General features: G+C 34.0%; 121 protein-coding genes, 2 tRNA genes, 2 pseudogenes and 1 other annotated feature (1 of these 126 cut by a window edge). Of the genes and pseudogenes, 93 read left to right on the forward strand and 32 right to left on the reverse strand.

Translation table 11 applies throughout. The features are described from left to right. The 6 genes from mreC to G6O70_RS07320 form a co-directional block, all read left to right on the forward strand. Positions 1 to 313: the 3' portion of a rod shape-determining protein MreC gene (gene mreC, locus G6O70_RS07295; protein ID WP_057869567.1), read on the forward strand. The gene continues 536 nt to the left of window position 1, outside the view; the window shows 313 of its 849 coding nt (coding positions 537-849); the start codon falls outside the window, past its left edge; it ends in the stop codon at positions 311 to 313. Positions 314 to 324: 11 nt separating this feature from the next. After that, positions 325 to 840, forward strand: coding sequence for a rod shape-determining protein MreD (gene mreD / locus G6O70_RS07300; RefSeq protein WP_057869566.1), 516 nt, complete (start codon positions 325 to 327; stop codon positions 838 to 840). A 17-nt stretch (positions 841 to 857) separates the two neighbouring features. Then, entirely contained in the window at positions 858 to 1535 is a 678-nt protein-coding gene (locus G6O70_RS07305) for a septum site-determining protein MinC (RefSeq protein ID WP_057869565.1), read from the forward strand. Position 1536: 1 nt separating this feature from the next. After that, a complete protein-coding gene (gene minD, locus G6O70_RS07310; protein WP_057869564.1) occupies positions 1537 to 2343 on the forward strand; it encodes a septum site-determining protein MinD in 807 nt (268 codons plus the stop codon). A 160-nt stretch (positions 2344 to 2503) separates the two neighbouring features. Continuing rightward, positions 2504 to 3955: a cardiolipin synthase gene (gene cls, locus G6O70_RS07315; RefSeq protein WP_057869563.1), complete on the forward strand. Its 1452-nt coding sequence runs from the start codon at positions 2504 to 2506 to the stop codon at positions 3953 to 3955. A gap of 102 nt (positions 3956 to 4057) precedes the next feature. Then, positions 4058 to 4993 (forward strand): alpha/beta hydrolase, encoded by a 936-nt coding sequence (locus G6O70_RS07320; protein ID WP_057869562.1) that lies wholly within the window; start codon positions 4058 to 4060, stop codon positions 4991 to 4993. A 170-nt stretch (positions 4994 to 5163) separates the two neighbouring features. Here G6O70_RS07320 and G6O70_RS07325 read toward each other — a convergent pair whose 3' ends face one another. Further along, on the reverse strand, positions 5164 to 6069 hold the full coding sequence (locus G6O70_RS07325; protein ID WP_057869561.1) for an MBL fold metallo-hydrolase: 906 nt from the start codon (positions 6067 to 6069) through the stop codon (positions 5164 to 5166). Between the two features lie 104 nt (positions 6070 to 6173). Between G6O70_RS07325 and G6O70_RS07330 the strand changes: the two genes are divergently transcribed. Beyond that, positions 6174 to 6551: an iron-sulfur cluster biosynthesis family protein gene (locus G6O70_RS07330; RefSeq protein WP_223389026.1), complete on the forward strand. Its 378-nt coding sequence runs from the start codon at positions 6174 to 6176 to the stop codon at positions 6549 to 6551. Positions 6552 to 6634: 83 nt separating this feature from the next. Here the strand turns inward: G6O70_RS07330 and G6O70_RS07335 are convergent, their stop codons facing one another. Beyond that, on the reverse strand, positions 6635 to 8074 hold the full coding sequence (locus G6O70_RS07335) for a C69 family dipeptidase (RefSeq protein ID WP_057869559.1): 1440 nt from the start codon (positions 8072 to 8074) through the stop codon (positions 6635 to 6637). A gap of 124 nt (positions 8075 to 8198) precedes the next feature. Here G6O70_RS07335 and G6O70_RS07340 point away from each other — a divergent pair, with 124 nt between their 5' ends. The 4 genes from G6O70_RS07340 (at position 8199) to G6O70_RS07355 (ending at position 11935) form a co-directional block, all read left to right on the forward strand. After that, the gene (locus G6O70_RS07340; RefSeq protein WP_057869558.1) at positions 8199 to 9089 is read left to right on the forward strand and encodes a YitT family protein; all 891 of its coding nucleotides are present in this window, start codon (positions 8199 to 8201) and stop codon (positions 9087 to 9089) included. Between the two features lie 117 nt (positions 9090 to 9206). Next, positions 9207 to 9392, forward strand: coding sequence for a 2-hydroxymuconate tautomerase (locus G6O70_RS07345; protein WP_057869557.1), 186 nt, complete (start codon positions 9207 to 9209; stop codon positions 9390 to 9392). A gap of 83 nt (positions 9393 to 9475) precedes the next feature. Then, on the forward strand, positions 9476 to 10780 hold the full coding sequence (gene lysA, locus G6O70_RS07350) for a diaminopimelate decarboxylase (RefSeq protein ID WP_057869575.1): 1305 nt from the start codon (positions 9476 to 9478) through the stop codon (positions 10778 to 10780). A gap of 249 nt (positions 10781 to 11029) precedes the next feature. After that, on the forward strand, positions 11030 to 11935 hold the full coding sequence (locus G6O70_RS07355) for a phosphatase PAP2 family protein (protein WP_057869556.1): 906 nt from the start codon (positions 11030 to 11032) through the stop codon (positions 11933 to 11935). Between the two features lie 130 nt (positions 11936 to 12065). Here G6O70_RS07355 and G6O70_RS07360 read toward each other — a convergent pair whose 3' ends face one another. Further along, entirely contained in the window at positions 12066 to 12878 is an 813-nt protein-coding gene (locus G6O70_RS07360) for a Cof-type HAD-IIB family hydrolase (RefSeq protein ID WP_057869555.1), read from the reverse strand. Between the two features lie 122 nt (positions 12879 to 13000). Here G6O70_RS07360 and G6O70_RS07365 point away from each other — a divergent pair, with 122 nt between their 5' ends. From G6O70_RS07365 to G6O70_RS07380, 4 genes are read left to right on the forward strand one after another with little or no spacing between them, the layout of a single operon-like run. Then, the gene (locus tag G6O70_RS07365; protein ID WP_057869554.1) at positions 13001 to 13756 is read left to right on the forward strand and encodes an alpha/beta fold hydrolase; all 756 of its coding nucleotides are present in this window, start codon (positions 13001 to 13003) and stop codon (positions 13754 to 13756) included. Positions 13757 to 13777: 21 nt separating this feature from the next. Further along, positions 13778 to 14098, forward strand: a complete 321-nt coding sequence (locus tag G6O70_RS07370) for a metal-sulfur cluster assembly factor (RefSeq protein WP_057869553.1) — start codon at positions 13778 to 13780, stop codon at positions 14096 to 14098. A 21-nt stretch (positions 14099 to 14119) separates the two neighbouring features. Continuing rightward, complete coding sequence (locus G6O70_RS07375; protein WP_057869552.1) at positions 14120 to 15097, forward strand: ABC transporter permease; 978 nt, start codon at positions 14120 to 14122, stop codon at positions 15095 to 15097. 7 nt (positions 15098 to 15104) lie between these two features. Then, positions 15105 to 16490, forward strand: a complete 1386-nt coding sequence (locus tag G6O70_RS07380) for an RsmB/NOP family class I SAM-dependent RNA methyltransferase (RefSeq protein WP_057869551.1) — start codon at positions 15105 to 15107, stop codon at positions 16488 to 16490. Between the two features lie 169 nt (positions 16491 to 16659). Here the strand turns inward: G6O70_RS07380 and fni are convergent, their stop codons facing one another. The 4 genes from fni to mvk are packed head-to-tail and all read right to left on the reverse strand — an operon-like array spanning position 16660 to position 20743. Continuing rightward, positions 16660 to 17688: a type 2 isopentenyl-diphosphate Delta-isomerase gene (gene fni / locus G6O70_RS07385; RefSeq protein ID WP_057869550.1), complete on the reverse strand. Its 1029-nt coding sequence runs from the start codon at positions 17686 to 17688 to the stop codon at positions 16660 to 16662. A gap of 20 nt (positions 17689 to 17708) precedes the next feature. Then, positions 17709 to 18782, reverse strand: coding sequence for a phosphomevalonate kinase (locus tag G6O70_RS07390; RefSeq protein WP_057869549.1), 1074 nt, complete (start codon positions 18780 to 18782; stop codon positions 17709 to 17711). A gap of 27 nt (positions 18783 to 18809) precedes the next feature. Next, positions 18810 to 19781: a diphosphomevalonate decarboxylase gene (mvaD, locus tag G6O70_RS07395; RefSeq protein WP_057869548.1), complete on the reverse strand. Its 972-nt coding sequence runs from the start codon at positions 19779 to 19781 to the stop codon at positions 18810 to 18812. Beyond that, positions 19781 to 20743: a mevalonate kinase gene (gene mvk, locus G6O70_RS07400; protein ID WP_057869574.1), complete on the reverse strand. Its 963-nt coding sequence runs from the start codon at positions 20741 to 20743 to the stop codon at positions 19781 to 19783. Before mvk ends, mvaD begins: the two co-directional genes overlap by 1 nt. 245 nt (positions 20744 to 20988) lie before the next feature. On the opposite strand from mvk, the gene G6O70_RS07405 reads away from it, so the two are divergent. The 6 genes from G6O70_RS07405 (at position 20989) to nth (ending at position 28353) form a co-directional block, all read left to right on the forward strand. Further along, positions 20989 to 23790: a helicase C-terminal domain-containing protein gene (locus G6O70_RS07405; RefSeq protein ID WP_057869547.1), complete on the forward strand. Its 2802-nt coding sequence runs from the start codon at positions 20989 to 20991 to the stop codon at positions 23788 to 23790. Positions 23791 to 23881: 91 nt separating this feature from the next. Further along, positions 23882 to 24376 (forward strand): cell wall elongation regulator TseB-like domain-containing protein, encoded by a 495-nt coding sequence (locus G6O70_RS07410; protein ID WP_057869546.1) that lies wholly within the window; start codon positions 23882 to 23884, stop codon positions 24374 to 24376. Between the two features lie 19 nt (positions 24377 to 24395). Beyond that, on the forward strand, positions 24396 to 25577 hold the full coding sequence (locus G6O70_RS07415; RefSeq protein ID WP_057869545.1) for a pyridoxal phosphate-dependent aminotransferase: 1182 nt from the start codon (positions 24396 to 24398) through the stop codon (positions 25575 to 25577). A gap of 13 nt (positions 25578 to 25590) precedes the next feature. Further along, on the forward strand, positions 25591 to 26892 hold the full coding sequence (gene asnS / locus G6O70_RS07420) for an asparagine--tRNA ligase (protein ID WP_057869573.1): 1302 nt from the start codon (positions 25591 to 25593) through the stop codon (positions 26890 to 26892). Between the two features lie 80 nt (positions 26893 to 26972). Continuing rightward, on the forward strand, positions 26973 to 27701 hold the full coding sequence (locus G6O70_RS07425; RefSeq protein WP_057869544.1) for a DnaD domain-containing protein: 729 nt from the start codon (positions 26973 to 26975) through the stop codon (positions 27699 to 27701). Positions 27702 to 27705: 4 nt separating this feature from the next. Then, positions 27706 to 28353 (forward strand): endonuclease III, encoded by a 648-nt coding sequence (nth, locus tag G6O70_RS07430; RefSeq protein ID WP_057869543.1) that lies wholly within the window; start codon positions 27706 to 27708, stop codon positions 28351 to 28353. Between the two features lie 17 nt (positions 28354 to 28370). Here nth and G6O70_RS07435 read toward each other — a convergent pair whose 3' ends face one another. The 4 genes from G6O70_RS07435 to G6O70_RS07450 all read right to left on the reverse strand — a co-directional run bounded on the left by G6O70_RS07435 (position 28371) and on the right by G6O70_RS07450 (position 31334). Next, positions 28371 to 28781, reverse strand: coding sequence for a MarR family winged helix-turn-helix transcriptional regulator (locus G6O70_RS07435; protein ID WP_057869542.1), 411 nt, complete (start codon positions 28779 to 28781; stop codon positions 28371 to 28373). Positions 28782 to 28826: 45 nt separating this feature from the next. Next, positions 28827 to 29762 (reverse strand): AEC family transporter, encoded by a 936-nt coding sequence (locus G6O70_RS07440; RefSeq protein WP_057869541.1) that lies wholly within the window; start codon positions 29760 to 29762, stop codon positions 28827 to 28829. Positions 29763 to 30033: 271 nt separating this feature from the next. Further along, positions 30034 to 30951, reverse strand: a complete 918-nt coding sequence (gene yidC / locus G6O70_RS07445) for a membrane protein insertase YidC (RefSeq protein ID WP_057869540.1) — start codon at positions 30949 to 30951, stop codon at positions 30034 to 30036. A 110-nt stretch (positions 30952 to 31061) separates the two neighbouring features. Further along, positions 31062 to 31334 (reverse strand): acylphosphatase, encoded by a 273-nt coding sequence (locus G6O70_RS07450; RefSeq protein ID WP_057869539.1) that lies wholly within the window; start codon positions 31332 to 31334, stop codon positions 31062 to 31064. Positions 31335 to 31431: 97 nt separating this feature from the next. Between G6O70_RS07450 and G6O70_RS07455 the strand changes: the two genes are divergently transcribed. The 13 genes from G6O70_RS07455 to G6O70_RS07515 all read left to right on the forward strand — a co-directional run bounded on the left by G6O70_RS07455 (position 31432) and on the right by G6O70_RS07515 (position 42661). Beyond that, the gene (locus G6O70_RS07455) at positions 31432 to 32205 is read left to right on the forward strand and encodes a TrmH family RNA methyltransferase (protein ID WP_057869538.1); all 774 of its coding nucleotides are present in this window, start codon (positions 31432 to 31434) and stop codon (positions 32203 to 32205) included. Positions 32206 to 32307: 102 nt separating this feature from the next. Next, a complete protein-coding gene (locus G6O70_RS07460) occupies positions 32308 to 32808 on the forward strand; it encodes an HD domain-containing protein (protein ID WP_057869537.1) in 501 nt (166 codons plus the stop codon). 92 nt (positions 32809 to 32900) lie between these two features. Then, entirely contained in the window at positions 32901 to 33239 is a 339-nt protein-coding gene (locus tag G6O70_RS07465; protein ID WP_057869536.1) for a winged helix-turn-helix transcriptional regulator, read from the forward strand. A gap of 42 nt (positions 33240 to 33281) precedes the next feature. After that, positions 33282 to 33519 (forward strand) — a binding site (T-box leader). An 82-nt stretch (positions 33520 to 33601) separates the two neighbouring features. Further along, positions 33602 to 34654, forward strand: coding sequence for a phenylalanine--tRNA ligase subunit alpha (gene pheS / locus G6O70_RS07470; protein WP_057869535.1), 1053 nt, complete (start codon positions 33602 to 33604; stop codon positions 34652 to 34654). Next, positions 34655 to 37063 (forward strand): phenylalanine--tRNA ligase subunit beta, encoded by a 2409-nt coding sequence (gene pheT / locus G6O70_RS07475; RefSeq protein ID WP_057869534.1) that lies wholly within the window; start codon positions 34655 to 34657, stop codon positions 37061 to 37063. 151 nt (positions 37064 to 37214) lie between these two features. Beyond that, positions 37215 to 38342 carry an endolytic transglycosylase MltG gene (mltG, locus tag G6O70_RS07480; RefSeq protein ID WP_057869533.1) on the forward strand — a complete coding sequence of 376 codons (1128 nt, stop codon included), beginning with the start codon at positions 37215 to 37217 and terminating at the stop codon, positions 38340 to 38342. A gap of 23 nt (positions 38343 to 38365) precedes the next feature. Further along, positions 38366 to 39022 carry a uridine kinase gene (gene udk / locus G6O70_RS07485; RefSeq protein ID WP_057869532.1) on the forward strand — a complete coding sequence of 219 codons (657 nt, stop codon included), beginning with the start codon at positions 38366 to 38368 and terminating at the stop codon, positions 39020 to 39022. A gap of 26 nt (positions 39023 to 39048) precedes the next feature. Further along, the gene (gene greA / locus G6O70_RS07490; RefSeq protein WP_057869531.1) at positions 39049 to 39525 is read left to right on the forward strand and encodes a transcription elongation factor GreA; all 477 of its coding nucleotides are present in this window, start codon (positions 39049 to 39051) and stop codon (positions 39523 to 39525) included. Between the two features lie 86 nt (positions 39526 to 39611). Then, positions 39612 to 40130, forward strand: coding sequence for a helix-turn-helix domain-containing protein (locus G6O70_RS07495; protein ID WP_219934263.1), 519 nt, complete (start codon positions 39612 to 39614; stop codon positions 40128 to 40130). A gap of 26 nt (positions 40131 to 40156) precedes the next feature. Beyond that, the gene (locus G6O70_RS07500) at positions 40157 to 40999 is read left to right on the forward strand and encodes an IS3 family transposase (protein ID WP_219934264.1); all 843 of its coding nucleotides are present in this window, start codon (positions 40157 to 40159) and stop codon (positions 40997 to 40999) included. Positions 41000 to 41280: 281 nt separating this feature from the next. After that, positions 41281 to 41691, forward strand: coding sequence for a hypothetical protein (locus G6O70_RS07505; protein ID WP_057870445.1), 411 nt, complete (start codon positions 41281 to 41283; stop codon positions 41689 to 41691). A gap of 74 nt (positions 41692 to 41765) precedes the next feature. After that, positions 41766 to 42515: an NADPH-dependent oxidoreductase gene (locus G6O70_RS07510; RefSeq protein ID WP_057870446.1), complete on the forward strand. Its 750-nt coding sequence runs from the start codon at positions 41766 to 41768 to the stop codon at positions 42513 to 42515. 58 nt (positions 42516 to 42573) lie between these two features. Further along, positions 42574 to 42661, forward strand: a tRNA-Ser gene (locus G6O70_RS07515). Between the two features lie 818 nt (positions 42662 to 43479). Here G6O70_RS07515 and G6O70_RS07520 read toward each other — a convergent pair. Further along, complete coding sequence (locus tag G6O70_RS07520) at positions 43480 to 43761, reverse strand: hypothetical protein (RefSeq protein WP_057870447.1); 282 nt, start codon at positions 43759 to 43761, stop codon at positions 43480 to 43482. 131 nt (positions 43762 to 43892) lie between these two features. Here G6O70_RS07520 and G6O70_RS07525 point away from each other — a divergent pair, with 131 nt between their 5' ends. From G6O70_RS07525 to G6O70_RS07535, 3 genes and pseudogenes are all read left to right on the forward strand, one after another. Then, positions 43893 to 44075, forward strand: a complete 183-nt coding sequence (locus G6O70_RS07525; protein ID WP_057870448.1) for a hypothetical protein — start codon at positions 43893 to 43895, stop codon at positions 44073 to 44075. 311 nt (positions 44076 to 44386) lie between these two features. Beyond that, a pseudogene (locus G6O70_RS07530) lies at positions 44387 to 44672 on the forward strand (HNH endonuclease). Positions 44673 to 45277: 605 nt separating this feature from the next. Beyond that, positions 45278 to 45349: transfer RNA gene (locus G6O70_RS07535), tRNA-Asn, on the forward strand. A 114-nt stretch (positions 45350 to 45463) separates the two neighbouring features. Here the strand turns inward: G6O70_RS07535 and G6O70_RS07540 are convergent. Both G6O70_RS07540 and G6O70_RS07545 read right to left on the reverse strand, forming a co-directional pair. Beyond that, positions 45464 to 45742 (reverse strand): hypothetical protein, encoded by a 279-nt coding sequence (locus G6O70_RS07540; protein WP_057870449.1) that lies wholly within the window; start codon positions 45740 to 45742, stop codon positions 45464 to 45466. A 235-nt stretch (positions 45743 to 45977) separates the two neighbouring features. Beyond that, entirely contained in the window at positions 45978 to 47282 is a 1305-nt protein-coding gene (locus G6O70_RS07545; RefSeq protein ID WP_057870478.1) for an IS1380 family transposase, read from the reverse strand. Between the two features lie 397 nt (positions 47283 to 47679). Here G6O70_RS07545 and G6O70_RS07550 point away from each other — a divergent pair. From G6O70_RS07550 to G6O70_RS07560, 3 genes and pseudogenes are all read left to right on the forward strand, one after another. Beyond that, a pseudogene (locus G6O70_RS07550) lies at positions 47680 to 48945 on the forward strand (NRAMP family divalent metal transporter). 88 nt (positions 48946 to 49033) lie between these two features. Further along, positions 49034 to 49558 (forward strand): helix-turn-helix domain-containing protein, encoded by a 525-nt coding sequence (locus G6O70_RS07555; protein WP_219934265.1) that lies wholly within the window; start codon positions 49034 to 49036, stop codon positions 49556 to 49558. Between the two features lie 20 nt (positions 49559 to 49578). Next, positions 49579 to 50421, forward strand: a complete 843-nt coding sequence (locus G6O70_RS07560) for an IS3 family transposase (protein WP_219934266.1) — start codon at positions 49579 to 49581, stop codon at positions 50419 to 50421. A gap of 309 nt (positions 50422 to 50730) precedes the next feature. Here the strand turns inward: G6O70_RS07560 and G6O70_RS07565 are convergent, their stop codons facing one another. From G6O70_RS07565 to G6O70_RS07585, 5 genes are all read right to left on the reverse strand, one after another. Then, positions 50731 to 51222: a TspO/MBR family protein gene (locus G6O70_RS07565; RefSeq protein WP_057870275.1), complete on the reverse strand. Its 492-nt coding sequence runs from the start codon at positions 51220 to 51222 to the stop codon at positions 50731 to 50733. Positions 51223 to 51341: 119 nt separating this feature from the next. Then, complete coding sequence (locus tag G6O70_RS07570; RefSeq protein ID WP_164478092.1) at positions 51342 to 51509, reverse strand: hypothetical protein; 168 nt, start codon at positions 51507 to 51509, stop codon at positions 51342 to 51344. Position 51510: 1 nt separating this feature from the next. Next, positions 51511 to 51834: a hypothetical protein gene (locus tag G6O70_RS07575; protein ID WP_057870276.1), complete on the reverse strand. Its 324-nt coding sequence runs from the start codon at positions 51832 to 51834 to the stop codon at positions 51511 to 51513. Further along, positions 51827 to 53122 carry a Y-family DNA polymerase gene (locus tag G6O70_RS07580; protein WP_057870277.1) on the reverse strand — a complete coding sequence of 432 codons (1296 nt, stop codon included), beginning with the start codon at positions 53120 to 53122 and terminating at the stop codon, positions 51827 to 51829. Before G6O70_RS07580 ends, G6O70_RS07575 begins: the two co-directional genes overlap by 8 nt. Before the next feature lie 257 nt (positions 53123 to 53379). Then, positions 53380 to 54312 (reverse strand): glycosyltransferase family 2 protein, encoded by a 933-nt coding sequence (locus G6O70_RS07585; protein ID WP_057870278.1) that lies wholly within the window; start codon positions 54310 to 54312, stop codon positions 53380 to 53382. A 394-nt stretch (positions 54313 to 54706) separates the two neighbouring features. Between G6O70_RS07585 and G6O70_RS07590 the strand changes: the two genes are divergently transcribed. The 5 genes from G6O70_RS07590 to G6O70_RS07610 all read left to right on the forward strand — a co-directional run bounded on the left by G6O70_RS07590 (position 54707) and on the right by G6O70_RS07610 (position 58766). Further along, positions 54707 to 55231 (forward strand): nucleoside 2-deoxyribosyltransferase, encoded by a 525-nt coding sequence (locus G6O70_RS07590; protein WP_057870279.1) that lies wholly within the window; start codon positions 54707 to 54709, stop codon positions 55229 to 55231. 380 nt (positions 55232 to 55611) lie between these two features. Next, complete coding sequence (locus tag G6O70_RS07595; RefSeq protein ID WP_057870280.1) at positions 55612 to 55983, forward strand: phosphatase PAP2 family protein; 372 nt, start codon at positions 55612 to 55614, stop codon at positions 55981 to 55983. A gap of 122 nt (positions 55984 to 56105) precedes the next feature. Then, positions 56106 to 56303: a hypothetical protein gene (locus G6O70_RS07600; RefSeq protein ID WP_057870281.1), complete on the forward strand. Its 198-nt coding sequence runs from the start codon at positions 56106 to 56108 to the stop codon at positions 56301 to 56303. A gap of 231 nt (positions 56304 to 56534) precedes the next feature. Beyond that, positions 56535 to 57500, forward strand: a complete 966-nt coding sequence (locus G6O70_RS07605) for a threonine ammonia-lyase (RefSeq protein ID WP_057870282.1) — start codon at positions 56535 to 56537, stop codon at positions 57498 to 57500. Positions 57501 to 57593: 93 nt separating this feature from the next. Next, entirely contained in the window at positions 57594 to 58766 is a 1173-nt protein-coding gene (locus G6O70_RS07610; protein ID WP_057870283.1) for an AI-2E family transporter, read from the forward strand. Between the two features lie 189 nt (positions 58767 to 58955). Here G6O70_RS07610 and G6O70_RS07615 read toward each other — a convergent pair whose 3' ends face one another. Further along, positions 58956 to 59879 carry a serine hydrolase gene (locus G6O70_RS07615; RefSeq protein WP_057870284.1) on the reverse strand — a complete coding sequence of 308 codons (924 nt, stop codon included), beginning with the start codon at positions 59877 to 59879 and terminating at the stop codon, positions 58956 to 58958. Positions 59880 to 60086: 207 nt separating this feature from the next. Between G6O70_RS07615 and apf the strand changes: the two genes are divergently transcribed. The 11 genes from apf to thiD all read left to right on the forward strand — a co-directional run bounded on the left by apf (position 60087) and on the right by thiD (position 69387). Continuing rightward, a complete protein-coding gene (gene apf / locus G6O70_RS07620; protein WP_057870285.1) occupies positions 60087 to 60710 on the forward strand; it encodes an aggregation-promoting factor in 624 nt (207 codons plus the stop codon). A 23-nt stretch (positions 60711 to 60733) separates the two neighbouring features. Then, the gene (locus G6O70_RS07625) at positions 60734 to 61894 is read left to right on the forward strand and encodes an MFS transporter (RefSeq protein ID WP_373566378.1); all 1161 of its coding nucleotides are present in this window, start codon (positions 60734 to 60736) and stop codon (positions 61892 to 61894) included. 16 nt (positions 61895 to 61910) lie between these two features. Further along, entirely contained in the window at positions 61911 to 62171 is a 261-nt protein-coding gene (locus G6O70_RS07630; protein WP_057870287.1) for a hypothetical protein, read from the forward strand. A 155-nt stretch (positions 62172 to 62326) separates the two neighbouring features. Beyond that, on the forward strand, positions 62327 to 63631 hold the full coding sequence (locus G6O70_RS07635; RefSeq protein WP_057870478.1) for an IS1380 family transposase: 1305 nt from the start codon (positions 62327 to 62329) through the stop codon (positions 63629 to 63631). Between the two features lie 182 nt (positions 63632 to 63813). After that, positions 63814 to 64104, forward strand: a complete 291-nt coding sequence (locus G6O70_RS07640) for a GNAT family N-acetyltransferase (protein ID WP_057870211.1) — start codon at positions 63814 to 63816, stop codon at positions 64102 to 64104. Positions 64105 to 64107: 3 nt separating this feature from the next. Then, positions 64108 to 64623, forward strand: a complete 516-nt coding sequence (locus G6O70_RS07645) for an NUDIX domain-containing protein (protein ID WP_057870210.1) — start codon at positions 64108 to 64110, stop codon at positions 64621 to 64623. Between the two features lie 104 nt (positions 64624 to 64727). After that, positions 64728 to 65195 carry an RpiB/LacA/LacB family sugar-phosphate isomerase gene (locus tag G6O70_RS07650; protein ID WP_057870209.1) on the forward strand — a complete coding sequence of 156 codons (468 nt, stop codon included), beginning with the start codon at positions 64728 to 64730 and terminating at the stop codon, positions 65193 to 65195. A gap of 157 nt (positions 65196 to 65352) precedes the next feature. Next, the gene (locus G6O70_RS07655; protein WP_057870208.1) at positions 65353 to 66804 is read left to right on the forward strand and encodes an oligosaccharide flippase family protein; all 1452 of its coding nucleotides are present in this window, start codon (positions 65353 to 65355) and stop codon (positions 66802 to 66804) included. 99 nt (positions 66805 to 66903) lie between these two features. Then, a complete protein-coding gene (locus G6O70_RS07660) occupies positions 66904 to 67227 on the forward strand; it encodes a MazG nucleotide pyrophosphohydrolase domain-containing protein (RefSeq protein WP_057870207.1) in 324 nt (107 codons plus the stop codon). A 20-nt stretch (positions 67228 to 67247) separates the two neighbouring features. Continuing rightward, positions 67248 to 68324: a M42 family metallopeptidase gene (locus G6O70_RS07665; RefSeq protein ID WP_057870206.1), complete on the forward strand. Its 1077-nt coding sequence runs from the start codon at positions 67248 to 67250 to the stop codon at positions 68322 to 68324. Between the two features lie 253 nt (positions 68325 to 68577). After that, on the forward strand, positions 68578 to 69387 hold the full coding sequence (gene thiD, locus G6O70_RS07670; protein WP_057870205.1) for a bifunctional hydroxymethylpyrimidine kinase/phosphomethylpyrimidine kinase: 810 nt from the start codon (positions 68578 to 68580) through the stop codon (positions 69385 to 69387). A gap of 141 nt (positions 69388 to 69528) precedes the next feature. Here thiD and G6O70_RS07675 read toward each other — a convergent pair whose 3' ends face one another. After that, positions 69529 to 70398 carry a helix-turn-helix domain-containing protein gene (locus tag G6O70_RS07675; RefSeq protein ID WP_057870204.1) on the reverse strand — a complete coding sequence of 290 codons (870 nt, stop codon included), beginning with the start codon at positions 70396 to 70398 and terminating at the stop codon, positions 69529 to 69531. Between the two features lie 109 nt (positions 70399 to 70507). Between G6O70_RS07675 and galE the strand changes: the two genes are divergently transcribed. The 4 genes from galE (at position 70508) to G6O70_RS07695 (ending at position 74183) form a co-directional block, all read left to right on the forward strand. Continuing rightward, positions 70508 to 71497 carry a UDP-glucose 4-epimerase GalE gene (gene galE / locus G6O70_RS07680; RefSeq protein WP_057870203.1) on the forward strand — a complete coding sequence of 330 codons (990 nt, stop codon included), beginning with the start codon at positions 70508 to 70510 and terminating at the stop codon, positions 71495 to 71497. Positions 71498 to 71538: 41 nt separating this feature from the next. Beyond that, on the forward strand, positions 71539 to 72291 hold the full coding sequence (locus G6O70_RS07685; RefSeq protein ID WP_057870202.1) for a copper homeostasis protein CutC: 753 nt from the start codon (positions 71539 to 71541) through the stop codon (positions 72289 to 72291). 99 nt (positions 72292 to 72390) lie between these two features. After that, positions 72391 to 72813, forward strand: a complete 423-nt coding sequence (gene ndk / locus G6O70_RS07690; protein WP_057870201.1) for a nucleoside-diphosphate kinase — start codon at positions 72391 to 72393, stop codon at positions 72811 to 72813. Positions 72814 to 73091: 278 nt separating this feature from the next. After that, positions 73092 to 74183, forward strand: a complete 1092-nt coding sequence (locus tag G6O70_RS07695; protein WP_057870200.1) for a serine hydrolase domain-containing protein — start codon at positions 73092 to 73094, stop codon at positions 74181 to 74183. A 60-nt stretch (positions 74184 to 74243) separates the two neighbouring features. Here G6O70_RS07695 and G6O70_RS07700 read toward each other — a convergent pair whose 3' ends face one another. Then, positions 74244 to 75509: an MFS transporter gene (locus tag G6O70_RS07700; protein ID WP_162255361.1), complete on the reverse strand. Its 1266-nt coding sequence runs from the start codon at positions 75507 to 75509 to the stop codon at positions 74244 to 74246. A gap of 118 nt (positions 75510 to 75627) precedes the next feature. Between G6O70_RS07700 and G6O70_RS07705 the strand changes: the two genes are divergently transcribed. Then, on the forward strand, positions 75628 to 76212 hold the full coding sequence (locus tag G6O70_RS07705; protein ID WP_057870199.1) for a winged helix-turn-helix domain-containing protein: 585 nt from the start codon (positions 75628 to 75630) through the stop codon (positions 76210 to 76212). Between the two features lie 116 nt (positions 76213 to 76328). Here the strand turns inward: G6O70_RS07705 and G6O70_RS07710 are convergent, their stop codons facing one another. After that, positions 76329 to 76592: an aminotransferase class IV gene (locus tag G6O70_RS07710; RefSeq protein WP_309137222.1), complete on the reverse strand. Its 264-nt coding sequence runs from the start codon at positions 76590 to 76592 to the stop codon at positions 76329 to 76331. A 186-nt stretch (positions 76593 to 76778) separates the two neighbouring features. After that, positions 76779 to 78083, reverse strand: a complete 1305-nt coding sequence (locus G6O70_RS07715; protein ID WP_057870478.1) for an IS1380 family transposase — start codon at positions 78081 to 78083, stop codon at positions 76779 to 76781. A gap of 154 nt (positions 78084 to 78237) precedes the next feature. Here G6O70_RS07715 and G6O70_RS07720 point away from each other — a divergent pair, with 154 nt between their 5' ends. The 11 genes from G6O70_RS07720 to G6O70_RS07770 all read left to right on the forward strand — a co-directional run bounded on the left by G6O70_RS07720 (position 78238) and on the right by G6O70_RS07770 (position 89203). Beyond that, positions 78238 to 79734, forward strand: coding sequence for an ABC transporter substrate-binding protein (locus G6O70_RS07720; protein ID WP_258236163.1), 1497 nt, complete (start codon positions 78238 to 78240; stop codon positions 79732 to 79734). Between the two features lie 173 nt (positions 79735 to 79907). Next, entirely contained in the window at positions 79908 to 81404 is a 1497-nt protein-coding gene (locus G6O70_RS07725; protein WP_057869952.1) for an ABC transporter permease, read from the forward strand. Between the two features lie 70 nt (positions 81405 to 81474). Further along, on the forward strand, positions 81475 to 82392 hold the full coding sequence (gene oppC / locus G6O70_RS07730; protein ID WP_373566419.1) for an oligopeptide ABC transporter permease OppC: 918 nt from the start codon (positions 81475 to 81477) through the stop codon (positions 82390 to 82392). Between the two features lie 35 nt (positions 82393 to 82427). Next, complete coding sequence (locus tag G6O70_RS07735; RefSeq protein WP_057869954.1) at positions 82428 to 83477, forward strand: ABC transporter ATP-binding protein; 1050 nt, start codon at positions 82428 to 82430, stop codon at positions 83475 to 83477. Between the two features lie 22 nt (positions 83478 to 83499). After that, positions 83500 to 84438: an ATP-binding cassette domain-containing protein gene (locus G6O70_RS07740; RefSeq protein ID WP_057869951.1), complete on the forward strand. Its 939-nt coding sequence runs from the start codon at positions 83500 to 83502 to the stop codon at positions 84436 to 84438. 92 nt (positions 84439 to 84530) lie between these two features. Continuing rightward, on the forward strand, positions 84531 to 85316 hold the full coding sequence (locus G6O70_RS07745) for an alpha/beta hydrolase (RefSeq protein ID WP_057869950.1): 786 nt from the start codon (positions 84531 to 84533) through the stop codon (positions 85314 to 85316). Between the two features lie 97 nt (positions 85317 to 85413). Then, positions 85414 to 86823 carry a C69 family dipeptidase gene (locus G6O70_RS07750; RefSeq protein WP_057869949.1) on the forward strand — a complete coding sequence of 470 codons (1410 nt, stop codon included), beginning with the start codon at positions 85414 to 85416 and terminating at the stop codon, positions 86821 to 86823. 85 nt (positions 86824 to 86908) lie between these two features. Then, entirely contained in the window at positions 86909 to 87397 is a 489-nt protein-coding gene (locus G6O70_RS07755; protein WP_057869948.1) for a P-loop NTPase family protein, read from the forward strand. A 72-nt stretch (positions 87398 to 87469) separates the two neighbouring features. Further along, entirely contained in the window at positions 87470 to 88294 is an 825-nt protein-coding gene (gene msrA / locus G6O70_RS07760) for a peptide-methionine (S)-S-oxide reductase MsrA (RefSeq protein ID WP_057869947.1), read from the forward strand. Positions 88295 to 88426: 132 nt separating this feature from the next. After that, the gene (locus G6O70_RS07765) at positions 88427 to 88720 is read left to right on the forward strand and encodes a GNAT family N-acetyltransferase (protein ID WP_233419169.1); all 294 of its coding nucleotides are present in this window, start codon (positions 88427 to 88429) and stop codon (positions 88718 to 88720) included. 78 nt (positions 88721 to 88798) lie between these two features. Further along, a complete protein-coding gene (locus G6O70_RS07770; protein ID WP_057869945.1) occupies positions 88799 to 89203 on the forward strand; it encodes an HIT family protein in 405 nt (134 codons plus the stop codon). Between the two features lie 55 nt (positions 89204 to 89258). Here the strand turns inward: G6O70_RS07770 and G6O70_RS07775 are convergent, their stop codons facing one another. Next, complete coding sequence (locus G6O70_RS07775) at positions 89259 to 91628, reverse strand: phosphoketolase family protein (protein WP_057869944.1); 2370 nt, start codon at positions 91626 to 91628, stop codon at positions 89259 to 89261. A 218-nt stretch (positions 91629 to 91846) separates the two neighbouring features. On the opposite strand from G6O70_RS07775, the gene G6O70_RS07780 reads away from it, so the two are divergent. After that, entirely contained in the window at positions 91847 to 93049 is a 1203-nt protein-coding gene (locus tag G6O70_RS07780) for an MFS transporter (RefSeq protein WP_057869943.1), read from the forward strand. Between the two features lie 203 nt (positions 93050 to 93252). Then, on the forward strand, positions 93253 to 93771 hold the full coding sequence (locus tag G6O70_RS07785; RefSeq protein WP_309137212.1) for an HAD-IIIA family hydrolase: 519 nt from the start codon (positions 93253 to 93255) through the stop codon (positions 93769 to 93771). Here the strand turns inward: G6O70_RS07785 and G6O70_RS07790 are convergent. Further along, positions 93768 to 94160, reverse strand: a complete 393-nt coding sequence (locus G6O70_RS07790) for a hypothetical protein (protein ID WP_201779042.1) — start codon at positions 94158 to 94160, stop codon at positions 93768 to 93770. The two genes, G6O70_RS07785 and G6O70_RS07790, sit on opposite strands and share 4 nt — an antisense overlap. 407 nt (positions 94161 to 94567) lie before the next feature. Between G6O70_RS07790 and G6O70_RS07795 the strand changes: the two genes are divergently transcribed. The 5 genes from G6O70_RS07795 to G6O70_RS07815 all read left to right on the forward strand — a co-directional run bounded on the left by G6O70_RS07795 (position 94568) and on the right by G6O70_RS07815 (position 97948). Further along, positions 94568 to 95434 (forward strand): ABC transporter ATP-binding protein, encoded by an 867-nt coding sequence (locus tag G6O70_RS07795; protein ID WP_057869942.1) that lies wholly within the window; start codon positions 94568 to 94570, stop codon positions 95432 to 95434. A 1-nt stretch (position 95435) separates the two neighbouring features. Continuing rightward, positions 95436 to 96299: an ABC transporter permease gene (locus tag G6O70_RS07800; RefSeq protein ID WP_057869941.1), complete on the forward strand. Its 864-nt coding sequence runs from the start codon at positions 95436 to 95438 to the stop codon at positions 96297 to 96299. Between the two features lie 6 nt (positions 96300 to 96305). Further along, positions 96306 to 96758 carry a LytTR family DNA-binding domain-containing protein gene (locus tag G6O70_RS07805; protein ID WP_057869940.1) on the forward strand — a complete coding sequence of 151 codons (453 nt, stop codon included), beginning with the start codon at positions 96306 to 96308 and terminating at the stop codon, positions 96756 to 96758. A gap of 18 nt (positions 96759 to 96776) precedes the next feature. Continuing rightward, positions 96777 to 97190, forward strand: a complete 414-nt coding sequence (locus G6O70_RS07810; protein ID WP_057869939.1) for a DUF3021 domain-containing protein — start codon at positions 96777 to 96779, stop codon at positions 97188 to 97190. 86 nt (positions 97191 to 97276) lie between these two features. Further along, positions 97277 to 97948 carry a DUF998 domain-containing protein gene (locus G6O70_RS07815; RefSeq protein WP_057869938.1) on the forward strand — a complete coding sequence of 224 codons (672 nt, stop codon included), beginning with the start codon at positions 97277 to 97279 and terminating at the stop codon, positions 97946 to 97948. A 148-nt stretch (positions 97949 to 98096) separates the two neighbouring features. On the opposite strand, the gene G6O70_RS07820 is transcribed toward G6O70_RS07815, so the two are convergent. Together G6O70_RS07820 and G6O70_RS07825 are read right to left on the reverse strand one after the other, a co-directional pair. Next, a complete protein-coding gene (locus tag G6O70_RS07820) occupies positions 98097 to 99272 on the reverse strand; it encodes a hypothetical protein (protein WP_057869937.1) in 1176 nt (391 codons plus the stop codon). A 171-nt stretch (positions 99273 to 99443) separates the two neighbouring features. Next, complete coding sequence (locus G6O70_RS07825; RefSeq protein ID WP_057869936.1) at positions 99444 to 99650, reverse strand: hypothetical protein; 207 nt, start codon at positions 99648 to 99650, stop codon at positions 99444 to 99446. Positions 99651 to 99851: 201 nt separating this feature from the next. On the opposite strand from G6O70_RS07825, the gene G6O70_RS07830 reads away from it, so the two are divergent. The 11 genes from G6O70_RS07830 (at position 99852) to G6O70_RS07875 (ending at position 108375) form a co-directional block, all read left to right on the forward strand. Next, positions 99852 to 100214, forward strand: a complete 363-nt coding sequence (locus G6O70_RS07830; RefSeq protein WP_057869935.1) for a bacteriocin immunity protein — start codon at positions 99852 to 99854, stop codon at positions 100212 to 100214. Between the two features lie 112 nt (positions 100215 to 100326). Then, entirely contained in the window at positions 100327 to 101508 is a 1182-nt protein-coding gene (locus G6O70_RS07835; protein ID WP_057869934.1) for a NupC/NupG family nucleoside CNT transporter, read from the forward strand. Between the two features lie 72 nt (positions 101509 to 101580). Next, positions 101581 to 102099 (forward strand): helix-turn-helix domain-containing protein, encoded by a 519-nt coding sequence (locus G6O70_RS07840; protein WP_219934263.1) that lies wholly within the window; start codon positions 101581 to 101583, stop codon positions 102097 to 102099. Between the two features lie 47 nt (positions 102100 to 102146). Next, entirely contained in the window at positions 102147 to 102968 is an 822-nt protein-coding gene (locus tag G6O70_RS07845; protein ID WP_258236165.1) for an IS3 family transposase, read from the forward strand. A 425-nt stretch (positions 102969 to 103393) separates the two neighbouring features. After that, positions 103394 to 104731, forward strand: coding sequence for a PTS transporter subunit EIIC (locus G6O70_RS07850; protein WP_258236130.1), 1338 nt, complete (start codon positions 103394 to 103396; stop codon positions 104729 to 104731). Further along, positions 104721 to 105572 carry an alpha/beta hydrolase gene (locus tag G6O70_RS07855; protein ID WP_057870116.1) on the forward strand — a complete coding sequence of 284 codons (852 nt, stop codon included), beginning with the start codon at positions 104721 to 104723 and terminating at the stop codon, positions 105570 to 105572. The genes G6O70_RS07850 and G6O70_RS07855 overlap by 11 nt, the downstream gene beginning before the upstream one ends. A gap of 20 nt (positions 105573 to 105592) precedes the next feature. After that, the gene (locus tag G6O70_RS07860) at positions 105593 to 106063 is read left to right on the forward strand and encodes a hypothetical protein (RefSeq protein ID WP_057870115.1); all 471 of its coding nucleotides are present in this window, start codon (positions 105593 to 105595) and stop codon (positions 106061 to 106063) included. 104 nt (positions 106064 to 106167) lie between these two features. Further along, positions 106168 to 106344 carry a nucleotidyltransferase domain-containing protein gene (locus G6O70_RS12225; protein WP_223388876.1) on the forward strand — a complete coding sequence of 59 codons (177 nt, stop codon included), beginning with the start codon at positions 106168 to 106170 and terminating at the stop codon, positions 106342 to 106344. Between the two features lie 9 nt (positions 106345 to 106353). Next, entirely contained in the window at positions 106354 to 106941 is a 588-nt protein-coding gene (locus tag G6O70_RS07865; protein WP_233419181.1) for a DUF4111 domain-containing protein, read from the forward strand. 121 nt (positions 106942 to 107062) lie between these two features. Next, entirely contained in the window at positions 107063 to 107809 is a 747-nt protein-coding gene (locus G6O70_RS07870) for an alpha/beta hydrolase (protein WP_233419180.1), read from the forward strand. Between the two features lie 107 nt (positions 107810 to 107916). Then, a complete protein-coding gene (locus G6O70_RS07875; RefSeq protein WP_057870114.1) occupies positions 107917 to 108375 on the forward strand; it encodes a GNAT family N-acetyltransferase in 459 nt (152 codons plus the stop codon). 434 nt (positions 108376 to 108809) lie between these two features. Here the strand turns inward: G6O70_RS07875 and G6O70_RS07880 are convergent, their stop codons facing one another. Then, the gene (locus G6O70_RS07880; RefSeq protein ID WP_057870113.1) at positions 108810 to 110669 is read right to left on the reverse strand and encodes an MDR family MFS transporter; all 1860 of its coding nucleotides are present in this window, start codon (positions 110667 to 110669) and stop codon (positions 108810 to 108812) included. Between the two features lie 160 nt (positions 110670 to 110829). On the opposite strand from G6O70_RS07880, the gene G6O70_RS07885 reads away from it, so the two are divergent. The 3 genes from G6O70_RS07885 to G6O70_RS07895 all read left to right on the forward strand — a co-directional run bounded on the left by G6O70_RS07885 (position 110830) and on the right by G6O70_RS07895 (position 112657). Continuing rightward, a complete protein-coding gene (locus tag G6O70_RS07885; protein WP_057870112.1) occupies positions 110830 to 111399 on the forward strand; it encodes a TetR/AcrR family transcriptional regulator in 570 nt (189 codons plus the stop codon). A gap of 46 nt (positions 111400 to 111445) precedes the next feature. Then, complete coding sequence (locus G6O70_RS07890) at positions 111446 to 111862, forward strand: nucleoside 2-deoxyribosyltransferase (protein ID WP_057870111.1); 417 nt, start codon at positions 111446 to 111448, stop codon at positions 111860 to 111862. Between the two features lie 189 nt (positions 111863 to 112051). Further along, positions 112052 to 112657, forward strand: a complete 606-nt coding sequence (locus G6O70_RS07895) for a VanZ family protein (protein ID WP_057870110.1) — start codon at positions 112052 to 112054, stop codon at positions 112655 to 112657. A 288-nt stretch (positions 112658 to 112945) separates the two neighbouring features. On the opposite strand, the gene G6O70_RS07900 is transcribed toward G6O70_RS07895, so the two are convergent. From G6O70_RS07900 to G6O70_RS07910, 3 genes are read right to left on the reverse strand one after another with little or no spacing between them, the layout of a single operon-like run. After that, positions 112946 to 113584 carry a TetR/AcrR family transcriptional regulator gene (locus tag G6O70_RS07900; RefSeq protein WP_057870109.1) on the reverse strand — a complete coding sequence of 213 codons (639 nt, stop codon included), beginning with the start codon at positions 113582 to 113584 and terminating at the stop codon, positions 112946 to 112948. Between the two features lies 1 nt (position 113585). Continuing rightward, positions 113586 to 114359 (reverse strand): ABC transporter permease, encoded by a 774-nt coding sequence (locus tag G6O70_RS07905; RefSeq protein WP_057870108.1) that lies wholly within the window; start codon positions 114357 to 114359, stop codon positions 113586 to 113588. After that, positions 114349 to 115272, reverse strand: coding sequence for an ABC transporter ATP-binding protein (locus tag G6O70_RS07910; protein ID WP_057870107.1), 924 nt, complete (start codon positions 115270 to 115272; stop codon positions 114349 to 114351). The genes G6O70_RS07905 and G6O70_RS07910 overlap by 11 nt, the downstream gene beginning before the upstream one ends. Between the last annotated feature and the right edge of the window lie 71 nt (positions 115273 to 115343).

The following is a 115343-nucleotide window of genomic DNA, read 5'->3' on the forward strand; positions in this document are numbered from 1 at the left end:
AACTAATGATAATGCGGATCGTTTTGCTACGACGATTCTCACAGATGACGGCTCAGTTAACGGATTGATTACCAATTATAATTCCAATACTAATCGACTAATAATGGGACAAATTGATTCTAAAAAAACAATGAAGAAGGGTGATAAGGTTATCACTTCCGGTATGGGGGGGAATTCTCCTCAGGGAATTTACGTCGGAACTGTCATGAAAGTTGAGAAAGACGATTATGGACTGGCTACAAAAGTTGAAATTAAACCTGCGGCAGATTTGACGAATCTTAATGTAGTTACTGTCGCAGAGAGAACAGATTAGAAGGTGGTTTAATGAGAATTTCAAAAATACGATATTATTACCCCTTGGGACTGTTCATAGCACTTTTTCTAGATGGAGCTTTAAGTGATACTTTTGCAGGCAATTTTTTTAATAGTAATTCAACTATTGAAAGTCGTTTGTTTCTTCTTTGGATTGTGATGAGTGTCTTTTTTGCAGAAGTTGAACATCCATACTTTTGGGCCGTTACAATTGGTTTAACCTTTGATTTATTCTTTACAGGTATAATTGGTCCTTTTTTTATGTTGGTGCCGCTTATCCTTTATTTAACCAAAGTAATGTATAGTTTTTTTACACCATCCTTTATTGTGGTACTATTAATATATCTGATAGATATTGCACTTTTTACACTTTTATTCTATTGGATTAATGTGCTGATTGGTTTTACAAGTGTTTCGCTTGCAAGCTTTATCAGTGGTACGCTTGGGCCCACATTAGCGTTTAATTTGGCAGCATTTGTAATTCTGTATGTGCCAATTAAAGGTTTGATGGAGTTGGCCTCAAGATAAGGAGGTTGTCGTTTAAAATGCAAAATGTTGTTTTAAAGGGTCATAAAGATGGTTATGTGATAGCTATTCACTCAGATGCTAATTTTGCAGATGTTCTTGCTGAAATAACAACTTTATTTGCTGATCTGCAAAAGGATAAAAAAAGTGATGGTACGCAACCTATTTCTTTTAATATTACTACAGGAACACGTTTGTTAAGTGCCGAAGAAAAGAAAAAAATAGAAGATATTGTTAGCAATTATCCGCTTTTTTCGATACATAAGTTTACTTCTGATGTGATGCTTATTCAAGATGCCGTTGAAATGGTGGAGAGTAAGGTCGTCCACCTCAATGCCAACACAGTAAGAAATGGACAAATTGAATATATTAAAGGTGACGTTTTGTTTATTGGTAACTTACATCGTGGAGGGATTTTAAGAGCCACTGGAAACATCTTTTTACTTGGTAATTGCGAAGGGATTATTCATGCAGGTTATTTGAGTGATGCACAAGCAATTATTGCAGGAAATGTTTCTAATGCACAACAGGTTAGAATTGCAGATGTGGTTGACATTATTTCTGAGGATGAACAAAAAAAGGCAAGAAATAGTGAAGTTGTGGTTTATGTGAACGATTTACATGCACTTGATTACACTAAACGCGATCAGGTAAAAGTAATTAGGCCAAAATTATTTGCACATATGGGAGGTTACTAAGATGGGCAAAGCGATTGTTGTTACTTCTGGAAAAGGTGGGGTAGGAAAGACAACTACTTCTGCTAATTTAGGAACTGCACTTGCACTTTCTGACAAGAAGGTTTGTTTGCTTGACCTAGATATAGGATTAAGAAATCTGGATGTCATTTTAGGCCTAGACAATCGAATTATTTATGACATTGTTGATGTCGCTAAAGGAAGAGCAAAATTACATCAGGCTTTAATCAAAGACAAACGTTTTGAAGATAAACTTTTTTTATTACCAGCAGCGCAAAATGCTGATAAATCAGTACTTGAACCGAATGAGGTTAAGAAAATAGTTGATGAGTTAAAACCCGATTTTGACTATGTTTTAATTGATTGTCCTGCAGGAATTGAGCAAGGATTTTTAAACGCAATTGCTGGAGCAGACCAAGCAATTGTTGTTTCAACACCTGAAATTTCAGCTGTTCGTGATGCGGACCGTGTGATTGGACTTCTCGAAAAAGCTGGTTTAGAGGAAGCACCTCAATTGATTATAAACAGAATAAGAACACATATGATGAATGATGGGCAGGTTATGGATATTGACGAGATAACACATCATTTATCCATTAATTTACTTGGAATTGTATTTGATGATGATAAAGTAATCAGTACTTCCAATAAAGGTGAGCCTATTGTACTAGATGAGACTAATCCAGCTGCACAAGGATATCGTAATATTGCTCGTAGGTTGCAAGGTGAGACAGTTCCTTTGATGAATATCAAGGATGTTAGCAAAAAAGGATTCTTTCAAAATATTTTTTCATGGTTAAAGAAAAAATAGGATTAATTTATGAGTTGAAAAAGGCGAAGGCAATGATTAAAGCTTCGTTTTTTTTATTGAATAAATTAAAAAAATGACAAATGAATTAATGAAGTGTAAAATTCTGCATGGATATCTTGTTTACAGCAATATTCGACAAGGTTTGGAAAGGGAGAAATAAATGTCTATAACATTAGCGATTATTGAAGTTGTATTTATGTTGAAACTTGTTTTTGCAATGCTAACAGTATTCAAGGAAAAACGTGAGATCTCTGCCACATGGGCATGGTTGTTAGTCTTACTTTTACTACCTGTAATGGGATTTATTCTTTATTTATTTATTGGGAAAAAACTCTCAAGAAACAAAATTGATGACATTCGGACACAAAAACAAATCGGAATTGATCAACTAGTTAGCTTGCAAAAAGAGCAGTGGAATGAAAAAGAATTATTACCAGCAGATGAAATAACAGATACTGCTAGAGAAATGGTTCATCTTTTTTTAGAAACTGACAATGCTATTTTAACTAAGCATAATAAAGTTGAAATATTCATAGATGGTAAGGAAAAGTTTAGGCGCTTATTTGAAGATATTGAGGCTGCAACTGATCATGTTCATGTAGAGTATTATACTTTCTATAATGACGAGATAGGAAATCAGCTTTTGCATTTGCTTGAGAAAAAAGCTGCTGAAGGCATCAAAGTAAAAGTTATTTATGATAGCTTCGGTTCTCATGGTACAACTAAGAAATTCTTTGCCAAATTAGAAGAACTAGGGGGTCGAGCTGAATCGTTTTTTAGTTCAGGACGAAGTGTTTCTAGTTTTCGTTTGAATTATCGTAATCACCGTAAGTTAGTGATTATTGATGGTAAAGTTGGTTATATTGGGGGATTCAATGTTGGGGATCAATATTTGAGTAGAAGTAAAAAATTTGGTTACTGGAGAGATACCCATATTCGTGTTCAGGGAAATGCAACTGATTCTATGCAGTCAAGATTTTTCATGGATTGGAACGCTACCGCACCAGAAGAAGATCGAATTGATTATCAAGAGAACTACTTCCCATTGGTTAAGCCGCAAGGGAAGACTAGTATACAGATTGTTTCAAGTGGTCCTGATAATGATATTGAGAAAATCAAACTTGGCTATATCAAGATGATTAATAATGCAACTGAATATATAATGATTCAAACTCCATATTTGATACCTGATGACCCTATTCTAGAGGCCCTTTCTTTAGCAGCCTTTTCAGGAATTAAAGTGAAAATAATGATTCCTTCGATGCCAGATCATCCATTCGTATATCGTGCGACACAGTACTATGCACAATCACTAATCGCAAATGGGGTTGAAATATATAGATATGATAATGGATTCTTGCACTCAAAGACATTAGTTGTGGATGATAGAATCGCTTCTGTTGGTTCTGCAAATATGGATTATCGAAGTTTTAAGTTGAATTTCGAAGTCAATGCCTTTTTATATGATCAAGAAATAAGTGAGCAGTTAAGTGATATTTTTAAAGAAGATATGAAAAAGTCAACGAAGTTAACAGTAGAAGACTTTAAGAAGCAATCATTGTGTCTGAAGTTTAAGCAGTATTTCTCGAGACTGTTGTCACCAATTTTATAGAAAATATGTTGATAAGTAATAACATAATGAAAAAGACTACTTTAGAGTATAAATTTAAAAGTAGTTTTATTTTGTTTCAAAAAAATTAAATGGAGAAAATTGATGAGTAAGAAAAAAATCTGGAGTATTGTCGTTGGAATATTAGTTATTGTGATTTTAGCAGGAATAACTGGGGCAAGTGCATATCTTTATAATTTTGCCTTTGAACCACAAAAACCACTCAATTCAAATATTCCTGCAAAAAAAGCTAAGAAACTAAGTGTTGATAAGAAGTGGTTAAGTAGAGTGAAACAAACAAGGTGGAATGAAATATCTGCAAGACAGGATCTAAAACTGTCTGCGGCCTATATTCCTGCGAAAAATGAAACAAATAAAACCATTATCGTAGCACACGGATATCAAGAAAATCACAAAGATATGGCTAGTTATATTCGAATGTTCCATGAGCTTGGATATAATGTCTTAGCACCAGATGATCGCGGAGCAGGTCAGAGTCAAGGAAAATATATCGGATTTGGTTGGCCTGACCGCTTAGATTATGTGAAGTGGATTAAGCAAGTGATTGCAAAAAATGGTAAAAATTCAGAAATAGGGCTTTTTGGTGTTAGTATGGGTGGAGCAACCGTCATGATGGTTAGTGGTGAGAAGTTGCCCAAGCAAGTTAAAGCAATCGTTGAAGATGCAGGGTATTCAAGTATTGAAGATGAACTGACATATGAACTTAAGGCTCGTTTTAATCTACCAAAAGAGCCATTAATTACGACAGCTGCTTGGTATACTAATGTTGCAGCTGGATTTAATTTTAAAGAAGGAAGTTCAGTAAAACAATTGCATAAGAATAAATTACCAATATATTTTATTCATGGTGGTAAAGATACATTTGTGCCTACCAAGATGGTTTACAAAAATTATTCAGCTGTCAAAGGTGTAAAAAAAATCTGGGTAGCAGAAAAAGCAGGACATGCGATGACTTTTTATGATTATCCTCAGGAGTATCAGAGAAGAGTCAGTGGTTTTTTTGCAAAATATTTGAAATAAACAAAAAAGAGTATGATTCACGGTAAGGTTGGTCAATGTGCCGACTTACCGAGAATCATATTCTTTTTTTAATGTAGATATTATAAAAGATAGTTAGAAAAATTTGATTTAAAGACCATATTTGAATGAAGAGGCAAAAGGTGAACTAGATTTTTGATTTAGTTCCATTTTTACCAGAAGATGATTTGATCGATTTTTAAGTCACTCTTCAATTGTAAAATTTCATTATCATCAAGTGGAGTGATTAAAGACTCAAATGTAGTTGATTCTTTTTCTGAGATAGTTGAACGCAACATTGGATCAATATAGTAATTTGAGGAACTGATTAACTCACTGTCTGGTTCAATTTGATGAACAAAATTTTCTACTTGTTCGTTCTTTGGTAATGAACTTGAAAATTCTTCATCTGGAAAGAAAAATTTTAGCAACTTAACATATTTTTCATGCCAGATAATCTCTGTATCATGTTCTCTAGCAGTTTCATTATATTTAGCAAGTCGTTCTGGGTTTAGAGGAGAAAGTACGACTTTGGCAGGAATATCACTAGACATACGTGATAAAAATTTACCAAATTGTTTTTGAATACCAGTTTCACTAATGATTGAACCAGAATTAACGGCATGCATTTTTTGGTCTAAGTAGAAAATACTTGGTTGTTCTTGGCGAATAATTTTTTTCCATTTGTTAATTCGTTTATTATGTGCCCCTTTAGTAGTAAAGGAATGGCAATAAAAAATGGAACCGCTTATTGATTTTATAGATAGGCTTAGTGAACCAAATAACGAATCGTCATTTCTGTAAGCAGTTACTTTTAGATCACCTATTTTTTGAGAATATTGGATGGGAATTATTTTCGGTTGACTTTGCAATTTATCAATGAAACCAAAGCGAATTAGTTTTTGAATCAATGTGTAGAGTTCTTGTGATAAGTAGAAGTTAATCTTTTTGTTAGCAATTCTTAGAGCGTTAATATTATTGTCGCTATAATGTGTAATGAAAACCTGGTTCTTGACAATCTTTTCACGCACATCAAGTTGGATATTTTCGAAAGTGAGTTCTGAATTATTTTCTGACATATTGAGGTCTCCTTAGATAAGGTGCAAGTGTACTAACTTTTTAGAAGCATATATTTTGAGTCTTTAAATATAACGTGTACAATATAGTTAGGACATATCAAAGAATGGAGGAACTAAAAATGTATTTAAAAATTACTCCTGAGGCACAGGCAAAATTACAAAGTAAAATAGGAGAAACAAAAGTTAAAGTCTTACTGGATTTTGATGATGGTGTTGGGGCTTTCTCCCGTGTTGGAACTTGTACTCTAGCATCAGTTTTTCGCATACTTTTAGTGGATCCGACTGTAGATTCCCATGACTATGATGAAAAGGTCGATACTGATATGGGTCCGTTCTCCATTAAAGGCTATAGCAAGATGTATATGGATGAAAACATGACCTTAGAATTAAATGACAAGACTCAGATGTTACGGCTCAAAGGTGCTAATTCAGGCGAGTTAACGGCGGCTGTTAATGTCGAACGGTTTGAGGTTGGAGTCTAGTCAAGGATTGGCATGTATGTGTATCAATGTGAATAAAGTGACAAAAGTCTAGATGAAGCGGACCTTTGTCACTTTTTTATTTATTATAAATTAGCATCGGTTTTAAAATCAAGCGGTGAAAATGCGGTTGCTTCGGTAATTAATTGCGCAGTTAGTTCTTCAACCTTCTTGATAGCGTAGAACGCATTTTCATTTGATTTTTTAGTAATAAACTCAACTTTATTTTCTGGAGTTAAATTGATATCTTCTTGAAGAAGTTTATCAATCTCATGAACACGCCGATTTAATTCAATTCTAACTTCTTTTTGCATTGCCTTTAGTTTAGGGCCAAATTCCAGATAGTTGCTATCAACTAAAATGCCAAGTAATTTGTATTTCCAATAAGCTGAGTCTGCACTGTAGGTAGCTTCTCCTTTTTTATAGGATTCTGGAGTATCATTGATTGTTGCATAAAAAGGAACAAAAAGACTTTGTGCAGTCACTCCCATTGCGAGCCACTGAATACCTGCAATTTCGGTTGGAAGACTAGGTCGAATCTGAAGAATATGCGATTCTTGAGTTTTTGCCAGACTAATTGGGCGAAACTTATGTTTTAAATCAGTAAGACCTTGGCCGATTGGATCATACTCTGTTCCTTGAAAGTGCGATCCAAGAATGAATTCAACATCTTCCCGACTAATCAAGCGATTTGCTTTGCGAATGAAAGGTAGTTCTTCGCTCATCGGTCCTTGTATAATTTCAGGATTTAAATATTTCTGGCCATACCATACACGTGGTGTGCTGTATATTTCATCACTGAGGTCCTGAGTACCAAAAATTTTACGGAAGTTAAAAGAGTCTGTTGCAGGATTCAATTTATTTATTGAAACAAAATCCACAATTCCTGTTGAATGCAAGAAATTATTTTTATCCGTAAAATCAATTTCTTGGATTGCAAGCTGATTGGCAACTACTGCATAGGAATCATCAGGAATTCGTTGTGCTACCCAATGATGTCCTGTCGCAATTTCCATATACCAAGCCTCGGATTGATCGGCAAATAGAATCCCGTTTGATTCACTTGCTCCTTTTTCCTCAACTATCTGTCCAAGGTACTTAACACCTTCACGAGCTGAATGGATGTATGGCAATGTTACGGTAATCATTGCTTCTTCACCAATTCCCGTAGAAATTAGTGGATCAACTCCGAGTACTCGTTCATTGGCATATGCACTTTCTGTGGCGCTCATTGCAACACCATATTCGTTAAAACCATCTTCAGCAAAAATCCCGTATTCATTGGTCCATTCAGGTGTAGCCGTATAACGACCGCTAGTTTGAGGTAATTCCATAGAGAAACCATTGTCTGGTGAGATGAAAAGCTGCTTGTTATTATGCTCAACATGTGGATATACTTTAAAATGTTTTGGCCATGCAGTCTTTGCATCTTCATTGCGAGCAATCATAATTGAACCATCAATACTTGCTTTTTTCCCTACAAGAACACTTGTACAAGCGGAAAAGCTTTTTTCTTTAAATGCCAAATTAATTCCTCTTTCTTTTTCTAAATTATTTCGTTAAAATAATTCTAGCATAGCATGACTTTTTAGTGTAAAAAAAAGTTACTATGACGTAAATTAAATTAATTTTGAAGTGGGGAAATCAGCAGTGATTTTAAATAAAATTCCGGATAAAATAAAGAGAATTGCAGTTATTTTTTGTTCATCAGTTCTTTTGGCATGTGCTTTGAATCTATTTTTGATACCAGGTAATATCTTTGGGGCAGGTCTTAATGGAATTGCACAATTAATTTCTTCTTTATTAGTAAAAATTACAGGAATTAACATCGAAACTGGATATTTTATCTTCTTGCTTAATGTTCCAGTTGGAATATTAGGATGGTTAAAAGTTGGTAAAAGCTTCACATATTACAGTGTGTTGACAGTCTTATTAACTACAGTTTTATCAATTATCATTCCTGTTGTACATCTGACTCCGGATCCTTTGATGGGAGCTTTATTCGGAGGTGTTATCACAGGTGCTGGAGTAGGGTATGCGTTGAAGTACGGTTTCTCGACTGGAGGAATGGATATTGTTGCAGTTGTACTGAATAAGACAACAGGGAAGTCTATTGGTAGCTTGATGATGGTAATCAATATGATGATTATTTTGACAGCTGGTATTTATTTTAGTTGGCAGAGTGCGCTATATACAATTATTTCAAATTATGCAATGACACGAGTAGTTGATGGGATTCATACATCACACCAAAAACTTACGGCCTTTGTTGTCACTAAGCACGCAGATATAATTTTGCCTAAAATCAAAAACTCTTTAATTCGTGGTGTGACAGTCTTACCATCAAGTGGCGGCTATTCGGATAGTAAAAGTCAAACTTTAATGACAGTCTTAACCCGTTATGAACTCTATAGGTTCAAACAAATCATCGCTCAAGCCGATCCAGTAGCATTTGTAAATTTTGTTAATACAGCTGATGTCACCGGAAACTTTGCAGATGAAAAACAGCAAGCAGAAATCAAGAATAAACTGGGTAATTAATAGAAGAATGAGAGAATCTTTTTTAAATAACTTTTTTTTGGAATTTTAATTGCTTTCTAATATTATTTCTGCTTTAATATAACTATCATTAATATTTTGTTGAGAAGAGGGAAATAGATGCCGATTGTACATATTGATTTGATTGAAGGTCGTACACAAGATCAACTTAAACACCTCGTGGAAGATGTTACCAAAGCTGTAAGCAAAAACACTGGAGCACCAGCTGAACATGTCCACGTTATTCTTAGTGAGATGCAAAAAAACCGTTATAGTGTAGGCGGAATTCTCAAGAGTGATGAATAATTAGGCGTGTCTGAAAGGCTGGGGTGGTATTCCCGGCTTTTTTATTTAATTATAATTTTTTTGAAAAGAGAGGATGTTTGAAGTTGACAAGTTTATCGGATGAAGTAACAACAAATGAAGCAGGACATTTAACAATCGGTGGGGTTGATACTTTGAAACTGGTATCTAAATATGGCTCACCATTGATAGCATATGATGTCTCGAAAATAAAAAGTCAGATAAGTCACTTCAAACAGGCTTTTATTGACGCAGATGTTCCTTATCGAGTAACTTACGCAAGTAAGGCTTTTTCCGCAGTTGCAATGTATCAACTGGTTGCGGGTGAAGGATTGGGATGCGACGTGGTTTCAGGTGGCGAGCTCGTGGCTGCATTAAAAGGTGGCATGCCCGCTAAAAGAATTGAATTTCATGGAAATAATAAATTGCCAATTGAACTTGAGATGGCTGTTGACGCTCAAATTGGATGTATCGTAGTTGATAACTTCCAAGAAATTGCATATTTAGATAAGATTCTAAAAGAAAAAGATACAACCATTTCTGTAGTCGTACGTGTTGCACCTGGGATTGAAGCAGAGACACATAAGTATATCTCAACTGGACAAGAAAACTCGAAATTTGGTTTTGATGTACACAGTGGTCAGGCAAAGAAAGCATTGAAAGAATTGCTTGATAATCCTAGGATGAATGTTCTGGGCGTACATTGTCATATTGGTTCACAAATATTTGCTGCTAGAGGTTTTGTAATGGCAGTAGATAAGATGGTCTCTTTGTTGCAACAATGGCATGAAGAGTTTGGTTTCTCTGCTAAATTATTGAATCTTGGAGGTGGATTTGGCGCTCGTTATGTTGACAGTGATGCGCCTTCACCCGCTGAAGATTTTGTTAAGCAAATTATTGCAGAGGTAAAGGAGAAAATAGCTGCGGCAAACCTTGAATTTCCAGAAATTTGGATAGAGCCAGGACGTTCACTTGTAGCCGAAGCAGGTTCAACTTTATATACAGTTGGTTCACGTAAAGACGTAGAAGGAGTTTGCCATTTTGTAGCAGTTGATGGAGGAATGGGCGATAATATCAGGCCAGCACTTTATCAGGCAAAGTATGATGCTATTCTAGCTAACAAACCGCATGCATTAAAAGAACAAATTGTGACTGTAGTAGGAAAGTACTGTGAATCAGGTGATATTTTGGTGAAGGATGCTTTGTTGCCGATTACTCATCCAGGGGATATCTTGGCAGTTCCTTCAACAGGTGCATATGGATATACAATGGCAAGTAATTATAATCGAAATCCTAGACCAGCAGTTGTTTTTTGTGAAGATGGGCAGGATAAGTTGATTATTCGAAGAGAAACATATGACGACCTTTTGAGTTATGATTTAGGCCTTTAATTATGCCGAGCATTAATAAATCTCATTAATAAGCCTAGCGATTAAAAGGGGGCTAAGTCAGAATGAACTTTTGACTTAGTCTCCTTTTATTTTATAAGTCAAATTATCTCTTTCTGACTTCAAATTTTTTATTAATCACTGCTCTTTTTAGTGAAAATGCTTTCGTTTATTGTTTTACATAAAGCATAACGAAATGTGACAGTATATTTACATTAGTATTGTAAACTTCAGATTGAAGGGGATGAAGTAATGAATTATAGTGCTAAGAAAAAATTATTTTCAGTTTCAGCAATTGTTTGTGTGGTGTTACTGCTTATTGCAAGTTTTAGCGATTTAGCAATCAGCAATGCAGTTATAAATTATAATAGTATTTTTGGGACAATTTTTCAGACCTTAGGTGAATTTCCAGTTTATTGTATCTTCGTTTTATGTGGTGAAATTGCAATGGCTTACGCGTTAAGAAATCTTAATAGTTTACTATTCTCAGGGGTTTTATTTATAGGGGGACTTAGCCTTTCATTATGGCAATTGAAGCAATATCTTATTGAAGTTGAAAGCTATACTCTTTCAGCACTTAGTAATATTCATGCAGGTAAGGATATGGGATTAGCAAATAGCGATGCTGCAACTGCCAAATTATCTGTAGGAGTTGCAATTCTTATATGGCTGATTAGTTACATTATTATCACAGTACTAGTTCAATATTGGATGGCTAAAAATGATGATAGTCAACTTAATCGCTATCTAATTTTAGCTATTTTTGCATCCTTAACAGTTTGGTTTGCTTTAGAAATTAATTTAACCTTAAAAGATACTTGGGGACGGGTTCGCCCTTACGAGCTAAGTTCATCACAAAAGGAATTTACACCTTGGCTTCATCCCAATGGAATTAATGGATACAAGTCCTTTCCTTCTGGACATACGATGGCCGGAACATTGTGTATTGTCTTTTCCTGGTTTGCAACTCAGCCACAATTACGTAAACGTCTTTGGGTCGCCGGAATTGTCTATGGAATTTTACTTGCAATTTCACGTGTAATTATTGGAGCCCATTTTCTTTCAGATGTTACATTTTCATTTTTCCTAACCGCAACAATAATTTTTGTTATGCGTGAATTATATGATCGTCTTTTGAGTGAAGAGTTGAAGATCTAATTTCAGTATTATGAGTATCAAGGTAAAAGGCTATTGCGGGTCAAAAAAAGGAGACTAGTCAAATAATTTGAGCTAATCTCCTTTTTGTTTACGCTAAATAGATTGGTGTATGTCAAGCTTATACTTCCAGTTACTCAGCTAATTTTAGATAGTTTTCAAGATAGTTTGCTAAACCATCTTGTGTGTTGTCAAGTTCAGTTATGTCGTTACTGATTTTTTTAAGTGCATCTGTACCATTTTTCATAACAACACCCCAACCAGCATAATCAATCATCTCATAATCATTATGTTCGTCACCGAATGCAATAATATTTTTGCGGTCAATATTATAATTATTTGCCAGAAGTCTAACCCCTTTTTCTTTTGTAATTCCCTTAGGGGCTAATTCGAGAATAGGATTTTTTCCACCCCAAACACCGATTTCAATGTAATCACCATAGTTATTTCTTAATTCAGAAATTATTTTTTCTTTAGCATCATCATCGACCAAAAGTGTAACAGAAGCCGGATCGGTAGCCAAATTGTCCTCGTTTAATAATTGTTGTGTACTTAATGAAGTAGGGAAGAAGCCATCAGTAACAGGATTGACACTATCTGCAAGCAACATTGTTTTTGCTTCGGCTGCGATTAATTTAATTCCCAAGTTTTCTTTATTTTTTAATAAATCAAAAGCAATCTCACGTGAAAATGTATCTTGATATTCTTTTCCCCAAGTTCTGTAGGGGATGTGTCCAAGTGCACCATTAAAATTAATCATGGGCGTTTTTATTTTCAATTCATCATAGTAATTTTTGGAGATACGATACGGGCGACCAGTGACAATCGAAACAATATGTCCCGCTTTACTCGCCTTTTGTAGAACACTAATAGTTCTTGAACTAATAAGTGAATCAGCATTCAGCGTTGTTCCATCTAAATCTAATGCGATTAGTTTTTTTTCCAAATTAACACCTCGTTTATGAAAACTTGTAGAATTTAAGATACCATAAAAACACTAATTTTACTAGAGTTCGGCACAAACAACGGTGTATAATTAATACATAATTATATGGAGGCGATAGCATAATGATGATTGTTGAAACAAAAAGCATCGAAAATATTCCTGTTCTGGAGGTTGTCTTGGCTGACAGGAAAGAGGATAGTCTACCGCTAGTAATCTTTTATCATGGTTGGACTGGTTGCAAAGAGCGCGTCTTGACACAAGGTTACGAAATTGCTAAGAAGGGTTTTCGTGTTATTTTACCGGATGCATTATATCATGGTGACCGAGAAGTTGGTGGACCAGCAGAAGACCATCAAATACAATTTTGGCAAATAATTGCGAATTCTGTTAAAGAATTTCCGGTATTGGTTAATTTTTATAAAAAAGAATTTGGTATAAAAGATAATAAAATAGGAGTTAGTGGATTATCAATGGGTGGGATAACCACTTGTGCTCTTTTAAATATTTATTCAGAGATAACCGCAGCAGTATGTTTGATGGGTTCACCTCGTCCTGTAGAGTTTGCAAGAATTTTATTAGGTAAAATACCTGGGGTGCAGGATGTGGATCCGGCATATGTTGAAAAAGAACTTGAACAATTATCAATTATTGATTTATCTATGAATCCACAAAAAATTGCTGGAAGACCAGTACATTTTTGGCATGCAACTGGAGATCGAATGGTTCCTTACAAACCTACTAAGGAATTTTATGATCGGATAAAGGACCATTCATATGCGGAAAATGTTACTTTTAGTACAACTCAGGGTGGTGGACACAAGGTTTCTCAGGCAACAACTGTGGAAATGGCAAATAAATTTGCTGAATATTTTGACTAAATCTAAAACGGGGGATCCGGTATGGCTAGTAGAAATGTTGAAGATGTAAAAGATGAAATTATTGAAAAATTAGAAAATGTAATTGATCCCGAATTAGGTATAGATATTGTGAATTTGGGATTAATTTACGAGATAGATCTTGATTCAGTTGGAGCATGTGAAATAAAAATGACACTTACAACAATGGGTTGCCCATTAACTGATGTTTTGGCTGAAATGATTGAACGCGAGCTTCAGCCAATCGCTGAAATCAAGCAAGTAAATATTAACTTTGTTTGGGAGCCAGCGTGGACAATTGATAAGATGACAAGATATGCAAAGATGGCTTTGGGGATTCATTAAAAAGGCTAGGAGACAAAATAATTGTTAACTAAAAGACTATGTTTACTTCTATATACTGCTGTACTTGCTATAGCAAGTGTTTTTCTTTTTGTAAAAATTCAACAAAGAAGTTTAATAATCCAATTGGATAATCACAATTTGTCTGCGGCAGCATATCATGTTACTTTAAAAGACAAAAATACAATTTGGGACGTTACACAAGCAGTTGAAAAAAATAAGAAAATTAAGAACGTTCAAATTCATTTCCAAGATAAAAAAAACAAGCATTTAACTTATTTTTTCGGTACCGGATCTTTTGGTGTTCCACCAATGATCAATGGTAGTTTCTTTGGTAGCGGAACTTTTAATTCAGAGGTTGAAGTAGCAGTTGTTGGAAAAAATTATGAGAAGAAGCTCTACGAGCCAAAAGACCAGGAATATTTAAAAATTGGTAAAAAGTATATTCCTGTATTAGGAGTGATGGGGGATAAATATTCATCACAATTAGATAAGCAAATTTTCATAGCACCAAGTATTGAAAAAAGTAAAAAATTGATTGCTAATAATTATCGAATAATAATTGATGGGAAAAAAGCACTAAATAAAAATATATTGAAAACAGTATTGAAGGCAAAAACAGTTGAACACTTGAAACAAAAACATTTCTTGATTAATCAAGATTCATGGATATTAGATCATTTTCAAGAGCTGCTAATGCTGGCTGGATTATTTATATTACTTATATTTGGGGCATTGATTTGGATAATCGGTAATATAAATCGGAATCGTAGTTTCCTGAACCTAGGTAAGGAACCTTTGCAGTTATTATTTGAAGAATGGGAATTTTATACATTGTTAACAGGTTTGGGAACAATTTTTGGGGTAATGGGTGGAATGCTTATTACAGAATTAACTAACTATATACCATTGTTAATTTATAACATGGTCAGTTTTGTTTTAACGAATATCTTTTATATTTTACTGTTAAGAAAAAGAGTAATAAGTCTGAATAGGAGCTAAAGATTTAATGAAGTTTCCAGTAGATTTTAAAGAAAAATATATCAACCTTTTAGGTGATGATGCACCCGCTTTTTTTGAAGGTTTGCAGACCGAGGCAATAAAGGCATTTCGGGTCAACCCATTGAAAGAGAATTATAAAAACATCGAATATCCGCTTGATAGTCCTGTACCTTATGTTTCAACAGGCTATTATGGAAGTGTTAGTGGCAAGTCGCTGGAACATCAGACTGGGTATGTTTATAGTCAAGAACCAAGTGCCATGTATGTCGCAGAAGTTGGAGATATTCAACCGAATGAAGTTATCTTGGACTTATGTGCCGCACCAGGCGGAAAGTCGACACAAATTGCAACAAAATTAGATAATAAAGGCTTACTTGTCACAAATGAGATTAATAGAAAGAGAGCGGGAATTCTCGCCGAAAATATTGAGCGCATTGGTGCAAAAAATGTAGTAATTCTAAACGAGAGTCCACAAAAAATAGCACAAAAAATCACGAATTATTTCGATAAGATTTTTGTTGATGCTCCTTGTTCCGGTGAGGGAATGTTTAGAAAGGATCCGGATGCAATGAAGTATTGGCATAAAGATTACCCTGCAGAGTGTGCAACGAGGCAAAGGGAAATTCTGACTGAGGCAATGAAGATGCTCAAACCAGGTGGAGAGCTAATTTATTCGACTTGTACTTTTGCACCTGAAGAGGATGAACAAATTATCGAGTGGCTCTTAAAAAATTATGAATTAGAATTAGTCCCTATAAAAAAATATGATGGAATGGATTCCGGTTTTCCAGCTTTTGCTGATAATAATCCCGAGATGGAAAAAACAGTGAGGTTATTTCCACATCATTTTAAGGGAGAGGGTCACTTTATAGCCAGATTAAAAGATAAGAGAGAATCAGTTAATAGTGGGGTAAAGATAGAGAAAAGGAATAAAAAGAAAAAAGAAAAATTAGTATTTAGAAATCTAAATAAGGAAGAAACAAAACTGTGGATTGATTTTGAAAATGCAACCTTTAGTCATCAGCTTTTTGATATTGGTGATCTTAGTTGTTGGGGAGATAAGCTTTTTTATTACCCAAGTAGCTGGCCAAATATTCAAAATCTAAAATTTATAAAACCTGGTTTTCAAGTTGGAGTATTTAAAAAGAGAAGATTTGAACCTGCATACGGACTTGCATTAGCAATTAAGAGTACTGATACGCAAAAAATTATTGATGTAACACAGGATGAGTGGGAAAATTATGTTTCTGGAAATATAATTTCATTAACGGAGAGAAAAAGTAAAAATGGTTGGTATGCCTTGCGTTGTAATGGACATATTTTTGGCTTTTCGAAGTTAGTCAATGGAACATTGAAGAATTTCTTTCCAAAGGGATTGCGGTTTAACCGCTGATGAGAAGATATAAAAAATAATAGAGGATTGGATCAAAATAAATTTTTGATTCAATCCTCTATTTATTACAAATAAATGTGTTTCAAAATTCCCTGTTTAACTTCGAATAACTCATAGCAACAAAGTACTTACTATGTAGTTAATTCTTTTTTGCCAGATAGCTCTTATTTTAATAAATTTGATTTTTAAAGTTCAGTAAATCTTTAGAAAGTATTGTGTGGACTTTTCGAAGTTCGCTGATATTATGACATCCCAAAATGGTCATAATGGACTTGACTTGATGTTTTAAATCTTCAATTTGTTTTACTAAACCAGTCACGTCCTCTTTAAGAACAGTATGCAAGAATAGTCCAGAAATACCAACATTATCAGCTCCTAAGCATAGGCATTTAACAATGTCTAGTGCATTGCGAATGCCACCAGAAGCGGTAAAGGAAAAATCATTTGCATAGGGTTTACTGGCAATTAAACATTCAGCTATATTCATTCCAAAATCATTTAAGCAATCAAAATTCTCAGTGTGCAGTCGTTGATTTTCAATTTTTGCAAAATTAGTACCGCCGTAACCTGATAAATCTACGAATCTGACATTAATTTCCTTCAATTTTTTCAAGGTGGCAGGTGAGATACCAAAGCCGACTTCTTTTATGATTACTGGTACGTCAACATTTGCCACAATATCAGCAATCTTTTCACGCCAGTAGAAATTTCGATCTCCTTCAGGCATAATAATTTCTTGAATAGCGTTGAGATGAATTTCTAATGCATCAGCAGAAATCATTTTAACTGCCTTTTTTGCGGCATACAAATCATTTCCAGCACCTAAATTGCCTATAACAAATCCATTAGGCATAGTATCCCGCACGATTTGAAAACTCGTACTTGCATCTGGAAATTTAACTGCAATACTTTGTGATCCTGTGGCCATTGCAAGCCCTGTTTGTTTAGCGGCTAATGCTAATTTTTGATTTAATTTTGTTGTTGAAGGACTTCCACCTGACATTGCGTTAATAAAGAATGGGATATCACTTTTTTTCCCTGCAATACTGGTGGAGTAATCAACTTCTTCAATTGCTATTTCTGGTAGATTATTAGGGAGTATACGGATTTGATCAAGTCCATTGTTACTCTGAGGATTGAACTGTTTTTCCGCAATAAAAACATGTTCGTCTTTACGATGTGCGTGTCTTTGATCCAAAATACTCCTCCTTTTAGTAATTAGTCGTTGATTTGGTGAACGTGAAGATTTAATCGGTTAATACCGATTTTTTTCCAGTTATTCGTTAATAGCTGGGTATCATATTTTTTGTTTATCACAACAATACCACAGTCACCACCACCGGCACCTGATGTTTTTGCAGCACCTTTTGCTTTCTCAGCAGTCTCACATAGTTGATGAAGAAGAGGGGTCTCAATCTCGACATTGCTGAGTCGCCCAAGTTCTTGTAATAATTCACGGTTTTTGCGAATTTCTTTTTGAATTATTTCGATACTACGATCATGAAAACCTTCAATCATATTTAAAAGACAGTTTTTACTTGCGTTCAAGAAATCCTGATAAGATAATCTCTTTTCAGCTTTTTTTAAACCTACTGCGTCTACCAAATGAGATGTTGACGCAGGAGAGCCAGTCCATCCAATTAACAATTCTAAATTTTCGGGAGGTGTCAGTAATTCAACATTTAGTTGTGGCCATTCAATTGAAAGAAGTTTCTTTAGGTTAAAGGTGTTTCTTGCGCTTTTGAGCCATTCACGATCAAAAGAACGATATGCAATCCATCCTCCATATACACTGGCTGCAATATCGCCTAAAGACCCATTTCCTTGAATATCAAGATGGGCGATGGCTGATAGTTTGAAGAGAATATTATTTGTAATTGGCAAGTTATAAAAACGACAGAGTGCTTTGACAGTTGCCACTGTAACAGCGGCTGAACTTCCAAGACCGTATTTTTTTCCATCAGGACTGTCAAGGTCACTATCAATGCTTAAATGGTAGCACTTCATAGTCTTATTTAAGGATTGAGCATACGATTCTGTCAGGCGGATAGCGGATAAGATGTAGTGGAAAGGATTATCACGGTTATCAAATATCATATTTTTACCATCACGTTTCCAATATAACGGTGTTTCTTTGTATTGTTGAGAATTTATCGTCCCATAGTCATTACTTTCTTCAACTGTGACGGTTACAAATTGATTAAGTGCGACTAATATGGCAGGAAAACCAGTTTCAACGACAGCATATTCGCCTGCTATATAAAGCTTTCCAGGAGCTTTAACGGTTATCAAAAAATCATGTCCCTTCGACAAAATAAGTTAAATTAAATGAGCAGCAGGTCCAGGACCAGCTACTAGTACTTTTTCTTGACCAAAACTATCTGAAAGGCGATCAACAATTGCTTGAATGTCTTTTCTTCGACAGATAACTTTTACATTTGGTCCAGCATCTAAAGTATAATAACAGGATACACCTTGTGAACGCAACTTTTCCACGATTTTCATCGCTTTAATGGAGTCAGGTTCAAGATAATTGAAATGTGGATGCGCACTCATATTCAATGCATGCATCTTCATTGCATTTTCTTCAGAAACTTCTCCAAAGGTTTCAAAATCATTTTTTGAGATAGCTTGCTTGAGTTTTCTAAGATCTTTGGCTGTATTTTGAACCCATGCTGGATAGTAGGGTGATGTTTCGACGACGCGTTTCATCCCAGCTCTGCTAGAAATCTTTTTAAAATCTGTACTAATCACAAGAGCAATCATTGCAATATCAAAATCACGAGACATCTCAATTGGATGTGCAAATGAGGTTTGGTCATCAATTCCTTCTTGCCATTCGACTAATCCACCGTAAATTGATCTGCATGCAGACCCAGATCCACGTCTTGCCAAGCGTGAAAGTTCTTTCTTGTCTAAATTTAAGCCGGCAGCTTTGCTTGCGGCCAGTGCCAATGCTGCATAAGCTGATGCAGAGGAGGCTAATCCCGCTGTAGAGGGTACATGATTTTTTGAAATGATCTTTGCTTTTGCAGTGATGTTAGCTTTTTGACGTACAATTTCAAGAAAATTACTGATTTTATCATTTTTTTCTTTGGAGCCATCCAGCAAAAATAAATCATCTTTAAGTTGTTCATCAAACATTACACTTGTTTCAGTATAAAATCGGTCTAGTGTTAACGAGAGACTGCTATTCATTGGGAGAATCAGTTTTTCATCTTTCTTACCCCAGTATTTAATTAAGGCAATATTAGTGTGCGCGCGAGCTGTGTAAGTAGTTGTCGCATTCATCAATTAACTTCCTCCGTTACAGTGATTCCTAGTGGTTGGATCCAGGTCTGTGTTGCACCTTCACGTTTTAGAACAGATGCAGCTTTTTGTGCTACTTTTTTGGAGGGCATTAAGCAGATAAAACAACCGCCACGGCCGCCACCAGTTAGTTTACTACCAAGAGAGCCTAGGCGCTTGCTGACAGCAATTAAATAGTTTAATTTTGTATCACTGACCCCAAGCTTTGTAAGCTGTTCTTGTGCTCGATTAAAAGTATCTCCGAGCCCTACGATATTATTATTATTAAGTTGTTTTCTTGCATCATATGTTAGTTTTTCAAGCTTATTCAATAAATCAGATGTTTCAAGTGGTTTTTTTTCAAGTAAGTTGCGAACACTTGCGACTGCTTCGCCTGTCTTACCTTTAATACCGCTATCACAAATTAGTAAACAACCATCAAGATGGATAGGAATCTCTTTTAGTTCTTGATTTCTGATCATCCAGACAGGTTGATTACTAGCAGATGTAGCAGCATCTAATCCACTAGGGTTGCCATGCATATCAATTTCAGAGACATTGGCAAGAGCTAACAGATCTTCTTGTGTAAGTTCCAATTCAAAAAAGTTATAGAGTGCACGGGTAACTGCGATTGCTGTTGCGGCAGAAGAACCCATCCCACGTTCAGCGGGTAAATCACTTTTTATTGTCATCGTAAATGGAAAATCTTGTTTGTTATTTTTTTTCAGAATTAGTAGTATTAAGTGCTTTAACCCCTTCATCGCTTTGGGCATTGACACTAAAGGGCCGTCAAAGTACCGACTTTTTATTGAAGACGGCATATTATACGTTTCCTCTATTGTGACAGTTGTTTTAACCTCAGACAATGGTAAAGCAATTGCTGGTTTTCCATAAACAACGGAGTGTTCACCAATTAAAATTATTTTAGCGTGGCTTACTCCCTCACTAAAATGGGCATGAAACATAGTCAAGATGCCGCTTCCTTTCTTGGAGTAGATTATGTGTAACACATTAAGTTTAAAAGTTGTATAAGCAAATAGATTATACATATTTATCATAAATATGACAAATATCTGTAATTAGAAGCACAATTAAGTAAAATTTTAATTATTATTGCAGGAATTTGCAAGATAAATTTTTCTAAAGTACGTAAAGAATCTATTTTTGTGCTAAAATTGCGAATAGATTAAGCTAGAAAGTCGGTGGACTAATGTGCTCGACAAACACGTATGCAGTTGTTGATATTGAAACAACGGGTACAAGTATGGATGGCAGCAATAGAATGTTGCAGTTCAGCTGTGTTTTTATAAAAAATAAAGAAATAATTAATACATTTAATACGATGATTAATCCTGGAATGGCAATTCCAATTGAGGTTCAAAAACTAACGGGTATTAGTGATAAGGATGTCAGAAAAGCACCTTTTTTTGAAGATATGGCAGGTACAATCTATTCTTTGTTGCAAGATACGATTTTTGTTGCCCACAACATCAACTTTGATTATCGCTTTTTAAACGAAGAGTTTTTACGTTGTGGCTATCCAGAACTTGGTATTGAAGGAATTGATACTGTACAGCTAAGTCAGATTATTTTACCAACGTTGCCAAGTTATCGACTGACATATTTGGGTGAATATTTTGATATAAAGCATGAGCATCCGCACCATGCTGACAGCGATGCATTTGTTACGGCTAAACTTTTTTTGATGTTGATAAAAGCAATTAATAATCTGCCAGTTCAAGTCTTGAAAATAATCAATCGTTTTCGTGAAAGTTTGCTTTTTCAAACCGGTTCGTGTTTTGCTAATGCACTCAAAAAAAAGCAACAAAAGACAAGCCAACTGGCAAGTCATCTTGAAGCCGTTGGAGAATTAGTTTTACGAACAGAACCGGTGACGATAGAGAGAATGAGAGATGATAAATATCCACAAACTCGAGTGAAAAAAGAGGAGTTATTTGGTGAGTTCCTAGAATGGCGTCCAACACAATCAGAAATGATGGACGAGGTATATCATTTATTGTTGCAGCGAAAAGAAAAGGAGTTAATGATTGAAGCACCAACTGGATTAGGAAAAACATTAGGTTACTTGGTACCCGCCCTTTATGCAGCGCTTAAAGGTCATCAAATCGTGGTGTCAACGGCAACTACGACTTTGCAATTGCAATTAGTAGAACAGACTATTCCATTGCTAAGACAAATAATGCCTTTTGATTTTACGGTAGCTACTTTAAAGGGAAGCCATAATTACATTGATTTGCAAAAATTTGTTTCGTCTCTCGGTAAACCACAAAGCAAACCTTCAAGATTACTGCAATTACGGATGATTGTTTGGCTGACAATGACTAAAACAGGTGATTTGAGTGAACTTCATCTAACAAAAATGCAAGATCCACTTTTTGATGAGATTAGGCATAATGGACCACTAAGTATTGATAATGGTAGCCTTTACTATACCCATGACTTTGTACTAAGACAACAGCTTAAACAGGCCACAGCTGACTTAGTAATTACAAATCATGCGTATTTATTAAATCATGCTGAAGTGCTCGGAAATTTTAAGAAGAAATCATTGATTATTGATGAGGCACAACATTTTGGAAGTATTGCCTTAAAAAGCAACCGAGCAGTTATTGATTTTGATTTAATCAAAATAATTTCTGACACGCTTTTAGTTAAAATCGGTTCACGAAAGTCTTTTTCATTCAGAGAATTAGAGCAACAATCTTTCTTGACGCCTGCTGAATCAAAAAAAATTGCAGCACAAATTAGAGTAATTGATAAGCGAGTACCTGTATTGCGTGAATTGTTACGAGTAAGATTTCTTCAAAAAAAAGCAAAAGAAGTTAATGAAGTGTCTTTTAAGGAAGTTGTTGTAAAGACAAGTAGATTTCAAGGCTTTGTAAAAGAAAATCTCGCTGATTATCAAAAAATTTCGAAAGCAATAGAGGCATTTCAGGCGCGACTCTTACAATTGAAATCAAGGTTTATAGTGTTTAAAAATCAAGAAAGATTGGATGGAAAGGCTCAAACTTTTATGTTGAACTTTCTTGATGACGGTTTTGAACTTTTAAAATCATTGGAGAACTGGCATAGATTCGAACTTGCTGAGCTTGATCAGATTGCTGAGGAAGCAGTTATTAGCCTGCAGATTCCGATGAACCAGAGTAATGGGCATTTACGACTTAATTTTGGAATTTTTAAAACAGAGAATTACCTTTCTTCCTTTATTTATTCACAATTTGAACATACTATTTTTGTTGGTGCTACTTTATTTCTACCTGGAAGTGCAGGTTATATGAAAAATCAACTTGATCTATCACAAACAGTTCCAGTCTTAAAACTTGAAGGTGAATTTAATTATCGAGAACAAGCATTGGGACTTCTAGTTGCTGATGCTCCTGACATTGTTACAGACACTGAGGAGTATATTGCCTATTTGAGCAAATCTATTGAGAATATTTTAAACAATAACAAGAAGCAAACAATGATTTTGTTCAATTCACTTGAAATGATTTCTAGAGTTTATGATTATTTACGGCAATCAGAAAATATTGATAAAAGATTGATTATTGCCCAAGGAATTACAGGTAGCAATGAAAAGATAATCAAAATGTTTGAGTTAGGGGATAATGCAGTTTTACTTGGGTCTGGAACATTTTGGGAAGGTATCGATTTGCCTAAGGATAGGCTGGAACTCTTGATTATCACAAGACTACCATTCCAATCGCCAGATACTGTAGTTAATCGTGCTAAATATCAATTAGCGCAAATTAATGGTCAAGATTCATTTAATACAATTGCATTACCGGAAGCAATGCTTCGCTTGAAACAAGGACTGGGTAGACTAATTAGGACGAAGGAAGACAGAGGGGTAGTTATTGTTTTCGATAGTCGGGTAGTTTCAAGAAATTATGGTGCTAAATTACGTGAAGTCTTCCCAAGAGAGATGCCAGTAAGAATTATTGAGTCAGCAGAGATTCAGAATTATTTGTTTGATTTTTGGGAAAATTAAAAACCCTGTCTTCAAAAAGATTGGTATTATTGGTATAATAGTACGGATGTTGGTAATAAAATAATTAATTTAGATGATATGAGAGGTTCTTATGAAGAGGGCAAAAAGTTATCGTAGTGGCTTAAAGAAACTCTTTGTTGCTGCTGTAGTAGTAATAATACTTTTTGGTGTTTTTATCATTTGGTGGCAAGCACAAGCACCTAGAGAGACAGCTGAAAAGAATGCAGTTAGTTTTGCACAAAAGCATGCTGACTTGAAAAAAGAAACAGATTTTTATTTATTCAATCGAAAAAAGACGTACTTCACTGTAGCTGGAACTAACTCCAAGAAGCAAAAGATTTATGTTATCATTGCAAAAAAAGGGGGAGCTACAAAAATCTTGCAGCAAAAGAAGGGGATTAGTGAAGAAGATGCTTTGACATTGGTGAAAAAACAAAAACCAAAGAAAGTTCTGAAGGCAGCTTTGGGACTTTGGTCTAATGAACCTGTTTGGGAAGTGACATATCTAAACAAGACAGGAAACCTCTGCTATATTCTGTATGCGTATAAAAATGGTGATATAGTAAAGTCTATTCAAAATATTTAGTGGATTGAGGGCATAATTTATGAAAATTTCAAAAAGAGTAATGCAGATTCAACCATCAGCAACACTTGAATTGTCAGCTAAAGCAAAGCAAATGAAATCTGAAGGAATTGATGTTATTAATCTAGGTGTTGGTGAACCAGATTTTAATACACCTAAAAATATAAAGGCCGCTGCGATTAAGGCAATCGAAGAAGGAAAGTCTGACTTTTACACTCCTGCCACGGGAATTAATGAATTAAAGCAGGCAATCTGTGCAAGAATTGCAGCTGATTTTGGAGTGAATTATGAGCAGAATCAAGTTGCGGTAACGGTCGGAGGCAAATTTTCTCTATATGTTTTAGCACAGACATTGTTGGATGAGGACGATGAAGTTTTAATTCCTCTTCCATATTGGGTAAGTTATGGTGAACAGGTAAAATTAGCTGGTGGTGTGCCAGTGTTTGTGAAACCAAAAAATGGGCTAAAGGTAACTGTTACTGAGCTTGAGGGTGCGAGAACAGCTAAATCACGAATTGTAATTATTAATTCACCGCAAAATCCATCAGGTTTGATTTATACTCGAAGTGAACTTGAAGCGATCGGCAACTGGGCGGTTGAGCACGATATTGTGATTATTACAGATGATATGTATGGTAAGTTGGTATACAACGGCGAACATTTTGTATCCCTAATTGAGCTCAGTGATGAAATTAGAAAACAAACAATTTTAGTTAGTGGCTTGTCTAAGGCATACTCAATGACAGGTTGGAGAATTGGATATACAGTAGCTCCTGCTGAAGTCATTAAGAAGATGGGTGCGCTGATTGGACATGCTACAAGCAATCTTGCGGCAGTCAGTCAATATGCTGCACTTGAGGCATTAACAGGACCACAAGAAGTAGTTGAAGAAATGCGTATTGCTTTTGAAGAAAGACTGAACAAGGTTTATCCCGAATTAACAGCATTACCAGGGATTAAGTTGGAAAATAAGCCTCAGGGTGCATTTTATTTGTTCCCCAACGTGAAAGAAACAGTAAAATTGACGGGTTTTGCATCCACCGACGAATTTGTGGCTGCCTTATTGGATGATGCCCATGTGGCCGTTGTTGTTGGAAGTGCCTTCGGATTACCTGACCATATAAGAATGAGTTATGCAACGGATTTAGCAAGCTTAGAAGAAGCAATTAAAAGAATGAAAATATTCATTGAAAAACATATGTAGGAGGATTCTTTTGTTGAAAACAATTAGTATTATTGATGCAAAAAATCATGTTGACGAAGAAGTAAAGATAGGTGTTTGGCTTACAAATAAGAGATCAAGCGGAAAAATTGCCTTCTTGCAGTTGCGTGATGGGACAGCTTTTTTTCAAGGAGTAGTGGTTAAGAATAATGTTAGTGAAGAAGTTTTTACCCTTGCTAAAGAAGTTAAACAAGAAGAAAGCCTCTATGTAACTGGAACTATTCATGAAGATCAGCGGTCACCGTTTGGTTATGAAATAGAGTTATCAGGCATTGAAAAAGTTGGTGAAAGTGAGAATTATCCTATCTCACCTAAGAAACATGGTGTTGATTTCTTAATGGATCATCGTCATTTGTGGTTACGTTCTAAACGTCAATTTGCGGTAATGAAAATCCGTAATGAAGTGATCAGAGCAACCTATGAGTTTTTTAACAAAGAGGGTTTCATCAAGATTGATGCACCAATTTTGACTGGCTCTGCTCCTGAAGGAACAACGGAGCTTTTTCATACCAAGTACTTTGATAAAGACGCATATCTTTCTCAATCTGGGCAGCTTTATGAAGAAGCTGGAGCTATGGCTTATGGTAAGGTATTTTCCTTTGGACCAACTTTTAGAGCCGAAAAATCCAAGACAAGACGTCATCTGATTGAATTTTGGATGATTGAACCTGAGATGGCTTTTATGCATCAAGAAGAAAGCCTAGAAGTTCAGGAGAAATATATCGCCTTTTTAGTTCAGAGTGTAATAGACAATTGTACATATGAACTTGGAATTTTGGAACGCGATATCAACGTTTTAAAGCGATATACTGAGCTGCCATTTCCAAGAATTTCGTATGATGAAGCAGTTGAAATGTTGCAAAAGTCAGGCGAATTTCCTGATGTTGAATGGGGAGAAGATTTTGGTTCCCCAGAAGAGACCTATTTAGCCGAACATTTCAGCAAACCAGTTTTTGTTATAAACTATCCCAAAGCAATTAAGCCATTTTACATGAAGCCACATCCAACACGTGAAGATGTTGTAATTTGTGCCGATTTACTTGCACCTGAGGGTTATGGCGAAATTATTGGTGGATCTGAAAGAGCAACAGACCCAGAGTTTTTAGAGGCACAGATTGAAAAAGCTGGGCTGAACAAAGATGATTATCAATGGTATCTAGATTTGCGTCGTTACGGTAGTGTACCTCATTCTGGTTTTGGTTTGGGACTTGAGCGCGCAATTACATGGATTACTGGCGAAGAACATATTCGTGAGGCGATTCCATTCCCACGGTTGTTGAACCGAATTTATCCATAAAAAGTAAGTTTGAAAGCAGTTGGGGTAATGCAGATTATCTTAACGGCTTTTTGTTTAAAAATGAAAAGAGGGGAGTATATATGGATAAAATATTTGATGAATATCTTAAAGCGGGTCAAACAACTATTTCTAATCTTATTCTTCATAATTATCCGATGCTTGGTTTGAATGAAACTGAGATGGTATTGGTACTTCAGATAATGAGTGCAGCTCAGTCAGGCAATTCTTTTCCAGAAGTCGGACTTATTGCTAAGCGGATGGGAAAAAATGAAGCGGATGTCTACCAATCGATGCATAGTTTAATCAAGAAAAATATCATGGAGATAATTAGTATCCAAGATGAAGATGGAATTAAGCATGACATTTATCAATTCAAAAAATTATTTGACAAATTAACGGTGCTTGAACAACAGAAGCAAAAATCTTTAGAAAATAAAGATTCGAAGACTATGCAAGAAAAAGTATTTCAAAGTATCGAAGTTGAATTTGGACGTCCTTTATCCCCAATTGAAATTGAAACGGTTAATTTATGGTTACATAAAGATAATTATGTACCTGAGTTAATTTTATTAGCTTTGAGGGAAGCCGTGTTAAATCAGGCTTACAGCTTGAAGTATATTGATCGAATTTTATTGAGTTGGGAAAGGCAAAATATTCGGTCTGCACAGGATGTTCAGCGTGAACAACAAAGAAAGAGAATGAAGACGCAGGATAATTCAACAAGTCAGGCCAGAGCGAAGAATAATGCAGACAGACCAAGTATTCCATTGTACCATTGGTCGAGTAATGATAATAAAAAAGGGGAGTAGATGAATGCTATCTGCTGAGGAATGTTTGAAAGCAATTGAAATAATGGGTGAATCATTTCCTGATGCACATTCTTCACTCACTGCAGACACGGATTTTCATTTTTTGCTAGCTGTTATTATGAGCGCTCAAACAACTGATAAGGCTGTAAATCTGCTAACTCCTAAACTCTTTGAAACCTATAAGACACCTTATGAGTTAGCAAAAGCTGACATTACTGATGTGATGTCTTTGATTAAAACAATTGGTTTATATCGTAATAAAGCTAAGTATTTGGTTGCATGTGCACAAAAGATTGTTTCTGATTTTGCTGGTATTGTGCCCCAAACACGCAAGGAGCTAATGTCGCTACCAGGTGTTGGCAGAAAAACTGCTGATGTTGTGCTGGCTGAATGTTTTGGAATTCCTGCACTTGCTGTGGACACACATGTTACAAGGGTATCCAAACGTCTTAGGATGGTTGCACAATCTGCTGATGTTTTAAAAATCGAGAGGACATTGATGAAAAAACTTCCAGAATCGGTTTGGATTGATGCACATTTCAGAATGATATACTGGGGGCGATATCAATGCACTGCTCGTTCGCCAAAATGTGAAACCTGTCCACTGCTTGGAATATGTGCTGAGGGGAAGCAACGTGTGAAAACAAATTAAAGAATCTGCTATTTATTTCAAATTAATTTAGAAAGCAGTCCTATCAGTGCCACGGCCTCTTTATGTGTTAAAGGGGAAAAAAGTTTTTGAAATATGTTGGTATCACGTTCAGATAATTTCGCAAGCAGATTATGTCCTTTATCAGTTACTGTTATTTGATAAACTCTTCGATCTGAGGTTTGTTTTCGTGTAATGAGTCCTTGATTTTCAATACTTTTTAGAGTTCGGCTAATTGCTGCTGGATTAACATTGAGTTTAGCAGCTAATTCTTTGGACGTGCTATTATTATAGCGGCTAACATTTACTAATAATTGGTATTGGGAAGCATAAATTCCGTATTCTTTGAGATGATCATTTAATAAATTGGTAATTTTCCTTGAAGTTTGATTGATTGTATGAGCAAGATTCTTTTCATCGACTTGAACCAAGGTGATAATCCTTCTTTCTATCAAAGTGGTGTACTTATTGATTTTCTAAATAAATAAATTACTAATGAAGAAAATAAATGGAATAGTGATGAGACTCAAAAGTGTCGAGATTCCCATCAAGGTAATTGCGGGATTAACATTATCGTGCACTTGAAGTGTAAATAACACAACTATTCCACCAACTGGGCAAGCCATCATTAGAATTATTGTAGATAATGCAAGTCCACTTACACCAAGTAAGGGCATAATGATAAGGGTTAGTAACGGATAGATTATATTACGAAGAATTAGTGAGACAATTATTGCGCGCGTTAACTTACAATTCTTGAGAGTAATATTTGCTAAACTATTCCCGATTACAAGCATCGAAATTGGTGTGTTAACCGAGCTAATGTAATTAATAAGTTGGCTAGGTAGTTGTGGAATTTTAATTGAGAAACAAAAGAGACTCATGCCCAAAATAATAGCAAGAATATTGGGATTAAATAAAACCTTGCGGATTCTTTGGATGATACTATATTCGTAATTAGATGCAGCAAACATTGATATTCCATGTGTCCAATTAAAAAGATTGAAGAAAGCTAAGGGAACAACAGCGTAAAAGACACCAGAAGATCCGAATAAAGAACTAACAAGTGGAATACCGATAAAACCAGCATTGGAATAGATACTGCTGAATTTTGTTATTCGTCGGATATTGTAGTCTTTAACGGATTTAAATATAATAGTTGACAAAAATATTTGAATTAAATATAGAACAAGAGTGCCAAGTGCAATCATTAAAAAAGTATGTATCCTACTAGTAGAGTAGGAAGTTTCAAAAGATTTGATAATTAAGCATGGTGATACAATATAAAGTAGGATATTCGTCAAATCATTAGCGGTTTGTTCATGAAAAAATTTTAATTTGTTAGCTAAAACACCAACAAGCATTAAACAAAACATCAGGACAATTTGATTAAATAATAGGCTGACATTCATCGTAACTTCCTCCACAGTAGTAAAACTATTTCCTTTAAAGTTTGGTAATAATTGTTAACTAGTTAACAATTATGGAATTATAGGACTTTTTTGTCAAGAACTATGAAATTTATTCGTAATAAAATAAATAGAGGGATTAGATCAAGTTTTGAAGTGTGAAGTGCCCCCATAATAATTAGACAAAGGTCTAATTATTATGGGGGCACTTCATTTTCTTGATCCAATCCCTCTTTTGTTTATCCAGAATAACTTATTAACTAGCTAGTCAATTTTATTTATTGCGATGTTGTTTTCCAGCATTACGAGAACGATTATTATTTTGGACTGTTTTGGTAGCAGTTGGTGTTTTTTTTGTTTCCTTTTTTTCAACTACTGGTGTTACTACTTTCTTAGGTGGATTTTTCTTTAATTCAGCTTCAACTTCAGCACGAATTTTTGGTCGCATTGCATTTACTAAAATAGTTTGCAAACAAGCAAAGATCCCACCAACAAAGAAGTACAAGCCCAAACCTGCAGGTGAAACAAATGTCATTCCACCTAACATAATTGGGGTAATAAAGAGCATTGACTGCATTTGTTTCTTTTGCTCTGGTGCAACACCTAAGAGTGAAAGGTAGGCCTGTAGTCCGTAGATAATGACTGTCAAAACAGCAAGAATAATACTTGGATTTCCAAGATTGATTCCCATGAATGAAGTTTTTGACAATTCTGGAGAATATTGGATTGCGGCGTACAAGGCAGCAAAAATTGGCATCTGAATAAGTAAAGGAAGACAACCAATTCCACCGGTCATCGAAATGCCATTCTCACGATAAAGAGCCATCATCTCTTGACTGATTGCAGTTTTTTCTTCTGCCGAGGACGCATTTTTTTGACGTTCTTGAATATCGGCCATTTGCGGACGGACAGATGCCATCTTTTCTTGCTGAATTGTTGCACCACGTGCTTGTTTGAGCATTAGTGGCATGAGAAGCATTCTTACAATAAAGGTAATTGCTATTATTGCCCAACCATAGCTACCACCCATTACACTCGTTAACCAATTGATAACGTGTTGTGTAGGTATAGCTAAATGGTCATAAATTAAACCATATGGTTTACCACTTTTAGTTCTTTGCACACAGCCGCTTAAAATCAAAGAAGCAGCTATGAATACTGGGAGGACAGTAAGGCGTTTCATTTTTTTCATTCGTATTGTTCCTTTCAAATAAACTACGCTACTTACTATACTTTATAAATAGTACTTTTTCAATTACACTTAATAATATAATAATTAATTAAGAAATACTGAATTCTTAATTAATAAACAACTTCAAATGAGGTGTAATCTTTTACTTCATTAATGTTGATAGTGTAATTGGATACATGACCACTGGGACTAGGCGAGGAAATAACAGATTTAACAAAATTGTCAATGGCATGCGATTCACCCTGAGCTTCAATATAGACAGAACCGTCATTTTGATTTTTTACAATTCCAGCGATGTTTAGCTGGTCTGCTATCATTTTTGTACAATAGCGGAAGCCAACACCTTGTACTCTACCATGAACAATTATTTTGATAGACTTCATGATAATCACTCCTTTATCCTATTATATATTAGTATGATTTAAGTTTATTGTTATATGCTATACTTGATTAGAGATTATTAAATTGGAGAAGATATTGATGGAAATTATTCAATCACCCCAGAATAAGCAGATTAAAGAATGGAAGAAGCTTTCTTCCAAAAAAGGTCGTTTAAATCAAAGATTATATATGCTAGATGGGTGGCACCTTGTCAAAGAAGCAATTCGAGCAAATGAAAATATTCAGCGTTTCTTAATTGTACCAGATTCACGCTATGTTGATGAGTTTAATGAGCTTAATTCAACAAAAGCAGAGATAACGTATATTTCGTCCGAAGTTGCACATGCATTAAGTGAAACTATTAGTCCTCAGGGAATTTTTGCAATTATGATGACTAATGAGTCTAGAAGTATGCTGCCATCGAACTTAAGCGGTGCATGGCTACTGCTTGATGGTGTTCAAGATCCTGGAAATATTGGGACTATGATTCGAACGGCTGATGCTGCAGGGTTTAGAGGTGTAGTATTTGGAAATGGAACTGGTGACTTGTATCAACCGAAAGTTGTTCGTTCAATGCAGGGAAGTCAATTTCATTTGGAATTGCTACAAGTTGACTTGACACTCTTCATTGCGGAATTGAAAAAAAAGAAAATTCCTACTTTTGGAACAGAATTAAATAAGGATGCAAAGAGCTATGACGAAATTGGCAAGTATACAGATTTTGGTTTAATAATGGGTAATGAAGGTAACGGAGTTCAGCCCGAACATTTAAAAATGACAAGACATAATTTATATATCCCAATTATTGGAAAGGCTGAATCATTAAATGTAGCAGTAGCTGCTGGAATTTTGATGTATACTCTAAAAAAATAATTATTAAGATTAGTTTATAAACTTGTAAGTTTGATATTTAGGAATTGCAAATTATATAAATTTAGGTATGATAGAGGTAACTTTTATTAAGAGGGGTATTGCATGAAAAAAAATGAATGGCAAGATGATTCAGAATATATGAGTTATGTAGGCGAACTTCTTGAAACGCCAGAAGTTCAACGATTAGCTGATTTTAAGCAACACTATTTTTCAAATCGTTTAGAGCATTCGATTGCAGTCTCTTTTGATAGTTATCGGATTGCAAAGAGAATGCATTTGAATGCTCGTGCAACTGCGAGAGCTGGTTTGCTTCATGATCTATTTTATTATGATTGGCGAACTACTAAGTTTGATAATGGGACACATGCGTGGATTCATCCACGAATTGCTGTACGGAATGCAAAAAAGATTACAAATTTAACAGCGATGGAGCGCGATATCATAATTAAACATATGTGGGGAGCAACAGTAGCTCCTCCACGTTATCTTGAAGGTTATATTGTAACAATGGTTGATAAGTATGAAGCAACATCTGAGGTTGGCGTACCTTTGTTTAATCGTTATGAAGGTAGGTTGAAGAAGCATTTAAGGTTTGTGAAATAATAAAGTTGAAAAAACTTCGCCTTTTTATTTGACGGTGAGGCTTTTTTCGTGTAATTATAAATATGATGGTATAGTTTTTGGAGGTGAAGATAGTGCAAAAAGTAATTGAAACCTATGTTCAATGTCCACGATTTGAAAAAACTTTTGGGATCTTGGGAAGAAAATGGAATGGCTTAATAATCGATGTTCTATTAACTGAGGGACCTCAGCGTTTTCGTGATCTCGCAAATAAAGTTGATAAATGTAGTGATCGGGTTTTAGTTGAACGGCTTAAAGAGTTAGAGGAAGAAGGTTTACTTGAGCGTGTTATCTATGAAGATAGCTGCAGGCCAGTTTATAGCCTAACTGAACGTGGAGAAAATCTTCGGTGTATCATGGATGAGTTGCATGATTGGGCAAAAAAATGGTATACACTTGATGACTGCAAGTAGAACTTGACGAATTATACATTGAAGTATAGACTCTATAAAAGAGTAAAGACATTGACGGAAAATAGTAGGATATTTTTTGTAGTCAGAGAGGAATACAGTTGCTGAAATTATTCCGTATAGAAGTATCCGAATTTCATTTCCTTAGTTGCCATCGGGATTTAACTATTGATGAATGATGTGCCGCATACATGGGCGTTAACATGAAAGTGCTAGTTGGTATTGACTTTGAAGTGTTGTACTGGCTAGAACAAGGGTGGTACCGCGAGACCTCGTCCCTTTGATGGGACGGGGTCTTTTTGTCTTAAAAAGAGTATTTGTGATTTGTTACTATTATTATGAATGAACAGGAAAGGAAAAAGCAGATGGACTTAAAAAGTAGGTTAACAGAGTTAAAAGTGAAGGCTTTAGGTGAGATTAATACTGTTGATGATTTAAAGAAAATTAATGAAATTAGAGTTAATTTATTGGGGAAAAAGGGTCCCATTACAGAAGTACTTCGTGGGATGAAGGATCTTTCAAAAGAGGAGCGACCAGTTGTCGGTAGCTTTGCAAATAAAGTACGCGATGAATTGACAGAAGCAATTGCGCAAAGACGAGAAAAGTTAGAAATAATTAAAACTGCTAGAAAACTTGAAAAAGAAAAGATTGATGTTACATTACCAGGCGTTCCAGTTAAGGCAGGGCAACCACATATCATAATGCAAGTTATTGATCAACTAGAAAAACTTTTTCTAGGAATGGGTTATCAAGTTGTGGATGGTCCAGAAATTGAAGAAGATCATTATAATTTTGAAATGATGAACTTACCAAAGGATCACCCAGCACGAGATATGCAAGATACTTTTTATATTAATGAACAAATCTTGATGCGCACTCAAACTTCTCCTGTACAGGCTCGTACAATGGAAAAACATGATTTTTCTAAGGGACCACTAAAGATGATTTCCCCTGGTAAGGTGTATAGGCGTGATACTGATGATGCAACACATTCCCATCAATTTCACCAAGTTGAAGGACTTGTTATCGATAAGCATATTACGATGGCTGATTTAAAGGGAACGCTACAAAGTATTGCTCGAACACTATTTGGAGATGAACGTGAAATTAGATTGCGTCCAAGTTATTTTCCTTTTACTGAGCCTTCAGTTGAAGTTGATGTTTCTTGTTTTAAGTGTGAAGGTAAAGGATGTGCTGTTTGTAAGCAAACTGGTTGGATTGAAGTTTTAGGAGCAGGAATGGTTCATCCTAACGTCTTAACAATGGCAGGAGTAGATTCAGAAATTTACGGTGGTTTTGCCTTTGGTTTAGGACCAGATCGTTTTGCAATGTTAAAATATGGGGTCGATGATATTCGTGAATTTTACTTAAATGATGTCCGCTTCTTATCACAATTTGCGCAGAAAGGACAGAGATAAATGAAGATTTCTACAAAATGGCTCAAAGATTATATTGATTTAGATATTAATCCAGAAGAATTAGCTGAGAAGATTGAAAGAACGGCGGTTGAAGTTGACAGCGTTTCTAGACTTGATAAAAATTTAAAGAAGATTGTGGTAGGTGCAACTGTTGAAGTTAGAAAGCATCCGGAATCAGATCATCTTAATATTTGCAAAGTCGATATAGGAGAAGAAGAATTATCGCAAATTGTTTGTGGTGCTCCTAATATTGCTGCAGGTAAAAAGGTGATTGTAGCATTACCTAATTCAAGAATTGCTGGAAATGTGAAAATCAAAAGAGGAAAAATGCGAGGAGAAGTTTCTGAAGGAATGATTTGTTCGCTTCAAGAAATTGGTTTTTCAGAAAACGTTGTTCCTAAAGCATATGCCGATGGAATATACTTTCTTCCAGATAATGCTAAACCTGGTGAACCAGTGTATTCATATTTAGGAATGGATGAAGACATTATTGACTTGGATGTTACGCCAAACCGAGCAGATATGCTAAGCATGCGTGGTACAGCCTATGAACTCGCAGCAATTTATGATAAGAAAGTAAGTTTGAAAAAGACTGAATTACAAGAAGATTTGACAGATAATATTTCTGATTATATTCAAGTAACAGCAGATAAAGAATTAGCTTCAACATATTTGCTACGTGTTATCAAAGATGTGAAGGTTGAAGAAAGTCCAATGTGGTTGCAAAAACGTTTATGGAATGCAGGCATTCGACCAATGAATAATGTTGTTGATGTAACAAACTATATTTTACTTGCATATGGTCAACCACTTCATTCTTTTGATTACCATAAAATTTCTGGTAAAAATATCGAAGTTCGACTTGCTAAGAAGGGTGAAACCTTAAAAACTTTGGATGAAGAAGAAAGAACACTTTTAGAAAGTGATATTGTGATTGCTGATAATAATGGGCCCATTGCATTAGCGGGTACTATGGGTGGTTTAAATAGTGGTATTTCGGCGAATACACAAGTTATTGCACTTGAAGCGGCTGTTTTTAATTCGTCAGCTATACGTAAAACTGCAAGAAAACATAATTTACACAGTGAAGCTGCAATGCGATTTGAACGTGGAATTAATCAAGAAGCGGTTGCTGAAGCTCTTGATACAGCAGCACAATTGATTGCCGAGCTGGGTAATGGAAAAGTCGTTTCTGATGTTGCGGTTGGGGCTAAAAGTACTGTGCAACCAACAATCGTGAATATTTCAACAAAAAAAATCAACGATGTGTTAGGAACTGAATTAAAAGACGAAGAAGTCAAGAATATTTTCATAAGGCTTGGTTTTAACGTAGAGGAAAAGAGTAATGTTTTCAACGTTTCTATCCCTGCAAGAAGATGGGATATTAGTATTCCAGCTGATTTGATTGAAGAAGTTGCAAGAATTTATGGTTATGATAATTTACCTGCAACGTTGCCTAGTGGTGAATTAACACCTGGAAAGTATACGTATAAGCAACAAGTAATTCGTGATACAAGAAGTATCTTAGAAGAATCAGGATTAATGCAGGCAATTTCTTATGGTTTGACTTCTGACAAAAAAGCACAAAGATTTATGATGGAAGATGCACAAGCAACTAAGTTAGATTTTCCAATGAGTTCAGATAGAACAACAATCAGAATGAATCTGATTAGTGGTTTACTAGATGATGTGGCTTATAACAATGCACGTAAAGTTTCGAATGTGATGTTGTACGAGCAGGGACGTGTTTTTTACCGTGATGAAGGTAGGGACCGCCCACGTGAGATTGAGCACATAGCAGCTGCTATGACGGGATTATACTCAGTGCAGTCATGGCACGATGAGAAAAAACAAGTTGATTTTTATGTTGCTAAAGGAATTGTTGAACATCTGTTAGGCAAATTAGGGATTAAGGATGTTAGATACAATGCTTCACAAAAACATGAAGAGATGCACCCTGGAAGAACAGCTGACATTTTTGTAGATAATCTTTTTATCGGCTTTGTGGGGGAAGTTCATCCAAATATTGCTAAGGAATATGGAATAGGACGAACATACGTCTTCGAGCTTGATTTGCAAAAAATTATTGATTTCAATAATGAATTAATTACGTATCAACCTGTATCAAAATATCCGGTTATTACACGAGATGTTGCACTAGCTGTCAATAAGAATATTACAAACGCTGATATTATTAACTTTATTAAGACACAAAGTGGGAAGATTCTAAGTGATATTCAACTTTTTGATGTCTATGAAGGTGGCAAGTTGGGTGTTGAACAAAAATCATTAGCTTATGAGTTAACGTATAGTGATAATACGAAAACACTTGCAGATGAGATTGTAAATGCTGATTTTGAAAAGGTAATGAGGAAACTACAAGAAAAATTTGATGTAGAAATTCGTTAATTTGATACGAAAAAGCTATGGATAGTAGAAAATCTGTGGCTTTTTTCGTATTAATTAATTTTTGAATATCAAGTAATATCGAATCTTGATGCAAATTTAAGCAATTTTATGTATAATGTAATGGATAGTGTATTTCGAATGGAGGGATACTTTGAATAACAATAATGAGGACAATGTAGACTTGCAAAATAATAAAAATAACAAGCTTTTTGCAAATCGAATTGTTCGAGGTGTGTTGCTCCTGATAGTTGTTTTACTGGTAGTTATAGGAATTATCGGTCATCATTACTTCGAAACTGCAAAGAAGCCGCTAAACCCTAATAGTGATAAGGTAATCGAAGTTAAGGTACCAATTGGCAGTACAACTAAGCAGATTGGTAGTATTCTAGAGAGCAAGAATGTGATAAAAAGTGGTTTTGTTTTTGATTATTACGTTAAAGCAAAAAAGTATGGTCAGTTTAAAGCAGGGTATTATGAATTAAAACCTTCAATGACTTTGAAACAAATAGCTCTTAAATTGCAAAAAGGTGGCGAAAGTCAGTCACGAAGTTCAGGGAAGGTCCTTGTTCGTGAAGGTGTGACAGCTTCGCAAATTGGTGATGTAATACAAAAGAACACAAAGTTTAAGAAAAAATCATTTTTAGCGTTGTTAAATAACAAGACCTTTTTAAATGAATTAAAGGGACAGTATCCAGATTTATTGGGCTCAGCAGTGGATGCAAAAAAAGTAAGATACAAGTTAGAAGGATACTTGTATCCTGCAACATATACTGTTGCAAAGAAGAGTACATTAAAGCAGCTGGTAACCTCAATGGTTATGAAGACTGATGAAATGCTGAAGCCTTATTATGCACAAATTAGTAAAAATGGATGGACTGTTCAAAAAGTCTTGACATTAGCTTCTTTAGTCGAGCGTGAAGGTGTAACTGACTCGGATCGAAAGAAGATTGCAGGTGTTTTTGAAAATAGATTGGATAAAAACATGAAAATTCAATCAGATATATCCGTGTTATATGCTCTTGGAAAACATAAAAAAACTGTTACTTATAAAGATTTGAAGGTTGATTCACCTTATAATCTATACACAAATACTGGTGTAGGCCCTGGGCCATTTAATAATCCTAGTATTGATTCGATAGAGGCAGTATTAAATCCAACTGATAGAGACAAGAATTATTTGTACTTTATCGCGAATATTAAGACGGGTAAAGTATACTATTCACAGACTTATGGAGAACACCAGAAACTGACTGCAAAGTTAGCAAAGGATAATAATTAGAATGAATGAAGGAGAAACTAGAGATGACAGCAAATTCGAGCAAGAAACGACCTGTTATTATTGGAGTTACAGGGGGCTCGGGCAGTGGGAAAACTTCTGTAAGCATGGCAATTTTTAACCAATTAAAGCAGCATTCACTTTTAATGGTTCAAGAAGACTCATATTATAAGGATCAGAATGATATGTCTTTTGAAGAGCGGATAAAGGTTAACTATGATCATCCAGATGCTTTTGATACTGATTTGCTGATTGAACATTTACAGGATCTTCTAAATTGGAAACAAGTTGCAGTTCCGGTGTATGATTATAGTGCACATACTAGAAGCGACAAGGTGTTAATGCAAGATCCACAGGAAGTAATAATTGTTGAAGGAATTCTTGTGCTTAATGACCAACGTCTACGTGATCTGATGGATATTAAAATTTTTGTTGACACTGATGATGATATTAGAATTATCAGGCGAATAAAACGAGATACTGAGGAACGAGGACGCTCATTGGAATCGATAATTTCACAGTATTTACGAACAGTGAAGCCCATGTATCATCAATTTATTGAACCAACTAAGAGATATGCTGATATTATTGTACCTGAGGGCGGTGCGAATCAAGTGGCAATTGATTTATTGACAACGAAGATTCGTGACGTTCTTCGTCATAATAGACATGCACATAGTTAATTTATTTTGAGAGGAGTCATAATTATATGGCAGAAGAAAAAACATACCCAATGACAGTTGAGGGAAAACAAAAGTTAGAAGAAGAATTAAACACACTTAAAACAACTAAACGTTCAGAAATTATTGAACGAATTAAAATTGCACGTAGTTTTGGTGATTTATCTGAAAACTCTGAATACGAATCAGCAAAAGATGAGCAATCTTTTGTTGAAGGTCGAATAAAAACAATCGAACAGATGTTGAACCATGCAGAAATTATTGATAATGGTGATATAGATGCTGATGAAATTGCTGTTGGAAAATCTGTAACATTTCAAGAATTACCCGATGAAGAACCTGAAACTTATTCAATTGTAGGTGCTGCAGAGGCAGACCCATTTGCTGGAAAGATATCAAATGAATCGCCAATTGCAAAAGGATTAGTAGGGCATCGATTAGGAGAAGTTGTTGAAATTGAAACTCCTGGCGGTTCGATGAAAGTTAAGATTACTGAAGTCAAATAATAGTTAGTTAAGAAGGATGGGAGTGTGATATAAGTGAAGTGCCTTACAAAACTTGGACATGTAAATCAAGTTTTGGAGGTGCTTTTTTGACACGTAATTATACCTACAGCTTTAAGTTGAAAGTAGTTAAAGAATATTTAAATGGTGAAAATTCACTCCACACACTGTGTCTGAAATATAAGATGCCGAGTGATACTCCATTAGTAATTTGGGTGTCGCGTTATAAAGCTTTTGGTCCTACCGGACTTAAACAGCTTAAACGCCGGCACTATTCTAATGATTTCAAGGTAGCGGTTATTACCTATTACTTGAACCATTCTACCAGTATTCAAAAAACAGCCATCCACTTTGATATCAGCCACACAGTCGTTTATAATTGGCTTAAATTAATGCGGCAATTTGGAATTAAAGCCGTAATTTCATCTAAGATAGGACGACCCAAGATGGTTAAGAAAAAGAAAGAAACATCCAAGAAAAAGACCGAACAACAGTTAATAGAGAGACAACAAAAACAAATCAGACATTTAGAACAGGAACTTTCCTATACTAAAATTGAGAATGTTTATCTAAAAAAATTGGATGCCGTAATTCGAAACAAAAAATAGCACTAAAAGTTAAAACAATTAACGAATTGCGGCGTGATTATCCCTTTATTACGCTCTTAAAAGTTGCGGGACTTGCGCGTTCGACGTATTACTATCATTTAGCTTGTCTAAACCGGCCTGATAAATATCGTCAGGTTAAACAAATTATTCGGCAAGAATTTGCCCGCTCTCATCAAACTTATGGTTATCGTCGCATGAGATTTGTTTTAAAACAGCATCATGTTAAACTTTGTCTAGAAACTGTTCGTAAAATTATGTTTTCTATGGGTCTGAAAGTTACTCTTTTTTCAAAACATTCTGGGCGGTACAACTCATATCATGGTCATGTTGGACAGGTGGTACCTAACTTGCTCAAGCAACAATTCAAGGCCCATAAACCATATACTGTTTTGCATACTGACGTCAGTCAGTTTAAACTTACGTGTGGAAAATGGGGTTATATTTCGACAGTTATTGATGAGGCTAGTAATGAAGTTTTAGCCGCTAAAGTTAGTTCAACACCCAATCGTGTTTTAATCGATCAAACCCTTGAGACAGTCATTAAAAAGATTCCCGCAACCACTAAACCAATTCTACACTCTGATCAAGGGTGGCAATATCAAATGACCAATTATCAAGCTAAACTAAGACATCATCATTTCATTCAAAGCATGTCTCGTAAGGGAAATTGTTTAGACAATGCCCCAGTTGAGAGCTTTTTCAGTATGCTTAAACGTGAATGTTTAAGGCGCATTAAGGTTACTTCTCTCAATGAACTAAGTACGTTAGTGGAACATTATGTTGCTTGGTATAATACCCAGCGAATTTCACTTAAGCGGCATGGATTAACTCCAGTTGAATATCGTAAACAGTATCTAACTAACAATTAAAACAAACATGTCCAACTTTTTTAAGGCAGTACAAAGTCGGGAAAATTTGAGTACTAACTCGAAATTACGAATATAGCGAGTAACTTGCTATGAGTAATTCGAAGTTAGACGGAGAATTTTGACTTATGGAACACGTTTATACAGAATAATTAGCGAGGCTGAGTCAAAATTTAACTTTTGGCACAGCCTCTCTTTTTTTGCTCGCATCAAAATTATGAGATAATAACATGTCATTGCAAAAATTTAGGGGTATAATACGCGAATGAAAGGATTGTTTATATATGAAAAAAACGATACTTATTTATAGTTGTATCTCTATTTCTTTGCTGGGATTAATGTTATATGAAAAGAGTAAAAAAAGGATTTTAGAAAATAAAAAGCTTGAAGAGAATTTACTAATAGTTCCCATTAATGGTGAAGTTGTTAAGAAAAAAGAAGTATCACCTATCTCTACCGAATGCCCCTTAATCAGAATACATAGTAAAAGTGATGCCCTTTCTCTGGTAGAGGACCAATTAGGCGATAACGGTGGAGATTGGACATGGAGTTGTTTGTGGAACGATGATAAGAAGTTTTTTGTAAAGGCAATCTCTCAAACTGCTCTTACTGAGGGGGCAATGACAGGAACTGCATATACGGTATATGTGTATCGAGATGGTTCTATCAAGGAAAATATGTTTGATTTAAAATAATGATAAAGGGTTCCTATAGCGTAAATCAAGTGATAAAATTATTTCATCAATTATGTAAGGAAGTGTTGTGACAAATGATCAAAAATACGATGATTGATAATCAGGTTACTCATAAAACAATTAGAGCTTTTAAAAATCAAAATTTAACAAAGGAACAAGTAGTTACATTGGTAGAAGTTGCAAGACATACATCATCAAGTATGTTTATGCAGCAATTTTCTATAATACACCTTACTGATGAAAAAAAGAGAATGTACGTTAGAAAAATTTCAGGTCAAAATTATGTTGGAGCAAATGGAGATCTATTTATTTTCATAGTTGATTTACACCGAAATCAGAGTATAAGACGACAATTAGGTGAAGATGATGGTAGGCTCCATAAAACAGATATTTTTTTACAAGGTGTCGAAGATACAGTTTTAGCAGTACAAAACATGGTTAATGCGGCTGCAAGTATGGGATTAGGAGCAGTTATTTTGGGTAGTATTAATAATAAACCAAAAGAATTACTAAATGTGTTGGAACTACCTAAAATGACATTTCCCATACTTGGGTTACAAGTGGGGGTAGCAGATCAGATGCCACAGCTAAAACCTCGATTGCCATTAGATGCGATTTTTTTTGAAAATGAATATCAAGAAATTAATATAGGTGATTTAGAGGAATATGACAAGATTGTACAAACATATTATGATTTACGTGATTCTAATCGTAGAATTGACTCATTTACGAAGCAGGTAAGCTCTAAAAAGCTGGGAACAAAAGAGACCAAAAGAGATGAACTACTCAAGACGCTACATGACCAAGAACTTTGTTTAGAATAATTAATTTATGATTGCATTGCATTTCACTCTGATAATTGATATAATATTTATCGTTGTTGGAGAGTTGGCAGAGTGGTAATGCACCGGACTCGAAATCCGGCGAACCGGTTTATACCGGCGCGCAGGTTCAAATCCTGTACTCTCCTTATTTTATTAATTTAACTTAATTGTATACATCTGGAAACGTTGATGTATCAGCGTTTCTATTTTTTTACTTACGTTAATATACGTTATTTTGAAAGTGTTTGGTGCACTCAGAGTATTCAAAACGGTCTCAATTTGATTATCTGAACGCATTTTATACTCGTCAATTAGGTAGGAATATACTCGACTAGTTGTCGAAATATCTGAGTGATCTAATAGTTTTGAAATGATATATAAATCAATATTTTCAGAAAGTAAGAATGCAACATGCGTGCGCCTTCATGCCAAGACTTATTGATGCTGATTGTTTTGAACGAGAAATTAATATCTCTCCAGGTAAATGCTTAAGCTCTCCTAGACGTACCCATGTATAAGAGTGCAAGCAGGATAAGATATTTTGAGGTGAAATTGGTGTTACGATCTGTGGAAGTATAAGCAGTTAATGTACTCATTTCAGCAACACTAAGATATTCAATTTTTCTTGGTTTTTTCTTATTAAACACAACATTAACATTTGCACAAGGTCTTTTTGAATTACACCATCATAGATAGCATCTTTGATACAAGCATGAATCAGAGAATTGTACTTACTGACAGTTGTCAAAAAACGGAGATTGAGATTCTTTGAGAAAGTAGCTGAAAAGTTAGGTTTATGAACAGATAACCTACTAGATTTGGTGTTAAAAAAAAGGAATTTTGCGAAAACGAACTGCTCCGTAAATATTCCGCTTGAAAAAGTCTTATCATTGTAGCCTTTGCAAAAAGAACTAATAAAATTGGTAAGAAATGAAAAATGATACAGTTAGTTTGTATAAGTTAGCTATCTTTCTTTGGAATTTTTATCTTGAGATTGTAAACTTTTTAAAATTTTGTCATTTTGAGCTAGTAATACCCAATTTTGTTCAACTATAGCCCTCAAATATGCTGTACTTGCTTTTTCATTACCATAGTCACTAGACATTATTCTTTTGCTATTTCTTAGGAGTTGTTCATCATCAAGTTCATTTAAAATATTTTTTACTTGCCATAGTGCATCATCATTCAATTCAGATAATCCTCTGTCTTCTAAAATACCTGTGATGTGCTTGTTGCCAAATAACATATTTTTCACCTCCTGTATTATAGGCTTATAAGTATATGTTATCATGTAAGTGTAAATGTTTTAAGTAATATGAGCTACTTAAGAAAAATGTATAAAGTAATGCTATTTAGGGATGACAGAGACGAAAAAAAGTGGCAGTTTCAACTTATGTTTTTAAAATTGAGACAGAAATTAATAGCACTACAAATAAAATTACAACTGAAGAGGGATATGTGAATGCCGAAACCTGTTCTGATGCCCTAGAAACAATTCAAGAACAGTATAAATTGTATGGAAAGAAAGCAGTTTCTGTAATTTTAAATCTGGACAAATGAGAAAAATGGTATTGAAGCAGCCACTAAGCTGCTTTTTTTGTACATAAATTTAAAGGGGTGACATTATGGAACAAGAGATAATTACAGCTAAGGTTACTAACATAAACAACGATGAATAGTTCAACATTCATATCAATGATAAAACAGGCAGAATGAAGTAGAGTTCGTACTTGTTCGCTCAATGTATATGTTGTTTACCCATTATGCTAAGACTAATCACATCCCATTTGAGAGAGCATTACGTAAATACAGTGAAGCAATAACCTTACAGATTAGATTCATGCACGATAACGAAATGAGAGCGATGAGCTATGAAGAAGATACAGACTGAAACTCGTGCACTATTCTACAACTCGCAAGAATGGCGTTAGTTAAGAGAACAGGCATTGGATAGAGATAATTACGAACGTTAATGATGTAAAGGTGAAGGCCGTGTGACTACAACAGATACTATCTTGGAAGTAGATCACATTAAGGAGCTTGAGTATCATCCTGAGAATAAATTGTCACAACAGGCGACATCATCGGATGAACTACAGTACACATGAGTTCAAGCGTAAGTATAATAGATGGGAGAGTGATGAACGATGGGATTAAAGATGAGTGCTGTTCGTTATCAGATTAGTAATCTACATCATACATGTTCCTGACATAACTGAGCTATTAACTACTTTCATCCCTGTTGTATTTAAAATAGACAGAGTTTAGGTAGCCTGTCTACACAGGAAAATCCATCTTTTACTTTGGTCGGTGGGGGAATGTTTTTTTATTATAAATTTGGAGTGAAATCAGATGAATGTTTAACATTATCATCGTCAGTTGAGTAAATTCTATCGGAACTTACCCTTATTTTTTAAAATTTTACAAATCATGATGGTAAGGTAATAACAATCATACTATCAATTTATAAATTATTTGCTATGAAAATTAGTTTTAAATGGTATAATAATAAATATATAAGATACTTCCCCCAAAATTTTTTTGAGTGTATATTTATTTTTAGTATGTTTTTTTGTTTTTTTATTGAAAAGCATCTATAAATAAGTTAAGATACAAGTTGTGTTTTATATTCAACTTAGACAGGTCCTACTTCCTTAACTGGAGGTGGGACTATTTATTTTCATGAGAAGTTTTAGTTACAAGTTTTTTTAATTTTTAGTTTGATGTATCTTAATTTTCTGGTACAATTAAATTATTATTATTGCTCAGTAGTTCAGTGGTAGAATAATTGACTGTTAATCAAGAGGTCGTAGGTTCGAATCCTACCTGAGCAGTGTGTGAGTTAAAAGAGTTATTTTCGTTTTAGAATTTAAAGAGCCGGGTCAAAGTTAACTTCGATCCAGCTCTTTATTTGTTCTAAATAAAAATATTTATAGTAAGTAGCTTATTCATTCAATTTTATTTCTCTTTTTTAGTATCTTGAGTAAATCTACAGCTTGGATAGTTTCAAAATATTCCCCATCTTTGTGGCATTTACTCAAATTAATACCTTCAGTTCGGTAATTTTTAACTTTCATATAAGAGGTATATAGCTTGATCCCATCAAAAATTTTAAAAGTACACCAACAAGTAAAATCTCCATGTAGCTTAATATCCTCGTTTAGTAAATCTATTAAATAATTACAGTCATGAGATAGAAGATTGCCACTTTTTCCAACTAAATGCATAGAAATCATGTCCTTTATTTTTATGATAACACAATTAGTCCTGAATTATTCATAGTTCATTAAAAGCCCGTCAGTTTTCGTATTTTTTCGAAAACTGACGGGTATGTCTTTATCTTTTGCTGAAATACTATGTTTATAAGTTCTAGCTAGTGAGATTTTTCAACTAACTCAGAATTGCTTTGAATTTTTGGATACACTTGTCCCTTGGTTGTACAGATTTTTTTAATTTTGCCGGTTATTCAATAGCCTGGATACGCTGTAGAACCTGGTAGAACAGTCGATGGTAAACATGATACGAGCTCAGTCGCAACTGAATGCGTCGGCCAGTATGCACGACACGTGCCGCAAATTTGAATAAACGGATCCGCAATGTGCTAACGCACAAACCTGAATCATGTTTTGTCAGTGCTAGCTGCTTTAAAAAGTTGACAATATTGTAAGCCAGTACACTAACCATCATCCGGGCAGCGTTGGCATTAAACGTTGAACTATCAGTCTTATCGAAAAAGAAACCTGCTTTAGCTTCTTTGATGTAATTTTCCATTTGGCCGCGTTTGTGATACAGTTCAAAGGCTGTTTCAGCCGTTAAATTAGTCAGATTAGTAACGATAAATTCATGTGAAAAGATCAGTTCACCGGCTGCTCGAGTTGATTTAACATAGATCTGCCGCGGCTTAGGCCACGATGCTGATTGATAGATTTCAGAGTAGTAGTGAGTCTCTTTCTCTTGCCACTGGGTTTGATCACTGATCTTGACGAACTTTTCAGCTAGATTCTGCAGTTTCCGATTGCGTTTGAGTCGAATAATGTAAAACACATCGTCGGCTTCACAGACATCGTAAACTTCTGGCGTGGCGAAGCCACTATCACCACGAACCAGAATGTCAGTCGTGGGCAGCTGAGTTTGATAATGCTTTAATAGTGGTGTTAAAAAAGCTTTTACATCTTTGCTGGTGTAGGCATTTCCAGGACGCAAGACAGCTTTCAATAAGTTACCATCTTGATCAGTTGCCAGTAATGGATGATATCCTTCAGTACCATAATGTGCGTTGTAGTTAGTGGCTTCCTGTTTGCCATAAGTGTCTGAGTGAGTCGAATCGATATCAATAATCGTGGCTGTCTGGTTGGTTAATAGTCGAACACGGTCGATCAAAGCCTCATTTAAAGTCTGTAATGTGCTAACACTATCTTTATCAAAGCGTTGCCAAAAACGTGATATTGTTGCTTGTGAAGCCAAAGACGGTTTATCCAATAATAATTTAAAAAGCGGTTCTTTTTCTAAAAAAGTTGCCGCAGAATCTGTGCTATAACCGGCAATAATCTGAAGAGTTAACTGTCTTAAGATACTAGAATTACTGTGTTGACAATATCGTCGCTGGTCATTGAACCTCAATAGTTTATCGGCCAAGTTGGTGAACTGAAACTTTGCCATCAGTTCTACACACAATGTTAGCCCGCCATCGGAAGATAATTGACCACCCGTATGCGATACTAAAATATTCTTGTTGAAATTGAATGCCATTTCCTGTAAAGTTTTCAATGTAGAGTCCTCTTCTCTCATGTGGTTTTGTTTAGCAATTTAACTATACCAGAGCTGAGGCTCTTTTTGTGCACTTAAAAGGTGAAAATGCAAAATGCCCATCAAACGCGTGAAGCATGTGTTTGATGGGTATCTTGTGTATTTTTGTGAATAAATCAGGTTAGTCAATAGAAAATTAGTTTTTATATTAATTAAATTATTTACAAATTCACTATTGGAAAATATAAATTTTAAAGTGATACAGTAAAAATAAATTTTATATATTATATCCTAATTTATTCATTTCCACTATATGTTGTGCCAAACCATTAAATAACTCCCATATTGTGTATTTCGTATTTAAAAATGTTTATCAGAATAGTAATATAGGTATTAGGTTATAAGAGGAGTGATTTGGTTGCAGACAGGTATAAAAAAAGAGTTAAGAGTGAGAAAAGAAAACATTACAAAATATCAATGGTTAAAAATTTGGGGACCAGGCTTAATTGTCATGCTCGCGGATACAGATGCAGGGTGCCTCATTACTGCCGCCCAATCTGGTGCTCAATGGGGATATACGATGATTCTACCACAAATACTGCTAATTCCGATTTTGTACATGGCACAGGAAATGACAGTTCGTTTGGGAATTGTAACTCATAAAGGGCATGGAGAATTAATTCGTGAAAATTTTGGAACTGGATGGGCTTGGCTTTCAGCAGGGACTTTAGCAGTTTCTGCAATCGGAGCCTTACTAACAGAATTTATTGGTGTAGCAGGGGTTGGAGAATTATTTGGAATATCGTAGTGGATTACTGTACCTATTGCTACTATTTTGTTAGTTGGAATTGCATTTATTGGAAGTTATCGGCGAGTAGAGAAGATTGGAGTAATAATCGGATCAGCTGAACTAGCATTTATTATTGCAATAATTATGATTCATCCAAGTTTCTCGCAAATGACTCAAGGGCTAGTTACAATTCCTTGGAGACATTCATCATATATTTATTTAGTAGCAGCTAATGTTGGTGCAGTAATCATGCCTTGGATGATTTTTTATCAGCAAGGTGCAGTTGTTGACAAAAAACTAGATATAAGTTCCATTCCAAAAGCTCGCCAAGATACCTTTGTTGGAACGCTGATAACACAAGGAATTATGTTAATTTTTGTAATTGCCTTTGCAGCAACAGTTGGAAATAGTAATTTTTCCGATTCATTAAGTTCGGTTACTGATCTGGCTAGAGCGTTAGCACCATTTATTGGAAGTATGCCAGCTAAGATTTTAATTGGAGCAAGTATTTTAGGTGGTGCGTTAGTGGCAGCTTTGGTTGTTGCATTAGCTGGGACTTGGGGGATTACGGAAGTACTTAATTGGAAGCACAGTTTAAATGAGCCATTTAATCGTAAAACTGCAGGATTTTATACTATATATACTCTGGCACATGTAGTAGGTGCTGTGCTAGTACTTGCTAATTTTGAGTTAATAAATATGGCAGTGGCGATGGAGGTTATGAATGCTTTGTTACTACCAATTGTTCTTGGCTTTTTATTAATTCTTGAAGCTAAGGTAATGCCTAAACAATATCAAATGAAGGGAGTTTATAAATGGGTGGTTACAGTACTGTGTATTATCGTTATGATTTTTGGTATATACATGATTGGACCCGTTATCGGTATTTGGTAAAATAGAAAGTATTATTAAATGTGAGTGTGCCATAAGTGAAGTGCCTTACAAAACTTGGACATGTAAATCAAGTTTTGGAGGTGCTTTTTTGACACGTAATTATACCTACAGCTTTAAGTTGAAAGTAGTTAAAGAATATTTAAATGGTGAAAATTCACTCCACACACTGTGTCTGAAATATAAGATGCCGAGTGATACTCCATTAGTAATTTGGGTGTCGCGTTATAAAGCTTTTGGTCCTACCGGACTTAAACAGCTTAAACGCCGGCACTATTCTAATGATTTCAAGGTAGCGGTTATTACCTATTACTTGAACCATTCTACCAGTATTCAAAAAACAGCCATCCACTTTGATATCAGCCACACAGTCGTTTATAATTGGCTTAAATTAATGCGGCAATTTGGAATTAAAGCCGTAATTTCATCTAAGATAGGACGACCCAAGATGGTTAAGAAAAAGAAAGAAACATCCAAGAAAAAGACCGAACAACAGTTAATAGAGAGACAACAAAAACAAATCAGACATTTAGAACAGGAACTTTCCTATACTAAAATTGAGAATGTTTATCTAAAAAAATTGGATGCCGTAATTCGAAACAAAAAACAGCACTAAAAGTTAAAACAATTAACGAATTGCGGCGTGATTATCCCTTTATTACGCTCTTAAAAGTTGCGGGACTTGCGCGTTCGACGTATTACTATCATTTAGCTTGTCTAAACCGGCCTGATAAATATCGTCAGGTTAAACAAATTATTCGGCAAGAATTTGCCCGCTCTCATCAAACTTATGGTTATCGTCGCATGAGATTTGTTTTAAAACAGCATCATGTTAAACTTTGTCTAGAAACTGTTCGTAAAATTATGTTTTCTATGGGTCTGAAAGTTACTCTTTTTTCAAAACATTCTGGGCGGTACAACTCATATCATGGTCATGTTGGACAGGTGGTACCTAACTTGCTCAAGCAACAATTCAAGGCCCATAAACCATATACTGTTTTGCATACTGACGTCAGTCAGTTTAAACTTACGTGTGGAAAATGGGGTTATATTTCGACAGTTATTGATGAGGCTAGTAATGAAGTTTTAGCCGCTAAAGTTAGTTCAACACCCAATCGTGTTTTAATCGATCAAACCCTTGAGACAGTCATTAAAAAGATTCCCGCAACAACTAAACCAATTCTACACTCTGATCAAGGATGGCAATATCAAATGACCAATTATCAAGCTAAACTAAGACATCATCATTTCATTCAAAGCATGTCTCGTAAGGGAAATTGTTTAGACAATGCCCCAGTTGAGAGCTTTTTCAGTATGCTTAAACGTGAATGTTTAAGGCGCATTAAGGTTACTTCGCTCAGTGAACTAAGTACATTAGTGGAACATTATGTTGCTTGGTATAATAACCAGCGAATTTCACTTAAGCGTCACGGATTAACTCCAGTCGAATATCGTAAACAGTATCTAACTAATAATTAAAACAAACATGTCCAACTTTTTTAAGGCAGTACAAAGTCGGGAAAATTTGAGTACTAACTCGGAATTACGAATATAGCGAGTAATTTGCTATGAGTAATTCGAAGTTAGACGGAGAATTTTGACTTATGAAACACGTTTATACGGAATAAACAGAGGAACTGAATCAAAATTTAACTTTTGGCCCAGCCCCAGATATGCAAAATAAAAAAAAGAGATTGATTTTGAGCTTGGGCATGCGCTTTAAACTTAATCAGTCTCTTTTTTTATTACAGATAAGTGTGTTTTATAAAATATCATTTTCTTACAATGTTAATTTAAAATAGCAACTCCTAAAGTGAGGTAAGATGCAAAAATAATCCATAGAAAATATGGAATCATTAGAATTGATGAGAGACGGCTGGTTTTAGAGAAGTGAATAATACAAACTAGAACAATAAAATCCAATACGAGTATTATTACAAGGCCTAACCAATAAGAACTTTCTCTGAAGAAAATAATACTCCAGATAAAGTTTAGAACTAATTGAGCAATAAAAAGTGAATAATCTACTACCTTAGTTTGCTTTGATGAATATCGTTGATAAATTAGGTAACCAGATATTGCAATTAAAGCATAGAGAAGTGGCCAGACTATGCCAAATAGATAATCTGGAGGGGAAAATGCTGGTAGATTCAAATTGTTATAAATTCCCTTAATGTCACCCGCAAATAAAGCTGATAGGCCACCAACAATCTCAATAATAAGTATGAAAATAACTAAGTGAAGCCAATTAAATTTGGTCTTCTTTTTGTATTCGTACATTTGACCAACTCCTTTGATTCCAGTGTAGCATTAAATAACTAATGAATCATGGAACATGATTTGCATGAAATGGGCAATAGTTAGCAAATTTGGGGGAACTAAGAAGTTAGCAAGAAAAATCAATCATTACTTTGAGACTGCTTTTTTTCTTCCGCAAGTAACTTTTTAAGTGCTTGTGTATGATCGCTCAAAAAAAAGCCTTGCCACTTACGCATTCCCCGATCCTGATAGAAATTCCTAAAAAAGTATTCGGCAAAATCATCGTTAATCTTTTTCTTATTATTCATGCTATTTACTCCTTCTGTACGAGATTAGTTTGTTGGTACTAGGCCAACGCTGGTTTTCAAATAAAACGAAATTAATTGTCAGTTGTGTTTCTTTTTGGAGATTCTTAACTATGTGCTCAAGATATTCTAAATCGTAATACTTAATACGATGTAGCGGGATAGAACGGCTAAATTGCCTTGATTTAAAAACATTAAAGAAAAAATTAAAAGTATGATCGAACCTATCATTGACTACAAGAATATAATAGCGGGCTCTTATCCCGGGTTTAAAGTATTTATTTACTTGTTTTAAAACATACTGTGCTTCTTGCACTGAATTATTCAAATGAATTTCCTCCATTATGTCCGCCCACAAGACTTTGTCGTTGAATGAAAGTGCCACCTTTCAGTAAGCTATTTGCATACATGATTGCTTCTATTCCGAACTGTTCACGAATTTGATCAATTAGACGATTAAAAACAATTTTTTTAAGCTGCGAGTCGGTATTTTCAAAGAGATTTAACTGATCGCCGATTTTGGGGCTTAATTGGCTGTAGGAAACAGAAATATGACGAACAGGTTCTCCTTGCCAAAAGCTATGAAATATAAATAATAATTGCTCAATTAACAATTGATTGTCATCTGTCGGTAAGATTTTTAATTCATGGGCAAAACCACTGTAATTATGTTCAATGTTACTTAGTGAAAAGCCAATTCTTAAATGAACACATCCCACAACTTTACCACTATGTCTAACTCGAGCCGCCACTTGTTGCCCAATTTCTTTGATAACAACCTCAATTTCAGAACCTTTTATATAATCTCGTGGTAAAACTTGAGAATTACCGATACTGGGATTTTGAACATTTAGAAACTCAGATAGTTTGCTGCGGTCGATCCCCCAAGCCAGCGCAAATAATTGTGTTCCAATAATTCCAAGCTCTTTTTTTAACCTAAAAGGATTAGTATGTGCCAAATCAAATAGATTATTAATATCAAGGCTTTTCAATCTTTTGGCAGTTCGCTTGCCTATACTCCAAAATGATGTTAACTCATTAATATTCCAAAATTTAGCCCCAAAAGTTTCATAATTGACTTCAGATATTAACGAAGCTGACTTTTTTGCATAGATATCAAGTGCTAATTTGGCCTGAATAGGATTTTCTCCGATACCAATAGTAGTATAGAGTCCAGTTTCTTTACGAACGGTCTGTTGGATCAATTGTGCAACTTCAAGCGGTGAAGAACCAAAGAGTTTCCAAGAATGAGTTAAATCAAGGATGGATTCATCAATCGAATAAGGGTATAAATCGGTTTCTGCAACAAAACGATTAAAAATTTTATTAATTAATAAATTTTTGTTGATATATAAATTCATTCTTGGAGGAACAACCAATAATCTTGGATCATCAGGGAGGTCATATCGGCGATCTACATTTTTAATATTAAAAAGTAATTTCGCACTTGGAGAAGACGAGAGGACGAGACCACCATTTGTATTCTTTTGTTCAGACATTACTACCAGAACAGATTTAAGCGGATTCAGGCCGCGTTGAATACTTTCAACACTTGCATAGAAAGATTTATTATCAATCATGAAGAATACTCCATGAGGTTCATCTTGATAATTCATATTGCACCTCCTTTTTTATTATACAAACATATGTTCGTTTTATCAAGAATATAAAAAATAGAAAGGTAGGTTGAGAATAAAAACTTTCCTGTAATCCTAATCTGTAGTGGTAAGGAGGTTCAAAATTATTTAGAAGTTATATGAAGATAGAGTAGGTGTATATATTTATATGGAATCAAAAAAAACAGACCAAGATTTTATTCTTGCTCTGTTTTTTAAACAAATATTTAATTCAACTACCAACATTAACCAATAAGTTATTTTTTTTCTTTAACTATATATAAAGGTCTATTTTTTACTTCTAAATAGATATTACCAATATATTTACCGACAATTCCTAGGCAGAATAATTGTACTCCGCCCAACCCAACAATTATCGTAACAAGTGAGGCCCACCCATTTACACTTCCGCCATAAAAGATTTTACGGGCAATGATAAAGAGCATAAAAAGAATGGATAACGCAAAAGTGAAAAAGCCCGCGAAAGAGGCAATTAACAAAGGAACCTCAGAAAAGTTCACAATACCTTCAATTGAATAACGAAAAAGTTTCCAGAATGACCAGGAGGTATTACCAGCTACACGATCACGATTCTCATATTCTAAATATTTGGTTTTAAAGCCAATCCAATTAAAAATACCTTTTGAAAATCGATTGTACTCACTCATCTCAAGAATTGAGTCAACAACTTTGCGTGTCATCAAGCGATAATCTCTGACACCTTGAATCATTGGAACATCAGAAATTTTACTCATCAATTTATAAAAGAGAATGGAGAAAAACGAACGGATAGGCGGTTCTCCCTTGCGGTTAACCCTACGAGTTCCGACGATTTCATAACCTTCATCTAAAATTCCTGAAAGCATTAATGGAAGTTGCTCAGGTGGATCCTGTAAGTCAACATCCATAACAGCGACTAAATCCCCCGTAGCTGTTTGAAGACCTGCATAAAGGGCAGCTTCTTTACCGAAATTTCTGGAAAATGAAACGAAATGAACGTTTTGGGGATTATCTTTATTCAGATTTTGCAATTCTAGGAGTGTATTGTCACTTGAACCATCATCAATGAAAATATACTCTAGAGTATAATCTCTTAGTTGGGGTATAAGAGCATTGACTGCTTGGTAGAATAACGGAATTGTTTCTTGCTCATTAAAACAAGGTACTATGATAGAAATTTTTTTAGTCATCTATTTATTGTCTCCAATCAGTATGATTGCTCCGTTAATTATAACGTTAAAGTGCATATAACTCAATATCTGTAAGCCTTTCTTAAGGTATTGACTTAGTTTTTAGTGAATGTTATTCAATTGATTAAAACTAACGGTGTTGGTTGTAAGTATATAAATTGAGAAAAGGTTGAATCACAAATTAAAATTTAGTTTTTATGTCAGGTAAATATAATTTATAAGTCAAAAGTTTCTGTTTGCTCCTAAAGATGTTTAGAGTAAAACACGCTATATTTGTAATTTCACATTAATTCTTGAATTTTGCAATTCATATATCATTCCCTAGCTTACTATTTGTCAAATATGATAAGATGACTGTACAATAAATTTATTTTAAAATTGAAGGAGTATTTTAATGGCACAATTCAACAACGAATTCGCATTAGGGGAGAAAGTTAATGATTTACCGTTACCACCTGTGAGAGTCTATATTGGTTGTTCGTGGTTTAATGAGCAACAACGGGAACATTTGAAAAAAGGATTGACGGCAATTGAGATTAATCCAAGTATTTCAAGAAAATATTCACATTTTCCGCTTGATTTTCAATATAAAGGTCTAGATGTTGCTGAACATCCAGAATTATTGCACGATGTTGAATGGCAAGCTCGGACCTTCAATTCCGATATTGAAGGAATTATTGGGGCAGATTTATGTCTGATGCTATATTTGCCAAGTTTTCCCGATGATGGTGGAGCCTTTGAATTAGGTTATGCAAAGGGTATCGGTAAGCAATCAGTTATGGTTGTTCCCGATGATGATGTTGATAATTTGAATTTGATGTTAGCGTATGGTGTAACACGTGTAATTAAGCTCTCTGAACTAAGTACATTTGATTTTAGACATATTCATGCTGGAACATACAAAGGTTTTGTCCATTAAATGGTTGTACACTAGGTAAGTTACTATATTTTAGCAGCAAAATAACAATGTAATGTATAGTAGTTAGTATTATTAATGGTAGAAAAGCCTGCGGAGGTGTTTTTTAGATAATAGAAAAATCGAATATAAGAAAAAAAGAAATATATAAATGGTTCTTGCCAGTCATTAGTTTAAGTGTGTTCATCGGAATTATGCTCTTAGTTAAACTTAATAACTCGGTGGTTTTAAACATAGATTCCGCGGTTACTCAGTGGATGATTTATATACAACAGGCAAATATTGCTACTTTTTTGCATACAATAGCACATGTGTTTTCTCCTATTTTAGTAATCATATATATGTGTATACTATTACTGCCTTTTCTTAAGAGAAGGATAGTCATGCCTTTCATGGAGGTTATGGTCGGATATATTTCAATGGAAATTATTAAAGTAAGTGTTGCGCGTACTCGTCCAGCTGATAAGCTTGTGAACGTTCTAGGATATAGCTTTCCAAGTGCGCATACATTTGAAATAATACTAGTTTTACTTGTATTATTGGGGATAATAAAACAGATTTTACGAAATACAAAAACATTATATTTTATTCAGATATTTTTGTTTTCAATAACTTTTTTAGTCCTTTTTTCACGACTATATTTGCGAGTTCACTTTTTTTCAGATGTAGCAGCAGGAGTATTCTTGGCATATGGCTGGCATAGCATATGGCAAAATATTGCAAACAAGTTAACAAAAAATCTGCATAATTGTTAAGTTTAGGATATTTTTTCACGGTTAAAATCACAAAATAAGAATTATTAACTTATTTTTGCTATAATTGGCTTGTCTAGGAAATGAGAATTCTGAATTAACATATATCAGAGAGGAGCGAGAAGATGTCTGCATTTCAAAGTGTTCTAATTACGGTTTCAATTATCGCGCTAATCATAATGGTGCTACTGATATTGGGACTCTCTTGGGGAATATCTTTTCAGGCTGTTGCAGTGGGTGGAGTGACTTGCTTTGCCATTGCAATAGCTTCAACAGTAATTGCATTGTGTATTGGTGTAGTAGGTATTTTTTCACGAGATTAAAAATGATTTGTCCGTAGTGATAAGAAAAAATAAGTTTGTTAAGCAAAACATTTGATCTATAGGATATATTTATAGAGACTAGTAATAAGACTGGAATTGAAAGTTAATTTTTGATTCAGTCTTATTTGTTTAGATTAAAAATAAACAATCAATTATTTTGTGGTTACAAGTTGAATAAATAATAAGCATATGAGATACTTTCCACAGAATCTAGGAAGCGGTGTGGTTTTAATGAAAAAATTTGACTTGCAAGATGTTGAAGAAGCATATGAGAAGATAAAACCATATTTAAGAATGACGCCTGTGGTTGAGTCACTTTTTTTAAATAGTAACAAAAGAGAATATTTTTTTAAATTAGAATCTCTGCAACCAGTAAGAAACTTTAAAATTCGTGGGGCATTGAATAAGATATTGAGTCTGACACATTCGGAAAAAAAGAAGGGTGTAGTTACTATTTCATCTGGAAATCACGGAATTGCAACGGCTTATGCAAGTCAGTTACTCGGAATTAAAAAAGTGGAAGTTATTGTACCAATTGGAACACCTCAAAATAAGATTGAAAAAATTGAAAAGTTTGGGGGCTTAGTTAAACAAATTGGCAAAAATTATGATGAGGCTCATACTCAAGGAATGCAATATGTTAAGAAAAGTGGAATGAATTATATTGATTCTTATTATTCTGATCCCCTGATTTATAGTGGACAAGGGACTATCTCATTGGAACTAATTCAACAACTGCCGTTATTGGATACGATTGTTGTACCAATTGGAGGTGGGGGATTGATTACAGGAATTGCAGTTGCCGCTAAAAGTATTAATCCAGCAATTAAAATAGTTGGAGTTCAAACTGCTGCTTGCCCTGCGATGATTGAGTCAATTACCCAAAATAATTTTTACGAAGAATATCCTACTAAAGATTCTATCTGCGAATCACTTGTTGGAGGAATTGGCAGGTTAAGCTACGAAATGCTTCCTGCTTACGTCGATGAATTATTAGCAGTGGATGAAGCAGATATCGCTAGTGCGGTTGCTTTTATGGCAAAAAAAGAAAAAATTATTGCTGAACCAGGAAGTTGTACTACAATAGCTGCACTTCAGAAATATGGTAAGAAAATTGGTGGAAATACAGTTGTTGCAATCATTTCAGGTGGAAATATTGATGAACAATTATTAAATAAATTATTAGCCGAAAACTAGAAGTTATGAGTAACAGAAGTGTTAATACTAAACTATTTTTGATTATGCTAGTATAATTAATAGATATTATTGAAAAATAAGGTGAGGTATGTGATGAAAAGTAACAAATGGATTCGTTTTTTGGGTGGCAATAGTTTGTTATTTACGCTACTTGTCTTAGGGATGATAGCGGCTATCATTTTCCTTTATAGCAAAGTAGCCTTTATATTTGAGCCTTTTGTTGTTGTCTTTTCGACAATAATGCCACCAGTTATTGTAGGATTAATTTTGTATTATTTAATAAATCCACTTGTTAAGATGCTAGAAAAATATATTAAGCGTACATGGATAATAGTTATTATTTATGTTGTAATATTAGCGTTATTAATTTTTGGGGGAATTGAGCTAATTATTACCGCTAGAAATCAAGCAATTGATTTAGTTAAGCATTTTCCTGATATTTTGCAAAGTTTTGAAAAAAATGTAGATAACTTAACTACTAATTTTCCTTATATGAATGAATTGAAGCAATTACAGGACTCCTTGAATCTATCGAGTACAAAAATCAGCAAGTTTGTAGAGAGTTATCTGCAAAATGGTGCACAAAGCTTTGGAGGGGTCTTCTCAGTAATCTCTACCTTATTATTAGCCGTTATAACTGGTCCAATAATTGCATTCTTTTTATTGCAAGATAAAGAGAAATTTTTTAGAACTAGTAAAAAATTGGTTCCCCCATTCTTTCGTGATGACTTTACAGAATTTATCAAGATCGTTGACCAGCAAATAGGTGGATATTTGAAGGGACAAATTGCAGTATCAGCAATTTTGGGAATTATGTATTGGCCATGTTTTATGTTAATGGGAATTAAGTATGCGGGAACATTAGCTTTAGTGGCAGGAATTTTAAGCATCATTCCATATATTGGTTCTTTTGCAGCCTTTGTTCCGGGATTAATTATAGCCTTTCAATCTTCATTCATGATGGCTGTCATTTTTGTAATTGTTTGGTTTGTTGTTCAATTTCTACATGGTCAATTTGTTGTTCCCAAAGTCATGGGAAATAATTTACAGTTGCATCCAATCACAGTACTGCTTGTTTTATTGGTGATGGGGGAAATGTTGGGAATTATTGGTGTGATTTTTGGAATACCAATTTATTGCTTTGTCAAAGCAGTAACAATTTACTTATTTAGAAAATTCAAGAAGAGGTACAACCGTTTTTATGGAGAATATGGGCAATATGAAGATACAGAATTCTCAAAAGAAAAGTATCTAAATAAGAAGTAGTGTCCTTGTTGTTTTATTCTAAGGATCTGGGGCATAGCATATATTTAAAATAGCGAGGTTGGGTCAAAAGTTGACTCAGCCTCGCTTATTTATTTTTAAGGATAGATATATGTTGGGTAAGTGAAGACACTGTTGAACAATTATTTTTAATAATTTGATATAAAATATCGACACTACACAGTTTATGCCTTAATTACCATATACGATGGATTGCACTTTTTTAGTAATTTTAGCAATTCTAGGGAACCCGCTAAAGCCACTTTGGTTATGCCCATGTGTCATAACTACCAAGATGTATCTCTGTCCATTTGGAAGTGTAACGATCCCAGCATCATTATTTACATCATTTAAGAAACCAACCTTATCAGTTACAGTGGTTCCAGTCATTGCTTCTGCAGCACCAGCAGGGATTCCTGTGCGATACACTTGCTTTCCCATTAAAGTTAGCAGTTTGGAACGATTGGTGGAATCACTAAATGCACCAGTTCCGTGGAATAGTTGCAATAACAATTCTTGTAAACTTTTAGCAGTAGTAGTAGCAGCACTAGAATTAGTGAAGACTGGAGAATACCAATTTTGGTTTTCGATAAAACTATTTATACTAGAAAGTCCATAGGTTTGGAGTTCAGTTTCAGCAAAATCATTTTGGCTGTACACGATCATATTGTAAAAACCATTAGTAGAGGATGTAGTCCAAGAAAAATTATTATTTTTGGCTTCGTTAAATAAATACGCAGTTATAAATAATTTATAGGTACTAGCTGAAGTAGCAGGGGTAGAAGCATTTGATGAAACTGCAAGATTTCCCTCTTTATACAAAGAAGCATCACTTTTTTTAGCAGCAGTACTATTTTCTTCAGGTGAAAGATTATAGAAACTTACACTAGCAGTTCCATCAGCTGTAACTTTATCTAAATATTTCTGTAGTTTCTGAGTGATTTTGTTTTTCTTGCTAGAGAGTTTTTGAGCTTGTGTCGTTTGATTGTTATTGTTTGAGTTGCTAGCAAGTGTATCTTTTTGATTGCTTTTGATAGCTAAAATAATGATGATACTTACGATAGCTAAGAAAAGCAATATATTGTATACTTTTAAGCGTTTCTTTCTTTTTCTCAATATGTACACTTCACTTTCACATATGTTAATATCTATTGAAAGCATAAGTTTATTAAGTGAAAGAATTATGAAGTAACTCATAATAATATTTGAAGCAAATAAGATTTTTACTGTTACTTTATTTGTTTTTATGAATTTTTGGCATATGAATAGAGCATATAGTTATGTATAATAGCATTAGTATCTTGCTTTGAAGGAGAAGAAAACGTGAATATAACAGGGGTAACAAGCCAGAATACAAACTTAAATACAACGGATACGACAAATGGTAGCCAACAGGTTAATAAGGTACTGTTCTCTAATATGATCGAAAATAACTTGAACCCAAAACTTACAGTAAAAAAAGGTGATACGTTGTGGGCAATAGCTAAAAAATATGGGACGAGTGTTAGTACGTTGGTCAAAGATAATAATATTGCTAATCCTGATTTGATCTATGTTAATCAAAGAATTAGTGTCAATGGCAATAATAATACGGATTCAAATCAAGTACAAAAGGCACAAACAACATATGGAATGACTAGTGCGTCAACAGTTGGGGATGTTCAGAATACTAATGAAAGTACTCAAGGTTCAAATGAAGCTGCCCAAGCTACAGATCTTTCCAATAGTGAAAAAGTAGCTCAAGACTATATAGTACAGCACGAATCGGGTGGCAACTATAATGCTAGAAATGGAAAATATATAGGCAAATACCAGCTTGACTCAAGCTATTTGAAGGGAGACTATTCAGCTAAAAACCAAGACAAAGTTGCAAATCAATATGTAATGCAGCGATATGGTTCTTGGACAAAAGCGATGGAACACTGGAAGAAAAATAGCTGGTATTAAGTAAGTTTTAAAAAACATTAGGAGTGTTTTTTTTGAAGAATAAATCAACTTTGTTTGCAAGCATGTTCGTTAACATGGGAATTGGTTTAATAATGCCAATCACAACTCTATTTATTCACGAAAGATTAAAGCAAAGCTTGATTGTTGCTGGCTATGTTTTAATGGCCTTTTCGATAGCGATGGTGGTCGGAAATATAATTGGAGGCTTTTTATTAGATAGATGGAAAGTAAAACAGACGCATTACTTAGGTGGTGCGCTTGTTTGCATTTCATTAGTTATGATTATAATATGGCCGTTATGGTCGCTTTATGCTTTCTTGGTGACTCTTTATGGACTGGGATTAGGAATATTAAATTCAGCAGTTAATGGATATATTGCTTACTTACAAAAAGAAGATACAAATATCTTCACGAATGCTTACTGGTTAGCAAATATCGGAATGGGAATATCAACTTTCATATCAGGAACTTTATATACAATCGGAATTCGAGAGGTTTTCCTAAGTTCGTTAATCCTTTTTTCGGTGACCTTAGTAATTATTGCTCTTAATTTTAATTCTGTTGAGCATAGTGAGTTAAAAAAGGAAAATAAGCCATTCAATTTGAGTGAAAACACAGTATCAATTAGAAGTCTTGTGATTATATGCTTAGTAATTATCTTTATCTGGATAGGTTATGAGCAGTGGAACAGTAACATATCAGTGTTGATGTTATCTAAAAACATTTCAGTGCAAAAATATAGTTTTCTATTTACGATATCAACGTTTGAAATTGTAATTTTTCAGCCATTATTGAGACCAGTATTTAAATCAAATTTTGAAAACGAAAGATTACGGGTAGTTGTGGGTGTATTCATGTTTGCACTTTCTTATTTAATAATCTTAGATGCAACCACTTACTGGCGTTTTATCTTGGGAATAACAGTTTTGTCTATAGGTGATGTTCTAGCCTTAACAACAATTCCTGCTTTAATCAATCGCTATGCAAATGATAATAATCGTGCGTCAATTCAATCTATCAGTAGTACTGCTGGTTCGGTTGGACGTGCAATTGGGCCATTAGCAGGTGGATATATGATTTCCCAAACTAATTACAATTTCACTTTCATTGTAATCTTTGTGGGCCATGTCATGTTGCTTCCCTTATTGCTATTACTAAAGAATACTAGTAAGCATATCAGTTAATTTTAAGGAGATAGCTATGAATGTTCAAATTCATGAAATTTTTTTAGATGATTTAGCATCTCTTTGGGAAGTTGCATATCGTAATCCCAATGCAGAATGGACAAAATGGAATGGACCTTATTTCAAAGATGTGCTTCCTACGAGAAGAGAGTTTTTGGAGAAAGTTGGCCCCACGGATTTTGTACACAATCAATTTAAGAATATTATTATTGTTGACAAGCAGATTGTTGGAATGGTATCCGCGTATTATGAAGATGGAGAACTCAAAAGATCCTGATTTATTCACAAAAATACACAAGATACCCATCAAACACATGCTTCACGCGTTTGATGGGCATTTTGCATTTTCACCTTTTAAGTGCACAAAAAGAGCCTCAGCTCTGGTATAGTTAAATTGCTAAACAAAACCACATGAGAGAAGAGGACTCTACATTGAAAACTTTACAGGAAATGGCATTCAATTTCAACAAGAATATTTTAGTATCGCATACGGGTGGTCAATTATCTTCCGATGGCGGGCTAACATTGTGTGTAGAACTGATGGCAAAGTTTCAGTTCACCAACTTGGCCGATAAACTATTGAGGTTCAATGACCAGCGACGATATTGTCAACACAGTAATTCTAGTATCTTAAGACAGTTAACTCTTCAGATTATTGCCGGTTATAGCACAGATTCTGCGGCAACTTTTTTAGAAAAAGAACCGCTTTTTAAATTATTATTGGATAAACCGTCTTTGGCTTCACAAGCAACAATATCACGTTTTTGGCAACGCTTTGATAAAGATAGTGTTAGCACATTACAGACTTTAAATGAGGCTTTGATCGACCGTGTTCGACTATTAACCAACCAGACAGCCACGATTATTGATATCGATTCGACTCACTCAGACACTTATGGCAAACAGGAAGCCACTAACTACAACGCACATTATGGTACTGAAGGATATCATCCATTACTGGCAACTGATCAAGATGGTAACTTATTGAAAGCTGTCTTGCGTCCTGGAAATGCCTACACCAGCAAAGATGTAAAAGCTTTTTTAACACCACTATTAAAGCATTATCAAACTCAGCTGCCCACGACTGACATTCTGGTTCGTGGTGATAGTGGCTTCGCCACGCCAGAAGTTTACGATGTCTGTGAAGCCGACGATGTGTTTTACATTATTCGACTCAAACGCAATCGGAAACTGCAGAATCTAGCTGAAAAGTTCGTCAAGATCAGTGATCAAACCCAGTGGCAAGAGAAAGAGACTCACTACTACTCTGAAATCTATCAATCAGCATCGTGGCCTAAGCCGCGGCAGATCTATGTTAAATCAACTCGAGCAGCCGGTGAACTGATCTTTTCACATGAATTTATCGTTACTAATCTGACTAATTTAACGGCTGAAACAGCCTTTGAACTGTATCACAAACGCGGCCAAATGGAAAATTACATCAAAGAAGCTAAAGCAGGTTTCTTTTTCGATAAGACTGATAGTTCAACGTTTAATGCCAACGCTGCCCGGATGATGGTTAGTGTACTGGCTTACAATATTGTCAACTTTTTAAAGCAGCTAGCACTGACAAAACATGATTCAGGTTTGTGCGTTAGCACATTGCGGATCCGTTTATTCAAATTTGCGGCACGTGTCGTGCATACTGGCCGACGCATTCAGTTGCGACTGAGCTCGTATCATGTTTACCATCGACTGTTCTACCAGGTTCTACAGCGTATCCAGGCTATTGAATAACCGGCAAAATTAAAAAAATCTGTACAACCAAGGGACAAGTGTATCCAAAAATTCAAAGCAATTCTGAGTTAGTTGAAAAATCTCACTAGCTAGAACTTATAAACATAGTATTTCAGCAAAAGATAAAGACATACCCGTCAGTTTTCGAAAAAATACGAAAACTGACGGGCTTTTAATGAACTATGAATAATTCAGGAAGATGGTTAGATGTAGGGATCGTAATTTATTCAACTGAAAATTGGAAAAAAGGGATTGGAAAAAAAGCACTCAAGTTATGGATTGACTATATTTTTTCAATCGTTTCTCTGCCACATGTTGGATTGACCACGTGGTCAGGTAATTTAAGAATGATTAGATTGGCTGAAAGACTTGACTTAGAGAAAGAGGCACAAATCAAAAAAGTCCGATTTTGGCAAGGTAAGTATTGGGATTCAATAAAATATGGTATTTTGCGAGAAGATTGGGTGAAATAGCTAATGAATGAGAAAAAGTACAGTGATAATTTCAATGAAATTTGGGATATATATAATATAAATTTGCAAAAAATTGGAATAAAAAGAAGAGACACATTAATCAAAGGAGAATTCCATCTAGTCGTTGGTGTTTTTGTTCTTGATAATAATAAGGTATTATTGCAAAAAAGAACACTAAGTAAGTTAAATAATCCTGGAAAATGGCAAGAAACAGCAGGAGGTTCTGTTCTAAGTGGCGAGAGTATCTATATGGCTGCCAGTCGTGAGGTTTGTGAGGAATTAGGAATAAATCTAAGAATAGAAGCTGACAATTTTTTCTTTAAAGAAATACGGGAAAGTTGGATAACTTTTTGGTTTGTAGTAACCACACAACTTGATATTAATAAATTAATTATTCAAAAAACAGAAGTTGATAAAGTGGAATTTTTTGAAATTACTAAGGCGATTGAATTGTTAAAAAACAAAGGAATTGATAATACCTGGGAGAGATTGAAATTAATTTCGCAGATGGATAATTAGTAGATAAACAGTTAATTAGTATCTTTCGGAGTAAAGTCTCCGTAACTTGCTTTCATATTGTATAATTAACTGGTACAAAATGAAAAGTTAGAGGAGAGATAATAGTGAAAATAGTTTTAGCAAGTGATCATGCTGGTGTTGCATTAAAGAAAGAAGTTAGTGAACTTTTGGTTTCAATGGGTCATGAGGTCAATGATTTAGGGCCATTCAGCAGTGATGCAGTAGACTTGTCAGATTATGTATATCCTGCTGCGCTGGAAGTTGCAAAGAAAAAGGCAGATCGAGGTATTTTTATAGACGGAGTTGGATATGGTAGTGCATTGATTGCTAACCGTGTTCTTGGAGTTGATGCTGTCGTATGTCAAGACCCATTTTGTGCGAAATTAGCAAGACAACATACGGATAGTAATGTGTTATGTTTGGGTGGCAAAATTATTGGTTCAGCCATTGCTTTAGATATTGTTAATGTTTGGATGACAACAGACTTCTTAGCACAAGAGAAATATATTCGCAGAGTGAACAAGGTTAAGGAAATTTCAAAGAAGCACTTACGTTCATTAGATGAGATCTAAACATTAATAGTAGAGAAAAAAGCTGGTTCTTAGAAGTTAGACTAAAAGTCTAATTCCTATAACTGGTTTTTTTATATTTAAAATCAATAGAATAATTTGTGATATAATTAACAGGATTTAAATTAGGTAGTTATCTAAATTGTATTGGAGTTTTAGAATGAAAATCTTGAAAAATTATATTTACAATGTTGGTTATAATTTATTGACGATTATTTTACCGATATTCACTATGCCTTACGTTACGGGAATATTGTCACCAAAATCAATTGGAATTAATACAGCAACGAATGCAACAATTACTTATTTTTTATTAGCTGGTTCATTGGGAATCAATATATATGGTAGTAGGGAAATTGCCGCAAATCGTGATGACCAGAAGAAAACCTCACAAATTTTTTGGGAAATTGAGTTCTTACAATTCATAACAATCACAATTTCTGTTGGATGTTTCATAGTTTTCTTAAGCTTTCAAAAGCAATATCAAAATTATTTACTTATCCAGTCAGTAGCACTTATAGCTGGACTGTTTGATATCTCTTGGTTTTTCATGGGATTGGAGGACTTTAAGAAAACAGTTTTAAGAAATTTCATGGTTAAGATTGGTTCTGCAATTCTGATATTTACGCTGATAAAAGACAAAAATGACTTAGGTCTTTATATCGCAATTCTTTCATTTTCACAGTTAGTGGGTAATGTGACGATGTGGCCTTATTTACGAAAGCTTGTAGATTTTCCAGAAATTAAAAATTTAAGAATATTTAGGCATTTACGTCCAGCCATTAGTTTATTTATACCTCAAGTTGCGATTATGATTTACTTAACTGTAAATAAAACAATGATTTGGAAAATCGATTCAGTCACAGCAAGTGGTTTTTATGACTATACTGACAAAATTATAAAAATAACGTTAGCAGTAGTTACATCCTTAGGAGTAGTCTTATTACCTAGAATGACTAATTTATTTAGCAAGAATGAACATGGGAAAATAGAGAGATACTTAAAATATTCTGCTACAGCGATGCTATGTATTTCTATTGCAATAACAATGGGAATTGCGGCGGTTGGGCAAACATTTGTTAATTGTTTTTTTAAACCGGCATACCATGAGATTGGAATACTGATGATAATAGAAGCCCCTGTAATTGTTTTAATTGCCATGAGTAATCTGATTGGGCAACAATTTTTAATACCAACAAGACGAAACAAGGAATTTACATTATCAGTTACGTATGGTGCAATTAGCAATATTATTTTAAATGTTCCAGCTATTATGCTCTGGGGAGTAAGGGGGGCGATGGCCGCAACTGTTGTCGCAGAATTTGTGGTAACATACTATCAAATTATGGTGTATAGAAAAACAATGAGTGTACGGAAACTATTCGAAGGTTCATGGAAGTATCTAGTTGCAGCAGTAATTATGTTTATACCTACGTTTTATCTCAGCAACCAATTAGAATCCGGTTATCGTAATTACCGCAACTTATTAATTGAGATTATGGTTGGTATGGTTATTTATATAACAGCTAACATTATTTTAAGGACACCAGCAGTGAAAATTTTTCGTGAATTTGTTCAAAATAATCTTAAAAATAAAATAAGAGGCAAATGAAGTTAATTTATAGTGGCATGATTTAAGTTTTGTAGTTAAGATAGCAAAAAGGATAAGCTAATATTATCATAAAACTAATTATTAAAAAGGAGCAAAAAAATGACGATTGACGAGCATCAAGATTGGTTAGTTGACTTCTATAAGGGACGCGACTGGTATCGCTTTTCACCAATGAATCGCCTAGTTTTTCTAAGTGAGGAGATTGGTGAACTTTCGAGGGCTGTGAGAACAATCGAGCTTAACGGAAGAGATCATCCAGGTGATAAAGTTTTGACTACTGACGAACGTATGAATAATTTAAAAGAAGAACTCGCTGATTGTTTTGACCAATTACTAATTGTTAGTTCGCAGTATGGAATTAGGTATTCGGACCTTAGTAATTATAGTGAAAATAAATTAAAAGAAAGATTTAAGACAAAGTAATTTGGAGGAAGGGTTATTTTATGACGAAAAAACAAAATCTAGAATTAATTGAAGAACTTTCGAATGCTTATGGTGTTTCAGGTTTTGAACATAACGTTTCGGCAATCGTTCAGAAATATGCTAAAAGATATGCAACTGTATCGAGGGATTCGATGTGTAATACTTTTATAAAACCAGAGGCTGCTGATAATAGACCAACAATGATGTTAGATGCACATTTGGATGAAGTTGGTTTCATGATACAGGCAATTAAGCCTAACGGAACTGCCTCATTTGTGACTGTCGGCGGTTGGGTGCCTGCAAATGTGACTGCTGAACGAGTAAGGATTAAAAATCAAGAGGGGCAATGGATTCCTGGAATTGTAGCAACAAAACCACCGCATTACATGACTGCTGCAGAGAGAAAACAGCCTGTAGAAATTGCTAATTTAGTAATTGATTTTGGAACGATTTCTGCCGCAGAAACAATTGATCTTTTGAAAGTCAATACTGGTTGCCCAGTCGTACCCGATGTTACTTGGGAGTATAATGAAAAGTTAGATATTATGATGGGAAAAGCATTTGATAATCGTATCGGAACAGCTGTTGTACTAACTGCAATTGAACGTTTGACACAAAAAAAAGAAAAACTCGGGGTTAATGTAGTTGGAGCTCTTGCTGCTCAAGAAGAAGTAGGATGTCGTGGTGCAAAGGTTACAGTGAGAAAGGTCAAACCTGATATTGCAATTTGTTTAGATGGTTGCCCAGCAGATGATACCTTTACACCAGACTGGTTGATTCAAACAGGGATGAAGCGTGGCCCAATGCTTCGTGATATGGATACAACTTTTATTGCAACTCCTGCATTTCAGTCTTTAGCTGTTGCAACAGCCGAAGAAAATAATATTCCGTATACACGAGCAGTACGAACTGGTGGTGGAGTGAATGCAAGTGAGTTGCTAGTATATGAAGGGGTTCCGACCATTTGCATAGGTATTCCGGTTCGCTATGAACATACACATCATACGATTGTGGCTTACGAAGATTTTGAAAACACTGTAGATTTGGTAGTTGCAATCGTTGAAAAGTTAAATGTGTCGATAATTTCTGAATTTTAACCAAAATTTTTTCTAATGTTATTACTACAAAGAAATTAAATTGTAAATTAATTAAGATAGAATGTAGAGTTTGTGGTATACTCTAAAATTAGAAATAGATTAACAAAATGAGAGATTATTACCAGTAAACATAAAGATTTATTATTATTTTGATGATTCAGTTAAATGTTTTTTGATGTTCTAACGGATAATCTTTCTTATTGTATGTTTTAAGTAGTTGAGCATATAACTTTGAATGAAAAGGGATGTTTTTATGGCAAATGAGTACCCACAAGTAATGACGATTGCTGGTTCAGATAGTGATGGTAGTGCTGGAATGCAAGCAGATTTGCATACTTTTTTTACAAGAAAAGTATATGGAATATCTGTGATGACTGCATGTGTTGCGGGAAATTCGTATGGAATTCATGCGAGCATTTCTCTTCCTTTAGACTTCATTAATCAAGAATTTGCAGACATTGCAGCAGATTTTAAAGTTAAGGCAGCAAAGACAGGAATGCTAGCTGATTCTAGTTTAATTAAAAATGTAGTCCAAAATTATAAAGAATATGATTTTGGGCCACTGGTTGTTGATCCGGTTATTATGACGAAACATGGCAATATGTTACTGGAGGAGAGTGCTTTTGAAACTCTAAGAGAATTGCTGGTGCCGCTTGCAACGGTGATTACTCCAAATTTTTATGAATCAGAGAAATTAGCTGATATGAAAATAAATAATGATGATGATTTAGTGACTGCTGCTCATAAGTTACAGCAGATGGGGGCAAAAAATGTTGTTGCCAAAGGATATCATCAAGATTCGAATCAGACAGAAGTCCGCGACTTTGTTTTACTGGAATCTGGCAAGAGCTTTTGGTTGAGTGCTCCCTATCATCATACGACACATATTAACGGGACGGGTGATTCGTTATCGGCATGTATTGCAGCAGAAATAGCTAAAGGAACTGATATTGAACAAGCAATTCGAATTGCTAAAAATTATGTAAATACTGCAATTTGGAATGAAATAGCGGTTGGACATAAATTTGGTCCTATCAACCATTGGGCACCAAAAAGTGAATAAAAAGCAAAAAATGAGATTTTCCTAACTAAAATAGATTGGATAATCTTATTTTTTTTTGACTGGGTTGGAGAAAATACTGTCCTAAATTTTAGAGAACTTCTTTTCTAATATAAATGAAGTCCTGCACTTTATGGATAGACATTAATTCACATATTTGTGACTAAGTACTAGCTCAACTAGATTTTGCAAACTGTCCGCAACTTCTGGATATGAAAGAGTTCTAAAAATAGCAATATTTTTGTCAATTTCTTGCAGATAGGTATTATCTGTAGCATCTAATGTTAAATTTGACAAATTTGCAAGTACATTAGCTATTAGCAGATAATATATTTTATTATTGTCATGCGCCATTTTCTGAGCATTTTTAGCGTATGTTAATGCGAGTAGATATTCACCCTTTCTTAGTGCCAATTCAGCTAAATTATTGAAGAAGAGAATCACTTTATCGATGTAATTCTTAAAATTTAATTTCTTTGATTTTTTCTCAAATTGTTTTGCAAGTACTTTTGCAACTTCAAAATTTGCTAGAAAAATTGAGTTAGCAAGCGTTCGGATTTCAAATTCATGCCAATTTTTACAAGACAATAAATAGTTGAAGATAGGTTGGTAATTCTCAACAGTTATTTGGTTATTTCGAGTCAATTCAACTAACCCTAACATGTTTAGACGTTTAATTTGCAGCCGGATACTTTTCTGTGCTACCTCAGAAGTAAATATTTTTTTAAGATAATCTGCTAATTCATCAATTTTTTGTTCTGTAGATAACTTGTTAGTTGTTTCTATATAGGTTCTATCTTTGAGGGAGTAATTATTACCAAGTTCTGTTTGAAATTCCATCAGTGAAATATCAAGATTTTGCAATAACCCCAACATTTTTTCATATGAGGGGAAGTATTTACCATTCTCTAATTCAGAAAGGTGGGAACGAGACATTATACCTGCGGACACATTTTTTTGAGTCAAATTCTTGTCAGTTCTGATTTTTTTAATAAGTGGACCAATATTGTTCATAGTTAATGCACCTCACTTGTCGGGATAAGTAACAGAAAGCTTCTGTTTGTTTCATTGTATATTAAACTTTAGTGGAAATAAAATTTAATAATAATGAGGAGTGACTCCAATGAGTTTATTAGTTTTAGGTGGAGCAGGATATATTGGTTCGCATATGGTTAAGCGGTTGTTGGAAGAAAAAGAAGATGTAATTGTTATCGATGATTTATCTAAAGGTCATGAAAAAGCAGTTGATAAAGGAGCTGTATTTATTAAAGGAGACATTCGTGATAAGAATTTATTGCGCAGTGTTTTTGAAAAATATAAAATTGAAGCTGTCTTTCATTTTTGTGCGTACATGCAGATACCAGAATCATTGGTAAAGCCAAATGATTATTTTGATAATAATATTTATGGCTTAATTGCATTGATTGACGTAATGAAAGATTTCAAGATAAACAAATTAATTTTTTCTTCTTCGGCAGCTGTTTATGGGATTCCTGAAAGTAGTCCAATTAATGAGGAAACAAGTAAAAGTCCAATTAATCCATATGGTCTAACCAAGTTAGTAATGGAACAAATGATGAAGTGGAATGGAAGTGCTTATGGAATCAATTGGTTAGCATTTCGTTATTTTAATGTTGCTGGGGCACAAATGGATTGCAGTATTGGGGAAGACCATCACCCAGAATCACATCTGATTCCAATTGTGCTTGAAGCGGCTGCAGGTAAACGGGAATATGTTGCAATGTGTGGTAATGATTATGCAACGAGAGATGGATATAATATTCGTGATTATGTTCATGTTATTGATTTAGTAGATGCACATTATTTGGGACTAACATATTTACGTAAGGGTGGTAAAAGTGACGTTTTCAATATAGGATCAAAACATGGATACTCTGTTAAGGAGGTTGTTGATGCCGTGAGCGAGCAAACAGGAATTAATTTTAAAGTTATTAACGCACCAAGAAGAGGTGGGGATCCTGATGAACTTGTGGCTGATAGTGAAAAAATTAGGCACGTTTTGGGATGGAATCCACGCTATAGCGACATCAATACGATGATTCAATCTGCATGGAATTGGACCAAAATGCATCCTAATGGATTTAAACAATAAAATATGTGAATATATTTAGTATGTAATTTTACAATAAGGGGATGGTTATTATATTTGAAGTTTGTTGTGGCAGCTACCAAGATGCTTTAAATGCTGCAGCTGGTGGTGCTAGCCGAATTGAGTTAAACAGTGCATTATACTTAGGAGGATTGACACCGAGTACCGCAAGTTTAAAACTAATAAAGTCAAAAACAAAGTTAAAAGTGATTTGTATGGTAAGACCAAGACCAGCAGGCTTTTGTTATAATAATTATGAATTTGAGCAAATGCTATTTGAAACAGAAAACTTGCTTGAAAATGGTGCAGATGGGATTGCTTTTGGATGCTTGAATAGTGACTATACTATTAATACAAATCAAGTTGAGAGAATGAGTGATTTGATTAATAAATACAAAGCAGAAAGCGTCTTTCATCGTGCATTTGACTGCGTTGGCGAACCATTAAAGGCAGTCGAGATATTGGTGAATTTCAAAATAAAGCGTCTTTTAACGAGTGGTCAAAAAGCAACTGCTCTTGAGGGAATAGAGTTAATTAAGCAACTGCAAAAAAAATACGGTCAACAAATTGAAATTTTAGCTGGTAGTGGTATTAATAGTGCAAATGCAGCAGAAATATTGCAATATACAGGAATAAGTCAATTACATGCAACTTGCAAAAGTTATAAAGAAGATAATACAACAACTGCAATCGGTGTTTCTTATGGATATTTAAAGGGCCAATTGCTTAATTCATATGAAGAGGTTGATCCTTCAATAGTAAAAAAAATAGTTACGGTTATCGATAAAAAAGTATAGTACGCCATTTGATTTTTACTATAAAACCTTGCTTTTTCTATTTCATAGCGTGAGAATTATATTGTGTTGTTAATCACGATATTGTTTGGAGGAATGAAAATGGCAGTTGAGAGAACATTGATTCTTGTAAAGCCTGATGGAGTTTCTGCAGGTCACGTAGGTGAGATTATCACGAGAATTGAACGGAAGGGTTATAAAATTGAGTCATTGAAGGTTACGATGGCGACTGATGAAAAATTAAGAGCGCATTATTCAGACAAAGTCGATAAACCTTATTTTGGAGAAATCGAGTCTTACATGAAGGAAGGACCGATTGTTGCAATTGTTGCCAGTGGAATCAATATCATTGATGCATTCCATAACATGGCAGGGAAAACCAATCCAACATTAGCAGCACCAGGAACTATTCGCGGTGACTTTGGTTGTGAGTGGGAAGATGGTAATTTGAGAAATGTAGTGCATAGCTCTGATGGCGTTGAAACTGCAGAAGATGAAATTAAGATTTGGTTTCCAGAGAAATAACATTGTTGAAAATTGAACAATAAAAAGTAACTGAACGCAAAAAGCGATTTTGAGAAATTAGACAAAAGGCTAATTTTAATGAATCGCTTTTTTGATATTTCATATGGAAAATATTTTCAAATTAAAAAATATAAATTAGTTTAAAATAGTTTAATTTGTTTTGAAAAGAAAGCCTGCAAGGAGGATAATTCAACACGTTAATACTATGAAAGATGTTTTAACCTATTTTAACTTTCAATATGATTAATGAGATTGGGGCAAAAAAGGGGTAGGGTTGAATGAAAAAAATAAGTATTGTTTTGTTAGCAACAGCTTTAATAATTGGAGGTGTATTAAGCTGTTTTGGAGGAAAAACAACTAAGCAGACAAGAAAGCATCAAAGTGCTAATGTCAGTGTATTAAAAAAAAGAGATAAGAAGCAACTGAGGAATAAGAAAGAACAATTACAAGCTGTCTTTGAAAAAGAGAAGGTTTGGGGAACATTAGTTTATCAAAATAATGAGTCTTCAAAAATTAAGGATGTATCTGTTGGGTATGCAAATTATGAAAAAAAAATAAAGAATACGGGTATAACAAAATACATGTTGGCTTCATTGCAAAAAAGTTATACTGCAACGCTAATTCAAATATTGATTGATAAGAAAAAATTGTCAATGAGTACCAAACTTAATCAATTTTACCCAACTATCAGGTATTCAGACAAGATAACAATACGCAATTTATTGGATCATACTTCAGGCATTCAGATGGGAGAACCAGTACCTAAAGTCATGTTAGTAAATGATAATAGTGCTGTTGAATGGGCAATCAATCATTTAAAATCGACCGGTAAAATGTATTGGAATTATACAAATGCAAATTATATTTTATTAGCAGGGATAATAACCAAAATTACTAATAAACCGTATGCAAGTGTATTAAATCAATATATTGTAAAACCATTAAAATTAAAAAACACCACTGAACTAGATGCTAAGGTGATTAATACAGCTGCAAAGACTTATAATTTTGGAGATAATGTAACACTGCATCCAATATCTTATCGGCTAATTTCCAGTGAGTTGGGTTGTGGCAATTTGTATACAACACCGATTGATTACTTTAAATTTGTTTCCGCTCTTGAGAATAATAAATTAATTCCTAATGGCGCACTAGATGAACTTTCACGGAATCATGAAACAGCTTATTCAGCAGGATTTTACTACTTTGATAATGGTCAACGCGCTGATGGCATAGACAATGGTTACTATAATTTTTATTATGATGACAAAAGTAAACATGCTAATATGATTTTAATGCTAAATAAAGGTGTATCAGATGCACAAGGAAGGGCAATGATTCAACAATTAGGAAATATTGTGGCATCATAGGTAAGACAAATAATTTGAACGAAGACTGTGTATTACACGCAGAGTCAAGAAAAATAATAATTATAATTTGGTCATTCTCCAGAGACTATAAATGAGCATGATAATCCCATTTGAAATTAAAATCCAGGCCCCTTGATGAATATGAGCAAACAATAATGTAAATATTAATGTTCCTATTGGCATAACGGAAGTATTTATTGTCATAATTGAAGACATAACTCTTCCTAACAAGTCATTTGGAACTTTTTTTTGCAAAAAAACCTGAGTGGTCACATTCAGTATAATAAGTGAAAAACCAAGAACAGTCATTAATAAAGTTCCTAATATTGTTATGCTTAGATAATCCTTTAAGCATGTAAAGATGATTCCTAAAAAAGTAAACGATAAGATAGTTGGTATTAAAGACCAGAAGATTTTTGTTTTTATCGCTAGTTTATCTGGAATTATGCCAACTAATAAACTGCCTAAAAGCATCCCTAGTGAGTTTCCACTTTCCAGAAAGCTAATTGGACTATTACCAAGATTAAGATTGTTTGTTATTATATAGGGCATTCCAATTGTTAATGAAGTGAAAAAGAAGTTTACAAATGTCCCAATTGTGATCATTTCCATAATAAGACTTTGTTGACGGATATATGTGAGACCACTTGCGAATTTCTTGATTTGAGAAGTTACCTTTGAATTTTCTTCTTGCAAGATCTGCTTTTCTAATTTTTTTGAAGAATAATGAAAATGCATGCTTAGTACAATCAAAAAAGAAAGTAGTGAAGCAAAAATTTCGAGCAGAATCATCCATTTAAATCCAAGAAGAGTGTATATTGTCATTCCGAGTGGAGGGGCAATAATTGCAGACAAAGAACTTGCTGCCTGAGTAAACGAACTGAGTTTTTGAATATGATTTTGATTTACAACTTCATGAATTGCTGCAGAATAAGCAGTTGAGTTAAAACTGCTGCAAATAGTGTTGATTATTACAAAGATGGTAATTGGGATAAACAGATAATCATTTTTGAATAAACCAATTGTTGCCGATAGTGCTAGTAATGCAAAAAAACGTGTTATTAGTGAGAGAATTATTATTTTCTTATGTGTTATTGTATCTACGATATTCCCAATAGGTACAACAAACACCAGATTAACTATAGGCATAATAATCATCTCTAACCCAAAACTAAGTGGGGAATGTGTGGTGTTTAACAGCATCAGTCCAAGGGAAAAAGAAAACATATTTCCGGTTAAAGAACTAATCATATTGCTAGTAATATCTTTGATAATTTGAATGTTTGATTCTTTATCGGTAACAAAAATATTAGAACTATTTTCCATTATAATAGGCCTCACAATTAAATTTTTATTTTCGTTAAAATATATTTTAATGATAAACAAAAACATAACTGTTTGATTTAATTTTGTCAATACATTATTATTAATTTGAGGTGATTTAATGGGTGCAACTATCGTATCACAACTTGGAAAAGTATTAGCTGATGAAAAAAACATAAAAATTATAAAAGCTACGAATGTAAAAGATGGGATAAATGTCAAGGAAATTTCAAAGAAAATTGGAATTCCGGCAAGTCAGTTATATTATCCAGTAAAAAAATTACTTGAACTTGATTTAATTGAGGTTGTCAAGAGTGAACAAATTAAAAATTTGCAGGAATATTACTATTCAAGTTACAATTTGAATGAGCACGGGAGTACTTTACTAAATTCTGATGAAAATGAATTTGATGGTATCAGTATGTCAGCTGATTGGACAGTGAATCATAAAGATGAATTTGTAAAATTGTTTTTATATAGAATGCAGATGTTTTTGGATTCCGCACTTACTGAAATGGATAAGTATCAAGATGATCCAACTTATTTTGAAAAAATTAAGGCAGGTGGAATTTTTAGTACAATGAAGTTGTCACAGGAGGCACAAAAAAAATTATTTAAGAATATCTACAAATTGATGGATAAGGCGGAAGCAGAGGATCAGGGAACAAATAAAGAGACATTTAATTTTATGGTACAAAAATGGTAATGAAATTATTATTCATATAAAAAGGGGGCCTAGTTCAAAAGTTAAATTTTGAACCAAGTCCTCTTTTAAAAACACAAAAATATTTATTTTTTATGATAAGTTTAGTAATTATAAACTTATAGTGTTGCTTCAATATATTTATCTTGAAGAAGTTTTGTTATTGGTCCACGCTTACCATTTTGGACAGGTTTCCCATCAATTTCAACAATGGGCATTACTTCATGCACAGAATTAGATGCAAAACATTCTTCGACTTGGCTAAGCATTGTTACTGGGACAGCTTTTTCAATAACTTCTAATCCAAGAGATTTGGCAATTTCTAATAGTTTAATTTTTGTGATACCAGGTAATACTAAATTACCGTCTTCATCCTGAATTATTCATAGTTCATTAAAAGCCCGTCAGTTTTCGTATTTTTTCGAAAACTGACGGGTATGTCTTTATCTTTTGCTGAAATACTATGTTTATAAGTTCTAGCTAGTGAGATTTTTCAACTAACTCAGAATTGCTTTGAATTTTTGGATACACTTGTCCCTTGGTTGTACAGATTTTTTTAATTTTGCCGGTTATTCAATAGCCTGGATACGCTGTAGAACCTGGTAGAACAGTCGATGGTAAACATGATACGAGCTCAGTCGCAACTGAATGCGTCGGCCAGTATGCACGACACGTGCCGCAAATTTGAATAAACGGATCCGCAATGTGCTAACGCACAAACCTGAATCATGTTTTGTCAGTGCTAGCTGCTTTAAAAAGTTGACAATATTGTAAGCCAGTACACTAACCATCATCCGGGCAGCGTTGGCATTAAACGTTGAACTATCAGTCTTATCGAAAAAGAAACCTGCTTTAGCTTCTTTGATGTAATTTTCCATTTGGCCGCGTTTGTGATACAGTTCAAAGGCTGTTTCAGCCGTTAAATTAGTCAGATTAGTAACGATAAATTCATGTGAAAAGATCAGTTCACCGGCTGCTCGAGTTGATTTAACATAGATCTGCCGCGGCTTAGGCCACGATGCTGATTGATAGATTTCAGAGTAGTAGTGAGTCTCTTTCTCTTGCCACTGGGTTTGATCACTGATCTTGACGAACTTTTCAGCTAGATTCTGCAGTTTCCGATTGCGTTTGAGTCGAATAATGTAAAACACATCGTCGGCTTCACAGACATCGTAAACTTCTGGCGTGGCGAAGCCACTATCACCACGAACCAGAATGTCAGTCGTGGGCAGCTGAGTTTGATAATGCTTTAATAGTGGTGTTAAAAAAGCTTTTACATCTTTGCTGGTGTAGGCATTTCCAGGACGCAAGACAGCTTTCAATAAGTTACCATCTTGATCAGTTGCCAGTAATGGATGATATCCTTCAGTACCATAATGTGCGTTGTAGTTAGTGGCTTCCTGTTTGCCATAAGTGTCTGAGTGAGTCGAATCGATATCAATAATCGTGGCTGTCTGGTTGGTTAATAGTCGAACACGGTCGATCAAAGCCTCATTTAAAGTCTGTAATGTGCTAACACTATCTTTATCAAAGCGTTGCCAAAAACGTGATATTGTTGCTTGTGAAGCCAAAGACGGTTTATCCAATAATAATTTAAAAAGCGGTTCTTTTTCTAAAAAAGTTGCCGCAGAATCTGTGCTATAACCGGCAATAATCTGAAGAGTTAACTGTCTTAAGATACTAGAATTACTGTGTTGACAATATCGTCGCTGGTCATTGAACCTCAATAGTTTATCGGCCAAGTTGGTGAACTGAAACTTTGCCATCAGTTCTACACACAATGTTAGCCCGCCATCGGAAGATAATTGACCACCCGTATGCGATACTAAAATATTCTTGTTGAAATTGAATGCCATTTCCTGTAAAGTTTTCAATGTAGAGTCCTCTTCTCTCATGTGGTTTTGTTTAGCAATTTAACTATACCAGAGCTGAGGCTCTTTTTGTGCACTTAAAAGGTGAAAATGCAAAATGCCCATCAAACGCGTGAAGCATGTGTTTGATGGGTATCTTGTGTATTTTTGTGAATAAATCAGGTTTTCAAAAGTTGGTGTCAAAGCAATTGGTAAGTATAAGCTTCAATACAATTTGACACAGGCTGAATCTTATTGGAATTCAAAATTAACTTATGGGGTTATGTTCCCAGTTAATGCTAAGTTTTTAAAGGAATCAGGCAAGAACTTTGGTAAGATGAAGGCTGATAGTATTTTGTATAATGGTGGCTATATCTTGAAGAACTTTACTTCAAAATCAGTTATTCAGATGACGGCCAACAGTTCTTATTGGGATAAAAAGGATATTCATATTAAGAATGTTAAGTTGACTTATAATGATTTATCAAATCCTGATAGTTTATACAAAGCATTTAAGAGCGGGACAAATAGTGCAGCACGAGTATATCCTAACTCTGCTGGCTACAAAGAAGTTGAGAAAAATAACAAAAATAATATTGTTTGGTCATTACCAGGCTCAGCAACATATAATTTTACATTTAACTTGAATCGTAAGAATTATGATGCAACGTCAAAGACAACTTCAAAAGAAAAGTCTGATACTAAGAAGGCAATTCTTAACAAGAACTTCAGATTGGCTGTTCAGTTTGCTTTCAATAAAGCCGATTATAATGCGCAAAATGTTGGGAAGGCTGGGGCTAAAAAGTCTTTACGTAACCAATTAATTCCACCAACCTTTGTTTCGGTAGATGGAAAAAATTATAATGTTGCAGTAGAAAAAGAATTGACAGCTGTTTCAAGTCCGTTATCAAAAATCAGTTTAGCTGATGGACAAGATAGCACATACAGTCCAACAAAGGCTAAAGCTTTAATAGCTACAGCTAAAGAAGAACTTGAAGCTGAAGGTGTCTCTCTTCCAATTAAACTTGATATTCCTGAAATTGAAAAGGATCAGACAGGGATTAACCAAGCTAAATCATTTAAGAAGTCAATTGAAAGTGTACTTGGTAAAGACAATGTTCAAGTTGATATCCAATTACTTTCACAAGATAAGTACTTGGCGGGAACATATGAAGCTACAACTGGGGCACAAGCTGATTATGATATTAGTAATGCTTCAGGTTGGAGCCCAGACTATGAAGATCCTTCATCTTATTTAGATATTTATAATCCAGAATCTGGATCAATGTTATCGACGATTGGTTTGACAATTGGTGATGCAGAATCTGCGGCTGTTGCTAAGACTGTTGGCCTTGATAAATATGCCACATTAGTTGATACAGCTGAAGCAGAAACTAGTGATGTTAACAAGCGTAATGCATTATTTGCAAAAGCTGAGGCAGCATTACTTGATAGTGGAATCCAAATACCTGTGTATTCCGATGGTGGTACTCCGTCTGTAACTAAAATTGTTCCATTTACAGGAAGTTATGCTCCTTCTGGATTAGGTGGCGCAAGTTCATATAAGTATATGAAACTTCAATCAAAACCAGTTACAACTGCTCAATACAACAAGGCTAAAGCAGCTTGGAACAAGGAAAGAGCTAAGATTGCAAAAGCAAATGCTGATGACTAAGAGAATATTCAAAAGGTGATTGTATGATTGCTGCTTTTATTTCAATTTAATAATGATAGAAGTGGAGCGATAATATATTGCGCCACTTCTATTATTTATATGACTATTTATGAAAAAATGATAATAAAATAAGTATGTTTTTATAATATTAGCTGTAAAGGAGGATTCTTCGATTGAAAAAATATCTTTTTTTTCGGATACTAAGGTCATTTTTAAGTATTTTTTTAGTAACTACTATCACTTATATAATAATCTATTCACTCATTCCAAAACGTGATGTGTTTAGCCAGGATCCTTTGATTCAAAAATTAGCTTCAAGACCAGATAAACTATTAGATTACAAGAATACTGCATATCACAAAATGAATTACCTTGATTATTATGATACACAGACACTTGTTAAGAAGGTTCAAAAAGCTATGCCAAATTCAGATGTTTCTGGAAGTCACGGCAAGAAGAACTTCAATATACTCAGTAAATGGGCAAAAAAGGCTGGGTTTAAGATTAAATCTTATCCAAGCAGTAAGCGATACTATGCGATTCGAGATCTACCATTGTGGGAGAGATTGGGACGTTTTTATGGTAATCTTGTAAAAATAGATACACCTTGGAGTGTCAAAGATAAGAATAATCCGAATTTAAAACGGTATTTAAAAATTGAAAATGATAAGTGGGTCGGATGGGCCTTAGTTGGTTCAGGAACTAAATATCGTTATCAAATCTATTTTAATAATTCGTTTCCGTTTATTCATCAAAACATTATTCATTTTGACTTAGGAACTTCATATCCAACATTCAGTGGGACGTCTGTCTCGGATGTAATCTCAGGTAGGCAAGGCGCAACTGTTTCTGAGAAATATAACTTGGGAAATGGCGTTACTATAAATTCAGCCGATAATGTTTACACGAGACAGTATCAATCAAAAACTCATAGAAATGCATTTGATTATGACCGGTATAAGGATTCCTATACGAATCTAGATCAGAATTATCAGGATCCATCAATGATTGGAACTTCGTTTAGAGTGGGTATTTTTGCTCTAATAATTTCATACGCTATTTCAATTCCAATGGCATTCTTTATGGCACGATTTAAAGGAAAGTTATTTGATAAAGTTGGAACAGGAATTGTTACCTTATTAATAGCAATTCCAAGTTTGGCATTTATTTATGCTTTCCGTTATATCGGCGCACAACTTTTCGGATTACCTGATTCATTTCCAACTCAAGGTGCTGGTAGCTTTGGTTCATGGGTAATGCCAACTGTAATATTAGGATTGCTTTCAGTATCCGGTTTGGTAATTTGGTTTAGACGATATATGATTGATCAGCAACAATCAGATTATGTTAAGTTTGCACGCAGCAAAGGATTAACAGACAATGAGATTTACCGTAAACATATTTTTAAGAATGCATCTATTCCTATTGTACAGAATATACCTGGGATGATTATTGGGTTAATTGAAGGGGCAACAATTACTGAAAACATATTTGCTATGCCTGGAATGGGTAAGATGTTGCCTGATGCGATTTTAGCGCATAACAATTCTATTGTTATCGGTTTAGTATTCATCTTTACGACAATTGGAGTACTATCGGTTCTTCTAGGGGATATTTTGATGGTAATTGTTGATCCTAGAATCAAGCTTTCCGCGAAGGGAGACGAGTAATATCGCAGTACAAGAAGAATTAAAACAAGCAGAAGTTTATGAAGTGAATACAGTAGTATCAGTTGATAATATCACTGAAAATGATTTTGCCGTCGTCTCTCTGGATAATAAAGAAAATGAAAAAATAGATACACCAAAGTATTCATACTGGGGATCTGTAGCAAAAAAATTTTTATTTAGTAAGATTACGATTTTTATGCTAGCATTGATGACATTTATTTTATTGATGTCCTTCATTCAGCCTCTTTTTAGTGGGTATAGTTTGTCTAGTGTTGGTAATATCAATGATTTCAATGCTCGCTACAATTGGCCAAGTTTAAAGTACTGGTTTGGTACTGACGCAGATGGTAATTCATTATTTGATGCAATTTGGGCTGGTGCACGTACATCAATTTCAATTGGTGTCATTGCTTCATTAATTACGGAAGTTATAGGTGTAATTATCGGATCAATTTGGGGTGTCTCAAAGAAAATTGACCGTATTATGCTTGAAATATATAATGTTATCGCAAATGTGCCATCGCTCTTAATTATTATTGTTTTATCCTATTCTTTTGGTAATGGATTTTGGAATTTGATTTTTGCGATGACCTGTACCTCTTGGATTGGGACTGCTTATTTTATGCGTGTACAGGTAATGATTATGCGTGAACGTGAATATAATGTGGCTTCAAAAACATTGGGAACACCGATGAATCGAATTATTTTTAGGAACATTTTACCGTATTTGACATCAGTCATAGTGACAGATGTATCCATGGCACTCCCGTCATTTATTTCATATGAAGTATTTTTATCATTTTTGGGTGTAGGATTAAGTCAAAATGTTCCATCACTTGGACGATTAATCTCACAATACTCACCATATATGACAACTTATCCTTACTTATTCTGGCTACCAGTACTGGTGCTTGCGCTGATAACGATTTCGTTATATATAATCGGGCAACGTTTGGCTGATGCATCAGATCCGAGAACACATATGTAAGAATTACGTTATATTAATGGAGGTGTAAAACTATGATGAATGATGAAAACATTCTTGAAGTACGGAATTTAAATGTCAGTTTTCAAGTTCGAGGCAGTGAAATTGAAGCAATTCATGATATTTCTTTAAATTTGAAAAAACATGAAACACTTGCGATAGTAGGTGAATCTGGTTCTGGAAAATCGGTTTTAACAAAAGCTTTTACTGGAATGCTCGAACAAAATGGTCGTATTTCTCAGGGAACTATTGACTATAAAGAAACTCGACTAAGTGATTTGAAAGTAAATAAACAATGGGATAAAATTCGAGGAAAAGAGATCGCTACTATTTTTCAAGATCCAATGACCTCGTTAGACCCGATTCATACAATTGGTTCACAAATTTCGGAAGTTGTTGTAAAGCATCAAAAGAAGAGTAAGAAAGAAGCAAAACAAATAGCAATTGATTTGATGGAGAAAACAGGTATTCCAAATGCTGAGAAGCGTTATAATGAATATCCTTTTGAATATTCAGGTGGAATGAGACAAAGAATAGTTATAGCAATTGCGTTGGCCTGCCGCCCAGAAGTGTTGATTTGTGATGAACCAACGACTGCTTTAGATGTTACAATTCAAGCTCAGATACTTGATCTAATCAAAGAACTTCAAGCAGAATATAAATTTACAATTATTTTTATTACGCATGATTTAGGAGTAGTTGCATCAATTGCAGATCGAATTGCAGTGATGTATTCTGGAAAAATTATTGAAATTGGTACCTGTGAAGAGATATTCTATGACTCACGCCACCCATATACATGGAGTTTGCTATCCTCACTGCCACAATTAGCACGAAAGGGTGAAGAACTAAAATCAATTCCAGGGACACCACCTTCTTTATATAAGAAGATAATAGGAGATGCTTTTGCACCTAGAAATCAGTTTGCTATGTCTGTTGACTTTAAAGCAGAACCACCTATGTTTAAAGTTACAGAAACTCATTATGCTAAAACTTGGTTATTAGACAAGAGAGCTCCAAAGATTGAAAGGCCTGAACTAATTCAAAATCTTCATCAACATATGCTTGAAATGACAGCCGAAGATTAATAAATAGAGGAGATTGGGGAAAATGGACAATAGCACTAGAGAAACTCTTCTTTCTATTAAGGATTTAGAGATCACATTTGGAACTGGCAATTCAAAATTTGTAGCAGTTCAAGACGTTAACTTTGATATTTTCAAAGGAGAAATCTTTTCACTTGTTGGTGAATCGGGTTCAGGTAAAACTACAATTGGACGGGCTGTTTTAGGGATTAATCCAACGAGTAATGGTCAAATTATTTTTGAGGGTAAACAAATTAATGGTAAGATTTCAGGAAAAGAAAAATTTGACATCGAACGAAAAATTCAAATGATTTTCCAAGATCCTTCTGCTTCCCTGAATGAACGTGCAACAGTTGATTATATAATTTCTGAAGGATTATATAATTACAAATTATTTAAGAATGAAGAAGATAGATTAAATAAAGTTAAGAAAATGCTTGAAGCAGTAGGCTTGCTTCCAGAGCAACTATACCGATACCCACATGAATTTTCGGGTGGCCAAAGACAGCGGATTGGAATAGCACGAGCACTGATTATGAATCCTGATTTAGTAGTTGCCGATGAACCAATTTCTGCGTTAGATATGTCAATTCGAGCACAGGTATTGAACTTACTGAAGAAATTTCAACGGGAACAAGGGGTAACTTTCTTGTTTGTTGCACATGATCTATCTGTTGTCCGCTATATTTCTGATAGAATAGCAGTCATTAGAGCAGGGAGAATATTGGAATTGGCAGAGACCGAAGAATTATTTAATAATCCAATTCATCCTTATACCAAGTCTTTATTATCAGCTATCCCGATTCCAGATCCACAAATTGCTAAGAATCGGGAAAATATTGTGTATGATCCAAGTATCCATAACTATTCAACTGAGAAGCCTAAATTCGAAGAAATAAAACCTGGACATTTTGTATATTGTAATGAGACTGAGGCTAAAGAGTACAAAATTAAGTTTAAATAAGTAGAATTTGTTGTTATAAAATGAGAAGGGGTCAGAGCAAAATTTTATTTTTGTATCGGACTCTTTTTATTATCTAGAAAGTAGTGAAGGTAATGCACGATAAATTAATTAAAACAGATTTAGGAGATTATAAAATAAGTGTACGCGCAGGTAAAACGATAATAGTTTTTTTGAATGGTGCAAGTGGGTTTGATACATTTGATAGTTTTGCCCCCGTAATTGTTAAGCTACCAGAAGATCTTGGAATTTTAGCAATTGACTATCTAAATTCTGGAATGAGCTCATTGACTAAGAAATCTTATCGACTTGAAGAAGATATTACTAATTTGGTGGAAATTATTGAAAAGCAAGATGCACAAAAAGTCATCATAGTTGCGCATAGCATGGGAGGAATACTTGCTCTGCCAATTGCGGATAGGATTAATAATTTTGCAGGCTTTATTGGACTTGAACCTACAACAAGGGAAATAATGTTTAATCCTTCTAAAGAAAAAACTTATATTGAGCAAAAAAATAAATTTGAGAGTATGACTGAAGAACAATTTATGATTAAGATGCAAAATCAAACAAGAAAGAATTTTTCAAAAGAACAAGATAAGTTATTATGGCAACATTATTATCAAGATGATCTGAGACATTCAGAAGTTAGAGATACTCAAAAACAAAAAGAGTTAATGCAGTCGGTTGTTAATTATGATGACATCAGATTTCGCAGGGCAGCACCGAGTGTTATTTTTACACAAAAATATAGAAAAGCAGAGTATGGACGTTCAGAATATATAACAGATAGGACTAAGATTGTTTGTCTTGGTGATAATCATTATTTCTTTTGGGATTTCCCAGAAGAAATTGCTAAGGAAATTATCAGATTAAGTTAAAACTAATTAGAGATTAGGAGTCGTTGTTCTTACTTTATTTTTTGGAGCAAGTTAGTAGTATAATTGAGGATATAAATACAAAGGAAGTGCTGTAAGAATGACAAAAAAAATACATGGTTCATGTACAACAATTTTAGTTGGGAAAAAAGCATCAATTGATGGTTCGACAATTATTTCGCGAAATGATGATGGGCATGAAGCACTCGACCCACAGCGTTTTGTGGTTGTAACACCAGAAACACAACCACGAAATTATGAATCTGTTATTAGTAAGGTCAATGTTAAATTACCTGATAATCCACTAAGTTATACTTCCATACCGAATGCAATTTTGACAAATGGGACATGGCCAACAGCAGGAATTAATAGTGAAAATGTTGCGATGTCTGCCACCGAAACAATTACTACTAATCCCCGTGTTTTAGGAGCTGACCCATTTGTTGCAGGTGGAATTGGGGAAGAAGATTTAGTAACGTTAGTGTTGCCTTATATACACAGTGCTCGCGAAGGGGTTAAAAGACTAGGTGAGTTGCTCGAAGAATATGGAACATATGAACCAAACGGAATTGCTTTTTCAGATAAAGATGAAGTTTGGTGGTTGGAAACGATTGGTGGACACCATTGGGCAGCTAAAAAAATTCCTGATGACGCCTATGTAGTTGCACCTAATCGAATGAATATTGATGAGTTTGATTTTGATTCAGAAGAGACAATGGCATCCGTTGATTTAAAAGAAATGATTAATAAGTATCATTTAAATCCAGATTTTGACAAAATCAATCTACGACATATTTTCGGTAGTTCATCAATTAAGGACACCGTCTATAATAATCCTCGAACATGGTATGGACAAAAATTCTTTAATCCAGATAATACAAATGATCCAATGGACCAAGACCAGCCATTCATTTGTCATGCTAATCGTAAAATTTCCATTGAAGATGTTAAGTATGTTTTGAGTTCACATTTTGAAAATACAAAATATGATGTTTATGGTTCAGGGACAGACGAGGAAAAAACGTTATTTAGACCCATTGGAATCAATCGAAATCATAATGTGCATATTTTGCAAATTAGAAATGATGTTCCTGCTGAACTAGCTGGTGTACATTGGTTAGCTTTTGGTGCAAATACCTTTAATACAGTCGTCCCATTTTATGCAAAGGTTAATGATACACCTGCAAGTTTCAAAGATGCAGATGGGACATTTAATCTGAATAATATGTACTGGTTAAGTTGTACAACAGCACTTTTAGGAGACACGGATTATGACTTTTACGTTGATATGCGCAATAGCTATGAACTAGAAGCTATGAGTAATTATCATAGGATTCAAAATGATACCGATAAGAACTTCAATGATAAAGAACATGATATCGATAAATACCTTGAAGAAGCTAATCAAAAACTTGCAGATGAGGCTTTAAAATTACAAACTAAATTACTGGGTGACATGGTGATAGCAGGGTCTGAAAAAATGAAGTTGCGATATAATTTGAATGATTAATTGCATATAGCAAAATTGTGAACAACAGTATCGTGAATATTTTAAATTCTAGTTTGCATAATACAACATTGAAAGAGATGATTCTTTGGATGAACCGATTTTAATCATTATTCGTGGTAATTCAGGTTCTGGAAAAACATATTTAGCAAAGAAAGTTCAAAATTATTATGGAACGAAACGAAGTTTTCTGATTCAGCAAGATATTATTCGAAGAGATATTTTGCATTCAGATGATCACGTCGGGAATATTTCAATCGAATTAATGACGAAAATGATTGAATTTGGCAAACAAAACTATGAAATAACAATTCTTGAAGGAATTCTGAGAAAAGATGTCTATTCAGAGATGATTGAAGAAGCAGTTAATGAATTTGAAGAAAGATCATTAGTTTTTTATTTAGATTTGTCGTTTGAACAAACTGTTAAAAATAATAATAAAAAGAAAGTTTCTTTTTCAACTGAGCAACTAAAAAATTGGTGGAGGGAAAAAGACTATCTTAATGATTCTGATATCGTGATGAATGATAGTAATGAGCAGCTGATTTTGAAGCGGGTAGCTGAACTAATGATATAAAACCAACATTTTGAGGTGAGTTATAAAAGTATGCTATGATACTTTCAAATTCAGGTAAAGGTTGGTGGAAAAATGAAGCGAGCCAATATAACTTTAGATGAAATCTATAACTTGTTGTTAAATACTGCTACAAGAGAGTGGGAACGAACGCAGCTACTTAAATGTAAATCAGAGATTGAGAACGGGACAAATAATGAACAGGCGTTTTCAGAACTTGAATATCGTTTACGACCACTGGCAGTAAGGAACAATTTGACACCCGATGTAGCTGAATTTTATACAAAACTGTCTGGGAAAAATCAGAAGATTGAATCTTTTGATTTAACAAAACATTTTGAAAAAGATGCTCCAGGCGTTGAGCGTGCGATTTTTGCGGGAGGTTGTTTTTGGTGTATGGTTGAACCGTTTGAAGCAAGACCTGGAATTATCGCAGTGATTTCTGGATATACTGGTGGACAAGTTGATAATCCGACTTATGAAATTGTTAGTCGAGGGACCTCGGGTCATGTTGAAGCGGTTGAAATTATCTATGATAGTAAGCTTATTAGCTATGAAACGTTGGTAGGGATATATTGGCAATTAATTGATCCGACTGATGATGGTGGACAGATTAATGATCGTGGCGCTAATTACAAACCAATAATTTTTGTTAATAACGATGAAAAAAAAGAGGTTGCAAATAAATCAAGAAAAGAGCTTGAGCAATCAAGGAAGTATTCAAAACCAATTATTGTACCAATTCGTAACGCCGAAAAATTTTGGCCAGCGGAAAACTATCATCAAGATTTTTATAAGAAGAATCGCGTGCGTTATTGGAGAATAGAAAATTCACGTAGACAATATTTGGCGTATTTAAAAGTTAAGGGCTGGATCAAACGCAAATTTAGTAGAGAATAACTTCTTAGAAGGGAAGCAGCAAATAAGATTGTTTACTCAAATAGTAGAGAAATAACTGCTGAACAATTAGCCACTTTATTTATTAATTTTGGAATTCATCGACCGGTCAAAGATATACCTAGACTGAGAAAAATGATTAAGAATGCTTCTATAATCTGGACAGCGTGGAATGAGCAAGATGAATTAATTGGTGTTGCAAGAGCTATTACTGATTTTAGTTATGCTTGTTATCTTTCAGATTTAGCAGTTGACAAAAAGTATCAAAGACAAGGAATCGGAAAAAGTCTGGTTGAGAAATTAAGGAACCAAATTGGACCAGATGTCTCCTTAGTTCTATTGGCAGCCCAGTCTGCAATGAATTATTATCCTAAACTACAATTTGAACATATTGATAATGCCTTTTTAAAACACAGAAGAAGCTTCTAATTAGATCCTGGAGGAAAGATTATGAAGAAATAGTGGTTTGAAGATCGAATTGATTCAGCTCTTGCTGGAACTAATCCAATGGTAATGGCTAAAATGGAAGGTGGAATAGCTGTATTCGGAGATACACAGTTTCTTGAAGGATATTCAGTTTTGTTACCAAAAAAGGAAGTTAATTCCCTCAACGATTTAGATTTAGCTGAACGAACGCTTTTTTTAAAGGATATGAGTATTCTAGGAGATGCCGTAATGCAGGCAACAAATGCAATCAGTATCAATTATGATATTTTAGGAAATACAGATAATTTCTTGCATGCACATGTTTTTCCAAGATTTAGCACAGAAGAACCAGAAAGGTTAAAAAAACCAGTGTGGTTGTACAGTTCAGATCATTGGAGTGACAAATCTTATTCTTATGATCCTAAAAAGCATGAACTAGTTAGGAATAAGATAACAGCATATTTAAAAGAATTTGAAGTTATTTAATACAAAAAAAACACCGACAAAAAATTGTCAGTGTTTTTTTAATTAAAATAAATCATTATTTAATTGGTTTCCATGCCCAATTTTCGACTTCAGGTAAATCAACACCTTCATCACGAATGAATTGATGATGTTTAGCAATTATGCTGTCCATTTTAGCAACAAATTGTCCATATTCTTCAGCATTTGGTAAGCTTAATACCGCTGATTTAGCGAGATCGAAACGATCCATTTGGTTAAGCACACGCATATCAAACGGTGTGGTAATATCTCCATTTTCACGGTAGCCATGAACAAAGAGATTATGGTTATGGCGGTCAAAGAATAAATCACGAATTAATCCTTCATAACCGTGGAAGGCAAAAATTATTGGGCTTTCCTTAGTAAAGTAGGCATCAAACTCTGCATCACTTAACCCGCGAGGATCCAATTTTTGACTACGTAGTTTCAATAAATCAACGATATTGATAAAACGAATCTTTAATTCGGGAATAGCTTTATGCAAAATAGAAATAGCTGCAAGGCTTTCCAAATTTGGTTCTGTTCCTGCTGCAGCAATTACTAAGTCAGGTTTTGCATTATCATCAGTTGAAGCCCAATCAATAATTTTTAATCCATTATCAACTAGTTCTTTGGCTTCGGCTGCTGAATAAAATTGCTGACGTGGATGTTTTGAAGAAACAATCAAGTTAATTTTTTCGCGATCATTTAATACATGGGACATTACAGCTAATAAACTGTTAGCATCTGCAGGCAAATACTCACGAATAAATTCAGGCTTTTTATCAGCTAGGTGACCTAAAATACCAGGATCTTGATGGGTATAGCCATTATGATCTTGTTGGAATACGGTTGAACTCGCCATAACATTCAATGAAGGTATCTCACTACGCCAGCTTTGTTCCTTTGCTTTACGCAACCATTTAAAATGTTGAGCAAGCATTGAATCAACAACACGTAAGAATGCCTCATAACTGACAAACAAACCGTGTCTTCCTGTTAATGCGTAACCTTCAAGCCAACCTTCATCTTGATGTTCTGATAACTGTGAATCAATAACACGACCGTCAGGAGCTAGAAATTGATCAAAAGGTTCATGAATGTTTTCAAGCCACTGACGCTTTGTAGCTTCAAAAATTGGAGAGAGTCGGTTAGACATTGTTTCATCAGGTCCAAAAATTCTGAAATTATGGTTTTCAGAATTTAACTTAATTACATCGCGCAAATATTTACCTAACACAGTCATATCCTGTGCAACTTCCTGACCTTGTTTTTCAGTATCAATCACATAGTCACGGAAGTCAGGCAAAATTAAATTTTTGATTAGGTTACCAGGGTTGGTATGAGGATTTGCTCCCATACGATGTTTTCCGATGGGGGTAATCGCAGCAATTTCCTTCTTTAACCGTCCATCCTTGTCGAATAGTTCTTCTGGACGATAACTTTTGAGCCATTCAACTAATTTATCTGCATGTTGCATATCATTTTGATCTACAGGAATTGGAATCTGATGTGCACGGAATGATTTTTCAATTGGTTCACCATCCCATTCTTTAGGACCAGTCCATCCCTTTGGTGTACGGAAAATAATCATTGGCCAGCTTGGAAGTGTGGCATCATTGTTTTCACGTGCATTTTTTTGAATTGTATGAATACCTTCGATTGCTTTGTCCAATGCTGCTGCCATTGCAGGATGCAACTTTGTAGGGTCATCTCCTTCCACGAGGATTGGGTCCCATCCCATTCCGTGGAAGTATTCTTGCAATTGTTCGTTAGATTGACGCGAAAGAATTGTTGGATTTGAAATCTTAAATCCGTTTAAATCCAGAATAGGTAAGACGGCGCCATCATTGATAGGATTGATAAATTTGTTAGATTGCCAAGATGTTGCAAGTGGACCAGTCTCGGCTTCGCCATCACCCACGACCGCAGCAACTATTAAATCTGGATTGTCAAAAATAGCACCTACTGAATGAGATAATGAGTATCCTAATTCTCCACCTTCGTGAATCGAACCAGGAGTTTCTGGTGCAGCATGAGACGCAACTCCACCAGGGAATGAGAATTGTTTGAATAGTTTCTTCATTCCAGCAGTATCCTGTGTGATTTCAGGATAAATTTCTGTATAGCTGCCATCCAAGTATGAATTTGAAACCATAACTTGTCCGCCGTGTCCAGGTCCTTCAACATAAAACATATTCAAGTTATATTTGTTAATGACACGATTTAAGTGAGCGTAGATGAAATTTTGACCTGCAATTGTACCCCAATGGCCAATGGGCTTTACTTTTACATCGTCGGCAGTTAAAGGACGGTCAAGTAAAGGGTTGTCTTTTAGGTATAGTTGTCCAACGGAAACATAATTAGCTGCACGCCAAAAGGCATCGACTAAGTTTAAATATTCTGGTGATGAGTAATCTTGGGTCATTATAGTTACCTCCTTGAGATTGTGGTTAATCAGCTTGTTTATATGTTTATAATAACCTAAACTCATTTAAAGTTCAACTTAATTATATATTGGTACGCTCCAATATATAACGAAAATAATATTCTTTAATTCTAGTTGACAAGACACCCCTAGACAAGACATAATCATCTTATATTAAGAAATCTTTACATCTAACTATCGATGGGGGAGCGTTATAGATGACAACGAATAAAAATGAAACTAATAAATTACTACTTACTACTGGAATGGCTTGGTTATTTGATGCAATGGATGTTGGAATGCTTTCATTCATTATAGCTGCACTAAAAACAGAATGGAATTTGAGTGAATCACAAATGGGTTGGATTGGAAGTATCAGTTCTATCGGAATGGCGGTTGGAGCGATTTTTTTCGGTATATTAGCCGATCGCTTTGGTAGAAAAGATATCCTAATCATTACATTGCTATTATTTTCGATAACTACTGGTTTTTCTGCATTTACAACTACGTATACGCTTTTTTTGATTCTTCGTTTTTTCGTTGGTGCAGGACTAGGTGGTGAACTTCCTGTTGCTTCGACCTTAGTTTCTGAAAATGTACCGTTTAAATCTAGAGGAAGAATTGTTGTCTTACTAGAAAGTTTTTGGGCCGGTGGTTGGATTCTTGCAGCCGTTATTTCGTACTTTATTATTCCTTCATGGGGTTGGCGGGTTGCATTATTGATTTCTGCGTTACCAGCTTTTTATGCACTGTATTTAAGATACGGTTTAAAAGAAAGTATGGTTGTTTGGAATAAAAAAATAAAAAAACAACCGTTGTTAAAAGAAAATTTACTTAATTTGTGGAATTCTCATTATTATAAGACAACAATTATGCTTTGGATTGTGTGGTTTATGGTTGTTTTTTCTTATTACGGAATGTTTTTGTGGTTACCTAGCGTAGTCATATTAAAAGGATATGGATTGATGCATAGTTTTGGATATACATTAATTATGACATTAGCCCAGTTACCAGGATATTTTGTTGCAGCTTGGTTAATTGAAAAGTGGGGACGAAAATGGGTTCTAACAACTTTTTTGGTAGGAACGGCGATTAGTGCGGTAGGATTCGGGAGTGCTTCAACTTTAATTTCACTGCTACTTTTTGGAATATTGTTATCGTTTTTTAATCTTGGAGCTTGGGGAGCATTATATGCATACTCACCAGAACAATATCCTACAAGCGTACGTGCTTCTGGTACGGGAATTGCAGCTGGAGTCGGAAGATTAGGCGGAATCTTAGGGCCATTAATGGTTGGTGAAATGTTAACTAAGCAGTACTCATTTACGATTATTTTTAGCATTTTTTGTATAGCGATATTGTTTGCAGTTTTAGCAATTATAATACTGGGTAAAGAAACGAAGGGGATTAAATTAGAGTAAAGTTAATTGATTTTATGATTAGTGATCAAGTTGGAAATAAAAAGTTAGTTATTATGTATGTCACTAGTAATAGACTTATGTAAAAAACTAAGGTAATTAGATGAATATCTCACTATGAAATTATGTTAAAGTAAAAGTATCTATACTAAAGTTTTTTTGAGTAAGGTTTCTTTTTTTAAAATTTTTAATAAAGAAGGTTAAAAATGATAATCACAACTGTATTTATTGATAGAGACGGGACTGTTGGTGGAAATGGACATTTTAAGATGATTGAAGATTTTAAACCTTATGCTGGTTTTGGCGAAGTGATTAGAAAATTAAAAGAATCAAAGATTGCTGTCTATTGTCTAACGAATCAAACACATATTAATTCTGGTGATATGGATTATGAAGATTTAAAAAAATCAATGGTGAAACTTGGATTTGATGACGTTTTTGTTTGTCCCCATACTGAATTTGAGAATTGTGAATGTCGTAAACCTAAGAGAGGCTTGATTGAGCAAGCTCACAAAAAATATAATTTCTCCAATGAATCAGCGATAATTATTGGAGATAGTTATAAATCAGATATGCGATTAGCCATGAAAGAAAGTATCTTGGGTATTCACGTAGCGACAGGAAGAAAGGAAGTTCGAAATGATTATCACTTAGATAATATAAATATAATTGAAACAAAAGATATAGTTTCAGCTTGCACTTGGATAATAAAAAACAATTGTTAATTAGTTGGTAACACAAAATAATTGAAATATTTTTGATCGTTATCTCCTATTAGCGGACTATAACTCTGGATGAAACCATAATTTTGAAATGCTTTGCGTCTTTCAGTATTTTCAGGAATAACTTTAGAAGCGATTTTGCTGCAAGCAAAGATTTTAACTAGTGGTTCTATGATTATTTTTAATAACTCTAAAACAATCTGTGATTTCTCAAAGTCACTGCGTAAATCTAATCTTAGAATTAAAAAGTTGTTAAATTTATCAACCTTTGAAACACGTTTGAATATTTCAAAAGTACCAATTGCTTCATTGTTTTTCTTATTTAAAATACTGAATCTAACAAAACCATTAAGTTTATATTCCTCATTCCAATAATTTATAGCCTTCTCCATGCGAGACAATGTATCATAAAAAAGTCGTCTCCGTCACAATTATCTGAATTAAAAAAAGGAACGGACATCTTATCACTGTAAACTTTTAACAAGTCTTCCTTATCATTTAAAGTTGTTCTTCTTAGTAAGAAATTGCTATTTTCTATTATTGGGCAAGTCCTATAGATATCAGTTTTCATTTTATTTTCTTACTTTCTGTGTGTTTAAGAATAATACTAATAATTTAGAAACATTTTGCCAAACATATGTTCTAGTGTAAAGCTAGGATTTTATTTTTTAGTATACTGCTTTTTTTGTACATAAATATGTACCTCTTGTATTCATAAAATTGCTTCTTATCTGCAATTCCAGTAATTCTTTCTAGAGCTTTGGTACACTTCTAATAACAAAAAGGGAGTGTGAAGATAATGAAAATGATTACAAGTAATTTAACCAAAAAATATGATCGAAAAATAGCAGTTAATAATCTTAGTATTGAAGTTCCTGCACATTCGTTGGTTGCATTTTTAGGCCACAATGGTGCTGGGAAATCGACAACAATCTCAATGTTGATTGGAATTTTGCAACCAACTTCAGGAAGAATTGAATATTTTGATGATAATGGCCAAAGAAGGAAACCTAAGATAGGCGTTGTTTTTCAAAACAGCATTCTGGATGAAGAATTAACTGTTACCGAAAATCTGATTTTGCGTGCAAAGATGCAGAATAAAGAGTCTGTTAAAAACATCGATAAGTTTTCTAAATTACTAGGCTTGACGAGTTTTATCAATGAGCGTTATGGGAACTTGTCGGGAGGTCAAAGAAGAAGAGTCGATATTGCACGAGCTTTATTGGATAATCCCGATTTTTTATTTTTGGATGAACCAACAACGGGCTTAGATATTCAAACAAGATCGGCGATTTGGAAATTATTGAATAATTTAAGAAAAGAAGCTGGCATAACTATTTTTTTAACAACTCATTACTTAGAGGAAGCAGAAGATGCTAGTCTGGTTTATGTAGTCAATCATGGTAAAGTAATTGCCAAAGGACCTGCACAAGTAATTATTACAGAAAATACGACAAATTATTTGCAGATCGAATGCACTAAAAGAATTGACTTAACTGTGGATTTCCAAGAATTAGGGCCAAATCTGTATCGGATAGCTAATGTTTCTGTGCAAGATGCAATTGATTTCTTGCATGCCAATCAAAAAACAATTAAACATTTTGAGTACCATAAGGGGACGCTTAATGATGCATTCATGAATTTGACTGGAAAGGAGTTGCAATAAAATGCTACCACTTATTCAGAGAAACTTAAAATTATTTTTTCGTAATCGTGCTGGAGTTTTTTTCTCATTGTTAGGAGCACTAATCTCCTTTATATTATTTGTTGTATTCTTGAAAGCAAATATGCTTGATTCATGGAATCAGTTAAAGCATCCTGCAAGAATGTTTGATTTCTGGGTAATCGGGGGAACATTAGCAGTGACAGGGATTACAACCACACTGAGTGCGTTGTCAAGAATGACATCTGATACAGAACGACATGTATATGAGGATTTAATTCTAACAGGTTTGAGTCGCCTTAAAATTCAGATTAGTTATATTTTAGCTGCAACGATTATTGGCACAGTACTGCAGGGAGTACTCTACTTTGTAATGGTTTTTTATTTTAATAAAACTGATGGAATTCAAATTGAGTGGTCAATTAGTTTACAATTATTTAGCGTTGCACTTCTATCCTCATTTTCAGCGGCATTACTTAATTTTGCACTAGTCTATTTCATGCGTAGTGTTGATACAGTTGGTAAATTCTCATCAATTGTTGGTGCAATGTCCGGATTTCTTGTAGGGACATATATTCCCGTGGGAGTATTGCCAGAATTCGCACAAAATCTTGTGAAATTAACACCGGGAGCCTATGTGGCAGCTATCTATCGCCAGTTATTAATGCATGATATACTTAAAAATGTTAATACGAATATCTTAGGAAATTTAAAAAAAGAGTTAGGAATTGGTATTACTTTAAATAGTCACCTGACATCTCTTGGACAGAATGTAGGAATAGTTAGTGGTGTTACACTTGTTTTGTTAGTAGTGATTGTTATTATTAATACTTATTATCAAAGAAAACGAAGAGTAGGTATGGAGTGAATTTATATGAAGATTCGATTTGAACATGATGATACACTTCAAGATGAAATTGATGTTGTTGTAAGGGCGAGTAGCCAAAATGATAAAGCAAGAACATTGATTGAATATGTTAAACGGTTCAAGCAAGAATCAAGTAAGATAGTACCAGTTAAAACAATTGACCGTATTGTAATTATTAAAGTAGAAGATATTATTTTAGCAGATGTACAAAAGGATACATTAACGATTGAGACCGTTAATGATCAATATATAATGCAAGAAAGATTATATAAGTTCATGCAGAAGCTTCCTAGTGAACTATTCGTTCAAGTGTCTAAGCATGCAGTAATTAACATTGATTATTTGATTGCACTTGAAGATAGTTTTGCCGGTGCAATGACTGCTCGGTTAGAGAAAAATTTGCGGACAAATATTAGTCGTAAATTTTTGGGTGAGCTTGAAAAACATTTAGGATTGTGAGGATAAGAGGTGGTTTATATGTTAAAAAAAATTAAAGATTTATTGAATTCTTTTTTAATTGGAGTCGGTTTCGGATCAACTGTCTATCTTTTGTTTATCGCATTTGGGGTAGAACATGAACCCACTATGTTTAACATTTTTAGTGTTCTATTAATAAGCGGGCTAATTGGCATATTCTCTTTGATTTTTGATGTGGTTGAGTGGTCATATCTGAGTACATTATTTATTCATTTTTTAGGTACCTTTAGCCTAGTAATGCTGATGATTTGGATAAATGACTGGCCTGTTTGGCAAGAATTTATCAGTTTTTTCTTGAATTTTGTTGGAATCTACTTAATTATCTGGTTTATAGTGAAATTAAAGTTATCCGCGAGTGTGAACAGTGTTAATCAAAGATTGCGAGAACGTAATGAAAGACATAAACAACGTTGATTTACTGAAAGTTAATATTAATTAGACACATTTATTGAGAATGGTTAGAATAAGAAGTAATCTAAAATTCAAAATGAGTGTAGAAAATGACAAAAAAAAGTATGCAACTATATATTAATTTCAGCTTCATCCTAATGGTTATTGTTATTTGCAGAGAAATCAGTTTGCCCGCGGTTTTGGGAGTATTTACTACCAATCGACATGTTGCTTTATTGAGTGATTTTGGTGCTCCAGGAATGCCTACTAGATATCTTTTTAAGCATTGGGAATTTATTGATGGAATATTATTTATTTTAGGTATTCCATTTTACTATCAACACTTAAAGCCTATCAGTCGTAGATATGCTAGATTTTTTGCAGGTCTTGTAGTTATTTATGGTATCGGTGACTGCCTTTTTTCTGCAATATTTGACTATTCTGGGAGTTATTTTGCAAATTGGCATAGTATGCTGCATGCTTTTGGTTCACTAGTTGGCTGTGGTGCGTTATTCATGGCAAATTGTTTACTAATCCTATTGTTATTGTTTGATAATCAGTTACATTTTGTAAAACTCTTTGTTAGTACTCAACTGGTTAGCATGGTGGCTTGTATTTTGTGTCTCTTTATGGAATCTTACCCAACAGTAGCAAGTTCATTACAAATTGTTGGATTAGATGGATTGTATATGCCATTGTTAATTTTGGGACTAGCAGCTGGTTTAAAGAAAATAAAAAAGTTATTTCTTCAAATTATTTTCAAAATTAACAAAGACGTGTGACATAAGAGATTAAAAATTGGGAGAATTAGTCAGGAAAGTAGATTGCAAAATTTTGCATACATTAAAAAAGGGTACTGGGGCACTTCATTCTTACCCAGTACCTCTATTTTATTATGAACAAATAGATTTCATAATATAAATGTAGCATTTAAATATTCATTTTTACGAGGTTCTTTGAATAATTTTCTTCAGGTTTTACATATGCAAATGCAGCAGTCAAAATAATGTTATAGGAAGCTTCAACTAAATGTTGATCAATCGCTGAACTAATAATGACTAACGTTAGAAATGCTAGTAGGCCATAGGAATTTAACTTATAGAATTTATTTAGTAAATAAAATATGAGCATTAAGACGAATGAAGATAATAAAACACCTGAAATTACTAGGAGACGAATATACGAAGAATCGACATAAAAATAGTTTGCAGGTAGTTGTGGCTGAATAGTACCATTACTGATTTCAATCAAATGTCTACCGAAAAAAGAGATACCATGTTGTTTTAGCGCAATAAATCCGAAAAACAAGCGATTTGATAATAAATGATTTAGCATTTGAGACCAAGCCCAGTGAGGATTGTATGTATATGCTAAAAGAATATTAACAGCGATATAAAGACTCACAAAAACAGCGATTCCACGAAATTTAATTGTATCAATCAGATACTTGAACCATTTATTCTTAAGACCAATTACCCAAAGTAATAGCATCAATATAAAATCTAGACGGGCATTTGTAAGTACAAAAATAATTCCAATTATTCCTAAACTAAGCAAATGTTCAACGAGTCTAAGCTGCAGTTTTCGCCATGCATAAAATGCAGTCAGCAAGTAAAAGAAACGAGCTGCTAAATCAGTAGGTGTTAAGAAGCCCAAAGATAGGCGTAAGACATATTTATTATCAAGCCTTGTAATAATTTGTTCCGGAATGATTTTAAAAATACAAGCTATGATTATTATAAAAATACAAAACACTTCAACTCCGAGATAAGTCTTAAGAATATTTTCAAAGTCAACTTCATAGGCACCGATAATGAAAAACGAGAAATAAAAAATATTGGAATCATGTGAAATTCTTGTTGTTAGATAGAAAATAATTAAAATACTGAGTACAATGGCTTTCTTTTTTAATGTTAAGTCATCCAATATAAAGAATTTAAAGGCAACAACTAACGCTATGATTTTTGTTAAGAAAAAAATTTGATTCATAGTTATTATTCTTGGTACAAAATAACTAAGTTGAATTGTCATTAAAAATAAAAAAAATGCCAAACAAACAATATATAGATTACTACGTTGTTGTTTTAGGCGATACAAAATCGACACAGTTTTTCCCCCGATTCAAAAAACAATATATCTTTGTCGCTATTATACTCTAATTTATCAAGATTTTCATTTTTAAATGTTGAATAAAAAAATAAAAAGAGTACACAAATAAAAAAGGCCAAAACAAGTTTTTATAAAAATATTAATTATAAGGATTGTAGTTTCTTTGACTTAAACTTTTCCTCTTTTTTTAAGTACGATTCCATATCCTATAAGAATTATTCCAATTAAGATAAATAAAAAAGAGAATGAACCATTGATATTCATGGAGGTAGAAGTAACTGAAAAGTTTAGTTCAGGAATCTCAAAAAAAGATAAAATAAGTGCTGATAATAAAGAAATGCCTCCTAAGACATTAAAAAAACGACTTTTATTCATAATGCTCCCCCTTTATTACTAAAATTATAAAATATAATTACCAACAAGACAAGAATACTAAAGTGAGAAATAAATAAGTGAAATTTTAACCAGTATAAACTTACTATTAAGAAATTGTATTGTTTTTACGATATCATTATGATATTATAACGATATTCAAAAAAGTGTTGTTTAATAATTATTTTAAGGAGTGTATTAGTTATGATTAAGAACAATGAAAATAAAGAACAAGCAAAAGCATATATTAGTCAATTAATGATGATTTTTAAAAATTATCAACAAAAATCTCCTGAATTGCTTGATATTATTGATGTATTAGAACAAGTTTATAAAAGGCTTGATGATGCTAAAAAGCCTGAAATACTAGTTAATAGATTAGTTAATTATATTCGTAGTAATTCCTTGAAAGGAAAAATATATTATCCGACTAAGGAAGAAAAAATAATTATTAATCTAGCATTTATTGGTCAAAAAGCTGGTTTTAATAGTCAATATAATGCAGATTTTTCAGATAAGTCCCAATTTTATCATTTCAATGAAGTGATTCCTTACCATAATAGATAAGAAGTGTGAAAATATTGATTACTAAATGATATCATAATCTTAAATAATAGATGATGGAAAATTATTTTTTAATAATGTTGTGTTTTTTCTGTTAATTCAGTTGGAGGTTGAAATGAATTTTCTGTTTTTAGCTACAGGTCTGATGTTTGTATTTTTGGTTAGTTGGTTTGCAAGTAGTGATCGGAAGAATGTAAAGTACAAAAGAATAGTGATCTTATTTTTATTACAAATTATAATTTCTTTTCTATCATTACATACTGCAGGTGGAATTAAAATTTTATCTGAGATTTCAGCATTTTTTAATTGGTTAATGACCCAAGCTGCCGGTGGGGTTGATTTCGTTTTTGGTGGATTAATGATCAAGAGTGGTAGCAGCGTATTCTTCTTGAGCGTATTAATGCCTATTGTTTTTATTTCTGCTTTGATTGGAATTTTGAACTATATTAAAGTTCTACCATTCATAATTAAGTGGACGGGTTGGATTCTTAACAAGGTTACGCATGTAGGTGAGTTAGAGAGTTATTTTGCTGTTTCAACAGCAATTTTGGGACAGCCAGAAGTTTATTTAACTGTTAAAGAACAAATTCCAAAACTCAATTCAAAAAGGCTCTATACAATCTGTGCTTCTGCAATGAGTGCGGTCTCAGCATCACTGATTGCTTCTTATATGAAAATGATTCCCGGAAAATTTGTGGTAGTTGCTGTTTTCTTGAATATTTTGTCCGCATTAATTGTTTCGTGCATTATAAATCCATATGAGATTGATGAGAATGAAACAATTAAGATTGATTCAATTAGTGAACAACCATTTTTTGAAGTTCTTGGAAACTATATAACGGATGGTTTTAAGCTAGCAGTTGCGGTTGGTGCAATGCTGATTGGATTTGTAGCTTTGATCACTTTTTTGAATAATTCATTTTTAGCTGTAATTCATATCTCCTTTACTACGATCCTAGGATACATCTTCTCGCCGATTGCATGGTTGATGGGTGTGTCAAACAAGGATATTATTAAGGTTGGTGGTTTAATGGCTACTAAGTTATTAACCAATGAATTTGTAGCAATGGGTGACCTACAAGGAATGACGGCTCATTTGTCAACTAAAGCAAATGCAATTATCTCTTCATATTTGGTCTCTTTTGCTAATTTTGGAACCATTGGTATTGCAACCGGCTCGATTAAAGCAATCAGCCAAAAGCAGGGTACCTACGTGGCAAAATTCTCAATGAAACTTTTATTAGGAGCAACACTTGCTTCAATTTTAACAGGAACAATTGTTGGCTTATATTATTAATTGAGGGAGTGTGACACAAGTGAAGTGCCTTACAAAACTTGGACATGTAAATCAAGTTTTGGAGGTGCTTTTTTGACACGTAATTATACCTACAGCTTTAAGTTGAAAGTAGTTAAAGAATATTTAAATGGTGAAAATTCACTCCACACACTGTGTCTGAAATATAAGATGCCGAGTGATACTCCATTAGTAATTTGGGTGTCGCGTTATAAAGCTTTTGGCCCTACCGGTCTTAAACAGCTTAAACGCCGACACTATTCTAATGATTTCAAGGTAGCGGTTATTACCTATTACTTGAACCATTCTACCAGTATTCAAAAAACAGCCATCCACTTTGATATCAGCCACACAGTCGTTTATAATTGGCTTAAATTAATGCGGCAATTTGGAATTAAAGCCGTAATTTCATCTAAGATAGGACGACCCAAGATGGTTAAGAAAAAGAAAGAAACATCCAAGAAAAAGACCGAACAACAGTTAATAGAGAGACAACAAAAACAAATCAGACATTTAGAACAGGAACTTTCCTATACTAAAATTGAGAATGTTTATCTAAAAAAATTGGATGCCGTAATTCGAAACAAAAAATAGCACTAAAAGTTAAAACAATTAACGAATTACGGCGTGATTATCCCTTTATTACGCTCTTAAAAGTTGCGGGACTTGCGCGTTCGACGTATTACTATCATTTAGCTTGTCTAAACCGGCCTGATAAATATCGTCAGGTTAAACAAATTATTCGGCAAGAATTTGCCCGCTCTCATCAAACTTATGGTTATCGTCGCATGAGATTTGTTTTAAAACAGCATCATGTTAAACTTTGTCTAGAAACTGTTCGTAAAATTATGTTCTCTATGGGTCTGAAAGTTACTCTTTTTTCAAAACATTCTGGGCGGTACAACTCATATCATGGTCATGTTGGACAGGTGGTACCTAACTTGCTCAAGCAACAATTCAAGGCCCATAAACCATATACTGTTTTGCATACTGACGTCAGTCAGTTTAAACTTACGTGTGGAAAATGGGGTTATATTTCGACAGTTATTGATGAGGCTAGTAATGAAGTTTTAGCCGCTAAAGTTAGTTCAACACCCAATCGTGTTTTAATCGATCAAACCCTTGAGACAGTCATTAAAAAGATTCCCGCAACAACTAAACCAATTCTACACTCTGATCAAGGATGGCAATATCAAATGACCAATTATCAAGCTAAACTAAGACATCATCATTTCATTCAAAGCATGTCTCGTAAGGGAAATTGTTTAGACAATGCCCCAGTTGAGAGCTTTTTCAGTATGCTTAAACGTGAATGTTTAAGGCGCATTAAGGTTACTTCGCTCAGTGAACTAAGTACATTAGTGGAACATTATGTTGCTTGGTATAATAACCAGCGAATTTCACTTAAGCGTCACGGATTAACTCCAGTCGAATATCGTAAACAGTATCTAACTAATAATTAAAACAAACATGTCCAACTTTTTTAAGGCAGTACAAAGTCGAGAAAATTTGAGTACTAACTCGAAATTACGAATATAGCGGGTAATTCGCTATGAGTAATTCGAAGTTAGACGGAGAATTTTGACTTATGAAACACGTTTATACGGAATAAATAGAGGAACTGAATCAAAATTTAACTTTTGACCCAGCCACATATATCCGCAATTTATTAATATGAACACTCTAAGATTAGTTCTGATCTTAATTGGTGAAAATCAGTTAATATCAGAGCTTTTTTCATTGAAGATTAAGCTAATCATGACTTGTAGTCTTTTTATTTATTTTATAGAGTATACTTCTTTTATTATCACTTAAAAGGAGTTCGCTAATGGAGGATCTAAGGTTATAATTAATCAGTGATATTTAAACAAATTAGTAAAGAGGGTATATGATGAATAAACGTCTCATTAACTTTTTATTCAAAATCGACAATATTACAGAACATTGGAAATCTCTTTTAATAATACGCAAGTCAATTACAATTTTGTTTCCGTTCATTTTGGTGGGTGTATATGTTGAATTGATAAGCGATGCCGTTTTTCATAAACATGGATTCTTGAATAATATTTACCACATTAATCAGTGGTTACCAGGATTTAAAATTTTTTCTAGATACTTCACAATATTAGATTTGAGTATAAATGGGGTAATTTCTATTGCGTTAACTTTTCTAATAGCTGAAATTACGATACAAAGAACATCCAAAAATGAACTGGTTGCGGGCGTGACAGCTGCCTTTTCATTTATGATAATGAATTTTAATAGGGGAATTTTGGGACATACGAGCAATCATGAAACTAGCTGGTTCTTGGAAGGAAACCTAGGTTACAGTGGTATTTTTATTGCAATAATTGTTGGTCTAGTTACTGGATGGATATTTAATCATTTTGCAGTCTCAAATACAGATAAGGGTACGGGTAGAGAAGGCCTTTTTGAGCAAAGATTGTCACTTGCAACACAAATTCACAAAACGCTAAAACCAGCTCTGATAACTTTAGCCTTTTTTGGAGTTTTTAGTTGTATAGTGAGTTTCTTAATTAAATTAAGTGCTAACGGGTTATTATCCAACCCATTAGAATTTTCATTTACGGGATATAGCTTGGTATTGGGTTCCGCAATCTTATCATTAATGTTGAATAATTTTATCTGGTTACTTGGGTTAATTGGTTACTTTGACTTTAATAACATTAATTCAAGTAATATGGTCCAAAATTTAGAATATGCGATTCAACACGGATCTTCTTGGGGCGCCCCGAATCCAATATCACTTCATACTTTGGTTGATAGTTTTGCTAATATTGGTGGTCCAGGAATGGCGTTGTCGCTTTTCATTGCAATAATCTGGCGTTCACGTGATAAAGATATCCAAATAATTGGAAAAACTAGTCTCTTACCAAGTATTTTCAATGTTAATCAGTCGCCTTTAGTAGGAATTGCATTATTATATGATCCATTGTTAATCATCCCTTTCATATGTACACCGATGGTTAGTATTATTATTACTTGGTCTGCACTAAAATTGAACTTTATGCCACCTTCAGTGTATCCAGTTAGTGAAACAACTCCCGGTTTTTTAGCAGGTTGGCTTGGAACAGGCGGAACATGGCAAGCATTTTTGATTAGTATTATAAATCTTTTGGCTGCAGTTGCACTTTATCTACCTTTTGTTTTACTGCATAATTACTTTGAAAGTATGCGCAAAGGAGGAGCAACTAATGAAGTTTAAGTGGCTTTTTTGGGGAGTCGGTGTACTTGCATTGTTAGCAATATGTATTCCGGCCTATAATTGGAATCACAATAATATTGCTCGTTTGAGGAACTCTGGTAAAACTCAAATGGCACCAATTATTATGGTTCCGGGTTCAAGTGCAACTAAAAATCGTTTTGATAGTTTAATTAGTGAATTAGGACATGAGGCACCAAAAAATCATAGTGTATTGAAGATGGTAGTTAAAAAGGATGGTAAAATTACCACCACAGGAACAATTCAACATAATGATAATCAGCCATTTATCGTTGTCAGCTTTGAAAATAATAAAGACGGTAAAGTTAATATCGATAAACAAGCTGTTTGGCTAAGCAGTGCTTTTAAACAGTTGGTGCGAACGTATCATTTTAACCATTTTTCTGCCCTGGGGCATTCTAATGGTGGTTTGATACTGACCTTATTTCTTGAAAAATATCTCAAAAAAACACCTTCTGTCAGGATTGACAAGTTAATGACAATTGCTAGTCCATATAATATGGAAGAAAAAAGTACGACGTATAAAACAGCGATGTTTAAAGAACTATATACTTATCTCGAAGGACTCCCAGAATCATTGGTTATGTATTCAATTGCTGGGACCGAAAATTATAATGGGGATGGGACAGTCCCGTACAATAGTGTCAATTTTGCTAAGTATATTTTTCAAGATCAGATTAAGAATTTTACCGAAATCACTGTTACTGGTGCTAACACAGCGCATTCTGATTTACCACAAAACAAGCAGATTGTGTCTTTGATTGGACAATACATTTTGAGAGAAGACTTCTCTAGAAAAATGGGTCAAATGCAAAGAAAGTAATTTCTTAAAAAGGAGTAAAAATGACATATAAAGTTGATTTTAAAAATATTGAAATAGCTGGTTTGGAAAGTTCTCCGTTGGCTGTCTCACTAGCTGGACTTCGGGCTAATGAGGCCCGTTATTTTTGGAATAAATATAAATTCGAATATATCGTTTATCCAGCAAACGAGAAGAATAAAGAAATTCAGTGGTTGAATAATCTTTTGAAAGAAGAGAGAAACTTAGAATTTGGATCACCTATTTTAGAAGTTATGATTTATGAGGACGAAAATATATATTGGCCCGAATTTATTTATCAAAATGGAATGATTATTAATGTACTCTATGAGAAAAATGAAAATAAACCCAAAAGAGCAGTTGGATTGAAACTTTGTGAGAACATGGAAGTCCCAGATGAATTGCAAGATAAATTTAAATTTGCACGGCAACGGTCAAAGTTAGCTGGAACAATTCGCGGAAGTTATTTTAAATTAAGAAATAAATGGCTTTAGATTTTGATTTAGTAGTTTATTTGTAATGAATAAATGTGTTTCACAAATTCGAGTCAGCAATCGAAATTCTCCCAACTTGTGTTACATTCTAATTGGGTGAGAATATGCGAAGTACAGCGAAATTACTTGTGCTACTTAAAACTGGATATCAAAGAATATTAAAAGATAATTTAGTAGGTATATATCTTCATGGTTCATTTGTTCTAGGGTCATTTAACGAAGCAATTAGCGATTTGGACTATCTGGTTGTTACTTATAAACCTCTTTCTTTGGTTGAGTAGGAAAAGCTTATGAAATATACAATTGATAATTTATGGTCAGTGGCTCCAGCAAAAGGATTGGAGTTTCATGTTGTTTTACTGGAGAATACATTAAATTTTAACGAACCTGTACCTTTTGAACTGCATTTTTCTAAACAACATTATGAAGCCTATCTTGATGACCCTAAGGGATACGTGAATAAAATGCATGGATCAGATCCGGATTTGACTGCACATTTGATGATTGTCACAAAAGTTGGAAAAGTTTTAATTGGAAAATCAATCAAAAAAGTGTTTTGTCAAATCCCAAGTTCAGCTTACTGGAATAGCATTTTATATGATATTTCAAGTGCTAAGTCTATGATCGTGGAACATCCTATGTACACAACACTAAATCTCTGTCGGGCACTTGTTTATAAGAAAGAGTCTGTAATTGATTCAAAACTCTCAGGAGGTCAATGGGGATTAAAGAAACTTCCTGCAAGATATCGTAAGATTGTGAAGAAAGCCCTAGTTGAATATACTTCAAGTGGTATGACTAAGAAATGTAAAGAAAAGTATGACGAGCTAGTTTTGATTGAATTTGCAGAATATATGTTGAACAAAATTAATGAATAAAAGGTGCAGTGAAGAATATACAAAGATAAAAATTCAATCATTGCTTAATTTTTCATTGATCGCTTCTCATAGTTAAGATTATCAGAATAGATTACAATTACTTTAAAGTTGAGGTGTTATTATGCAACAATTGGTCAATAATAATTTAATTCACTATGAAATAATAGGAACAGGGGTACCAGTTGTTTTTCTTCATGGGTTATGTTTGGATCTGAATTCTATGGAATATCAATATGAACCTGCGTTTACGGGGAAAAATTATCAGAGAATTTATGTTGACCTTCCTGGTATGGGAAAAAGCCAGTCTTTCTATGATGTTCAGCCATCTGGTGATTATTTGATAGAATTAATTATAAAGTTTCTTGATGCAATTAAAATTAATAATTTCTATCTTTGCGGACATTCCTATGGAGGATATTTAAGTTTAGGAATTGCTCATAAATATTCTGAACGTGTAAAAGGCTTATTCCTAACGTGTCCGGTGGTAACTGCAAATTCCAATCAAAGAATTATTGAAACACACATTAACATCCAAAAAGATGGGTTTGAAGTTCCAGATAACGAATATACAGAAGATTTTATCGGGATGAATGTTATGATTAATGAAGTTTCATGGCAAAAATATGTAACTGAGGTCGTTCCTGGGCTTAAAAACTGTGATTTTAAATTTATTAAAAATTTGCAAGCTGATAATTTTTATCATTATGAATTTAAAAATGAACATGAACTAAAAAAATGGGAATCTGACATTCCTACTTTTCTTTTACTAGGTAAACATGATCAAATTGTTGGGTTTAAAGAACAAGTAAGTATGGCGCACAATTTTAATAGATGTGATCTATTAATCTTAGAACAACTTACCAATTGATCAGCCTAAAATGTTGGAGAACTGCATTGATTATTTCTTTGACTAAAAGATTTTAGAGTTATGGAATCATTTTTTAAAATTATTAGCGAGACAGCGAGGAATATTTGATGGAATTAAAAAAAATGAATTTAAAAGATTATGAAAAATATATTGTGGGAACCATTAAGGAATATGCTTCTGAAAAAGTGAAGGCAGGTACATGGCCCGCTGATGAAGCAACAAAATTGGCTGAAGAAGAGTATAGTCGTTTGCTTCCAGATGGTCTAGACACAAAAGAAAACTATTTTTATACTTTCAATGTCGAGCAAAATACAATAGGCTATCTGTGGTTAGCTAAGAACAAAGTAAATCCCGAAGATGCCTTTATTTATGATTTTGCAGTTGAACCTGAATTTCAAAACAAGGGATTTGGTACCCAAGCAATGGGTGAAATTTTCATAGCGGCAAAGGCATTGGGCTTTAAGAAAATTGGATTACACGTTTTTGGTAAAAATGAACGAGCAATACATGTTTATAATAAGCTTGGTTTTATTCCAACAGATATTACTATGAGTCGTGATCTATAAAAGATTGTATGGCTAGTTAAGCTTGATATTTTTATAAAAATTTTATTACAGCTACTTGATACACTTCAAATGATACAATTATTCATAGTTTTAAGAGCTATTTTATTCTTCTAATGATATTAAAATTGGTAAATATAATTTTCTATTAATAAAAGTATTGGTTTAAAAATAGACTTTTTTGTCTAATTTTTAAATCAATACTTTTTACTGCATTATTATAATTTTTTGCAAGAAAAGTGATAAAGTTAATTTTTTTTGAACTGACTTTAGTTAGTATGAAAAAAGTACAATCAATAATTGGATCTGTGCTAAAAGTTAAATTTTGAACCAACCTAATTATTTTGTATAAACGTGTTCTGTAAGCCAAAATTCTCTAGCTACTTCAAATTACTCATGGCAAAGAACTCGCTATGTTCGTAATTTCTAGTTAGTACTCAAACCTTCCGACTTTGTACTGCTTTTTTTCTTCGATCTGTCCATAGTGCAATGGGAGATGAAATTAAAACAAGTAAGGAACCTAAAATATAGGTATGACCAAACGCATTACTAAGTTTTTGTTGTTTTTCGTGCCTGATATTATTAAATACTTTAATTAAAGCTTGCTTCTGGGATAATAACTTTATTGAGGTTAAAACCTGTTGCTGCTTTTTTGATACTATAGTTGTTGTTGCATTAAGCTTTGCGGAGTTTAAAACAAATGGAGTAAGCTCAATGTTCTTTTTACTAATGGTATTTAATTCATCATTTAGTGCAACCGATCTTTTAGTAGTTGTAACTGTTGCTTCATTAATTTTTAATTCAGCTTGATATAATTTTCCATAGTTTGAATTAGGTTTAGGTATAGGCAATTCTTTTGTTGATTTAGCTGCATCTATAAGCTTTTCTTTCAACTTTTTTTGCCTATTTTTAGTAGCAATTGTTGTTGAACTTGTATCGGCAAACATTTTGGCTAATTCAGTGTGTACAGTTGTTTTCACCTTTGTTGATGGTTGTTGTTTATCTATGAATTGAAGTGAATTGAGCTTAATCTCATTTTTAGCGGAAGTCACATTTGCATCTAATACGGTTACTAGAATTGCAACTCCTAGGCAGGTTCCAATTTGACGTGCAGCATTTACAATTCCTGAACCAATTCCACTCTTATTTTGAGGTAGATATTTTACGGAAGCCACCAGGGATACGCAAGAGAGTCCAAAGCCAATACCATTTAAAATTATGAAGACAACCATTATTTGTTTAGGAGTATCAACCTTAATAAATGATAATAAAAATAGGCTAGCTGCCATGATGATTAGTCCTGATAAAGTAACAGGAATTGCTCCTACTTTTTCAAATAATTTAGTTCCTAGAGGCATCGCTATTACGATAGTTAATGAAATAGGCATAATTATTAGTGCTGAAGTTAACGCGGAATAATTCAAGACATCTTGTAAAAAATAATTAAAAATCAACATTGGACAGATCAAGGCAAAACCCGTGATGAAATAAACGAGACTGGAAGCAGTCAGTGTTATTTCTCGAGATAAGTCTAATTCTAAGAGTGGATTTTTTATTTTGTGTTCTACAAGAATAAAAATAACGAGTGAAATAAAGCCACCAGCTAGACAACTTAATATTAAAATCGAATTCCATCCATACTGCCTTCCTTCTAACATACCAAAGGTTAGTGTACTTAAACCAAGTGTCAGAAGAATGGTTCCCAATATATCAATTTTACCTGCTAATGTTTCGTCATAAGACTCAGTTACCCAAATTGAAATGATGATAAAAGAAATAATGGTTAGAGGGATATTAATCCCAAAAACTTCACGCCACGAAGCATATTCAAGAATTATTCCTCCGATTGGTGGTCCACTCGCAGCAGCTAAGGCAGTCACAGCTCCAACAATACTAGCAATCTTAGCCGTATTCTTTTTCCCGAAAATTTCAATACCCATAGGTAAAACAATCGGAGTAATAATAGCACCACCAATGCCTTGAAAAAAACGAAAGGTAACTAATTCTATTAAAGAATGTGAAATCATACACGCTGCAGAAAAAATACCAAATAATGCTAAACCTAGCAGCATTATTTTTTTTCTTCCATAGCGATCCGCAATTTTTGATCCAGTAATCATAAAAACTGCGAGAGTGAGCGTATAGATAGTTGAAACCCAGCTAACACTGGTAATGCTCGTATCGAAATGGGACATGATTTTAGGCAAGGCAATATTTACAATCGTACTGTCTAATGTTCCCATAAACATTGCAATTGTTAAACCAACAAAACTTATAACTTTGACACCTTTTGACATAAATTTCCTCCTTTCGGTAACACTTGATTCTAAAGGTGACAAATGTTACCTTTGACTTAGTCTATAATATAATTAAAGAAAGGGTAAAACAATAGAATTTAAGCAAAAGAAACAAATTCAATATATTTGTAACCTATTCTATTTTAAGGAGGAAAATTTTATGAGTGGGAAGGAAAGAATGATCGAACAATCAAAACAATGGTTAAGTGAGTCATTAATTGAATTGATGAAATCTGAAGATTTTCAGGATATTTCAATCACTGAGATTGCGCAGCAAGCTGAACTATCACGAAAAACTTTTTATCACTCCTTCAAAAATAAAGAAGCATTGGTCAATTATTTTTGTGACAAATTATTTGACTCGTACTTCCAACGATTAATGAAGCAGGTCCCAAGTCCGGGAGTCACAATGCTCGATAATACATTAGACATATTTTTAAATTTCTGGTGGGAGCAAAAAGATATTATTAGACTGTTGATTAATCAAGGCCTTTTTGATCATATGAATGAAATTTGGCAGCAAAAGGCAATTCCAAGATATAATGAGTTTGCTGCTCCTTGGCATGTAAATGGCAGTGCAAAAAATGTGGCGTATGTAATGGCATTTCAACTAGGCGGGTTTACTAATATTTTGCGAGTATGGTTGAGTCAAGACGAGCCTGAATCACCAACTGAAATTAAGAAGATCATGATAGGTGCAATTCAGCAATTAGCAGATAGTATTAAGTAATTAAAAACCAAATGTTCAAAAATTATAATTTAAGTAGCTGTAACCTATGTACGATACCAATCTCAAAAAATTTTATATCGCGGGTTCTTTTAGGTATGTTTCGCTGATAAATGAGTTGTCTGCTAGATTAGAAAGTTTAGGTTTTACTAGAACTTATGACTGGACAAAAAATGGAAAAGCAGATAGTTTTGAGAAACTTTCGAAGATTGCCAACAAAGAATATAAAGGTATAAGGGACTGTGACTTTTTAATTTTTTTATTTCCAGGAGGAAAGGGTGCAAATGTTGAATTTGGGATTGCTACAGCCCTCAAAAAGAAAATTTATTTATTAGACTTAACTAATGAAATTCAAGACTTTGAGAAAACCAGCACATTTTATTATTTAGATAATGTTTATCGTTTTGCAGGTAATGTTGATGATTTTCCAAAATTTATTGAAGTGCAAGAAGTAAAAGTTGACTAACTATATGAAAATAAATAATTTCAAAGTTAATGTAAAAAAAAGCCCTAAAGAAAAGCAAGGTTAAGAAAAAAGTAATCTTCTTTAGAAGATTTTACGACAAAAAATAAACATACTTCATCTTTTAAAAATACTTTATTCATTGGTTGTTAGTATGATAGGAGTAATAAATAATTGAGGAAGGTGAAATTTATGTTAGTTAATTATCGATTTTACTTACCTGTTATAACAATTACACCTATCAAAATAGGGATATTTTTTCTAATGTGTGCTCTTATTTATTGGTCACATACTTCATTTCCTAAGATAAATAAGCGTAATCTTTTAAAGAGTTTATTTACTTTCTATCTGTTTTGTGTGGCACAGTTAACCATCAGTATTAATATATATACACCTCGAACATACATTGAGATGCTGCGTTCGGCTAATGGGTTTGGATATTTTGAGGCTATTGAATGGCATCCACTGGAAATGTATAAAACAATCTACACGGCTGCTTCACAATATACGATTGTTGGAAATTTGGTAATGCTTATCCCATTAACATTATTTATTTCACTTCTATGGGAAGATAAAGCAACCTTCAAGAAAATGTTTACTATTTCGTTTTTAACTTCGCTAACTATTGAAACTTCACAATTATTGTTATCTTATATTTATCTGGAACATCGTCTTTTTGATCTCAACGATTTATTACAAAATACGTTAGGCGGATTGATTGGTTTTGTTATTTTTATTGGTATACGAAAAATAGTTCCAAATCTTGTTAGTCAAAGAAAATTGACGGCGAAAATATAGAATAGTTTAATAAAAAAACTTCGGAGAGGATAATCTTCTCCGAAGTTTTTTATTTACTAATCTAATATATACTTTTGACAAATTGGTATACAAAATTATTGACCCAAGCTAGATTTATTGAACATAGCGTTAATAACATTTTTGTTCTAATAAATATTCTGACAGTCTTTATATAGTGGAACTTACATTACAAAGACATCCAGAATGCATACAATTTTTTAATGATTCGGGTACCTTTCTTATTCATATTAAAGTATTCCATTCGTTTGCTGGAAAACTAGTTATTTTTTATCTCCAACCAGCTAAAAGGGCTTTAATTCCCATTAAGAATTGTTCTTCACTAGTAAATTGTTTATCTTGGAGTGATGCTAGAAGATTGGACAGTAGCTGTGATTCATTTTGCAAGTCCTTCATCAAGGAAGAATTGACTTGACCACCTTGCTCGGGTTCAATCGCTTCTGCCCAAACAAATCCTAGGGTATATGCAGTTAATGAATTAATCAAAAAAACAGTTGTTGGCTTAATAACTAAACCATTTTCTTTTAATTTAACCAAAATATTTTCTACTAACATAAATTCTGATTTAGTTACTAAGGGATGAGTTGAAATCAAAGGTAGCGCATTGGGATGTTTTAGCAGTGTTTCGCGTAAATGACTCATGATAACGATAATTTGTTCTTGCCAATCGTTGTAAATCGAATTCTTTTTTTCCAATAAAGCAGTTTGCCAAATCCATTCAACCAAGCCATCAAAAAGGGCACCCTGATTAGGAAAATAACGATAAACAGCCATTGGTGAGACATTCATATCTTGTCCTAATCTGCGCATCGAAAACTTTTGAAGCCCCGATTGATCTATAAGCTTAAGTGTAATGTTTAAGATGTAAGCCTTGCTAAGTGTTTCTTTCGTAGGTTTGGCAGAATTCATGCTAGTTATTTCCTTCTTTCAATGGTTGAAAATGAAATCCAATTAGTGATAATAAACAAAAAATAAGTGTCATGGACCATAGAATACTTAGATGCGGAACAATTGTAGCAAAATTACCATGATCCAAGCTAATTTTCTTGATAGCCAAAAGTCCCCAGTAGGCGGGATCAATTCGAGCCAAAACTTTTGCCCATCGAGGAAATGAAGTAACTGGTGACAGACTTCCACCCAATCCAGCCATTAAAATACCTAGTAAATTAGATAAAGATAGTGCAATGGCAGAGGATTTTGACCAACTGACAAGCATAATTCCAAAAAAAGTCAGCGTTGCAGCAAATGAAATAATAATCATGACAAAAGCAAACCAATTCCCATTAATTCGGAATTTAAAGACTAGGACGCTGATAAGAATTACCGTGCCGAGTTGGAAAACTTGAATTAAATATGCTACAACGGCCTTTCCAGTTATTATTTCCGTTAAAGAAGTAGCTGAAATTTGTTGTCTGTCCCATGTATTCCAAATAGTTTCATCAAAGAACATTTGAATTATTAGTTGGATTGAAAAGAACGAAAAGAGAATTGTCAGCCCTGGAATAACTTGCTCAGCGCCATTAGTGTGGATATATCCTTCAGCGTTTAACTGTATTTTTGCCGCTGGTAACATAAAGGGGGCCATAATTAGTGGAACAAGAATCATAATAAATTGTACCGTAGGATCTGCAAATTGCAAATGACTATTTAATTTTATTACTGCAAACAACTGCTTAATTTTCATTTGAAATACTCTTTTCTAATAATGTTTGATAAGCAGATTCTAAGTCTGCTTTTATAATTTTGATATTCATTAAGGGAGTCTGATTGATTTGGGGATTGTTAAGTAACTCTTTTAAAATAGTTATACACTGTTTATTACTATTTAAATTTGTCAACTTCAAATGATTATCTTCTTTTTTCCATCCTTTTAAAGAAGGAATTGCTTTTTCAAAGTAGAGCTCTAATGATGGCCTTGCATAAATTTGCAGAATTTCCTCTAAACTTCCAGTAGCTTGAATTGCACCATTATTAAGAAAAATAATTTTTGCATTAAGTGCTTCCATCTCTTGTAGATAGTGGGTGGTATAAATAAAATTCATACCTTGCTTACTTAACATTTTAATTGCATGAATAATTTGATTGCGCGAATTAACATCTGCACCAACGGTTGGTTCGTCAAGAAAAATAATTTTTGCATGACTCATTAGAGCAATTGCAGAATGGAGACGTCTTTTTTGACCACCGCTCAAGTCAGCTGCTTTTTTGTTTTTTAAATCGTTTAAATTGAAGATTGAGGAGACATACAGATATTTTTCTTCAATTTGTGCAGATGATAAACCATTAATGGCACCAAAATTTTGTAAATTTTGTTTGATGGTTAATTGTGGGTAAATTCCTAATTCTTGTGGAGCAATTCCAAGATATTTTCTTAAGCTATGCTTATTCTTAAGTAACGATTTCTCCAATATTTCAACCTCACCATTATCTGGTAAGAGCAAACCAGTCATAATTTTGATGAGTGTTGATTTTCCTGCGCCATTTGGTCCCAATAAACCAATAATTTCTCCCTTTTTAATTTCCAGGTCGATATTTTTTAAAACAGGATGTTGATTAAATTCTTTACAAATTTTAGTTAACTTAATTGCAGTTGTCATTATTTCCTCCTTAGTTTACTTTGTAACCCTTGTTTACATTGTAAACTAAAAGAGAAAAAATACAAGTACTA

This window comes from Liquorilactobacillus hordei DSM 19519, assembly GCF_019443985.1.
In the GTDB taxonomy this organism is placed as follows: domain Bacteria; phylum Bacillota; class Bacilli; order Lactobacillales; family Lactobacillaceae; genus Liquorilactobacillus; species Liquorilactobacillus hordei.

Coding starts and splice junctions, on each gene's coding strand:
- mreD (WP_057869566.1), top strand. CDS start 325: ATGAGAATTTCAAAAATACGATATTATTACCCCTTGGGACTGTTCATA.
- G6O70_RS07305 (WP_057869565.1), top strand. CDS start 858: ATGCAAAATGTTGTTTTAAAGGGTCATAAAGATGGTTATGTGATAGCT.
- minD (WP_057869564.1), top strand. CDS start 1,537: ATGGGCAAAGCGATTGTTGTTACTTCTGGAAAAGGTGGGGTAGGAAAG.
- cls (WP_057869563.1), top strand. CDS start 2,504: ATGTCTATAACATTAGCGATTATTGAAGTTGTATTTATGTTGAAACTT.
- G6O70_RS07320 (WP_057869562.1), top strand. CDS start 4,058: ATGAGTAAGAAAAAAATCTGGAGTATTGTCGTTGGAATATTAGTTATT.
- G6O70_RS07325 (WP_057869561.1), bottom strand. CDS start 6,069: ATGTCAGAAAATAATTCAGAACTCACTTTCGAAAATATCCAACTTGAT.
- G6O70_RS07330 (WP_223389026.1), top strand. CDS start 6,174: ATGGAGGAACTAAAAATGTATTTAAAAATTACTCCTGAGGCACAGGCA.
- G6O70_RS07345 (WP_057869557.1), top strand. CDS start 9,207: ATGCCGATTGTACATATTGATTTGATTGAAGGTCGTACACAAGATCAA.
- G6O70_RS07355 (WP_057869556.1), top strand. CDS start 11,030: ATGAATTATAGTGCTAAGAAAAAATTATTTTCAGTTTCAGCAATTGTT.
- G6O70_RS07365 (WP_057869554.1), top strand. CDS start 13,001: ATGATGATTGTTGAAACAAAAAGCATCGAAAATATTCCTGTTCTGGAG.
- G6O70_RS07370 (WP_057869553.1), top strand. CDS start 13,778: ATGGCTAGTAGAAATGTTGAAGATGTAAAAGATGAAATTATTGAAAAA.
- G6O70_RS07380 (WP_057869551.1), top strand. CDS start 15,105: ATGAAGTTTCCAGTAGATTTTAAAGAAAAATATATCAACCTTTTAGGT.
- mvaD (WP_057869548.1), bottom strand. CDS start 19,781: ATGAATGCGACAACTACTTACACAGCTCGCGCGCACACTAATATTGCC.
- mvk (WP_057869574.1), bottom strand. CDS start 20,743: ATGTTTCATGCCCATTTTAGTGAGGGAGTAAGCCACGCTAAAATAATT.
- G6O70_RS07405 (WP_057869547.1), top strand. CDS start 20,989: ATGTGCTCGACAAACACGTATGCAGTTGTTGATATTGAAACAACGGGT.
- G6O70_RS07410 (WP_057869546.1), top strand. CDS start 23,882: ATGAAGAGGGCAAAAAGTTATCGTAGTGGCTTAAAGAAACTCTTTGTT.
- G6O70_RS07415 (WP_057869545.1), top strand. CDS start 24,396: ATGAAAATTTCAAAAAGAGTAATGCAGATTCAACCATCAGCAACACTT.
- G6O70_RS07425 (WP_057869544.1), top strand. CDS start 26,973: ATGGATAAAATATTTGATGAATATCTTAAAGCGGGTCAAACAACTATT.
- nth (WP_057869543.1), top strand. CDS start 27,706: ATGCTATCTGCTGAGGAATGTTTGAAAGCAATTGAAATAATGGGTGAA.
- G6O70_RS07440 (WP_057869541.1), bottom strand. CDS start 29,762: ATGAATGTCAGCCTATTATTTAATCAAATTGTCCTGATGTTTTGTTTA.
- yidC (WP_057869540.1), bottom strand. CDS start 30,951: ATGAAAAAAATGAAACGCCTTACTGTCCTCCCAGTATTCATAGCTGCT.
- G6O70_RS07450 (WP_057869539.1), bottom strand. CDS start 31,334: ATGAAGTCTATCAAAATAATTGTTCATGGTAGAGTACAAGGTGTTGGC.
- G6O70_RS07455 (WP_057869538.1), top strand. CDS start 31,432: ATGGAAATTATTCAATCACCCCAGAATAAGCAGATTAAAGAATGGAAG.
- G6O70_RS07460 (WP_057869537.1), top strand. CDS start 32,308: ATGAAAAAAAATGAATGGCAAGATGATTCAGAATATATGAGTTATGTA.
- pheS (WP_057869535.1), top strand. CDS start 33,602: ATGGACTTAAAAAGTAGGTTAACAGAGTTAAAAGTGAAGGCTTTAGGT.
- pheT (WP_057869534.1), top strand. CDS start 34,655: ATGAAGATTTCTACAAAATGGCTCAAAGATTATATTGATTTAGATATT.
- udk (WP_057869532.1), top strand. CDS start 38,366: ATGACAGCAAATTCGAGCAAGAAACGACCTGTTATTATTGGAGTTACA.
- greA (WP_057869531.1), top strand. CDS start 39,049: ATGGCAGAAGAAAAAACATACCCAATGACAGTTGAGGGAAAACAAAAG.
- G6O70_RS07505 (WP_057870445.1), top strand. CDS start 41,281: ATGAAAAAAACGATACTTATTTATAGTTGTATCTCTATTTCTTTGCTG.
- G6O70_RS07510 (WP_057870446.1), top strand. CDS start 41,766: ATGATCAAAAATACGATGATTGATAATCAGGTTACTCATAAAACAATT.
- G6O70_RS07520 (WP_057870447.1), bottom strand. CDS start 43,761: ATGTTATTTGGCAACAAGCACATCACAGGTATTTTAGAAGACAGAGGA.
- G6O70_RS07540 (WP_057870449.1), bottom strand. CDS start 45,742: ATGCATTTAGTTGGAAAAAGTGGCAATCTTCTATCTCATGACTGTAAT.
- G6O70_RS07565 (WP_057870275.1), bottom strand. CDS start 51,222: ATGTACGAATACAAAAAGAAGACCAAATTTAATTGGCTTCACTTAGTT.
- G6O70_RS07570 (WP_164478092.1), bottom strand. CDS start 51,509: ATGAATAATAAGAAAAAGATTAACGATGATTTTGCCGAATACTTTTTT.
- G6O70_RS07580 (WP_057870277.1), bottom strand. CDS start 53,122: ATGAATTATCAAGATGAACCTCATGGAGTATTCTTCATGATTGATAAT.
- G6O70_RS07585 (WP_057870278.1), bottom strand. CDS start 54,312: ATGACTAAAAAAATTTCTATCATAGTACCTTGTTTTAATGAGCAAGAA.
- G6O70_RS07590 (WP_057870279.1), top strand. CDS start 54,707: ATGGCACAATTCAACAACGAATTCGCATTAGGGGAGAAAGTTAATGAT.
- G6O70_RS07595 (WP_057870280.1), top strand. CDS start 55,612: ATGCCTTTCATGGAGGTTATGGTCGGATATATTTCAATGGAAATTATT.
- G6O70_RS07600 (WP_057870281.1), top strand. CDS start 56,106: ATGTCTGCATTTCAAAGTGTTCTAATTACGGTTTCAATTATCGCGCTA.
- G6O70_RS07605 (WP_057870282.1), top strand. CDS start 56,535: ATGAAAAAATTTGACTTGCAAGATGTTGAAGAAGCATATGAGAAGATA.
- G6O70_RS07610 (WP_057870283.1), top strand. CDS start 57,594: ATGAAAAGTAACAAATGGATTCGTTTTTTGGGTGGCAATAGTTTGTTA.
- G6O70_RS07630 (WP_057870287.1), top strand. CDS start 61,911: ATGAATGTTCAAATTCATGAAATTTTTTTAGATGATTTAGCATCTCTT.
- G6O70_RS07640 (WP_057870211.1), top strand. CDS start 63,814: ATGAATAATTCAGGAAGATGGTTAGATGTAGGGATCGTAATTTATTCA.
- G6O70_RS07645 (WP_057870210.1), top strand. CDS start 64,108: ATGAATGAGAAAAAGTACAGTGATAATTTCAATGAAATTTGGGATATA.
- G6O70_RS07655 (WP_057870208.1), top strand. CDS start 65,353: ATGAAAATCTTGAAAAATTATATTTACAATGTTGGTTATAATTTATTG.
- G6O70_RS07660 (WP_057870207.1), top strand. CDS start 66,904: ATGACGATTGACGAGCATCAAGATTGGTTAGTTGACTTCTATAAGGGA.
- G6O70_RS07665 (WP_057870206.1), top strand. CDS start 67,248: ATGACGAAAAAACAAAATCTAGAATTAATTGAAGAACTTTCGAATGCT.
- thiD (WP_057870205.1), top strand. CDS start 68,578: ATGGCAAATGAGTACCCACAAGTAATGACGATTGCTGGTTCAGATAGT.
- G6O70_RS07675 (WP_057870204.1), bottom strand. CDS start 70,398: ATGAACAATATTGGTCCACTTATTAAAAAAATCAGAACTGACAAGAAT.
- galE (WP_057870203.1), top strand. CDS start 70,508: ATGAGTTTATTAGTTTTAGGTGGAGCAGGATATATTGGTTCGCATATG.
- G6O70_RS07685 (WP_057870202.1), top strand. CDS start 71,539: ATGGTTATTATATTTGAAGTTTGTTGTGGCAGCTACCAAGATGCTTTA.
- ndk (WP_057870201.1), top strand. CDS start 72,391: ATGGCAGTTGAGAGAACATTGATTCTTGTAAAGCCTGATGGAGTTTCT.
- G6O70_RS07695 (WP_057870200.1), top strand. CDS start 73,092: ATGAAAAAAATAAGTATTGTTTTGTTAGCAACAGCTTTAATAATTGGA.
- G6O70_RS07700 (WP_162255361.1), bottom strand. CDS start 75,509: ATGGAAAATAGTTCTAATATTTTTGTTACCGATAAAGAATCAAACATT.
- G6O70_RS07705 (WP_057870199.1), top strand. CDS start 75,628: ATGGGTGCAACTATCGTATCACAACTTGGAAAAGTATTAGCTGATGAA.
- G6O70_RS07735 (WP_057869954.1), top strand. CDS start 82,428: ATGAATGATGAAAACATTCTTGAAGTACGGAATTTAAATGTCAGTTTT.
- G6O70_RS07740 (WP_057869951.1), top strand. CDS start 83,500: ATGGACAATAGCACTAGAGAAACTCTTCTTTCTATTAAGGATTTAGAG.
- G6O70_RS07745 (WP_057869950.1), top strand. CDS start 84,531: ATGCACGATAAATTAATTAAAACAGATTTAGGAGATTATAAAATAAGT.
- G6O70_RS07750 (WP_057869949.1), top strand. CDS start 85,414: ATGACAAAAAAAATACATGGTTCATGTACAACAATTTTAGTTGGGAAA.
- msrA (WP_057869947.1), top strand. CDS start 87,470: ATGAAGCGAGCCAATATAACTTTAGATGAAATCTATAACTTGTTGTTA.
- G6O70_RS07765 (WP_233419169.1), top strand. CDS start 88,427: ATGATTAAGAATGCTTCTATAATCTGGACAGCGTGGAATGAGCAAGAT.
- G6O70_RS07770 (WP_057869945.1), top strand. CDS start 88,799: ATGGTAATGGCTAAAATGGAAGGTGGAATAGCTGTATTCGGAGATACA.
- G6O70_RS07775 (WP_057869944.1), bottom strand. CDS start 91,628: ATGACCCAAGATTACTCATCACCAGAATATTTAAACTTAGTCGATGCC.
- G6O70_RS07780 (WP_057869943.1), top strand. CDS start 91,847: ATGACAACGAATAAAAATGAAACTAATAAATTACTACTTACTACTGGA.
- G6O70_RS07785 (WP_309137212.1), top strand. CDS start 93,253: ATGATAATCACAACTGTATTTATTGATAGAGACGGGACTGTTGGTGGA.
- G6O70_RS07790 (WP_201779042.1), bottom strand. CDS start 94,160: ATGGAGAAGGCTATAAATTATTGGAATGAGGAATATAAACTTAATGGT.
- G6O70_RS07795 (WP_057869942.1), top strand. CDS start 94,568: ATGAAAATGATTACAAGTAATTTAACCAAAAAATATGATCGAAAAATA.
- G6O70_RS07800 (WP_057869941.1), top strand. CDS start 95,436: ATGCTACCACTTATTCAGAGAAACTTAAAATTATTTTTTCGTAATCGT.
- G6O70_RS07805 (WP_057869940.1), top strand. CDS start 96,306: ATGAAGATTCGATTTGAACATGATGATACACTTCAAGATGAAATTGAT.
- G6O70_RS07810 (WP_057869939.1), top strand. CDS start 96,777: ATGTTAAAAAAAATTAAAGATTTATTGAATTCTTTTTTAATTGGAGTC.
- G6O70_RS07815 (WP_057869938.1), top strand. CDS start 97,277: ATGACAAAAAAAAGTATGCAACTATATATTAATTTCAGCTTCATCCTA.
- G6O70_RS07825 (WP_057869936.1), bottom strand. CDS start 99,650: ATGAATAAAAGTCGTTTTTTTAATGTCTTAGGAGGCATTTCTTTATTA.
- G6O70_RS07830 (WP_057869935.1), top strand. CDS start 99,852: ATGATTAAGAACAATGAAAATAAAGAACAAGCAAAAGCATATATTAGT.
- G6O70_RS07835 (WP_057869934.1), top strand. CDS start 100,327: ATGAATTTTCTGTTTTTAGCTACAGGTCTGATGTTTGTATTTTTGGTT.
- G6O70_RS07850 (WP_258236130.1), top strand. CDS start 103,394: ATGATGAATAAACGTCTCATTAACTTTTTATTCAAAATCGACAATATT.
- G6O70_RS07855 (WP_057870116.1), top strand. CDS start 104,721: ATGAAGTTTAAGTGGCTTTTTTGGGGAGTCGGTGTACTTGCATTGTTA.
- G6O70_RS07860 (WP_057870115.1), top strand. CDS start 105,593: ATGACATATAAAGTTGATTTTAAAAATATTGAAATAGCTGGTTTGGAA.
- G6O70_RS12225 (WP_223388876.1), top strand. CDS start 106,168: ATGCGAAGTACAGCGAAATTACTTGTGCTACTTAAAACTGGATATCAA.
- G6O70_RS07865 (WP_233419181.1), top strand. CDS start 106,354: ATGAAATATACAATTGATAATTTATGGTCAGTGGCTCCAGCAAAAGGA.
- G6O70_RS07870 (WP_233419180.1), top strand. CDS start 107,063: ATGCAACAATTGGTCAATAATAATTTAATTCACTATGAAATAATAGGA.
- G6O70_RS07875 (WP_057870114.1), top strand. CDS start 107,917: ATGGAATTAAAAAAAATGAATTTAAAAGATTATGAAAAATATATTGTG.
- G6O70_RS07880 (WP_057870113.1), bottom strand. CDS start 110,669: ATGTCAAAAGGTGTCAAAGTTATAAGTTTTGTTGGTTTAACAATTGCA.
- G6O70_RS07885 (WP_057870112.1), top strand. CDS start 110,830: ATGAGTGGGAAGGAAAGAATGATCGAACAATCAAAACAATGGTTAAGT.
- G6O70_RS07890 (WP_057870111.1), top strand. CDS start 111,446: ATGTACGATACCAATCTCAAAAAATTTTATATCGCGGGTTCTTTTAGG.
- G6O70_RS07895 (WP_057870110.1), top strand. CDS start 112,052: ATGTTAGTTAATTATCGATTTTACTTACCTGTTATAACAATTACACCT.
- G6O70_RS07900 (WP_057870109.1), bottom strand. CDS start 113,584: ATGAATTCTGCCAAACCTACGAAAGAAACACTTAGCAAGGCTTACATC.
- G6O70_RS07905 (WP_057870108.1), bottom strand. CDS start 114,359: ATGAAAATTAAGCAGTTGTTTGCAGTAATAAAATTAAATAGTCATTTG.
- G6O70_RS07910 (WP_057870107.1), bottom strand. CDS start 115,272: ATGACAACTGCAATTAAGTTAACTAAAATTTGTAAAGAATTTAATCAA.